This window comes from Mesorhizobium sp. M1403 (assembly GCF_040317695.1).
GTDB lineage: Bacteria > Pseudomonadota > Alphaproteobacteria > Rhizobiales > Rhizobiaceae > Mesorhizobium.
The window spans coordinates 281,410-396,752 of sequence record NZ_JAMYKY010000003.1 but is presented as its reverse complement, the minus strand read 5'-3'; the positions used below and the strand labels follow the sequence as shown (position 1 = coordinate 396,752).

Genomic DNA, 115,343 nt, shown 5'->3' with positions numbered 1-115,343 from the left:
AAGCCCTGCGCCAGACCGGCTGGCCGGGCTTCAGGGCAAGGCTGTTTCACCTGTACTTCGTACTGCGGCGGCCGATGACGCTCGGCGTGCGCGGCTTGATCCACGACCGCCCCTCCAATTCCATCTTCCTCATCCGCCACACCTATGTCCCTGGCTGGCACCTGCCCGGCGGTGGCGTCGAGTTGGGCGAGACGATGATCGAAGCGCTGACGCGCGAAGTCTTCGAGGAAGGCAACATCGCGCTGACCGGACCGCCGGTGCTGAAGTCCCTGCATTTCAACCGCCGCGCCAGCCGCCGCGATCATGTCGGTCTCTATCTGGTCGAGGAGTTCGACCAGCCAGCACCTAAGCTGCCCGACCGCGAGATCGCCGAAGCCGGCTTCTTTCCGCTCGACCGCTTGCCGGAAGGCACGACACCGGCGACGCTGCGGCGGATTGCCGAAGTTTTTGAGGGGAATTCGGCATCGCCTTACTGGTAGATCATCTCTCCAACAGCTTTGGCTGCTTCGGTTTAGGCCGGCAACATACATTGTTCTCCGAGAGAAATATATATATTAGGCGATAAGAGAAAAATGAAACATAGCCAAAACGACAGGTTTAGAATCGTACTATATATCTCACTTTACACGGTAATTACTGTGACAACAATTCTTGCTACAGCCTTAATTTCGACAATGGTCCTTGGGATAGATCCATCCAGGTTGGAAAAAAGTGGAAGAGGCATCCAGTTCGCAATACGACTTTTTGCGGCATTCGTGACATATTTTGTTTTTATAAAGCGACATGCTCGGCTTTTTACTCGCACTGAATTCTGGAAAATGGTCGGCTTCTCAAGCCTGATAGAAATGGGTTTGGGAATGGCCGTGCTTCTGCTGTCGGGATCGTTTCGCGCAATCCCGCTCCAGATGTCGGTCCAGATCGTCATGATCGGCGGCATCGTGGCGTTCCTGGCAACGTCGCTCGGCTACTCCAATCGATTTGGAAATACCACATTGAAAGCTGATCTCGTCAGAAGGGCAAAGATGGACTCAGAAACCTTCCGCTAGGGCGCCGGTCTCACGCCGCCTTCCTGAACCTGTCGCGGTCGTGCAGCGCGCCATAGTCGAGCTCAGGCCCGACCGGCACGATGCGTGTCGGGTTGATGGTCTCGTGGCTGCCGTAATAGTGCGACTTGATGTGGTGCAAATTCACCGTGCCGGCGACGCCTGGCACCTGGTGGAGGTCGCGCAGATAATTCGACAGGTTCGGATAGTCGGCGATGCGGCGCAGATTGCACTTGAAATGGCCGACATAGACCGGGTCGAAGCGGACCAGTGTCGTGAACAGCCGCCAATCCGCCTCGGTGATGCGGCCGCCGACGAGATAGCGCTGCCTTGACAGACGGTCCTCCAGCATGTCGAGCGTCGAGAACAATTCGCCGAACGCCTCCTCGTAGGCTGCCTGCGTGGTGGCGAAGCCGGCACGGTAAACGCCGTTGTTGACCGCGGGATAGACCAGCGCATTGACCGCATCGATCTCGCCGCGCAACGGTTGCGGATAGAAATCGAGCTTGGCATCGCCCCATTCGTCGAAGGCCGAATTGAGCATGCGGATAATCTCGGAGGATTCGTTGGAAACGATGGTCTGCTCGCGTTTGTCCCACAGCACGGGAACGGTGACCCGGCCCGAATAGCCGGGATCGGCCCTGGTGTAGATCTGGTGCAGGAAATCGAGGCCGTAGAGCGTGTCGCCGGTGGCGCCGTCCTCGGCCAGGAACGTCCAGCCGTCGGTTCCCATGAAATGATGGACGACCGCGACGGAAATCACGTCCTCGAGTTTTTTGAGCACGCGAAAGATCAACGTCCGATGCGCCCACGGGCAGGCGAGCGAGACATAGAGGTGGTAGCGGCCGGGCTCGGCCTTGAAGCCACGTTTTCGCCCTTCGGCCGGGAAGCCGTGGCGGGTCACCCAGTCGCGCCACTGCGACTGCGCCCGCACGAATTTGCCGCCGCTCTCCCCGGTATCGTACCAGCGGTCCTGCCATTGGCCTTCGACTAGCAATCCCATGAAATGTCCTTTCGCGTTCCTGCCTGATGTAGGGCATGAAATGGACCTGCCGAAATCGCCAGCGCTGAACAGATCGTCAACAGCTGCGTCGTCGAGCGCAACCGGCCGATTGCGGCGGCTGAAAATTGGTGCTAGCGGACAATCCGCATGTTCGACTTTGCCCTGATCCGGTTCGACCGACGACGAAAGAGCGCCCGCGCTTGATGAAGCGCTGACTGGCGAACGCTGCCGCTTGCAGCAAACCTTTCCTCGCATACCGGAACGCAAAGACCATGAGCCTTGCCGACGTGAAATACCTGCCGGAAACTCCGGCGCATGATCCTGAAATCGAAGCCATCAATGACGAAGCCTTCGGGCCGGGCCGTTTCGTGCTTGCTGCCTACAGGATCCGCCAAGGTGGCCCGCATGAACGGGCTTTGTCCTTCGTGGCCGTCGACGGCGCAACCGTCGTCGCCTCGGTACGGATGACACGCATCGCCGCGGGCGCCGGCCGCGCGCTGATGCTAGGGCCGCTCGCCGTGCAGCCGGCCTTCAAGAACCTCGGCATCGGCCGCCGGCTGGTGGCAATCGCGCTCGAAGCCGCTGCCAAAGCCGGCGCGCCGGCCGTGATGCTGGTCGGCGACGAACCCTATTACGGTCCGCTCGGTTTCAAGAGGCTGCCGCGTGGGCAGATCTCGATGCCGCGTCCGGTCGACCTCGACCGGCTTTTGGCGCACGAGATCGTGCCGGGCGCAGTGGCAAGGCTGGTGGGCGAGGTTTGCCACGCCGACCAGGCGAGGATTGGCGAGCACATCGCGGCGATGGCGTGACCATGCCGGTGCTGTCGCACGGTGGCTTTGGCAGAATAGTCTGGGCTCGGAGGAGGACGTCGAGATGAACCCGAACGGCCAGATTGCGATCGTCACCGGTGGCGGCTCCGGCCTTGGCGAGGCGACGGCGCGCGCTCTTGCCGCCGGCGGCGCCAGGGTTGCCGTCCTCGATCTCGGCATCGAGCGGGCGGCCAAGGTGGCGGCCGACATCGGCGGCATTGCCGTCCGATGCGATGTGAGCGACGCGGAAAGCGGTGCCGCTGCTGTCGCGGAAGTGGCTGAGACGCTCGGCGAGCCGCGCATCCTGGTCAATTGCGCCGGCATCGTTATCGGCATGAAGACGATCGGCAAGGACGGACCACATCCGCTCGACCAATACCGCAAGGTGATCGAGGTCAATCTGATCGGCACCTTCAACATGATCCGCCTGGTTGCCGACCGGACCGCGAAGCTCGAGCCGCTGCAGGGCGGCGAGCGCGGCGTCATCGTCAACACCGCATCGGTCGCGGCCTATGACGGCCAGATCGGCCAGGCGGCCTATTCGGCATCCAAAAGCGGCGTCGTCGGCATGACGCTGCCGGTGGCGCGCGATCTCGCCCGCTCCGGCATTCGCGTCTGCACCATCGCGCCCGGCATCTTCAGGACGCCGATGATGGCCGGCATGCCGCAGGAGGTGCAGGATTCGCTCGGTGCGGCAGTGCCCTTCCCTTCCCGTTTGGGCGAGCCTTCGGAATATGCCGCACTTGCCTTGCACATTATCGAGAACCAGATGCTCAACGGCGAGACCATTCGCCTCGATGGCGCCATCCGCATGGCGCCGAAGTAAACGCGACGGTGGTGCTTTGGACGAACCCAGGAAAGACGTGATCCGCGCGACCGACGCCGAGGCGATCAGGCTGGCAAAGACGCTGATCCGCAGCGCCCGTTTCGGCGCGCTGGCAGTGCTCGAGCCAGGAACCGGTTCGCCGCTGGCCAGCAGGGTCGGTGTCGCCACCGACATCGACGGCACGCCATTGATCCTGGTGTCGATGCTGTCCGCCCATACCGGCGCTATCCTTGCCGACCCGCGCTGCTCGCTGCTCGTCGGCGAACCCGGCAAGGGCGATCCGCTGGCGCATCCGCGATTGACGCTCGTCTGCCGCGCCGTACGGCTCGAACGCGGATCGAACGAACACGCCCGCGCCGAGCGGCGCTACCTCAACCGCAATCCCAAGGCGAAGCTCTATGCCGGGCTCGGCGACTTCTCGATCTTCCGGCTCGAACCGGAGCGCGCCAGCCTGAACGGCGGCTTCGGCAAGGCCTATCTGCTCGAACGCGCCGATCTGGTCGCGACGGGAGCAATCGTTGAAGAGCTTGCCGCCGGCGAGCAATCGGCACTCGACCACATGAACGCCGACCATCTCGATGCGATTGCCCTCTACGCAAGTCATTTCGGCGGGGCCGAGCGCGACGGCTGGATCGTCACCGGCTTCGACGCCGACGGGATGGATCTCGTATCCGGCGACAATGTCTGCCGGGTCTTTTTTCCCAATCCGCTGCAGGCGGCACGCGACCTCAGGCCTGTCCTGGTCGACATGGCAAAGGCTGCCCGATCGGCAAATTGATCACAGCCGCACAGTTAATCGGCTTGCATGGAAAGCAAGCCTTGAGATTTGAGCGAAATGTTCTACCTTTGCGAGTGACGCTGAATCGCTGGCGTGCATCTATAGGGAAAGTCTATGGAATCCGACGCTATTGCCCCCATAGCGGCGGATGAGCAGGAAGGCATGGGGGATCTATGGTCTCGAACAAGCTAGTCGCCAACGCCGGAGCCGCGGCCGCGTTTCTGACGCTGATGGGCAACGAAAAACGTTTGTTGATCATGAGCTATCTGGCCGAGGGCGAAATGTCGGTCGGCGCCATAGCCGAGAAAGTGTCGCTCAGCCAATCCGCTTTGTCGCAGCATCTGGCCAAGCTCAGGGCTTCCGACCTTGTCGAGACCCGTCGCGACCGGCAAATGATCTATTATTCCTGCAAATCCGGCGCGGTACGCGAACTGCTGCACATGCTGGACGGCATTTTCGGCGAAGGTGAACTGTCGCAGATGGCTCACCGGCTGCGTCGCGCCGGGACCTGATTGGCCGGGGCGGAGAACGCCCCGCCAAGTCCGTTTGGTCGCCAAGTCCGTTTGGCCGGCAAGTCCGTTTGGCCGGCAAGTCCGCTTTGCTGCCAAGTCCGCCTGCTACTGAGCGCGCTCTTCGGCGGCCTGTGCAATCTCGTCCTTGAACTCGACCTTCGTGCCCGGCTGCACCATGGAGGCAAGGTCTTCGGCATCCCAATTGGTCAACCGGATGCAGCCATGCGAAAAGGTCGTGCCGATCTTGCCCGGTTCCGGCGTGCCGTGGATGCCGTAGCTTTCGATGGAGAGATCGATCCAGACCGATCCCACGGGATTATTCGGCCCGGCAGCGATGGTGAAGGGCCGCTTGGTCTTGACCCCCTTGAAAGCGAAGTCCGGATCATAGTGATAGGTAGGGTTGTGCACCACGCGCCTGACCTCTGCCGTGCCGCTTGGCGCCGGCTTCTCATCGCTCCCAATCGAGGCCGGGTAGACCGCCAGCCATTTGCCGGCACGGTCGAGCACACGCACCAGGCGAGCGCCCTTGTCGATCTCGACGGCGGCAACCCCGGCGGCAGGGTCGCCCCTGCCGACATCAGGCACCACCAACGTCCTGCCTGGTTTCCTGAGACTGGTGCCAGGATTAAGCATTCTCAACAATTGTTCGCTGATATGGAAGCGCTCAGCCAACTTCTCCACCGCATTGCGATAACCGAGCCGCCGCAAGCGGGCCATCCTCTCCAAGCGGGCCGGAATACGCTTGGTGAAAGGTCCGCGCACGTCCTTGCGCATCACCTCATAGGTCACCAGCACCGGCCTGGCGGAGGTTAAGAGGAGTTTGCTCCAGGTCTGTGGATCGAGCTTGCCGTCGGGCGGAAGTCCGTTTGCCGCCTGAAACGCGGCGACGGCCTTGGCGAAGTTCTGGGAAAGACGACCGTCGATCAGGCCCGGCGAGAAGCGGGCGCGATCCAGAAGGATCTGCGCCTTCAGCAGCATCGGATCGACACCCTTCGGTTCGCCGATAGTGAATTGGGCCTGATTGACGGTGGCTGGATCGAGCTTGGCCGCGCGAGCCACGCCGCATGCGAGGGCAAGCGTGGCGGCGAAGACGAGGAGGAGCCTGATCATCGATGTCCTCCCAGGACTGCAGCAGGAGCCCGCTTCTATGACGCGGCATGGCCCTGTGTGGTTCCTTCGCCCGATCGAAATTCTGAATTGAAGCGGCTTGGCCGAAGGGCTGTGCCGCGGGAATCAAGTATTTCTCGTCGTCGGGGGGCCTCGGCCCGGCGTCCAGTGATTGGGCTTGACCGTTCGAACGGCGTGCATCCATTTGGACGCTGAGATACGGTCCGAGCTTCGGATCCGGCATCATGCCTTCCGAAACCGAATCCCGATTCGCGGCCGATGCCATGGTCGGCCGAGGAAGCCATGAATCCGATCCGCATAGACGACCCGCAGGATCCCCGCGTCGCCGCCTATCTCGACATCCGGGAGCGAGATCTTGCCGGCCGGCAAGGCCGTTTCGTCGCCGAAGGCAAGGTGGTGCTCGACACGCTGCTCGCCGCCCGGCGCTTCGAGGCAGAATCGGTGCTGGTACTCGAAAACCGGCTGGCCGGCCTCGATGACGTCCTGCGCAAGGCGCCTGCCGGGCTCCCGATCTATGTCGCATCCAGCGAAATCATGGACAGGATCGCCGGATTCCACATGCATCGCGGCATATTGGCGATCGGCCGCAAAGGTGCGGCCATCTCCGCTGAGGCCTTGCTCGGCGCGCTGCCCGCCCGCGCACTGATCGTTGTGCTGGTCGGCATCGCCAATCATGACAATATGGGCTCGATCTTCCGCAATGCCGCCGCCTTTGGCGCGGATGCCGTGCTTCTCGATCCGACCTGCTGCGATCCGCTGTACCGCAAGGCAATCCGCGTCTCGGTGGGCGCCGCCTTGAAAGTCCCCTTCGCCTCCTTTGCCGACGCCGCCGGCTGCATCGCCATACTCGACCAGCAAGGCTTCAGCCAATTCGCGTTGTCGCCGCGCGGGCAAATCGACATTCGCGATGCCAAGAGAAACGAGCGGCTGGCTCTCTATCTCGGCACCGAGGGCGAAGGCCTGCCGGAAAGCCTGCTTGCTCGCCTGCAGACGCTGCGGATCGGTATGGCGCAGGATTTCGACAGCCTGAATGTCGCAGCGGCGTCAGCCATCGCACTTCATCATTTTTCCGGGGCCTGATGCATGTCGCGCAAAAGTGTGCAGCGGTTTTGCGGTAACGACATGCATCAAAACAAGAACATAAAGCGCGTCGCATGAGGCCGGTCGAACACGACGCGCTTTAGAGCCGGGCGTCTCGCTCTTGCGCTTGCGGCGTCTCAGTTGGTCGATGCGGCCTTCTGCAGCGCCCGCACGCGATCGGCAAGGCTGCGTCCGCCGCTCTCCGGCCGCGCATCCTCAGGCGCTGCAAGCGCCTGGGCGATCGGCGAATCCGGGCCGTCGAGCTTGGCCGTCAAGGCGACGACTTGCGCTGCCAGATCGTTCATCTCTTCGCGCAATGCCGCGCTGGCGCTGCCGGTATCGTCTCCGGCGTGTGATTTCGATGTCTCGACGGCAGCAAGATCTGTCTTCAGCCTCCTGTTCTCGCGTGCCAGCGATGTCAGCCTGGCCTCCAGCCGCTCGCGGTCGGCATCGAGCTTGGCGCTTGCCTTTTCGATGTCGCCGTTGGCGGTCGCATTGACCTGGCTTCCTGGCATGCCGGCAAGGGCCGCCGCAGGCGGGCTTTCAGCGCCTTTCGCCCTTTCGCGAAGGCGCACCAGTTCCTTTTCGCGGCGCTCCAGCCTGTCCTCGCGATCGGCCAGCGTGGCGAGCAGGCGTTCGACCTTCTTTTCCAAGTCGCCGGTTCTTTTCTTCTCGGCCTTCAGCGCGTCCCGCAAAACCTTGCTTTCGGCTGTCAATTCCTGGCTGCGCCTGTCCGCCTCCTTGCGCTGGCCGCGCAGCAGCGAAATGTCGCTTGCCAGCTTCTGCAGCTCGGATTCGCGCGCCACCAGCTCGATCTGCCGGCTGCTGGACGAAAAACTGGCGTCGTCATACATGTGCTCCAGTTTTCGCAGTTCGAGCCCGCGCTTTTCGAGCGCGCGCTCGGTCTCCGCAAGCCTCTCCGACAGCTGCTGCAGCTGCTCATCGCGCTTGCGAAGCTCCTCGCTCCTGGTTGTGAGGTCGGCGACGACCCGGTTCTTGTCCTGCCGCTCGGCCGCCAATTCCTTCAGGGCTTCGCGGTCGCGGCCGATCTCGACCAGCTGTTCGGCGGCTTTCTCGCGCAATGACTTGATGGTCATTTCGAGCCGGCGCGCCGAAACGGCGAACTCGGCGCGGACGCGATCCTTGTCCGCCTGGATCTCGGCCAGCGTCAGCGGCATCGAACCCTCGACGCGCCTGCGCGTCAGCGCCACCGCCCGCCGCCAGACGGCCGGGGCAATCATCAGCGCCAGAAAGCCCGCGCAGAGAAAGCCGAGGACAAAGAACAGGATCGACTGGACCAAGATGACTATCCGTTATGCATGGCCGGCCGTTATGGGCGGCAGGCAATGGTCAAAGTTCGACTTTGCCATCTTCGCATGACGGAAATCCGGCGCCGCGGCAAGGGTCTGCCGCGGCAAAGCTCAGACCGTGGGATCACAGGGCCAACCGCAGTGGCGCCATCGTGCAGGTCAGAACGGATTCCAGGTCGCGCGTTGGGTGAGCTTGAGGTAGCCGAGATTGACGCCAAGACGGGCGCCGACGCCGGTACGGATCGGCACGAGCAGCACATTGTTGTTCTTCAGCACGTTGAAACCGACGCCGGCGATGACATAGGCAGAGCCGGCGACGCCGCCAAAGCGGTTATAGAGCCTGCTCACATCGTCGAGATTGTAGACCAGCATCATCACGCGCGAGCCCTCGCCGCCGAAATCCCAGCCGAGCGACGGGCCTTGCCAGAACACTTTGTGATCGCCGGCATTCTTGGTGTAGAGCGTGCCTTCGCCATAGGTCAGGCCACCGATCAGCGCCCCGGACCCCTCTTCGCCGAGCAGATAGCCGTTCGGCAGGCCATAGGTGGCGAAAATCTTCTCGACGACCGTGGCCAGCCCACCCGATGTCGCGCCGAAGAATTTATGACCGGAATCAACGATCTCCTGGGCGGTGTACTCTTGCGCCCGCGCGGCCGATGTCGAAAAGGCGACAAGGCCGATGAGCGCGATCGTCATTGAGATGACACGGAAAAAAGTCCGGTCGTAGAATCGGGAAACCATGCTTCCAATCTCCGTCAGGGAGCACTTTCGCCGACGCCTCGCACCCGTACGGCTCTTTGGCGGCCGTTAAGGATGACTGTTAGGGGCAAACTATGCCGTAATCCTTTTTCAACCATTAAACTCTCACATGAACATGGCGGTTCGAAGGCTGTTTTCGCATGCCCGCGCAGCACCCAGGCTGCGTGAACACACCATTTTCGACAATGATAATTTTGGATTTGTTGCTGCACGCACAAGCGCTGTGTATTCACAATGCTTGGGAGAGAGGGTGATTCGTGTGGACAGGCGTGATCATGATCGCCCGGTCATTTTGTTGTGAAATTTGCAGGGATTTTTGCCGATGGCCGAGCTTTTCACCCTTTCCGCACCCGACCTGGCAGCGCTGCTGTGCAGCCGGGTCTGCCACGACATCATTTCGCCGGTCGGCGCCATAAACAACGGGCTTGAGCTGCTCGACGAAGGCGGCGCCGACGAAGACGCCATGAAGCTGATCCGCCAAAGCGCCAAAAACGCCTCCGCCCGCCTGCAATTCGCCCGCATCGCCTTCGGCGCCGCCGGTTCGGCCGGCATGCTGATCGACACCGGGGACGCCGAGGCCGTGGCCATCGCCTTCCTGAAGAACGAGAAGCCGGAACTGGTCTGGAACGGAACCCGCGCCCTATTGCCCAAGAACAAGGTCAAGCTGCTGCTCAACCTCATCCTCGTCGCCAACGCCGCCATTCCGCGCGGCGGCAGGCTGGTGGTCACGCTGGAGAACCTCGAGACCGAGCCGCGCTTTGCGCTCGCGGCGAGCGGCCCGATGCTGCGCGTGCCGCCCAAATTCCTGGAATTGCATTCCGGCCACAGACCGGAAGAGCCGATCGACGCGCATTCGGTGCAACCCTATTACACGCTGCTTTTGGCCCGCGAAGCCAACATGACGATATCGATCCATGCGACCGCCGACGAGATCGTCCTTTCCGTAGCCTGAAGTTCTCCAAAAGAGCGCGAAGTATTTCTCCAGGTCATATTTGCGGCACTGTCTTAACATCTGCGAGACGGGCTTGCGGATTGATTGGATGAAGCATTGCGAAAGAAGATTTCGCTTACAACACCTTCAGGAAAATTTTACCTAACGGCTTTTCGGCTTCTTTACCAGATCGGCCTATGTTCCCCGGCAGATGCCACGACGCTGCCGGTTCGCCGCATGGCAAAGAGGGTCCGGGAATGAAACGCTGCATGTTCGTCGACAATTCGAGCGTCATCAGGAAGGTTGCAAAGCGTATCCTGGGCGGCTCCGGCATGATGGTGATCGAAGCCGCCAGCGGCCATGAGGCGATCGAGATGTGCACTGCCGACATGCCGGACATCATCGTCGTCGACGGCGCCTTGCCGGACATGCAGGCGCAGGACCTCATCCGCCGCGTGCGCTCCATGGAAAGCCCGGTATTGCCGCAAGTTCTGATTTCGCTGGTCGAGGTCGACGTCGGGGCGATCATGCGGGCAAAACGCGCCGGCGCCCAGGGTTACCTGCTGAAGCCGTTCAACCGGCCGCAATTGCTCGAGTGCTTCCGCGCCTTGAAGATTGCCGCCTGATCAGGGGTCGTTCCATTCCGATGAAATCGGGATGAGGCTCTATCCTATTGTTTTACTGTGTTCTTTTCCGAAAACCGGCATCCACTTTTCGGGATCAGGCGCTGACGCGGATATCTTCCGGCTCACGCAGCACATAGCCGCGGCCCCAGACGGTCTCGATGTAATTCTGCCCGCCCGATGCGGCGTCGAGCTTCTTGCGCAGCTTGCAGATGAAGACGTCGATGATCTTCAGCTCCGGTTCGTCCATGCCGCCATAGAGATGATTGAGGAACATTTCCTTGGTCAGCGTGGTACCCTTGCGCAGCGAGAGCAGCTCCAGCATCTGATATTCCTTGCCGGTCAGATGCACGCGCTGGCCACCGACTTCAACGGTCTTGGCATCGAGATTGACCACCAGGTCGCCGGTGGTGATGACCGACTGGGCATGGCCCTTGGAACGCCGCACGATGGCATGGATGCGGGCGACCAGTTCGTCCTTGTGGAAGGGCTTGGTCATGTAATCGTCGGCGCCGAAGCCAAGGCCGCGCACCTTGTCCTCGATACCGGCCATGCCGGAGAGGATGAGGATCGGCGTCTTCACCTTGGACAGGCGAAGTGTCCTCAAAACTTCATAACCCGACATGTCGGGGAGATTGAGATCGAGGAGAATGATGTCGTAATCGTAAAGCTTGCCTAGATCGACACCCTCTTCACCAAGGTCGGTCGTATAGACATTGAAACTTTCCGATTTCAGCATCAGCTCGATGCTTTGTGCGGTTGCACTGTCGTCTTCTATCAGCAGAACGCGCATTTCATTCCCCTTTTCTGCTGCCGGACCATTTCACGACCCGTCCAGGACCGGAGCAGTGATTGCCTGAGCAGAGGCTGCCATCGAATGGTTAATAAAACCTAATTCCCCGTCCATTACGGTATCAGATTTTTTAACCCCTTTCTACACCTTGTTGAATCCAATAATGAATCACAGACCCAAACCGTTAATGCAGCACATTAATAAGCCAGACTAAGTGACTCTTCGGACTCGTTGGCCGGGTTTCGCGACGAGTAGCAGAATTTTTACCCGCCCTTAAGTCCTGAGCCGTATGATTAACAATGCCCGTAAACGAATGGTTACCGCCGGCAAAAAACTTTAGGAGTTTGTTTCCCATAGTTCCGGGAAAGCCGGTGGAAACGGGTGAAGCCTGGGCCTTGCCGGGTGAATTGGACGATATGTGCAGGTGTGCGTTTCCGGGAGTACCGAATCATGAAGTCACGTGAAAACCTCGTTCGGCTGAAGCAATTTCAGGTGAGCGAGAAGCGGCGGCAGCTGCTGCAGCTCGACATGATGATCGCCGAGTTCGAGCGCATGGCCGTCGAGCTGGAACTTCAGATCGCGGCCGAAGAGAAGAAGGCCGGCATCACCGACATCAATCATTTTGCCTATCCGACCTTCGCCAAGGCGGCACGCCTGCGCCGCGACAACCTCAGAAATTCGCAAAGCGACCTCGCCCAGCAGCGAAATGTCGCCGAATCATTGCTGAGCGAAGCCGAAGCGGAGCTTTCCAAGGCCGAGATGCTCGAATCGCGCGACACCAAGGCGCGCGACACGGAAGCCGGCGGCCGCAGCGCCATGATCGGCTGAAAACAAGGCTTTAACGCGCGTCGCGCTTGAGCGCTATTGCTGTGCACCGAACGGTGCCGGCCTCAGGCATCCAGATCTTCTTGCTGTTCGGCCGCCCGCGCGCGGGCGTCCTTGATGTCGGGCACATGCTGCTCCGACCAGGCCCTGATCTGATTGAGCAGTCCTGCCAGGTTCTGGCCAAGTTCGGTCAGCTCGTATTCGACCCGCGGGGGAATGACCGGGAACACCTCGCGCCGCACCAGGCCGTCGCGTTCCAGGATACGCAGCGTCTGCGTCAGCATTTTCGGGGTGATGCCTTCGAGCTTGCGCGCCAATTCGCCGTTGCGGAGCCGGCCCCGGCGCAACGCACAAATCACCAGGTGGACCCATTTGCTGGCGAGCGTCTCAAGCACCGCGTGCGAGGGGCACGTCCGTCGGAACGCGTCATAACCGGAAGGGAAACAATCTTCGCTATCCATGAGGTGCGTATATATCAAAAAGGTACATACTAGACAAGAGAATATTACTATCCAAATGATAGTGGCATATCAAACCAGCAGGAGAGAGCCTCCCATGCGTGCCATTATCCAGAATTCCTTCGGCGCACCCAACGTCCTCGTCATTGCCGATCGTCCCGCGCCATCACCCGAGGCCGGCGAAGTGCTGGTCCGCATCGAGGCGGCCGGCATCAATCCGGTCGACGGCGCAGTGCGCGGCGGCCACTATCCGCTGCTTGGCGAGCCGCCCTTCATCCTTGGTTGGGACGTTTCGGGAACTGTCGAGGCGCTGGGCTCCGGCCTGTCCGGCCTTAAGGTCGGCGATGCCGTCTTTGGCATGTCGCGCTTTCCCAAACAGGCGGCAGCTTACGCCGAACTCGCCACTGTCCCGGCTGATGAGCTTGCGCCGAAACCTGAAGGCATAGACCACGCCCAAGCCGCCGCGCTGCCGCTGGCCGGCCTGACGGCCTGGCAAGGCCTTGTCCGCCATGGCCGGCTCAATCCTGGCCAGCGCGTGCTGATCCACGCCGGAGCCGGCGGCGTCGGCCATCTGGCGGTGCAGATCGCCAAGGCGCGCGGTGCTTACGTCGTCGCGACCGCCAGCCCGGAAAAGCTCGATTTCGTCCGCTCGCTCGGCGCCGACGAGGTGATCGACTACACAGAGGATGATTTCACCGGAAAGGCTCGCGACATCGATCTCGTTCTGGAGCCGTTCGGCGGCGAGCATGCGGAGCAATCGCTAAAAGTGCTCAAGGCCGGCGGTGTTCTGGTGTCGCTGCTCGATGTCAGCGATGCCACCAAGGCAAAGGCCAGGACGCAAGGCATCCGCGTCGAGCGCATGTCCGTGGTGCCCGACCGTGCCGCTCTGGTGGAACTCGGCAAATTGATCGACGCGAAAAAGCTGGCCGTCCACGTGGCAAAGGCGTTTCCGCTCGAACAGGCCGGTGCCGCCCATGCCTTTCTCGCCAGCAGGCCGATCGGCAAGGTGGTGCTGACGGTCTGAAATCCCAGATCGTCGCTCCGGCAAACTTTAAGGGCGCGGATCAGCGCCCTTATCGGACTAATGCCGGTATTGCTGGATGCGCGTGGTGCGCAGCCCGGCAAGGCCGTATTCGTCGATCGACGCCTGCCAGGACAGGAATTCCTCGGTGGTGAGCTTGTAGCGCTGGCACGCCTCTTCCAGGCTCAAAAGCCCGCCACGCACCGCCGCCACCACTTCCGCCTTGCGCCGGATAACCCAGCGACGTGTGTTCGTCGGCGGCAGATCGGCGATGGTAAGTGGGCTGCCGTCAGGCCCGATAACGTATTTGACTCGCGGTCTAATTAGATCGGTCATCGTACTCTCTACAAAAAACTCAAAGACCCAATCCCCACCACATTACCGCCACAGCTTTAAAATTTGGCTAAGCAGACCCTAATGGATAGGTAAGGATCATGAACGCCGCGTTAGTCTTTTCATCGGCATTTGAGATATCTGCCGGCAAGCGCGTTGAACCCGGCTGGAAAAAATGAGCCGGCCTGCAAAGCTGGCGCGGCCGGGACGCTTGACCTATATTCCGGCCATTGGCATTGAAGCGCCGCGCAGAACGAAAGAACCATGAACAGCCTCGATCTTCCCGGACGCCCCGAAAACACCCGTGTCGTCGTCGCCATGTCGGGCGGTGTCGATTCGTCGGTTGTTGCCGGTCTCTTAAAGCACGAGGGCTACGACGTCGTCGGCGTCACGCTGCAGCTTTACGACCACGGCGCGGCAACGCACCGGGCCGGCTCATGCTGCGCCGGCCAGGACATCGACGATGCCCGCCGCGTCTCCGAGACGCTCGGTATCCCGCATTACGTGCTCGACTACGAGGAGCGTTTCCGCAAGGCGGTGATCGACCCGTTCGCCGAGAGCTATGTCGCCGGCGAAACGCCGATCCCTTGCGTCTCCTGCAATCAGACGGTGAAATTCGCCGATCTTCTGGCGACCGCCAAGGAACTCGGCGCCGATGCGCTGGCCACCGGCCACTATATCCGTTCCGGCGCCAATGGCGCCCACCGCGCGCTTTACCGGCCGGTCGACGCCGACCGCGACCAGAGCTACTTCCTGTTCGCCACCACCCAGGCGCAGATCGACTATCTGCGTTTTCCGCTCGGCGGCCTGTCGAAGCCTGAGGTTCGCGCCATCGCCGAGGAGATGGGACTGACGGTCGCCGCCAAGCAGGACAGCCAGGACATCTGTTTCGTGCCGCAGGGCAAATATTCCGACATCATCGCCAAGCTGAAGCCGGCTGCCGCCAATCCGGGCGATATCGTCCATATAGACGGGCGCGTGCTTGGCCGCCACGAGGGCATTTTGCGCTATACCGTCGGTCAGCGCCGTGGCATCGGCATCGCCTCCGGTGAGCCGCTCTACGTCGTCCATCTCGACGCCGACCGGGCCCGCGTCGTCGTCGGCCCGCGCGAGGCGCTGGAAACCCACAAGATCTTCTTGCGCAATATGAACTGGCTGGGCGATGGCCCGCTAACCGATATCCCGGCGGCCGGGCTTGAGCTTTTCGCCAAGGTGCGCTCGACGCGGCCGCCGCGCCCGGCGGTGCTGCATCACCGCGCCGGCGTCACTTCGGTGGAGCTGGTCGACGGCGAGTCCGGCATCGCCCCCGGTCAGGCCTGCGTGCTCTATTCCGACGACGGAAACGAGGCGCGCGTGTTCGGCGGCGGCTTCATCGAGCGCTCCGAGCGCGGCGCCGAAGCCGAGGCGATGCTGACGCGGCTTGCCGTCCAGCCGGCGCGGGTTCCCGCCGAATAGACGGCGTTTTTCGCTTAGGGCCTGGTGTGGGCGACGGTGCCGGCGGTCAGGATGCGCAGCACGCGGATGGCTTCCTCGCCGCTGGTGCGCGGTTCGGCCCGCGTCTCGATGCAGTGGATGAAATGCTCCAGCTCGCGCGTCAGCGGCATGCCCTCGCCGACCGCCACATAGGACGGCTCGTTGGCGGTGAACGCCCATTGGCCGCTGTCCTGCCACACCGCGTGGCGGTAGACGGCAAGCTTGCGCTCCCACGGCTCGACATCGTCGAACACCGCCATCGCCTTGGTGCCGACCACGGTCAGCCGCCGTTCGCGGTAAGGGTTGAGCCGCGAGGCGAACAGATGGCCGCGCAGGCCGTTGGGAAAGCGCATGTGCAGATGCGCAAAGTCGCTGAGATTGTCGAGAAGGGCAGCGCCTTCGCCGCGCACCTCGACCGGCTCGGTGCCGGTGATGGCCAGGATCATCGACAGATCGTGCGGCGCCAGATCCCACAACGCATCGTTTTCGGTGTGGAACTTGCCGAGGCCGAGCCGATGCGAATGGATGTAGCGGACCTCGCCGAGCTCGCCATTGTCGATCAGCGCCTTCAGCGTCTCGAATGCGGGATGGAAGCGCAGCACATGGCCGACCATGAAGACACGGCCATTGTCGGCGGCAGCCTGCACCGAGCGCTCGGCGTCGGGCACCGTCAGCGCGATCGGCTTCTCCACCAGCACGTCCTTGCCGCCGAGCACGGCGCGCACCGCCATGTCGGCATGGAACTGCGGCGGCAGCGCCATGACAATGGCGTCGACATCGTCGCGGGCAAACAGCGCCTCCGGCTCGATCGCCAGGCAATCCTGCTCGCTGGCAAAACCTTCCGCACGCGCAGGGTTGACGTCCGAAACCGCGTGCAGCGCGCCGAGCGCCTTGAGGGTGCGGATGTGGTTGCTGCCCCAGTATCCGCAACCGAGGACTGCAATGCGCGGTTTCATCAATTTCTGACCATGGCTTTCGTGGGCGAGACATAGCGACGTGCCTCGCCGAACTCAACCCCGGCCTGTGCGCCCAAATGTCTGCCCGGCAAAGCTTTAGGCGCCAGCAATATGCCGGCGCGGCAGCCACTTCGATGCTTGACAGGCTTGGCCTCGCAACCTTATATCCGCGCGACCTTGGCGAACGCGCCGATATGCCTGCCGATTTAAGCTGGATTTCGGGCCTTCGCCGCCCTGGCGGGGTAGCTCAGTTGGTTAGAGCACGGGAATCATAATCCTGGGGTCGGGGGTTCAAGTCCCTCTCCCGCTACCATAAATATCTGGAATAGCTGGATAATTCAAACCCGCCAGATGGCGGGTTTTTCATTTTCGTTGCCGGGGTAACGCTCGGGGTAACGGCAATGGGAACTAGTCGAGATCACGCGCGCCGATGTCCTGCACTCGCTCAAACAGCACATTGTAAAGTTCCGGCCGAAAGCCAGGTGTAGATTGGGCTTTGTGAAACTTGACTATTAGGTATGGGTTCCAAAGCTGGACGTAATGCAGGCTTCCCGACACCCCCGGCTTCGTCATCAGAAACTGCAGCTCTTCCAATTTCCGAACGCGCTCCTTCCACGTCGATACTGCTCGCTCTCCTGAGAAGCCGGACGCATAAGCGGTCTCGACCTGCTTGCTGAGCGTCACAAATCCCTCGTCATTGCTCCGACACCAGAGCTCCAGGTAGGTAGTCGAAACTGGCTTACCCTTGCCCAGGCCCGGGTGGCCCGCTATCCGCTCGCGTGCCAGCCGGTTCGTCCAGAGTATTCGGGCGTCTGCGTCGACCTCGATCAGCGGGCTATTCGCTTCCTCGACGCTGCTCTCCATCATCACCATGCAACCGATCTTCCAGTCGCCGCCGATCCGGTGAAGAATCCGGAGCTGACGTTTGCGGTCTTCGCCCGTATCACTGCCGATCTGGTCGAAAGTCATCCAGGCCACGTTTCCGTCGACGACGATGTTGACCTTCTCCCAGCGCACGCGCTCTTCAAAGGCGTGCTTGTCGGGGAACCGCTCCACGATCTTCTTGAGCCGGGCGGCGATAACGTCCCAGCCTTCGTCGACCCGAACGCCGAGTGAGGCAAAGGCCTCCATTCGCCGGGTCTGCGGCGACTGCACCCAGTGGCTCGCCAATGCCTCGAAATCCCGCTGCAGCCAGGCTTCGGTCTCGGCGCGGATCACCGCCACGACTGCGGCCTTATCGGCCTCGCTATTGTCCATCACCCGCTCTCCGGCAACGTCGCGTGGCAGCATATCACGGCCAATCTCTCGCGGCATGGCCTCAGCTCGGAGGCATGCCTACAAGGATCAGCAAGGCGCAGACGGCGATTGACCCGAGCAGCCCGGGGCCCAATCGCGGCAAGGCGACCTGATCCGAGTAGTAGCGGTCTTCAGACTTGGCATCCTTCAGCGCGGGACGGGCCCCTGAATGAAGGTTCGCTGCGACGAGACTGTAAATGTCCATGACTGCCTCCGGTGCTGGCGCTTACATCGCTGGCACCCTGGCACGGACGAGCGTGCCGTTTTGTCATGCGCGCGGACCACAGAGCCTCGGTGTGGAGGGAGGCACAAACGCAATGGCAACAGGCGTTGCCTGCTCACCGGATGACCATGGAGCTATTGCTTGAGGGCGCTTCCGATGGCCAAGGTTCGCTTTTGGCGCTTTGCTGACGGGCAATTGGGGCCGGAAGCGGACGGGACCAACTAGCCAGAAGGTGCCATTCCGCTGGCGAATACCTGTTTGAGCTGGGTGCGCGCGGTTTCGCGGCTGACGCCGAGTGCAATTGCCGCCGCAGCATCCTCCCGTTTGACCAACTGGATGGACGCGCCGAGATGATGTCCTTCATTCCATGCTTCGCTGGTCGGAGAAAACCCGAACGGGTGCTAGTCGCTCTGGCGGTGAGCCTGACAACGTCGCTGTCGGCCACGGCGGAGCAGGTTTCCTCGGTGGATCTCGAACTGGTTCTTTGTGTCGATGTATCGTCTTCAATGAGCGAGACGGAACAACGGCTGCGGCGGGAGGGATATGTCAACGCACTGCTCGATGCCGCAGTGTTGCAGTCCATTTGAATCCGACCGGCGTGGTAATGCCCATATCGGTCTCCTTCGACCAATATGAATCATAAGCCGTCCATCAAAGGAATCCTGAGTCCCTTAATTCGCGACTGACTTTAGCCCGGTGGCGGGGCAGCCACAGGGTGGACATTTCAGCCCACATGGAAAATGATCATGTTGCCATGCACAACACTGCAGTGCTCTGATCTCGACGAGAAGCCTGAGCGTAGAAGCGGATCAACCGACCTCCGGTCCAGTGAGCGAGGACGCAAATGGACATCCAAGAGAATGGGCAATTGCATCGCGACGCGGGCGGGCGACCCCATCGATCGGCCGGCTGGCTTGCCCGCGCCGCCATGTCGGCGGCATTCCTGCTCGGCATGGCTTTCAGCAGCACGGCGTTTGCGCAGGACCAGCAGCTTCCCGTGGTGACGGCGGCCAAGCCGGTGGTCCGTGAAATCGTCGAAGACGACGAGTTTGTCGGGCGCTTCGAAGCCGTCGACCAGGTCGCCATCCGTTCGCGCGTCAGCGGCTATCTGGACAAGGTCAGCTTCCAGGACGGCGCACTGGTCAACAAGGGCGACCTGCTCTTCACCATCGACCAGCGTCCGTACCAGGCGGCTTATGATGCCGCCAAGTCGCAAGTGGACGTCGCCAAGAGTCTGCTCGAATTCTCCAAGATGCAGCTGGATCGCGCCGACGAACTCGCCAAGACCGGCAATATCTCAACCGCGACGGTCGACGACCGCCGGCGGGAATACCTTTCGGCGCAGGCGCAGATGCAGGGCGCGACGGCTGCGCTGACGACGGCCAGCCTGAACATGGAATTCACCGAGATCAAGGCGCCCTTGTCCGGCCGCATCGACCGCCGGCTGGTGTCGGTCGGCAACCTCGTGCAGCCGGATTCCACCTTGCTGACGACCATCGTTACGCGCGATCCGATCGACTTCTATTTCGACGTCGATGAGCGCCTGTATTTCAGCTACGCCCGCGACGCGAAGGAGCGTGGCGGCAGCATGCAGGAAGGCGCCGGCGGGCTCGAGGTGGTGGTTCGCGTCGCCGACCGCGCGGAGGCGGTATTCAAAGGCAAGCTCGATTTTGCCGAGAACCGGATCGACAACGCGACCGGCACCATGCGGGTGCGTGCAAGTTTTCCCAACGCCGACGGCATTCTCCAGCCAGGCATGTTTGGGCGCATCAACGTGCCGGGGTCGCTGCCGCATAGCGGCGTGCTGGTGCCCGACAAGGCGATCGGCGCCGATCAGGATCGCCGCATCGTGTTCCTGGTGGATGAGGCCGGGATGGTGTCGGCCAAGCCTGTGCGCACCGGCCCGCTTCTCGACGGCTACCGGGTGATCCGCGCGGGCCTGACCGGCGACGAGACGATCATCGTCAACGGGCTGATGCACGCCAGGCCCGGCACCAAGGTGAAGGTCGAGATGGTGACGTTGCCGCCCAAGGCCGAGACCGCCGAGTTGCAGCAATGAGGTTCGCACATTTCTTCGTCGACCGTCCGATCTTCGCATCGGTCGTTTCGATCGTCCTGCTGATCCTCGGCGGGATTGCTTATACCCAGCTCCCGGTCGCGCAATATCCCGAGATCGCGCCGCCGACCATCGTCGTTCGCGCGCAGTATCCGGGCGCCGACGCCGAGACGGTCGCAGCGACGGTGGCAACGCCGATCGAGCAGGAGATCAACGGCGTCGAGGGCATGCTCTACATGTCGTCCTATTCATCGGGCGACGGGGCGATGGCGCTGACCATCACCTTCAAGCTGGGCACCGATCTCGACCAGGCGCAGGTGCTGGTGCAGAACCGCGTGTCGGTCGCCGAGCCGCGCCTGCCCGAAGAAGTCCGCCGCCTCGGCATCACCACCACCAAGACCTCGCCCGACCTGATGATGGTCGTGCACATGCTGTCGCCCGACAATACCTACGACCAGCTCTACGTCTCGAACTACGCCCGCTCGCGGGTGCGCGACATACTGCTCAGACTCGACGGCGTCGGCGACCTCATCATCTTCGGCGAACGCGAATATTCGCTGCGCATCTGGCTCGATCCGGAAAAACTGTCCGCCCTGGGGATGACCTCGGGCGATGTGGTGCAGGCGCTGCGCGACCAGAACGTCCAGGTGTCGGGTGGCTCGATCGGCGCGCCGCCGACCAGCACCGGCACGGCGTTCCAGTACACGGTCACCACGCAAGGCCGCTTCAACGACGCACGCGACTTCCGATACGTGATCGTCAAATCGACCGACGACGGCCGTCTGATCTCGCTGCAGGACGTGGCGCGCATCGAGCTCGGCGCCAAGGATTACGTCACCAACTCCTATCTCAACGGCAAACCGGCCGTGGCGCTCGCCATCTTCCAGCGGCCGAGCACCAATGCGCTCGCCGCAGCCGCGGAGATCCAGGACAAGATGAAGGAGCTTTCCCGCGACTTCCCGAAGGGGTTGAGCTACGACATCGTCTACAATCCGACCGAGTTCGTCGCCGAGTCGATCCAGGAGGTATACAAGACAATCCTCGAGGCGATGCTGCTGGTCATCATCGTCATCATCGTCTTCCTGCAATCGTGGCGCATGGCGATCGTGCCGATCGTGGCGATCCCCGTGTCGCTGATCGGCACGCTGGCGGTGCTTTACGCCGCCGGCTTCTCGCTCAACATGCTGACGCTGTTCGGCCTCGTTCTGGCGATCGGCATCGTCGTCGACGATGCGATCGTCGTGGTCGAGAACGTCGAGCGCAATATCGCCAGAGGGCTGGCGCCCAATCCGGCGTCGCACCTGACCATGGACGAAGTCGGAACGGCGGTCATCGCGATCTCGCTGGTGCTGATAGCCGTGTTCGTACCGACAGCCTTCATCCCCGGCATTTCTGGGCAGTTCTACCTGCAGTTTGCGATCACCATCGCGGTGTCGACGGCGATCTCGGCATTCAATTCGCTGACGCTTTCGCCGGCGCTGGCGGCACTGCTGTTCAAGCCGCATCACGCTGCGGCGGCGCCGCCGCGCTTTTTCCTGGCGCGGTTCGGACGGGCGCTCGCCGACGGCTTCAATCGCGGCTTCGACAGGGTCGCCCACTGGTATTCGAGCATCATCCGCGTGCTAGTCGGGTCGTGGATAACGATCGCCGCCATGCTGACCGTTTTCGCGGCCCTCATCTACGCCACGGTCTACATGGTGCAGGCGGTGCCGCGCGGTTTCATTCCGTCGCTCGACCAGGGCTATGCGATCGTCGTCGTCCAGTTGCCGGACGGCGCCTCGCTGTCGAGGACCGATGCGGTCATCCAGCAGGCGTCGCAGATCATCCAGAAAACGCCAGGCGTCGACTACGCAGTCGCCTTCGCCGGCTTCTCCGGCGCGACCTTCACCAACGCCAGCAACGCGGGCGTGATCTTCGCCAGGTTCAAGCCGTTTGACGAGCGACTGAAAGCCGGCCAGTCGGCGACCCAGGTCATCGGCAATCTGTTCGGCAGCCTGCAAAGCATCAAGGAAGCCTTCATTATCGCACTGCCGCCGCCGCCGATCCGCGGCGTCGGCAATGCCGGCGGCTTCAAGCTGCAGATCCAGGAGCGCAACAGCGCCGACATGCGGCAGATCCTGGCGCTTGCCAACGAAATCGCCGGCATGGCCAACAAGACGCCGGGGCTGACGGGCGTGTTCACCACGTTCTCCGCGTCGAGCCCGCAATTCTTCCTGGCGATCGATCGCGACAAGGCGCGCATCCTGAACGTGCCGATCCCCAACATCTTCGAGACGCTGTCGATCAATTTGGGTACCGCCTACGTCAACGACTTCAACGCTTTCGGGCGCGTCTACCAGGTGCGGGCGCAGGCCGACCAGGCGTTCCGCCTCGATCGCGCCGACATCTTGAAACTGAAGGTGCGCTCGGCGACCGGCGCGCTGGTTCCGCTCGGCACGTTGATCGAGATCCGCGACGTCACCGGCCCGGCGCTGGTCCAGCGCTACAACATGTACGTCTCGGTGCCGCTGCAGGGCAACGCCGCGCCCGGCGTTTCCACGGGCGACGCGCTGGCATTGATGGAAGGGATCACGGCAAAGACGCTGCCGGCCGGTACCTCCTATGAATGGACCGAGCTCGCCTATCAGGAGCGCAACACCGGCAATGCCGCTGTCTATATCTTCGGACTGTCGGTGCTGTTCGTGTTCCTGGCGCTGGCGGCGCAATATGAAAGCTGGGTGCTGCCGTTCGCCATTGTGCTGGTGGTGCCGCTCGGCGTGCTCGCGGCGTTGCTCGGCGTGTCTTTCCGAGGGCTGGACAACAACATCCTCGTGCAGATCGGCCTCATCGTGCTGATAGGGCTTGCCGCCAAGAACGCGATCCTGATCGTCGAATTCGCGCGCCAGGCGCAGGAACGCGGCCTGTCGGCCGCCGAGGCTGCCGTCGAAGCCTGCCGGCTCAGGCTGCGGCCGATCCTGATGACCGCTTTCTCGTTCATCCTCGGCGTCGTGCCGCTGATGATCGCAACGGGCCCGGGCGCAGAAATGCGCCAGTCGCTGGGCACCGCGGTGTTCTCCGGCATGCTCGGCGTCACCTTCGTCGGCCTGTTCCTGACGCCGGTGTTCTACGTCACGCTCAGGTCGCTGTTTTCACGGCGCAAGCCCCGTGCCGAGGCCGAGCCTTCGGGGCCGGCAGAGGCGCCATCGGAGACGGCCGCCGAGTAGGGTTACGAATTCGCCGCGTCGGGCGCGGCTTATCACTCCAGAAAATCGGCGGCGCGGTAACGGCCACGATCTGCGCGACAACCGCGACCTCCGGAGTCCTCGCTTGCGATGTCTGCTTTCAGGACGCGGCGAAGCTGATCTCTATGACCGAAATCAGGCGCGAAGCTGCCTTTCAACACCGGACCAAAGCGCTGGATTTTGATTCGTTTAAGATATCTGGCACGACCGAAGAGATTAGACTGCTGACCCCCGAATTTGATTCCCAGCAGACGGCTCTACTCAACCGCAGCAACGAAGCCTGAACTGGTAAATTATAGGGTCTGGGGAAAGGCGGTAGCGCTCTCCCGCTACCATCGCTCCCCCCGAACGGAGACGAGGTGGCCAAGGCCTTGGTCGACCATGTTTGACAGGTATCCATCAATCAGGATCGATGGCTGCTCGCCTGCCTTCGGCGGGTAGACTGTCACGGTCGACACGACGTCGCGGACGATCTTCTTGGCTTCTTCAGAGACGAAGCCATTCTCTCCGATCGCGGCGGCGAGCGCTTCCAGATCGCGGATGTAGCGGGCGACAAGCGCCGGCTTCAGCGTCACGACCTTCGGCGGCTGCGGCAGCACGGCGAGCTCGGCCTCGAGGTGCTGGCGCTCCTCGCGTAGCACTGGCAAGCGCTGCTCGGCTTCGGCTTCCGAAATCATGCCTTTGACATAGGCGTTCAGCACGCGGTCGTATTCGCGCCTGGCGGCGTCGAGCCGCTGGGCGGCCTTTTCGCGAGGCGCCCTGCCCCGAATAGAGCTTTTGATGCTCGTCATTGTAGGCGGCGACATAGTGGTCGATCAACGCCTTGTCGTTCAACCTGGCGCGCAACCCGTCGATGACCGTCGCTTCGATATGATCGAGCGCATAGGGCCTGACATTGGTGCATGAGCGCGATTCCTTGGCGCGCGTGCACATGATGCGCGTCAGGCGACCCATCCTGTCCTTGACCGACATGCCCGACCCGCAGGCGCCGCAGCGCAGCGGGGTGTGCCAGCGCAAGTGCCTCACGTCGGCGATTTCCTGCCTCGATTCTCCTCTGAGGAAATGCTAAATTAGTCATTGCTTGGGCAAAGAGAGGGAGGTCTTTATGCGTGCATTTGCAATTTTTCTGTTAGGCGGCGCTTTGACTAGTTTTGTGTGTGCGTCCGCATGGGCCGGCAAGCTGCCGAAGGACGCGGTCGAATTAACCGCAGCCGAGGTCAAGGCGATATATTCAGGCAAGACCGGTATTTATGACGTCTCTAGCATTTACTATGCATCTGACGGCACAACCAAAGGAATCTTTGGCAAACCTAAGGTAACGGCAACTTTTAAGGGCACTTGGAGCGTAAGTGGTAATGAGATGTGCGCCAAGAATAAGCCAAAGGGTGATCCAAAAATCTACAGGGACTGCAACAAATTTTGGCGTTCTGGAAAAAGAATATATGACCTTTGGTCTGTCCACTATGATGGATCAAAGCCGGATCTAAAGAGCGGGTATGTTACCACTACCGTTAAGAAGCTTAAGGACGGAGATTTAGTGGCGAAAAAATACGCTGCTGCAGGCGGGGAGTGACAAAAGCGACAGGAACACGCAAGGAAAAAGCCCGCCACCGTGAGGCGGCGGGCTTAGCAGTTCCGTCTGGGTGCCGGTTCAGTGGCGCCCAGCGGGCCCTTCAAGGAAATCCATGAAGTTTTCCACCGCTCTGTCCGCTGGCGTTGACCGGGAGTTGCAAGCACTGAGAATGGCGGCGGCGATTTTCAGCATATCGGTGCGACTTCCAACAATCTTTGACACCACGGCATTTTCTGTGCCGCCGTCATAAGTCGAGCGCTGCAGGACATGCAGCGTCAGCCTGAGATTGTCGCCCATAAATTGGAGTGGGCCGGCACCAGTGACGAACGTGTCAGAGACGCAGAACGGTTCGACGGTCGGGACGGCGCTCATGATGCCGCCTTTCTGGCCTTGGCGTCGGCCATCGCGTTGTCGATACACGCTCCAGCCGCTTCGTTCAGACGTTCGGCGAGGTCGCGGGCGATCATGGCCAGCACGCTTATTTGGTCCGCCAAAGCGACCCTCTTCCCGTCGCGCTCGAACTCCTGTTCCATGGTCTGGCCATAGAGCACTTCGAGCAAGTGGTGCAGGTTCCCAGTATCGAATTGCAGGTCGTCGAGGTCATCTGAAGGCGCGGTCATGACGCGGCGCCCCCGAGGGTTTCGTAATAGGCGTTCTTAACCTTCCGCGTCATCTGCTCTGCAATGGTGGCAATGAAGAAAAGGCGCTCCCCCTCGCTTGGGTCAGAACGAAATTCCCGTCAGGTACTGTGGAAAAGACCTCCAGCATGGTCAGCAAGACGTCGGCCACGTTGTCCGCGTCACAGATCAGCGGCTCCAGATCGGCGAAGGTCATCTTCTCCTTGGCGGCGCTCATTTTGGGCAGAATCTGAACTTGGAGTTGGCCAGCAGTTCTGTAGCCGAAAGTGGAGTTGCGGCTCCGTGGCTCGGAAGGTCAGAGCCAGACCTTCAAGCGCCCCGCGAGCATCGGCATGAACTATGCCCCGAACCGGACTTATCCCAAAAGTCCGAAATGCCTGCTCTCGAGCCAAATCTGGCGATCCGCTTCCTGGCACAAGTGTGCGGCTGTCGATCCGTTGCGTCATTCGATCCTGTACGCAACGCCGGATCAAAGCGCTCTCCTCTGCAGTTGTTGTTTGGGATCCCGGGCTCGTGCCTTGTTGCCGAAACGGATTCCGGCGTAGGGCGAGGCCCCCGCAAAGCCGACATTGACGTCGCGGCAGACGTTCGTCGTCTGCGGGTCAGACTTTTCGTTTCGGGAACTGCGCGATTGCGCCAACTTCGGACGTTCAGCTTCCCTACTGCTACGGCAGGTGTAATCCTGGTTAGAAGCCTCAGCGCACCGTTCACGTCGAGAGGTGAGCGCATCAGCCTAGCGACTGGACCCTTGGCCAGGAACTCTCCGTCGTTCACATGTCGAGACCAGAGAAAGACGATGAACTCCGCAGACTAAATCGCAGACTAATTTCTCTCTCTAGTCTGCGATGTCCTTCTAAGTCATTGAAATGTTGGCGCGCCCGGAGAGATTCGAACTCCTGACCCCAGATTCGTAGTTTGCAGCTACGCCGCATGCCGGCGAAAATGGAAGACGCGTCTTCGATAGTGGGTATTGCGATGTAGCGGTCTCCCGCTACCAAATTCAGATATTTGTCCAGCCCGGAGACATGGGTAACAGTTTGTACCTAAGACATGGGTGACAATCTCGTGCCGAACGGATTGCCGATGGTCTGCAACGTCCTCTGTTCCAGGTCGAGATATCCCAGATCATAGTGCATGAAGCTGACGAGCCAAATGCCTCCGGCCAAAAGCCAAAAGTGTTACCCATGTGTCCGGTACAAAATGTCACCTATGTCTCGGGTCGCTCAGCCTGCCATATGCATCGAGATCGTAGCCGAATGCAGCCATATCGGGCGTGGCGCTGTAGCCGAAGGCTGGTGAGGTCGGAATCAGAAAGGCACCTGCGCTCAACGGCCATTCGCCCGGCGGACCCGCCAGATGACGTTACCGACGTCGTCGGCGACGAGCAGTGCGCCAGTCTGATCGATAGCAACGCCGACCGGACGGCCCATCGCCTCGCCATTACGCCCGATGAAGCCAGTGAGCACATCTTTCGGAGGACCGCTCGGTTTGCCGCCATGGAACGGCACGAAGATCACCTTGTAGCCGCTGTGCACGCTTCTATTCCACGAGCCGTGCTGGCCGACGAAGGCGCCGTTGCCGTAGGTCGGACCGAGCCGGGCGCCTTTGGAGAAGGTCAGTCCCAGCGAGGCGGTATGAGAGCCCAGGGCGTAATCGGGCTTGACCGCCGTCGCCACGAGATCGGGGCGCTGCGGCTTAGCGCGTTCGTCGACGTTCTGTCCGTAGTAGCTGTAGGGCCAGCCGTAGAAAGCGCCGTCACGAACCGAGGTCATGTAATCCGGCACGAGATCGTCGCCGATCTCGTCACGCTCGTTCACGGCGACCCAAAGCTCGCCAGTTTCAGGATTCCAGGAGAGCCCGTTCGGGTTGCGCAGGCCCGAGGCGAAGACCCGCGTGCGGCGGGTCGACCGATCCACTTCAAGGACAGTGGCGCGGTTCTTCTCCGCGGCTATGCCGTTTTCTCCAACGTTGCTGTTGGAACCAACGGTGACATAGAGCTTGCGTCCATCCGGACTTGCGATCACGTCCTTGGTCCAATGATGGTTGAGGTCCCCGGCCGGCAAGTCGATGATCTTTTCCGGCGACGTGCTGACTCGGGTCTGGCCATTGGAGTAGGGGAAAGCGACGAGCGCGTCGGTGTTCGCGACAAAGAGCTTGCCTTTGGACAGCGTCATGCCGAAGGGCGAATTGAGGCCTTCCGCGAACGTCGTGCCCACATCCGCAATGCCGTCGCCATCGGTGTCGCGCAGCAGCGTGATGCGATTGGCGCTTTTGGTCGCGGCGCCAGCCCGCTTCATAGCCAGGTCCATGAAGACCTTTCTAAGACTGAAGCCTTCGTCATGCTTGGCAGGGGCATTGGTTTCAGCAACCAGAACGTCGCCGTTCGGAAGCACATGCAGCCAGCGCGGATGGTCGAGGCCGGTGGCGAAGGCGTTCACTGTCAGCCCCTTCGCCGGGGTCGGCATACCTCCTTTCTGCCAGCCTTTCGCCTCGGCGATGTTAACAGTCGGGATCAGCGTCGGTCTTGGTTTCGGTAAAGTGGGGTTGGGGCCATAGCCGGTTATTGCCCCGGTTTTTTGCGCCGGGATGCCGGCGCAGCTTGCCATGACGGCGCCCAACACCGCTACGAGTACGCTCCCTCGGAAGCCGGCATGCATCGGACGTCCTCCGCATGGATATGTGTCGCGCTCTTTGTGCAAACGGAAGTCAGTGGCTTATTCTTCCAATTGCTTCGAAAAAAACAGCGGCGCTCGTGATCCGAGGGCCAGGAATTCGCGACAGATCTGCTCTCGGCAGAAATATGGCGCGAGAAGATTGTGGCAACCGCGCGAATATCTGTCGCGCAATATGAATCTCAGATTCGTACCGCGCGAAATCGATACGGCTTGCGCTTTTCGGTATCGAGTTGCTCATGGGCCAACATGCGTTCGAATGGAACGAGACCGTGAACGGCGGGACCCACAATGACCCACCGATTGCACCAGCCGGTGAACCAGCTGTTGTTGCTGCTTAGCAAGACGCTGCAAATCTGCTAAAGTCTGCGATGGGAGGAGACGGATATCCAATCACTGCCGATAGCACAGCCAAATGTAGCTAAGGCGACACCCGGCGCATCACTTCCGCTCGCCTATTCCCTCGCGACGCTCTGCTGGCTCCTGTCCGCCGGCGTCTATATTGCCGCCAAGTGGGTTGCCCCCGAGATGCCGCCTTGGGCGCTCTGCTTCTGGCGGCTGACGCTCGCCTGCGCGATCCTGCTGCCTATCGTCCATCGTCATCACGGGGCGATGCTCGTGCTGATCCAATCCCGGGTGATCGAGGTGCTGGCCATCGGCGCCATCGGGCTGACCTTGTGTCAGGGCATGATCTACACGGGCCTCAACTACACCAACGCGACAACCGCCGGCATCATCATGGCGCTGTCGCCGATCATGACCATGGTGCTTGCCCGCTTCGTGCTTGGCGAGCCCCTCGGTGTCTGGAAAGCGCTTGGAGCGCTGGTCGCTCTGGCTGGGATGGTGGTGATCGTGGCGCGCGGCGACCTTGCCGCGCTGATGCAGCTACGGTTCAATCCCGGCGAGTTGTGGATCGTCGGCAGCGCGCTTTGCTGGGGCCTCTACACCGTGCTGCTGGGTCGCGCGAAATTCGGCATTGAGCTTCTGCCGATGGTGGTCCTGCTGCTGGGAGCCGGCGCGCTGGCCGCACTGCCTCTCTATCTCTGGGAACTGTTTTCCGGGGATCGTTCGGCGCTGCATGCGAACGGCCTTCTGGCCCTCGCCTATGTTGCCGGCCCGGGCGGCGCTCTGATGTACTATCTCTACAACCGCAGCGTCGAGACGCTTGGCGCCGGGCGCGCCAGCATGCTGCTCTATCTGCAGACCGCCTTCGTCGCCGTGCTCGCTTATCTGTTCCTTGGCGAAAGCTTGCACGACTACGATCTCGCCGGCGCCGCCTTCATCGTCGCCGGCCTGCTGCTCGCCACCGCGATCAAGCCGAGGCAGCGCACGGTGCGTGTCGCTTAGGCAAACATCAGTTCCGCCGCTTCGGCGAGCAGTTCGTAGAATCAAAGCACCACCCGAAGCGAAGCCGGATCATTGAAGCCGGCTCTGTACCGCGCCTTGGCCCACGCCGCCCGTTGATTAATGCCGTTCAGCCATCAAGCCAAAGGGAGACGGCGCTCGTTCCCGCCCATCCTCGAGCTCGAGCATCGAATCGAAATAAGTTTTCCAGCGCGTATCGTGAGTCACAACGCAGATCGCGACATTGCGGCTGTCCGCCAGATGCCTGAAAACCTTCATCACCATCTCCGCCCGTGTACCATCCAGTGCGGCGGTAGGTTCGTCGGCCAGAATAACGGTGGGATCGTTTGCCAAGGCCCTGGCGATTGAAACGCGCTGCTGCTCGCCGCCGGAAAGTTGGGAAGGATAATTGGAGCCGCGATGTTCAATGCCCAATGCGGCGAGAAGCCGGCTGGCTCGCGCCTGCGCCTGCTGGCGACCGACATCGTTGACCTGCATGGCGATGGCAATGTTTTCGGCGGCCGTGAGAAAGGGGATCAAGTTCGCTTTCTGGAACACAAACCCAAGATGGCTCCGCCTGAAGGCTCGTAGCTCGTTGAGCTTCGCACCGGGACGCGAAATCACCTTGCCGTCGAACAGGACCTCTCCCGTGGTCGGTGTCTCCAGCAGACCGGCGATCATCAGCAGCGTCGTCTTGCCGGAGCCGCTGGGCCCGACGATGCCGGTAACGCTGCCGGGGCTCAAGGTCAGCGAACCTGCCGCCAGCGCGGTGACCGGCGAGCCCCCGCTCTGGTAGACCTTGCTGGCGTTCCGAACCTCCAGCGTGGCGAGGCGGCGCTTCGACATCAGGCCAACACTTCCTGGGCACGGACCGCGAGCGCGCGACGAATCGCAAACCAGCTGGCCGCAAGGCTGAGTGCCATCAGCACGAACGACAACACGCCAAGATCGGATTCGGTGATCAGCACAGTTCTTGGAAACCTCGGATAGATCGTAAACGAGATGGCTATGGCCAGAACGAGGCTGCAAAAGCCGATCAACCCCGCCTGCTGCGCAATCATGCCGATGATCACCCGGTCACGCGCGCCGATCAGCTTCAGAAGTGCTATCTGCGCGACCTTCTCGATCGTCATCGTATAGATGGTCAGTGCTATGACGGCGCAGCAGATCAGCAGCGTCATCGTCGTGAAAGCCAGGATCTGGACGCGGAGCTTGCCGAGGCGGCCGTCCAGTAGAAGCGTTTCCTGGTCCTGCTGCGTGAGGACCTCGACGTCGCCCCAGCGTTTGATCGAGTCACGCACGACCTCCTTGTCCGCGCCCGGGAGAGTTTCGACGATGACGGCAGCGACACTTCCGGTCTCGTCGCCGAGACCCATGCGCGTCTTGCCCTTGGCCGCACGGTTGAGGAGGATCGCCTCGCTGGGCAGCAGTTGGTTGATGACCTGCGCGTCCGGGATGGTGACGAACAACAATCCGTCGCCACCCATGTCGACCTGCCCGGTCGACACGCCGACAATCGTATAGCTATCTCGTCCAAGCCGGATCTCGTCACCCACAACCAGGCCGAGAGTCTTGTCGGCGATGGCCTCATAGCGATTTGATTGGAAGTACCGGCCGGCGATCAACGGTATCCAGCTGCCACTGTCGCTTGGATAGTCCACACCAGTGACCGACATGCGCAGCGGAAGCCCGTCAATTTCGAACTGCTGGTTGTATTGGATGAACCGCCGCGTTGCCGCCACACCGGCCACACCGGCCACGCGGCGATCGAGATTGGCCGGAACGGCGGAAGATTCGGCGAACGGTCCGGACTTTCCCCCTTCGACGACCCAGAGGTCGGCACCAATGCCGTCGATCACGATCAAGGCTTCGTAGACGATGCCGCGATACATGCCCAGCATGCCGATCGTCGCCGCCATCAGCAGGCCGACGCCGAAAACGGTCAGGATGAACCTCAGCAGGTTATGCCTGATATCTTTGACCGCGAGATTCACCTGCCCAATGCCTGGAGGTTAACCGCCTGGTACTGGAAGCGGCCTGTCGGACTGAGCACGACATCACCTACCTTTAGGCCGCGCGTGATCTCGATATCGGTGCCGCTGGAGTAGCCCAGTGAAACAGGAGCCCAATAGGCCCGCCCGTCATGTGCAATCCATAGACCCACCCGTCCCTGGTTTCTCGCCAGGAACCGCTGTGGCACCGCAATGCCTGGTGACGGCGATTCCGCTTGGATGGTGACGCTTGCACGCTGACCCACAGCCCAGTTCGCCGGCACCTCACGCAATTTAAGATCGACCGTAAACTCGCGGGTCTCTTGATCGACCTGCCGGCCGATCCGCGCAATGGAAGCAGCGTAGGGTCGTTGCGGATCCGATGAGAAGGTGACTTTGGCTACTTGCCCCGGCCGAAGCGACCCCATTGCGGATTCGTCGAAGCGTGCCATGACCAGCAATGACGTCGGGTCGACAATCTGCATCAGTTCGACGCCCGGAGAAAGCAGGTCCCCCACCGTGCGGCTGCGGGAAACCACCACCCCGTTGACAGGCGAGCGTATGGAGGTTTCGCCGAAACGGCTTCGTATCTGCTCGACCTCGGCGGAGGCGGCCGCGACCTGGGCCTTTGCGCGCTCGATGCTAGCGGTCGCTCGCGCCAATGCGGCCTCGGCTTGCTTCTGGGTACCTTCGAAGAGGTCGAACTCGGCCTGAGAAATCGATTTGCTGGCGAGCAGGCTCTTCCTGCGATCCAGATCTGCCTTTGCAGTACGGGCGGCGATAGCCAGCCGGTCACGCTCCAATTCGGCCTCGCGCACGCTCTCCGCCGCAGCCCGGTCGTTGGCGACCGCGGCGGCAAGCTGATACTCGATTTCAGTCGCGTTTAGCGTGGCGAGGATATCGCCGGTCTTCACCTCGTCATTCCGGTCGACGCGAACGTCGGCCAGGAATGCCTGGATCCGTGCCGTCACGATGACCTGGTTGGTTGCACCAAGGAGGCCGGGTCCGGCGATTTCACGCGCGATCAGCCTTCGCTGGGCGACATAGGACTCCACCTGAGCAGGCCAGATATACCAACCAGAAAAGAGCCCGACTGCCGCCAGAACGGCAAACAAAATTAAGATGAAGCGAATCACGTATCTTTACCTGCACCGGCTTCCACCGGCCCCGCTGATCCTGGATCGACGCATCGCTATATCGCCGCCTGCTCGGCGGCGTCGACCGCCGGTTGCCCGGCCAACAGCCGTTCGATGACTTCCCTTAGGATATCTTCTGCTTCCGCATGGTCATAGCCTAATTGGTCGAATATCAAGGTCAGACCGAGACCGTTCGCGGTCGGAAAGGTACGCAGATCCATCTCGCTGGTACGTGGTTTTTCTCGTCGCATGTCAGGCAGGGGCGTCACTTTGAACATGCCGAGATCAAGCTCGCCACTGGCATGGGCCCTTTGAAGCGGGGCCGACTGCGTGGCGCGTGTCCATCTGTCGACTGTTTGGGTGCCGGCGACGAAGAGGGAGGTATAGGACCCCTTGGCCACGACATCGTCATGCACGTCTCCGAAGTAGTTCGAATCCATGAAGGGCGCGAAATGGATAGCCTCTTCGATCCCTTCTCCGAGCGAACCGGCTAACGCTTCGATCGTCTCGAACCGCGACAGCCGCACGCGCACGGGCACGTCCGAGGCGACGAAATTGACATAGTTCTCCAGCCGCCGGTCGTGGCGCAAGGCTGCTGGAACCTGCATCACCATGTCGTCCACGCCGCCGCGCGCCCCGATGGTCTGCGCAAAGGCCGCGATGATCATGGCCGTTTCCGTCGTGCCGGCTGCCCTGGCACGCTTGCGCAGCGCATCCTGCTGGTCGCTGGCTATCGAGAGCGTCACGTCCTCGCTGAGGCTGCAATCGATCAGATTGACATTCGTCCGCCAGCCTTTCGCCTTGCGCCCGAGATTGGGAACCTGCGGCAAGGGCTCGACGAATACCTTGCGCAGGAATGCGTCGCGCCGCTCGAACGAACCGGGTTTTCCGACATGGTCGAAATCCCGGATGAACCGGTCGATACTCATTTCCACCGGATCAAGAGGCAGCCCGAGATAAGCCTTGACTGTCTCCTCGACGATGAGGCCGAGGGAATAGCCGTCAACGACGAGATGATGTGCCTTGGCGACGATAAGGTCGCTCTCGGAGCCGAACCGGATGATCGTGACACGGAACATCGGCGCCTCGATATCTATGCCTTCCTGCGCGAGTTCGGTTGCGCGCTCCATCGCTTCGGCCTCGTCGGCGACTTGCTCGACCCTGAAGAAATCGGTCGGCGTCCTTTCCAGATACGCGCCGTATCTAGCCCCCTTGCGGAAGAACCGGGTACGCATCACCTCGTGGCGCGCCATGACCGTTTCGATCGCTCGTCTGAGACGATCGGCGTCCATCTGCGGCCGGATCTTGAACTCCTTGCTTACAATGAATGCGGCACGCGCATGCGAAGTCGCGTCTGGATGTTCCTGGAAACGCAGTAACCCCAGTTGTGTGCTGGTCACAGCAATCTCTCTTTCGACGTTGGGCACGCCGTCGAGCGGCGAGCGCTCGACGTCCTGGCTTCCACTCGGCTGACCAGACCACTCGCGCAGCCTCCAGCCCGTTGCGGTGGGCAGCAGGCGGCCTGACGTTTCGAACTCGGAGGAAAGCTCGTCCAGAAACTGATCGAGTAGCAACCGCGCTGTTGCTTCTTCGACGACGTCGAGATCCACGCTCAGCCGGCAGACAACACCGGCGTCGCTTGCCGCTGCGGACAATTGAATCTCGTGCGCGGATGCGGGGATCGCATCGAGAGGATGGTCCAAGGCGGCGAGCGCCGTAACTTGGCTGCCGTCGAGAAAAGCGAAGCCGAATTGGCGCAGCGAAACATGGCGGATGCGCAGATCCTCTTCGAGCGCCAGTTCCAGGGACGACGTATCCATTGACCGATGCGCGTGGCCGTTTGCGTCGGCACGCTCGACCTTCCTCAGCAGATCGTAATCGAGTTCATTCATGGCTCGCAGGACAATCGGATAGGACCCATCCAAGGGGCCTATCAATCCGCTTGGTGCTCCCTCCCCGCGCTCGCTATACCAGCGGTCGACGACGATTGATTGGAGCGAGAGGCGGTTTGCCAAGGCCTTGGCATAGGCGGTCAGAAAGCGCGCGGCCGGCAACTCCGATCTCGACGCGAATGCTGCTGCGGGAAGCGTAATTTCCAGCAACCCGACACGGCCCCTGTTCGTTCCCATACCGGCGGGAGACGAGGCACGACTGCGGCCGGGGATCGGTGTGATCGCAGGCGCGTGGTGAAGGATCTCCTTCCAGTAGGCGAAATCGCGACGATACTCGCTCGATCCGGGCACTGGATGAACTGCGCGCGCATAGTCGGCAAAACTAGGCGCTGCTTCGACCGCTTCCGCTTCGTCTTGCACAAGCTGCGCGAGCAAAAGGTGAACCGACAACATGTCGGCAGCCGCGCGATGAGCCCGGATTTGCAGGTCGTGACCGCCATCCTGCCGCTGCCACGCGCCGATCCGCCATAGCGGACCAGGCAGTGCCACATCGCCCAAACGACCGCCCGGCGAAAGCACTTCAACAACAGGTTGAGCCTCGAAGCCGATCTCTACGGCGCCGGACGCCGATATCGCACCCGTCATCCGGAGCGCATCGTGTCTCTCGACCAGTCGCGCCAATCTTGTCGCAAGCGCAGCCAGCGACACGCCGGGCTCAATACTCGTCTCGACCAGGATCTGATTGTCGGCCTTTGCGACGGCCGACGACATCGGCCGTCCATCCAGCATCATCGCATCGACCTGGCGGCCCAGAGGCCGGAAGGCTTCCTGCGCTGTAACGCCATCGGAACTCGATTGTGCGGCCAGGACCTGCAAGGCGGACGCCTTCAGCTTCGCCTCGAAAGCGGAAGCGACGAGGCGCGACAGTCCCGCGATCGTCGGCGCTTGCAGGAACTTGGCGACAGGGATGTCGACTTCGACCTGAGCCTCGACGCGGTTTTTCAGCTCGAATGATGAGAGGGAGTCGAGACCTAGCTCACTGAGCTTGCGGTCATCCGCCAAGGCGCTTGCCTCGACCTTGAGGACTTTCGCCACTTCGCGCCGGATCATGTCGGCGAGCAGGTCGTCCCACGCCTCGCGTGGCGCGGCTGCAAGCTCGGCCTGAATGCGAGAGCGCCCTCCGGTTCTGTCTCCAAGCAGCGGCGAAATCCTCGGATTCGTCGCTGCGCCGGGGTTCGTGCGCGCGATCGCAGCCCAGTCGATATTGGCAAAGCCGAGATTCTCCGATCTGGCGCGCACGAGATAGGACAGGGCCGCCGCCGCTTCAGAATCCTGAACCGGCTTGATGCCGACACTATCGAGATAGTTGGTCATTGCTTCCGACCTGGCAACGAATCCACTGCCGGCGATCATGCCCCAAGCGGTCGACGAGCCGGCCAGGTTGCGACCCCTGCGGTACGTAGCGATTGCGTTCAAAACAGAGTTGGCCGCTGTGTAGTTGGCCTGCCCAGACGAACCGATAACCTGCGCGATCGAAGAGAAATTCACGAAGAAATCCAGTGGGATATCGTGTTCGACGACGGCGACATGCAAGTTCCACCCGCCGGCTATCTTCGGCCTCAGCACGCGGTCGATCTTGCCTGCATCGAGCTGCGAGACGAAAGCGTCCTCGATCACCGCGGCGCCATGCACGATGCCGCGCAGAGGAGCGTCACCCCCAGCATATTCGCCGATCAGCCTGGCAACGGCGGTAGCATCGGTCACGTCCAGCGCCGCGCGAACGATGCGCGTGCCGCGTTGCTCCATGATCTCGATAGCCACAGCCGCTTCGGCATCTGGAACACCGCTTCGATTGGCAAGGATGATAGTCCCCGCGCCTTTCTGACTGAGCCAATCGGCGATCGCAACGCCAAAGCCTTTGAGCCCACCCGTGACGAGGTAGGAGGCCCGAGCGGAGACGGCGAACTGTGCGCCGAGGTCAAGTTCGATGTCCACGGAAGGTTCGTCGAAAGTGACGATCACCTTGCCGATGTGCAGCGCTCGCGAAAGCATGCGCATGGCTTCCGCCGTGCGCGATGCCGGGAAGCGAGTCGCCTCCAGCGGCTTGTAGACGCCGGCGGCAACCTTTGCCTCGACCTCCGCCAGCAATTGCCTGAAGAGGCTCTCCCTCTCCACGGGGAGCGTCGAGAGGTCGATGACCGAATAGGCGTTGTTGCGATAAAGCGAGCGAAGCCCGATCGGCTTGTCGTCGGCGAGATCGCGCTTGCCGATTTCGACCATCCGGCCGAAGGGCGCCAGGCACTCCAGGCTCTTGTCGATGCCGTTGCCAGACAGCGCGTTCAGCACCACGTCCACGCCGCGGCCACGCGTCAGGGACCGCACCTCGTCGGCGAAATCGAGAGCGCGCGAATTCATGACCTCGTCCACGCCCCATTTCTTCAGGAAGGCGCGTTTTGTGTCGCTACCTGCAGTGCCGAAGACTCGAGCCCCCACATCATGCGCGACCTGGATGGCGGCGAGGCCGACACCACCCGAAGCCAGATGGATCAGCGCGATTTCGTCCTGTGCCAATCGGCCGATATGTTTGAGTGCGTAGTGAGCGGTAAGGAACGCTGTCGGGAGGGTCGCGGCCTCGATCAGATCGATGCCGTCGGGTACGCGCATGGCGAGATCCGCCCGGAGCTTGGCGAAGCGCCTGAGGTAGCCCTTGCCCATACCCATGATGCGATCGCCGGGCTTGAGGTTGGTCACCCGTTCGCCGACCCTGCGGACGGTGCCGGCGAACTCCAGCCCGAGATTGCGCCAATATGCCTCGTCACTCTCCAACTCGTCCGGCAAGATGCTGGTGGCCGCCATAATGTCGCGGAAGTTCAGTCCGACCGCGGCGACCTCGACCATGACCTCGTCCGAAGCCAATTCGGGATCAGCGATTTCGCGCAGTACGATGTTGTCGATGGTACCAGGCCCCGTCATGGTGACGGCGAAGTTGGAAGAATCCCGCGCCGTCTCCAGCGTCCGCCGCAACGGCGACACTTCGTGCAAAGCCAGCTGCTCCAACCGCGGGACGTAGCGTTCGGCGCCGCGCAGGACGAATTCCGTCTCTGCGGTTTCCTCCAGCACGGCACCTGAAATGCTCACCCCCGAGTGCAGCGATGTGGGATCCGCATCGATAAGACGGATGCCCAAACCTTTGAACTCGTTTGCCATTGTGCGAGCAATGCCGATTAAGGCGCTCTCACTCAGGCCTGAAAGGCTCATCGGCTGGTCACCTTGCACAAGCCGGCTGCCGGACGTGACGACAACCAGTTCGGGCCGCGGTTCGGACGAACTGTGCAGCCGGTCGATGACTTTTCCAAGCGTGATTAATTGGTGGACGATAGGCGTGATCCTGGCGAGAAGCTCGTCCCCGCCTGCTTTGTCGTCGAGTTTTTCGGGGGCGGCGGCGCTGAACAGGATGCCGCCTTTCCCACCCGATTTGGTCATGAATGCCCGGATCGTGGCGAGCGCTTCATCCGCATCGAGGTTCAGGAACGGCGCCGGGTTTGCGACCTCGACCGTCGCTCCACGGCTAACCAACTCAGCCAATGTCGTTTCGAGGCGCTGCGTTCCATCACCCACCACCAACCAGTGGGCGCAACGCAATGAGGGCGCTGCGGGTTTGGCTTCCTGCTTCTCGAAATGCTCCTCAAAAACACTGGAGCCCGAGCCGGCACCCTGCTTGGCCCTGCTGCCCCTGACCTTGCCCAGCGCCTTTGTCTGAAGGTTGTCGAGAACGATGAGCGGCTGCCCTTCCGGCGAGAATACGCTGAACCGCATTGAGTACGGGTCGAGACCCGGCCGGATGTCGACGATCACCTCGGGCGTCATCGGAGCGCCCAGCAGGATCTTGCGCGCGCCGGTTGGCAGGCGCAACTGATACTGGGCCTTGTCTTCATTAGCCGGCGGCAGCGATTCACCTGGAACCCACACGCCGTCTCGATGCGAAGCCAGGCCGATGCCGGCCTGGAGCACCGCGTCGAGCAATCCGGGGAAGGCGAAATACTGCTTCGACAAGTTGGGGTCCTTGCTCGACAGCCTGGCAACTAGGCGGTCGCCGACAATGTCGAGTGCGTTCACCGACTGGAAATAGGGACCGTATTCAAGCCCGTGCCGTTCGGCGAGACGGTAGAATTCCGTCTTTTCGACAAGGTTCGGGCGATCCAGCAGGAGGTCGGCGGGAGCTGGTGCAAGTTCATATTTGTGGCTGAAGCCATAAGCTTCGGCACGAGTCCTCCAGCCGTCGTCCGAACCCCGATGGAGCGTGGAGATGCGCAGCCTGCTACCGACCGGATCGAACGTCGTCGTAAACAATATGACGTCGTCCTCTGCGATGGAAAGCGCTTCGTACAGTTTGAAATCACGCAGCTCCACGGAGTCAGATCCGAAATGGTCGCGCAGCGCGGCCCCCATGATTTCGATGTAACCGACGGCCGGGAACAGGCAATCGCCGCTGACGCGATGGTCAGCCAGGAATTTGAAGCCTCTAAGCGTGATTTCGTTCGTCCAGGACGGCCCCGCGGTGAAGTCGCGCCATCCAAGCAGTGCGTGCCGGGGTGCCTCGAACAGGAAGCTCTTGGTTTCCTCGGATGTATTCAGCAGGCGCTGGTTGTTCCAGGGTAACTTGGGAACGGCCACGTGGCCACTCGACGATTTCGGCCGGTCGAATTCGACGCCGGCAACATGCAGGCTGCCCTCGGCCCGCGCCAGCGTCCAGAAATCGTCAGTTTTGCGATCGAGCGAGTTCACCGCGGCGGCGTCTGCGCCGCGCTCCTGCGAGATGCCTCGGATGAGCGGCGTTAGCGTGCGGTGCGGACCGATTTCCAGGAAAGTATTGATGCCGAAATCGAGGGTGAAATCCAATGCCTTGGTAAAGCTGACGGGTTGGCGCAAATTGGCCCACCAGTAGTCGGCGTCGAATTTCGTCTCGAATATGCCGGTGACGGTCGAGATGATCGGCAGACGGCCTTCTTTCCAGCCGACCGGACCCAGTTCGCCGAGGAACCATTCCTTGCAGTCTTCCAGATGCGCGCTGTGCCATCCGAAATCCATGGTCATCCGGCGGGCCGTCGCATCGGGATAGGCTTCCGCGACCTTGGCCAGTACGCCAAGCACCGCGTCTTCCATGCCGGAAATCGTTTGCGCGATCGGGCCGTTGTAGGCGGCAATGACGACGCTTTCGTCACCGGGGAGCAAAGGTTCGAGTTGCTGAACCGTCAGCCCTATCGTGGCCATTGCACCGCGCCGCTCGCTCTTCAGCGGTATGAGGCCGCGTTTGGCGATGATGCGAGCCGCCGTCTCGATATCGATGATACCTGAAACGTAAGTGGCCGCGACCTCGCCGAAGCTGTGGCCGATCAGAAGCTCAGGCCGTACGCCGGCCTTTATCCAGCGTTCGTAGAGGGATATCTGCGTAGTGAAGATGGATGCCTGGGTGACGTCGGCATCGTTGATGCGGGTCTTTTTCTCGTCCCGCAGCATCTCCTCGACGGTCGACCAGCCGACCATCGGACGCAGCACTTCGTCGAACATCTCGGCGGTTCGGCGAAACGCACGGTCTTCCTTCAACAGGCGGCGCGCCATGGCCCACCACTGGCCGCCCTGGCCCGAGAAGGCGATGGCGAGCCGACGGTTGGATGCCCTGCCGGTGATGATGGTTGGCCCTTCCGCGCTTTGCTCGATGGCTCCCTTAGCCAATGCGCGCAGTTGGGTCTGGAGCGCGGCGCGCTCCGGCTCGACGATGAGCGCAGCCCGTTGGGCGAAGTTATCGCGCGCGCTGCTCAAATGGGCGGTGATGTCTTCGACCGGCGTCTCCGCAAGGGAGCCTCCCTGCTCCAGCGCATCGGCTAGACGGCCGGCCCACAGTTCCAGTCCCGCCGTGCTGCCGGCCGAGATCGGGACGGCTATCGGATGGCCGGCTATCACCGGCCTTGGCGCACGGTTGGCGTTGGCGGACAACCCCCGCCATCCTTCCACGGCGATGGAGGCATTGGTACCGCCAAAGCCGAAGGAGTTGACGACGGCCAGGATCGGCCGGCCGTGGTGGTCGATCGGCGTCGGCTTCGTTGCCACAGCGATGTTGAGCGCGTCGAACGGAATGCTCGGATTCGGGCGCTCGAAATTCCGGTTCGGCAGCACGATGCCCTTTCCCGCCGTCAGCACCGTCTTGATGAAACCCGCAATGCCGGACGCCGATTCGAGGTGGCCGAGATTGGGCTTGAACGATCCGACATAGGCCGGTTTTGGGCGTGAATTCACACCGAATACGCGGCCGATAGCAGCCGCCTCGATTGGATCGCCGACCGGCGTGCCGGTTCCATGGGCCTCGACATAGTCGACATCGGCCGGATCGATGGAGGCGCCTTCCACCAGCGCCTCCAGCATCGCTTGCTGTGCTTCCCCGCTCGGAGACGTCAGGGTCGGCGTATACCCGTCCTGATTGACCATCGAATGACGGATCACGCCATAGATCCGGTCGCCGTCGGCAATTGCCCGGTCGAGAAGCTTCAGCAACACGAACCCGCAGCCTTCGCCGCGCACGAACCCGTCCGCCCTTTCGTCGAAGGTGTAGATACCGCCGGTCGGCGAGAGCATGTTGGCGCTGGAGAATGCGATGAACGGCCCTGGATCGAGCATGCAGTTGACGCCGCCGGCGAGCGCCGTTTCACAGGTGCCGGTGCTCAGGTGGCGCACTGCCTGGTCGATGGCAACGAGCGCCGACGAGCACGCCGTGTCGACGGCGATACTCGGCCCCTTCAGATCGAAACGGTGGGATATTCGGTTGGCCGCGATCGAGAACGCCGAACCGGTGCCGGCAAAGATGTCGCCGCCGCCAACACGTCCGCGGCGCAGGTTCTGCGCGAAATCGTTGGTCGAGATGCCGATGAACACGCCGGTGCGTCCACGGCGCAGATCGGCCAATGTGAGATCGGAATCCTGCACGGCCTCGAAGGCCACTTGCAACGCCAGGCGCTGCTGCGGGTCCATCGTTGTCACCTCGCGGGGCGACATGTCGAAGAAACTCGGGTCGAAGCCGAAAACGTCGCTGGCAAGAAAACCACCCCAGCGCGTCCGCATCTTTCCCCGGGCATCGGGCTCCGGATCATAGAAAGCATCGACATTCCAGCGATCTGCCGGGATATCGACGATGCCGCAGTTCTTCTCCAGGAGAAAGTTCCAATACGAGTCCGCGTCCTGGATCCCTCCGGGGAACCGACAGCCAATCCCGATAACTGCGATTGGCTGTGTTGACTCAATGACCTGCTGAGGGGCATCGCCCCCACGATGAATGTTCATGCCCAGACCCCCGCCTAGTATACACCGTGGATTGCCCAACCCCCGGCGCATTTAAGTCACGGCGTATTTAAGTGCATGTCCCAACGGAAGGTCCAAGAGCAAAATTCACCAGCCTAGCATTTTTGTCGCAAAATGTGTCATTTAAGCCGATCTGACTACTTTTTAGGCTAATTTGACTAGTTATTAAGCCGATCTGATTGCTTTTGAAGAGGACCCGTCCGCTCGATCCTCGTCGCCAACAACAGGGGTCACCGAGATCCGGTTCCCGAGCGTCAAGGCAATCCCAAGTCGAAATCGAAGCGGCGTGCGACGGCCTGAGGACCGCGTGCACTCCAGGCGACAGCGGCCACGTGGTGCCCGCTTGGGCGGAACTCAATGAGCCTGAGGGGTTCAACCAATTCCAGCGGCGGCGAGAGGATATAGGCTTCGCCGCTCCCGTCCCTCCCTATCTCGAGTCCCTCTCCGGAGAGGCCGACGCCGACAGCCTTGAGCGCGGCTTCGCGACAAGTCCAAAGCCGGCAGAACATGAGGCGGCGGGCCTCTGGCGCCAGCGACTCAAGTTGTGCGATCTCGCCAGGCGCGAACAGAGAACGGGCAATGGACATCTCCCCGCTCCTCGAGGCGACGCGTTCGACATCCACGCCGACTTGCCCGGCGGCAGCCACGGCCACGAGGGCAAGCTCCCCCGAATGCGAAAGATTGAAGGAGAGGCGCCCGTCAGCAAGGAACGGCTTTCCCTGCGGGGTCTGCCGCAGATCGAGCTCTCCCGGCGCCCGACCGGTGTAAATGGACAGCACCCCGCGTAAGCCGGCATGAGCTGCCAGATGGCGCCGCTGATCCTGCTCGAAAACAAACCGGCCGCTCCTGGTCAATTCAGCTGGATTGAGCACGGCCAGGTCCGACTGCGAAAGGGGAGCATCGAGGGCGACCCGCCACACATGGACGTCGATCCCGAGAGCCGGCACCACCCGCCCACCACCGTGCGGCAAGACAACTCCGCTCTGCTTCATCTTGCAGTTTTCTCGGCCGGGCGAGGGGTGGGGCTTGGCCTGCTGCAGCAATATGGCATTGACAACCGCTCCCAAGCTTGCCCGTTAACACCATAAACGCACGCGACCCTTATAACACCTCTCGGCACGCTCATCATCAGCCACGCTCTAACGCGCCAGAGTGAACCAGTCCAACGGCCGGAGGGACTTGGCCGTGTTGCGGGTGCGCACCGATGTGAAACAACGAGTCTCAAAGCACCGATCGATGCGTAGCCATATCATCGCAGTCGGCTGTTGTGGCGCAGCACGAGGCCGACCGCGCCGAGCAATGCATCGTTCTCCGTGTGCTTGCCAACGATTATCCGCGTGCGCAGCGCGGGCGCCACATCGCGGGACTTGATGAGCGTGTGGCGTTCATATGACGCGATCAGTGGCGCCAGGAGAATGTCGCCCGCCAAGGCCATGCGGCCGCCGATGATAATGAGCGGCGGATTGAGCACCGAACCGATCAAGCCGAGCCCACGTCCGGCGAACTCGGCGGTGTCCTCGATCATCCGCAGCGCCCTTACGTCGCCCTGCTCGGCCATCATGATCACGTCGTCCATCGTGACCGGCCGCCGCACGATGCGCGAAATCTGCTCGAGCGGCCGGGCAAAGCTGGCATAGAGCTCCAGGCATCCGCGATTGCCGCACCGGCAAAGGTCACCGCCGGGATCGATGCTGATGTGCCCGAATTCGCCGGCGCCGCCGGCGATGCCGCTCACCAGCCGGCCGTGCTGGACAATGGCCCGCCGACGCCCAGATCGACCTTGAGGAGCACGAAGTCGTCTTGGCCGACGGCCGCACCCCACATCAACTCCGCAATGGCCGAGCAGTTGCTCTCATTTTCGGCGAAGATCGGCTGTTCGAGGGTCGGCCCAAACAAGGTCGGAACGATACTCGCGCACAGCACACCGCCGCACCTAAGGCGCTACGCCTTGACCAGCGACATTGGTCGATCCCGTGTCAGTCGATCCGAATGCTTGAGACCCCAGTGCGCAAGCGGAGCAAGAGCGTCGTCCAGCTCCAGACCCAGGTCAGTCAACGAGTATGCGACGCGAGGCGGAACCTCCCCAAAATCGTGTCGGTCAAGGAGTCCGTCCGCCACCATCTCTCGCAAATGCTGGATGAGCATCTTCTCGCTCATGTCGGGAATAAGGCGACGCAACTCGCCAAACCGCCGCGGCTGCTTCCGGCAAAGCCAGAGGATCGTGCCTTTCCACTTGCCGCTGATCACAAGGAATGCCGGCCCCAGGCCGCAGGCTTCAGGTAAGTTCGTTGCCATCACATCGCTCCGATAGGGTACCTACAAAATAGTAGGTACTTGCCAAACCGGCGGTAAGTCAATCACCTTGCGCCTCCCTCGTGGCGTTATCGCGCCGCAGGCAAGCAAAAGGACTTTCCCATGGATATCCCATCCAAGAATTTTTCCGCCGCACCCGATCCACGACGCTGGATTGCATTGGCGGTACTTTGCGTAGCCTTCTTTATGGTTTGCCTTGACGGACAGATCGTCCTCCTCGCCTTACCCTCGATCGAGGCACAACTCGGTTTCACCCCATCCGCGGTGCAGTGGGTGATGAGCGCCTACATGCTGGCTCTGGGCGGGCTTCTTCTTCTCGGGGGTCGAGTATCGGATCTGTTGGGTCGGCGGCGCCTGTTCATGGCGAGCACAGCTGCTTTCCTTGTCGCCTCGCTGGCGTGCGGGCTTTCGGGCAATCCAGGATTTCTCATCGGTGCCCGGGTTGTTCAAGGAATTGCCGCTGCCGTATTGACCCCCAGCGCCCTATCGATCCTCATGACAACCTTCGAGGGAAATGAACGGAATCGAGCCCTGGGGCTATGGTCCGCGATGGGAGCCGGCGGGGCCACCGCCGCGCTGCTGGTGGGTGGACCGCTTGCCGATTGGCTCGGTTGGCGCTGGGTGTTCTTCATTAATGTCCCCATCTGCGCCATGATCCTGGGGCTCAGCCCGTTCACGCTGCGCGAGAGCCGTGCTATCGGCAGCCGCGGTGGCTTCGATCTCGGCGGCGCCGTGACGATTACCGCGGCGCTCGTGGCATTCGTACTGGCGATCACCGAGGTTCCCAGCGTTGGCTGGGCCCATCCGCAAACCCTGGGCCTGTTGGGTGCAACGCTCGGACTGCTCGGCGCATTCGTGCTGATCGAAAGGCGGGTGAATAACCCGCTTGTTCCCCTTGCCATCTTTCGGTCTCGCTCATTTGTCGGCGGGAACCTGACCATGCTCTTCGCCGGGGCGCTCGTATTCGGCATGGCACTTTTGGTGTCGCTTTATGCCCAGAAGGTCCTGGGTTACTCGCCGCTTGTCGTTGGCCTTGGCACGATGATCTATGCAATCCTGTCGATCGTCTCCTCAACACTGACGGGTAAATGGATCGGCCGGGCCGGGGCGCGTGCGATTGCCGTGATCGCCATGCTCTTGATGGGCGCTGGGTGCGCACTCTTCACCTTCATTGTTCCCGAAGGCACCTACCTCGCGCATCTGCTTCCGGGCTTGATCGCCTTCGGGCCTGGTATCGGAATGGCTGCCGTTGCCGGTTCCGTTGCAGCTCTCTCGAAGGTCAAGGAAGCCGACGCAGGCCTCGCGTCCGGGATAAACAGCGCGATGTTCCAGATTGGCGCTGCTCTGGGGGTAGCCATCACCGCCACCGTCGCCGTCTCGATGACGGGGACGTCGGATACCCCCGCAGCACTGACCGCAGGGTATGCGGCGGGCTTTTGGGCCTGTGTGATCATCGCCGCCACCGGTGCAACGCTTGCGCTGCTCCTTCTTTCGCGGGACAGAACGCCGGCCCCTGCGCCGGTGCACGTCGGGGTATGAGGAATTGGGGAGCCGCCGTCGCGGCTCCCCAACCAGGTGCGCAAAAGCGAGGCGGCACAGCCTGCGACGGGCCATATGGGTTGCATCATACAAGTCAATATGTAGGCTGTGCCGATGCTTAGACGCGTCTACGAAACCAGAACTGCTCAGCAGCGCGCGCCCCGGCCCGATCGAGTTCCGCGACGCCTTGGGCCGATAGCGAATCGAGTTGTAGTTGCGCCGCGTCGACGACGATACGCTGGCTGACGTCGCCGACGTGGTTGCCCAGCCTGGCTCAGCGCGGCCAGAGTTGTGCATTAGATATTTGAGGTCCACATGCCGCTGCTTGGCGGCGACGCATCGAGGAGAGCAAGATGGTTATTCGTCAATGGCGCGCTCGCGCCGCGGCGTCCAATCCGCACGGTTATCCCAACCACTTCAGAACCAGTGTCCTTCCGGCATTGCTCCAGACGGCCGGATTTCTCGGAGCGCAGTTGAGCGTGCGCAAAGTTGATGCCGAAATCGAATTTCAGGTGCAGACCCGGTGGCAATCGATGGAGGCCATCGGCAGATTTGCCGGGTCAGATGTTGAAAAGGCGGTCGTCGAACCGGGCGCTGTCGCCGAGCTGCTCTCCTTCGATCCGCGTGTATGCCACTACGACGTCATTGAGGACGCAGGGAAGTCGTCCGGGTCAAGCGGAGCCTGACCGAGTGTTCCAGCCATCATCCCGTGCAAACTCGAATTCCAGCCGACCGCCGGGAGTGTATCCCGCATCGCCGCGCGAGGAGAGGATGACGAACCGCTTGCCGGCGGGCAGCGAACCCCGAAGCTGGGTTCATTTTGGACGCTGGTGCACCGCCTCCCCGGGAGGCCGAGAATGTCGGCAGCGGCGAGGGATATGGCGCCATCCACGACGGCTTCACCCGCCTTTCCCGCTCTTTCGCCGGATCAGCTCGAAAACACCTGAAATATCCTCATCTCCGAATCCGCCTCCCACCCGTTTGCGGAACAGGTCCAGCATGGGGTCGAGCAGATCGGTGGCGACGCCCTGCTCCCGGGTAGCTGTGAGGATGTTGTCCAGTGAGGCGGCCTGCATCCCGAGGTTCGACACCACATTCACGCCATGCCTGCCGCTGTCGATCTTCTCCGCATATCCCGGCAGCTCGCCCATCATCGCGGTCATCCATGGGCCAAGGAGCTTGAGGAAAGCGCCCGCGCCAATGCCTTCGGAATCTACGAGCGCGGTAGCGTGGAAGAAGCCGGCGAAAAGGCCATACATGCCGCTAAGAAGGGCCAAGTCGTGCAGCGATGCCAGCCCGGCATCCCCGCCGAGATAGTTCGCGGCGCCAAGCGCCTCGAGCGTTCGGGCGTGCGCATCGAAGGCCGCTTTGGAGCCGCTGTAGAGGATAAGCGCATGTTCGCCGCCGATCATCGGAGGCGTCGCCATGATGCCGCCGTCGAGATAGGCGGCGCCCAGCTTGGCAATCCGCTCGGCCGTGGCGCGCGCCTGTGCCGGCGTGCCGTTGGTGAGATTGACCAGCGAACGCCCGGAGAGCGCCGATGCCGCATCATCGATCACCGAATCCGACGCGGCATAGTCCAGCACGCACATCACGGTGACGTCACTTGCGGCGGTCGCGTCGGCGGCGGACTTCACCTCGCGCGCGCCTTTGGCAACCAGTGATGCGGCCTTGCCCGGCGTGCGGTTCCAGACCGTGACCGTGTGGCCCTGCGAAAGAAATCGGGCGGTCAGCGCCTGCCCCATGGCCCCGAGGCCGAGGATCGAGATATTGGCCATGTACGTGCGTCCTTCTACGTTCCGAATTGCAGCCCCGCCCCACGGCGGCGGCTACAAAGAGATGCAATATTGGACGCAGAAGCAGTAGTGGGTTATCTGTAGACCTATCGTCCACATTTAGGAACGATGAGAGCTCCGGATGCTGAATCTCAACGACCTCCTCGTTTTCGTTCAAGTAGTTGATCATGGCGGCTTCGCTGCGGCGGGGCGTGCCCTGGGCATCCCCAAGTCCACTCTCAGCAAGCGGCTCTCCGAGCTGGAAAAGGCGATTGGCGTGCGTCTGGTCCAGCGGACCTCGCGCAGCTTCACCGTGACCGAGATCGGCCGAGATTTTCATCGTCATGCCGCCGCCATGCTGATCGAAGCGGAGGCGGCCGAGCATGTGATCAAGGGTCGCCTTGCGGAACCGAGCGGAACGGTGCGGATCACGGCATCGCTGCCGATCGCCCAGTTCCGTCTAGCGCCGATCCTCCCGCGTCTCGCAGCGAGCTATCCGAAGGTCCGCATCATGCTCGACGTCTCCGACAGGTTCGTGGACATCGTGCAGGAAGGTTTCGACATCGCCATCCGCAACCACTTCGCCCCGTTGCCGGATACCGAACTCGTGCAACGTCGCATCGATTACGACCCCGCCTGGCTCGTCGCCTCGCTCGACTATATTCGGAAGAACGGCATGCCTTCTCGACCCGAGGAAGCGAACGGGCTCGATGGGATTATGGCATCGTCGTCGGAGAGGGTCTGGACGCTTCACGATGGGCAAGGCGTCGTTGCGGAGGTCACGCCATCTCCGCGCTATATCGCCAACGAAACCGTCTCCTTGCGGGAAGCCGCGAGGGCCGGGCTCGGCGTGGCTTGCCTGGCGGGCAGCTTCTGTGCGCCGCTGATCGAGTCCGGCGCGCTTGTCCGCATCTTACCGGACTGGACAGCGCGTGGCGTGGCGACGACTCTGCTGATGCCGCATCGTCGCGGGCAGCTCCCCTCCGTTAGGGTCGTTGCCGACCATCTGATCGCTGAACTCTCGCAACGGCCACAAGGTGCAGACCCAATCAATGCAGACTGATAGTCCTTGGGCGGGTACGTTGGAATCCTGGGCCGATCGCTGGGGCGTCGTGGGCGCCGAAGTGTGATGTCCGCTTACGTGCGACCAGACCCCAAATGTCGCAAAATGAGGGCCGAGCCGTCATCGCCTCAAAGGATTCGAACTCAATCAGTCGCCGCCCCTGCTAGGCTGGCGTGCTCTGGCCGGCGCGTGCGCCGTAGGCGGCGGCAAATGGCGGTGTTTGGTGCACCCGAAGGGATTCGAACCCATGACCTCTGCCTTCGTACGGCAAGGTTTACCTGGAACGTAGCCATATCATCGCAGTCGGCTGTTGTGGCGCAGCACGAGGCCGACCGCGCCGAGCAATGCATCGTTCTCCGTGTGCTTGCCAACGATTATCCGCGTGCGCAGCGCGGGCGCCACATCGCGGGACTTGATGAGCGTGTGGCGTTCATATGACGCGATCAGTGGCGCCAGGAGAATGTCGCCCGCCAAGGCCATGCGGCCGCCGATGATAATGAGCGGCGGATTGAGCACCGAACCGATCAAGCCGAGCCCACGTCCGGCGAACTCGGCGGTGTCCTCGATCATCCGCAGCGCCCTTACGTCGCCCTGCTCGGCCATCATGATCACGTCGTCCATCGTGACCGGCCGCCGCACGATGCGCGAAATCTGCTCGAGCGGCCGGGCAAAGCTGGCATAGAGCTCCAGGCATCCGCGATTGCCGCACCGGCAAAGGTCACCGCTGGGATCGATGCTGATATGCCCGAATTCGCCGGCGCCGCCGGCGATGCCGCTTACCAGCCGGCCATGCTGGACAATGGCCCCGCCGACCCCCAGATCGACCTTGAACAGCACGAAATCGTCCTGGCCGACGGCAGCCCCCCACATCAGCTCCGCAATGGCCGAGCAGTTGCTCTCATTGTCGGCGAAGATCGGCTGTTCGAGGACCGGCCCGAACACATCGCGGATGTTGACCCCGGCCCAGGTCGGAACGATACTCGCGCGCAGCACCACTCCTTCGCGGCTGACTGGGCCCGAGACGGAGACCCCAACCCCCAGGAGCCCCGCCATCGGCAGACCGTTCTCTTCATAGCATCGGGCAATTACTGACTTGGCGAGCTGGGCCGCCTGCTGCGGCTGGTAGTCCAGGCCCATGGGGATAGTTTGTTCGACAATGAAAGAATGCGAGACGTCGGCGACGACGCATCGCATTTCGTCGAGGCCCAGATGGATGCCGACGCAGGTGCCCGCAGCGGGATTGAGCGTCAATGCCGTGGCAGGCCTGCCGATACCCCTGGCCGCGTCATGATGGGCCGAGGATTCGATCACCATCCCCGATTTTCTCAAACCATTGAGCGCGGTTGAAACCGTCGACCGCGCCAAACCGGTAATGCGGGTAATTTGCGACGCAGAAAGCACGCCGCGCTCACGCAGGCATCGGACGATCAGGCTCTCCGGCGACGCGGACGGCCTGTCGATCAGCCAATTTCTAAGCGAAGGTTTGTTCATGATGAGCACAAAGGACGTTGACTGATAGCCCAAATATGTCATCTTGGAAAGAACGGAGATTACTGCATCTCACCGGCCACGACCTCAAATCGCGGGCCACAAGCGGTCGATACGAACCGTGCATCACCTATGGGAGTGAAACGATGAAATATCTGAGGACGGCCTTTGCGGCCGCTACCGCCTTCACCTTGCTTACCGGAGCAGCACTCGCGGAGCCCAAGACCAACCTCTTGCACCAATGGGCGACCGGATCGGACGCCCAGGCTATCGCCAAGCTCGGCGAGATGTTTACCGCCAAGGGCGGCGCCTGGCAGCAGACCTCGATCGCAGGCCATACAGCCAACACATTGGCCAAACTGCGTGCCGATGTGATCGCCGGCAACGCACCTCCCGCTGTGCAGCTCAAAGGCCCCGAGATCGCCGAATGGAACGAGACGGGCATGACAGCCAATCTCGACGACCTGGCGAAGGCGGAAAATTGGGAGAAGGTCGTGGCTCCCGAATTGCTGCCGGTGATGAAGCCGACCGGGAATTGGGTGGCGGCGCCGATGAACATCCACCGCATCAACTGGCTTTGGGCATCGCCAAAGCTCATGAAGGATGCGGGCGTCACCGAGATGCCGAAGACATGGGCGGAATTCAACGCCGCCTGCGACAAGATCGTGGCCAGCGGCAAGATCTGCATTTCGCACTCGACCGCCGACTGGACCGACTCGACGGTTTTCGAAGTTGTCGTGTACGGTCAGGACCTCGATCTCTACAAGAAAGCTTTCGTCGAGGGCGACGTCGATGCCATGCGCAGCGACGGCATGGTCAAGGCCTTCGAGCAGTTCCGCACCATGACCTCGAAGTACATGGACCCCGGCATGAATGGGCGTGACTGGGATACCATGTCGCACCTGGTCGGCCGCGGCGAGGCCGCCTTCCATATCATGGGCGACTGGACGATCGGCCTGCTGACGGCTGGCGGCTTCAAGGAGGGCACCGACTATGTCTGCGCCCAGGCACCGACCGATTGGGGCAAGCCTGGCTTCATCCTGAATTCAGACTCAGTCGTGTTCTTCAAGCAGAAGGACCCGGACTATATCGAGGGGCAGAAGCTGCTTGCCAGCATCATCCTGTCGCCCGAGTTCCAGACCATTTTCAATCAGACCAAAGGATCCATCCCGGCCCGCCTCGACGTCGATCTTTCGAACGGCTTCAATCCCTGCCAGCAACTCTCGCAAAAGGATCTGCAAGCCTCGATCTCCGCCGGCACGCTCGTGCGTTCGATGGCGCACAACATGACTGTGCCGCAAAAGGTCCGCGGCGCGATCATGGACAGCATCACCGAGTTTGTAGCAACGCCGGACATGAGTGCGCAGGACGCGGCCAATGCGATGGCGGATGCGGCCGAAGCGCAGAAGTGACGCTGCCGATGATGGCCGGGGGCGAAGCGCCCGGCCAGACCTCGCCGGAGCAGCCCGATGTCCACCCATGACCTGATTGTACCGGCCGCAGCCGCCACGACCCGTCCGTGGCGCGAGCGCCTTGGCACGATGGTGCCCATTCTGGTGCTGGCGCCGTCGATAGCGGCGAGCTTCGTCTATGTTTTCGTCTTCACGCTCTGGACGCTCTACATCTCGCTGTCCAATTCGTCGCTGTTGCCGACCTATGGGTTCGTCGGCCTCGACAATTACGCTTCGCTCTGGGCAAACCGGCGCTGGAACATCGCCTATACGAATCTCTTCCTGTTCAGCGGCTTCTATATCGTTGGCTCGATGGCGGTTGGCCTGCTGCTCGCGATCGCGATCGACCAGCGCGTCCGCGGCGAGGCGGTTTGGCGCACTATCTTCCTCTATCCGTTGGCGGTGTCCTTCATCGTCACCGGTACGGTGTGGAGCTGGCTCTATAACCCTGTCGACGGTATCCAGGCCTTCGTTCGCGGGCTTGGCTGGACCGACTTCAGCTTCGCCCTGACGGCCAACCGCAACACGGCGATCTATGCGGTGATCATAACCGGTATCTGGCAGTCGTCCGGCTTCGCGATGGCACTTTTCCTGGCCGGTCTGCGGTCGGTCGATCCGGATCTCGTCAAAGCCGCGCAAATCGACGGCGCGTCGGTTTTCCGGACCTATCGCAGGGTCATCCTGCCCACCATCGCCCCGATATTCCTGGCGGTGGCGGTCATTCAGATACAATTCGCCATCAAGACCTTCGACCTGGTGGCGGCGTTGACGCGGGGTGGGCCAGGCGTGTCCACCACCTTCCCCGCCATCTATGTCTACGACCTGATGTTCCAGCGCGGGCAAATCGGCGAGGGTGCCGCCGCGGCGATGATGATGCTCGCGGCAGTCGCGGTGGTGCTGGTGCCGTACTCGTTGTGGATCGTCTGGCGCCGGCGGGCGGAGGGCCGCAATGGCTGAAATTGCCCCCAATGCCAGCTTTGACCCGGCCCGCCCCAATCCGACCGGCTTTGATCCGGAAGCTGCCGCAGCCACGCGCCGGCATTTCTGGAGCCGCTTCCTTGTTTATGCCGTGCTGGCGCTTTTCGCGATGGTCTATCTCGTGCCGTTGCTGGTGGTGATCTTCAACTCATTGCGCGAGCAGTCGGAGATTGCCCGCAACGGCCTCATCTCCGTACCTCGCAGCTTCCGGTTCGATGCGTGGGCGCAGGCCTGGGGATCCTACTGTGTCAGCGGTACCTGCGAGGGCATGAAGCGCAATTTCTTCAACTCGCTGGCGATGACGATCCCCGCCACAATCATCTCGACCATTCTCGGCGCCATGAACGGCTACATCCTCTCCAAATGGCGCTTCAGGGGTTCCGAACTGATCTTCAATCTGATGCTGCTCGGCGTATTCATGCCCGGCCAGATTTCGCTGATGCCGTGGGCGTTCCTGCTCGGCAAGCTCGGCCTGACCAATTCCACATATGGGCTGGTGTTGATCCACGTCGTCCAGGGCATCTCGTTCACCACCCTGTTCTGCCGCAATTTCTACGTCAGCATACCGGACGACCTTATCAAGGCGGCGCGCATTGACGGCGCCGGCTTCTGGCGAATCTTCCGCAAGATCATCCTGCCCCTGTCGCCGCCCATTCTGATTGTCACCGTCATCTGGCAGTTCACCGGCATCTGGAACGAGTATCTGTTCGGCGTCGTCTTCACGTCGGGCCAGCAGCAGCCGATTACGGCGGCGTTGGTCGCGCTCACGGCCGGCGGCACGACCGCACGTGCTTACGATGTGATGAGCGCAGCCGTGCTGATCGGCGCGTTGCCACCGCTGCTGATCTATCTGTTCGGTGGCAAATACTTCGTGCGCGGCCTCACGCAGGGCGCCATCAAATGAGGCGTCGCCCATGTCCGCGTTGATGATCCGCAACCTTCACAAGAGCTACGGCTCGCTCGAGATTCTTTCCGGCATCAATCTCGAGGCTAAGACCGGAGAATTCGTCGCGCTTGTCGGTCCGTCGGGTTGCGGCAAGTCAACCTTGCTCGCCATGATTGCCGGCCTGGAAACCGTCACGTCGGGAGAGATTTGGATCGGCGACCGGCTGGTGAACTCGGTGCAACCCAAGGACCGCGACATTGCGATGGTGTTCCAGTCATACGCCCTCTATCCCACGATGACGGTGCGCCAGAACATCACCTTCGGCATGGAAAGCCGCGGCGTGCCCAAAGCGGTGCAAGCGGAAGCTGTCCAGCGCGTTGCCGCACTCCTGCAGATCGAACAGCTGCTTAAACGCAAGCCTGGCCAGCTCTCGGGCGGCCAGCGGCAGCGCGTTGCGATGGGGCGTGCCCTCGTCCGCGACCCGAAGCTGTTTTTGTTCGACGAGCCCCTGTCCAATCTCGACGCCAAGCTGCGCGTCGACATGCGTACCGAAATCAAGAAGCTCCACCATCGCGTCGGCAAGACCACGGTGTATGTCACCCACGATCAGGTCGAGGCGATGACGCTTGCATCCCGCATTGCGGTGATGAACCAGGGCTCGGTACAGCAGTTCGACACGCCGAAGCGGATCTACGACCGGCCGACAAACATGTTCGTTGCCGGTTTCATGGGATCGCCGGCGATGAATTTCATCCCGGCGCGGCTTACCGGCTCGACCAGCATCTCGGTACGCGCCGCTGACGGCAGCGACGCCAGCCTTGCCCTTGCTGCGCCGATGCCCGCCGGTGCGCCAAAGGACGTCGTGCTCGGTATCCGGCCGGAACACATCTACCGTTTCACGACCGACCTGAAGTCGCGCAAACCTGCTGTGGCGTCCATGCAGGCGCCGGTCGAGCTGGTCGAGCCGACCGGGGCCGAGACGCTTGCCGTGCTCAGGCTGGGTGACCTGGAGATCACCGGCCGCTTCGAGCCGGACGACGCTCCCGTCATGGGCGAGACGATAACGCTCGGCATCGATATGTCGCGCGCCTGCCTGTTCGATCCAACAACCAAGGCGCTTCTGTAATTTGATGTCCGTACAATTCGCAACCTATCCGAGCTTGGCCGATCGGGTCGTGCTGATCTCCGGCGGCGCCTCCGGCATCGGCGCCGATATGGTCCGCGCCTTCGCCTCGAATGGCGCCCGGGTAGCCTTTCTCGATGTGCAGGACGAACCAGCGGAGGCGTTGCTGCGCGAGCTCGGCGGTGCCGCCGGGCGGGCTCCCTTATATCTCCATTGCGACGTGACCGACGTCGATGCGTTAAAGGCGTCGGTAGAAGGCGTGCGCGCGCGGCTTGGTCCGGTCGCCGTCCTGGTGAATAACGCTGCCAATGATCAGCGCCATCCCATCGACGCAGTGACGGCCGAATATTGGGACCGCAGCTTCGACATCAATCTCCGGCATCACTTCTTCGCCGCTCAAGCTGTGCATCCGCATATGCAGGAACTCGGCTTCGGCTCGATCATAAACTTCTCCTCCATTGCCTGGCGTTTCGGAGCGGACCAGATGGTGGCCTACGCCACCGCCAAAGGGGCTGTGGTGGCGCTGACGCGTGCGTTGGCGCGGTCGTTCGGACCCGACAACATCCGCGTCAATGCAGTCGAACCCGGCGCCGTCATGACCGAGCGGCAGCGCGAGCTGTGGTTCAAGACGCAGGAGGCAGTCGACCAGACGGTGCAGCGGCAATTGATCCGTCGCGTCCTCCTGGGCGAGGAGATTGCGCGGACCGTGCTCTTCCTGGCAGCGGATGACAGCCGCATGATCACGAAGCAGTCCATCACCGTCGATGCCGGCCTGCGCTAGTGACCCCTCTCCGCCCTCCATTGGAACCGCCAAGCTGATGCTTCGTCTCGGCCTCAACCCCTACGGACTGACCTACTATCTCGGACTGCAGGGCCGTGGCACGCCGCGGCACAATCCGGACGGCGTGGGACTGGAAGGCTTCATCGCGCTGGCGCAGGAACTGGGCGCACGCACGCTCGAGATCTACGAACCCTGGTTGACCGACTTGCCGGATGCCGAAATCGTCGCGCTGCGCAAGCGTATGAGTGCGCTCGATATTGTCCCCGTGGTGAGCGGCGGGCTGCTGGTGGCAGGTCCGCTGGACAACGCATTTCGGGCTGCGCGCCTGCTCGAGGCGACGACGATCCGTATCGCACTGACGCCTGTCCTGTGCGGCGACCGCAACGCCTGGGGCCGGAAATGGAGTGAGTTCAATACGACGATCCGCGCTGCGTTGACAGATTGGGGACCGCGTGCGGCGGCCGAGGGCCGGGTACTCGGCATCGAGAACCATCAGGACTTCGGCAGCGACGAACTGGTCGCGTTCTGCGAGCTCGGCGGACCGGGCGTCGGCATCACCTACGACACCGGCAACACTTTTCCTGTCGGCGAGGCGCCGCTTGCCTTCACGCAGCGGATCGCACCCTATGTCCGCCACGTTCACCTCAAGGACTATCGCGTGCAGTTCACGGATGAGGGCTACCGTCTGGTCCGCTGCGCGATCGGCGACGGCGCCGTGCCTTTTGGCGAACTGGCAGCCATCCTTGGCGAGCACCACGACACGCTGACGGCGGTGCTCGAACCGGGCGCGCTGGAGGCCCGTCACGTTCGCTGTCTCACGGACGACTGGTGGAACGGATATGCGCCGAAGACCGCACGCGAGTTCGCGGCCTGCCTGAGTGCTGCGCGCGCGAACCGTCTTGCGGACGACGCCGACTACCGCACGCCATGGGAGCGCGACGATGACGGCGCGCTCGTTTCGTATGAGCTCGACATGATCCGCCGCAGCGCCGCCAATATGAAGAAGTTCGGTTTCATTGCAATGGAGAGATCAGCATGACCACCCGAGACCTCAGCGGCCTGACCGCCTTCGTCACCGGCTCGGGACGCGGCCTCGGCCGCGTGATGGCCGACCGCTTGGCCGAACTTGGCGCAAACGTCGCGGTCCACGACCTCGATTGGGCCCGGCCATCTCAATATGGTGAATTCGCGGACCTCGGCGACTCTGCCCGGGGCTTGGAGAAGCATGGGACACGGGTGACCGCGGTCACCGGCAATATAGGCGACAAGCAAGCTGTCGCCGAAATGAAGAGGAAGATCGAGGCGGACCTCGGCGACGTGCACATTCTGGTCAACTGCGCCGGCGGCGACATCGGCGCCAAGGGCGTAAAGCCCAGTCCCAACAACGCACTCGACATCGACTACGACGACATCAAGGTTCTAACCGAGAACAATCTCATCGGCACGATGTTGGTTTGCCAGGCGTTCGTTCCGCCGATGGTCAAGCGGGGCTCGGGCTCGGTGATCAACATCGCCTCGGCGGCAGCGCATATCGGCTGCTCACCCGAGGTGGTCTACTCAACGCTTAAGGCGGCCGTCGTCCATTATACGCGCTGCCTCGCCAAGGAATTGATCGACGATGGCGTACGCGTCAATGCGGTAAGCCCTGGCGCCACCAAGACGGCACGGTTCCAGGCGAGTCGCGTGGTCGATCCGCAGCGCATGGATTCGAGCAAGAAATCGCTGAACCGGTATGCGGAGCCTGAAGAGATCGCCGAAGCGGTGGCCTTCCTCGCCGGTCCGCGCGCGCGCTTCATCAACGGGCAGGTAATCCGTGTCGATGGCGGTTTCACAATCTTTCCAGGTTAAGCCGCAACCATTGCCGGTTTCGGATGAGTATTTGATCGTGCCGTGACCCGATAAAACTGTTATCGTGCCCTCGCGTCGGGGGCGAAACCATGCAGATCGAGGGGATGGGTTCGGGCAGCATCGGCCGCTGTTTGGCGGTTGTCCGTTGGCAGAGGCGTTACGCTGATGGCGCCAGTGCCGCCTCACAGCGCTGCAACGGCGCTAGCCTCCGGATCCGCGGCAAATGACGGATAATGCCAACGTCCTTGATGCAGTAGTAGTCGGGGCCGGCTGGGCCGGTCTGGGCGTCAGCTATTCGCTGGCACGGCAAGGCTTGCGCCATGCCGTATTGGAGCGCGGCCGCATCGGAGAGACCTGGCGCACCCAGCGGTGGGATTCCTTCCGGATGAATACGCCCAACGTGCAGACCGTCATGCCCGGCGACTGCTATGACGGTTCAGATCCGTTCGGTGCCCTGACGCGCAACCAGTTCGTCGCCCTGCTTGAGGATTTCGCCAGGCGAAACGAATTGCCGGTCGAACCGGACACTGTGGTGACCGAGCTCGCCGGCGGGCACGAGAATGGCGGCTATCGGCTGATCACCTCGCGCGGAACACTTTTGGCACGCAACGTGGTGATCGCCAGCGGCAACTTGAATTGTCCGGTGCGCCCAGTTTGGGCCGCTGCGTTGCCGCCGGGCCTGCGCCAGATCGATGCTTCTGATTATCGCAGCGCCGCTGATCTCCCGGCTGGAGCGGTGCTGGTGGTCGGAAGCGGCCAGTCCGGTGCCCAGATCGCGGAAGAACTGGCGGAAGCAGGCCGAACAGTCTTCCTTGCCACCAGCCGGGTCGGGCGGCTCTCGCGGCACTACCGAGGTCGCGACATCATGCTCTGGCTCGTCGAAAGCGGATTTCTCGACGTGCGTCGAGACGAGATCATTCGACTTGCGGGGCGCATTCCACCTCGTGGTCTGCTTGGGGTAGAACACACGATAAGCCTGCAAGGGCTCGGCGCCCAAGGTGTCGTGCTGCTGGGGCGGTTCGCAGGCGTCGAAGATGACGGCCGTCTGTCATTCGCCGACGATCTCGAAGAGCATGTTCGTTTTGCGGATGAGGCCTCCGCCAACGTCAAACGCTATATCGACGAATACATCAGCCGCTCCGGAATCGATGCCCCCGTTTCGGAACCCGACCCAGCGGAGACTGTCGCAGCGCAGCTGCCGAATCCGGCTGTCCGTTCTCTTGATGCTGCCGAGTCCGGCATCACGACCGTGGTGTGGTGCACCGGATTCAAGGGCGATTTCAGTTGGGTGAGGCTTTCCGGTCTGCTCGACCCGGAAGGACAGCCTGTTCACGAGGATGGCGTGGCCGCCCTGCCAGGCATCTACTTCGCCGGGTTGGATTTCGCCTCCACGCGCAAATCAGGCATAATATTGGCGATTGCCGAGGAGGCCCATCGCCTTGCGGAACACATCGTGCGGCGTTCGTGACGACCTGGACACCGTCGGCAGGTTTCTAAACCCCCAAGCGGTGGACGGAAGCCGTCACGCCCCCTATCACAGCTTCCTGCAAGCACGCGGCCTTCCGCTGCGAGATGACCTTGTGATCGGCGGTGCAGAGGCGCGCAAGGCTGCGTTTGCCAATGTCACGGCGCTGGCCGCCCGCATGGACCGGCCGACCGCGCTTTTCGTCGAATCCGATCTTGCCGCCGTGACCGCCCTGCACGCATTCGAGGAGGCCGGGCTCTCCGTGCCGGGCGACATAGCGGTCATCGGGTGTGGCAATATCGACGAGGGCGAATTCAGTCATACGGCATTGACGACGATCGGTCCTGAAACGGCCCACTACGACCATTTTGCCGATCATCTGATCTCATTGATTTCGGCAACACCGGGCGCAATACCTACCCTTTTCAGCGTTTCGTGGCAGTTGGTCCGTCGCACGTCCGCATGAGCAGGATCGCCGCTATTTGACGCCCACGCTTTCAGGCCAGAGCGCCTGGATTTCCTTTGGCAGCGCATCTCGCACCTTTGCCGACTGGCCAAGGTCGATATGCCGTGCAAGCACGCGAAATACCGAGCGTACTGCATCCTCGGGATCGACAGGACGGGTCGATTTCAATTCCTCGGCGATGTGTTGCAGGAACTCCTCGAGCGAGCGTGTCTTATCGAGCATGTCGGCGGGCCGATAGTGATCATAGTAGGCGCCCCGCACGAGCAGCGGCAGTTCCGCTCCCAATTTGGCCGCCAGTCCGATCTGTAGCCTGTCCCGCAGGGTTCGCAGAACGGCGCCCAATGTGTGCCAGGCGACGTGGCGATCCGGACCAAGATCCGCCATGATCTCGTCGAGCCAGATGTTTGTTAGTTGCAGCGTTTTGTCAAAAACGTCCAAGCCGGTTGTGCTCATCGTCGCCTCCTCGAAAGGTTCTGCGGGCGAAACGGCAACCGGAGACAATTGTTTCGTGGTCCTGTGAAAATAGCCTGGCAAAGCGATGGTAGCCGGTTTCGGTCGGAGGGCCTCTTTGCGTCAGGTCTGCTCTTGGCGCTTCGGCTTCGCTGCCGACGAGCTTCGCCAGCTTCGGTGAGCGCCGTCTCGAGGCGCGCAGCTCTTCGAACGTCAACGGCGCGCGCAACCTTCCCATGGTCGTATCCGGCCATCTGCGTTCCGATCATGAAAGCCGTCTCTGCTGATCCGAAATGCGTCTTTGTCCCGCCTAACTGGGCTTGCGCTCATCGTTCCGAACGCCTCGCCGTCTCAGCTGGCAATGGGACCGGTCCTCACGTTGCCCGAACCCGGATATCTCTTGACTGACTGAGCGGCCCGCGCCGACAATGGCATTGGGAAGATGGCGGATGTCGTCCACGGTGTTCGGCACCACTTGCCGATCAAGCTGCGAAAGGCCTGTCATGGATTGGAAGCTGGAACTGGTCCCGGTCCCCGTATCGGATGTCGATAGAGCAATCGCCTTTTATGTCGGCAAGGTCGGCTTTCATCTCGATCACGACCACACCGTAAGCGACGAGATACGTTTCGTGCAATTGACGCCGCCCGGTTCGGCCTGTTCGATTGCCATGGGCAAGGGCCTCGTCGACGACAGCCCCCCGGGATCCATAAGGGGCCTGCAACTGGTCGTGCCCGATATCGATGAGGCGCACCGGTACCTGGCCGCTCAAGGCATCGAGGTCAGCGATATCAAGGATTTTCCCTGGGGCAGATTTGTCTTCTTTGAGGATCCCGACGGCAACACCTGGTCTGTCCAGCAACTTCCACCTCGCAGCTGAGGCGGCGCGCTACGGCAGGGTCGCGCCCCGACGCAGATAGCGCGGGATGCACGCTTCAACTCGAACGCATCCCGGCCTAACGCCTCTTCTCGTCGAAGGCGGCGTTCCAATTGTGATAAGGCGCGCGAAAGGTGGGGATGCGGTTCTCGACATCGGCAAGCTCTTCGAACGGCTTGTGCGGTTCCGCCTGATACCAGAAAGCGACCGACGAGATGTCGTCAGAGCGGCGATTGGCGTGACCGTGCTCGATGGTCACCCGGATGCGTTTGTGAAAGATGACCGGGTCTTCTATGTGCCAGCGATAGAGCGTAACCGGCTCGGTCCAGTTCGGCCCGCCGGCGGCGATGATGCCGTGATAGGACGCACTGTAGTCCTGTGTCGGGCACCATGCCGTATTGAAATAATCTTCCGTGCCGGTGCCGTGCAGCGTCGGCGGCCATGCGTCGTTGGCGCCGGGGCTGGTCTCGCCACGATCGCCGACCAGTTCGGCCTTCGGGCCGATACGCGGATCGGGCTTGCGCACCGCATCCGGCACGGAAATGCCCGGCTCGCCATCGACGAAGATCATGTCGTCGCCCTCGCCATACCAGTCCCATAGAGGGGAACGGCGCCGCGAATAGACCGAATAGAGCAGGCCGACATAGTGGCCGTGACCCTCCGCCTCCAGGATGGTGTAGTTGCCGTTCCCGTCGGTATTTTCCCCGCCAAACAGGACCTGCTCGTTGGCCAGCCCCGTCTCGTCGATGCCATCGGGTCGCTGCTGCCTGTATTGGGCGTGGAAGCGGCCCAGGCCTTCCTCGAGTTCCTCATGCAGTTCGAGATCGACATAGTAATAGAAAAGCAGGTCGTCCTCAGCTTCATTGGTGACGGTGAAGCGCATATGGCTGGCAAACGGCATCGGAAAATAGCAGTTGAAGGCCTTGCCATCCTCTGGACTTGCCTGCACCGGCAGGCTGGCAAAATTGCGGGTGCGGGCATGGCCCATGCCGAAGAAATCGCCGATCGGTGTTTCGATGCTCGGATGTTCTTCACCATCCCAATAGGCGCGCAATACGATCTTGCGCAGGAAGTCCTCGCTCTTGCCGGCGAGCGTCGCCCAGATATGCGTGATGATGCCGGCACCATAATGCTCGGCAATCACCAGCGTCTGGCCAGGTTCAATATGCAGCCGGTCGTCATTGCCGCCGGTGCGGTCGTAGCTTGAGAACCGGCGGGTTTTGGCGTCGCGCAATTTGGCGAGCCCGCGAAGCGGCGACAGGCCGGCATTATCCATGTGTTTCTCCTCTTGCTTCAGCGGTTATTTCAGGCCGCTTGTCTTGATGGATTCCATGATCTGGCGCTGGAAGATCACGAAGAGGACCAGCATCGGCACGGCGACGATGGTCGAGGCGGCCATGACATAATTCCAGGCGGCGGCGTACTGGCTCTTGAAGTTTGCGATGGCAACCTGCACCACCCAGAGGTTGAGGTCCGATGTGATCGTCAACGGCCACAGGAAAGCGTTCCAGTTGGCGAGAAAGAACAGGATCGCCAACGCCGACAGGATCGGCCGGCTGAGCGGCAGGATGATGCTCCAATAGATGCGCCAATAGCTGGCGCCATCCATGATCGCCGCTTCTTCCAGCTCCCTCGGCAGCGACAGGTAGTATTGCCTGAGCAGGAAGATGCCGAATGCGTTGAAGATCGCCGGAATGATCAGCCCGGCATAGCTGTCCAGCATGTGCAGCGTCCGCGTCAAAATGAACAGCGGCACGATGATCACCGGCAGCGACACCAGGAACGTCGAGAACATGGCGAGGAACAGGATGTCGCGGCCCGGAAAACGCAGCCGTGCGAGCGAATAGCCGGCCATCGAATGGAAGAACAGCGCAGCGACGGTCACCGTCGCCGACACGAAGAACGAGTTGAAAAGGTAGCGCAGGAACGGCACCTCGGTCAGCACATAGAGGAAATTGCCGAGCGTCGGCCGTTCCGGAATGAGGCTCGGCGTGAAGACGTCGCTCGCCGGCTTGAGCGAGATGACCAGCATCCAGACAAGCGGGAACACCGTCATCAGGCCAAGCGCCGCGGTCGCCAGCATCCAGGCAAGCCTCGCCGCTCGTATCTGCGAACGCGTGGAAGGAGTTCGGCTGTCAGTCATGCTCGAAACGTCCGCCGCGCGTCAGCAGGAAGAAGAACACCGTGACCAGCATCAGCGCCAGCACCAGCAGCGATGCCATTGCCGATGCATAGCCGAAGGCGCCGAACTGGAACGCCTGCTTGTAGATGTAGATGATCAGCACCGAGGTCGAATTGACGGGCCCGCCCTTGGTCATCACATAGATCAGGTCGAAGACCTGGCCGCCGGCGACAGCCGCGACCAGCGAGACCAGGAGGACGAAGAAGCTGGTCGGTTTGAGCAAGGGCAAGGTAATGTACCAGAAGCTTGTCACCGGCCCGGCGCCGTCGATCTTTGCGGCCTCGTAATACTCTGCCGGGATGTCCTGGAGCCCGCCGAGGAAGATCAGCATGTAAAAGCCCATCAGGAACCAGACGCTGACCAGCACCAGCGTGAACAGCGCCAGATTTGGATCGCCGAGCAGCGAAATTCCGCTGAGGCCGACGAGCGGCGCCAGCCGGCTGACGATGCCGACCTTCTCGACCAGCATGAGTTGCCAGACGAGCGCCACGACGACCAGGCTGACCATCTGCGGCGCAAAGAACATCGAGCGCATGACCGCGTTGAAGCGGTTGGTCTTCTGCACCAGAAGCGCCAGCCCCAGCCCGGCGGCGTAGAGCGCCGGCACCAGCATGACGGCATAGGCCACGGTCACCTTCACCGACGACCAGAACAGCGGATCGCTCCACATGCGCCGATAATTGCCGAGCCCGACGAATCTATAGCCGCCGAAGCCGTTGACCTCGAAAAACCCGACGGCGAGCGACAGCAGCATCGGCACGCCGACGAACACCAGCAGTCCGAGCGCATCGGGCAGGACGAACAGCCATGCGGCGTAGCGTTCCCTTTGCTTGGCGGTAAGGCCGCGAGCGGATTTGGCGCCCGCGGCCGGCGATTTCATCTCGTCTGCGTGCATGCTGGAAGGGGACCTAAAGGATCGGCGCGCCGGAATAGGAAGCGAGGAACGCGTCGAGTTGCTGACTGGCTGCCGTCGCGGCCTGCTGGGCATCGACCCCGCCAAGCTGTGCCGACTGGATGGCATCCGAGATGATCTTGTAGGCTTCAGGCGGAACCCGCGGTTCGGCACGCGTTCCCGGGTGGATTTCCTTGGCGAAGGTGCCGAACTTACCCGTGCTGAAGACATCGGCGCCGGCCTTCAGTGCGCTGTTGCGCGGCGGCATGTCGCTTTTGGCGACCGTGCACCAGTTGACGACCCGGTCGATCGATCCCTGATCCATCGAGGCCAGCGCCCAGGCGCAGAACTGGGCGGAAGCATCCGGGTTCTTGCCCCCGGCATTGGCGACGAAGGCCCAGCCACCGCCGACGGTGACATATTTGCCATTGGCAGGTGTCGGCAATTTGAAGATGCCGTAGGGCACGTCCTTGGCGTTGTTGTCCATCGCCGAAATGCCCCAGATGCCGCAGTTCTGCATGGCGCACAGCCCTGCCCCGAGATTGGCGACGATGTCGAAGCCGCCGCCGACCACCTGACGCGGCGCCACACCGGTATTGATAGCATCCTGCCAGAGTTTAAGCGCCTGGACCGTGGCCGCCGAATCGAAGGCGCTCTTGCCGTCCTTACCCTGGAATTCGCCGCCGCCCTGCCACAGAAACGGATACCAGGTGAAGTTCTGGTAATAGCCAGGCGTCGTTTCGAACAGCACGCCATAACGGTTGGGCGTCGTCAGCTTCTTGGCAACCGCCAACAACTCGTCCCAGGTCTTCGGCACGTCGTTTTCGTTGAGCTTTGCTTCCTCGAACGCTTTGACCGAATAATAGAAGGCCATCGGCTCGACCTCCATCGGCACGCCGTAGATCTTGCCGTCGACCATGCGGTTGGCGATGACGCTTTCCGGGAAATCGGCTTTGGCGGCATCCTCGATATGCGGCGTCAGGTCGGCCAGTACGCCGCCATTGTAATAACGCAGGAAATCGCCGGGGCTGATGAGGAAGATGTCGGGGCCCTCGCCCGACGCGAAGGCCGTCGCCAGCTTGGAGCCGGAGATGTATTCGCTGTTGACGACATATTCGAGCTCGACCTTCTGGTCGTGGCCGTCGTTCCAGTCGGCCACCAGCTTTTCGAACCACTGGACCTGTGGCTTCACGTCTCCGCCCGGCGCATAGAACTGCCAGAATTTCAGCGGCGCTTCCTGAGCGCGCAAGGCCATCCTATTGATGAACGGGAAGCCTGTAAGGCCGGCGGCGGCGAAAGTGGCGCCGCCCTGGATCAGCCGACGGCGGTTGAGGGTCGTTTTGTCAGTCATCATTTCCTCCCTGGGTGTTGTTCGGTCGAACGTTGGCGAAGGACCTCCGTTCCCTCTGCCGGCATTTGGCGTCATGCGCTGTCGGATGGGCTCAACGCGCATGGGATCACTTCGGTGCGCGGCGCGCCCTCGACTTTGCCGCCCAGGCGCTCGAGCAGCATTTCCGTGGCGCGCTTGGCGAGCATTGTCGGGCTGTTGCCGACACGGGTCAGCTTCGGCCTGACATATTCCAGCTGAGGCAGGTCATCGAAGACCGCGATGGCGATATCCTGAGGGATATTAATCGCATGGTCGTAGAATTCAGTCAGCGCACCGGAGGCCATCAGATAATTGGCGAAGAACATCGCCGACGGCAGGTTTCCGCCGTGCTTGTCCAGGAGCCAAGCGACCGCCTCCCGTCCTGACGGGGCAAGATAGCTTCCCTCGAACCGAAGATCGGCGGCGATTGGCACGCCATTGTCGGCAAGCCCTTTCTCGAAGCCCGCGGCACGCGCCATCGCCTCCTTGAAAAAGGATGGCCCGGTGACATGGGCGACGCGGCGATGGCCCCTCTTCGCCAGATACTCGCCCATCAGATAGCCGCCGCCGAAATCGTCCAGCTGGACGCTGTCGACGGCTTGATTGGGGAGATTGCCGATGAAGACGGCGGGCAGATCGAGGTTGAGCAGCTCGCTGTGCATGCCGTGCAGCGCGAAGTCGGCAACGATGACGCCGTCGACCCGCTTGCGCCCGATCTGGCGCAAATACTCGCGGCCGTGATCCTGTGAATGTCCGCCCGGTACGTCGGTGTTGAAGATCAGCATGTCGAGGCCGACCACTTCGAGCGTTGACTGCGCCGTCTTCACCAGCTCCGGGTAGAACGGGTTGCGGATGTCGGGGATCAGCATCGCGATGATGTTGGTGCGGCCGGTGCGCAGGCTCTGCGCCTGCGGGTTAGGCGTATAACCGAGTTCGTCGATCGCCGCTTGTACGCGCTCACGCAGCGGTTTCGATACCCGGTCCGCATGGTTGATGACATGCGACACTGTCGTGCGCGACACGCCCGCTCGCGTGGCAACTTTGGAAATCGTGCTCATAGTGACAGGTTATGAGCACATGAATGCATTTGCAAATCGATTTTACTGACGCCTCGCAGATTGGAGTCGTCCGGCGGATTGCTGCACAAATGACCAAAGAAAAAGGCCGGACTGTTAAGCCCGGCCAAGCGTGAAGGTCTGTAACCTCCAGAGGGGAACGCGCCGGACGCAATGGGAGGAGACGTCCGACGCAACTTTCATATGGGTCTGTATTGGTGACGTTTCAACGACATGGCAGTGGACCAACGTCGCTGTTGCCATAGTGCCAGGAACGCAAAGCATTCGAAGGGAGCGGTGGATCGCAGCTGCCAGTCGGATACAAAGGTTGCCGAATGCAAGGCGGGGTCCATTGCTCCTGGCATAGGGACTTCAGTCTGTAAGACTGTCGACCAAGGACCTGCACGGCCAAACTTTGGTCCGAGGCTGCTATCGCAAAAGCCCGAAATGCGAGAGTTTCAGGAACTGAGTTCCAAAGAACCCCGTTGCGATGCCGACTGGTACAGGAGGCCGCTATGGACCCGAGCATTCATCAGGCACGTTGGCTGCTTTTTCCGTTGTTTGGCCTGTGTTTCGGGATCGCGGCCATTGGATTTATTGTTGGCTGACGGTGGGAAGTCGGCGCTATCACCGAGAGACGCAACCAACGGAAGGCAAAAGACTTGCGCAGTAAATAGTCCCTTCCTGCGCCAGCGAGACCCACCAGTTACCATCGTGGGACTGGTGGGTCTTGACGTCCCGGATACAAACCATTGTTTTAAGCATGACACGAAGTCGAACAGGAGGCAGCACGACAGGTCCGTATGATTAAGGGGATTTACGACATGCGACTGGCAAGTTCATTGATGACGACCCGGAGACGAAGGACCAGATCTTCACGAGGACGTCGTGTCGGTATTTCCGTAATCGTGTTGACCTTCATTCTCGTCGTAGGCCCGTATCGCGTCATGTTCGACGGACCGTCGCCGACGCTCGGCCCGCAGGCCGCCTGTGCCAAAGACGGCGGGAACGGCAACGGCAATGGCGGAAACGGGAACGGGAATTCAGGCAATTCGGGTGGAAACTCCGGCAATTCAAACTCGAACGCTGGAGCCGGCAAGGGCAAAGCAAAGTCGCAGGACGACAATCCCCCTGATCCCGCCCCTGCGGTAAACCCCGACAGCAAGCCAAAACTCTTTGTCAACGCGACCACAGGAGACCGGGTCGAGGTGCGTGGGCCGAGCATTGGCGTGGTGCATTCGAACGGCCTCAGCGAACGCATCGACAGCGGCCAATATGAAATGCGGGATGCCAAGGGCCGCACCATCATTCGGCGCCTGGCGACGCGTTCCGATCGGGACAGATTGCTTGAAATGATCAACTGAGGGCCAGTTCACATAGCTGCGCTGTGCGGCAATTTTGGCTCAAGCATGATCGCGAACAGGCGGATGCCGGCGCTCAGTCGCGTCGCGCAACGTCATTGCGGCTTCGGTCCTGTTGCTGACGTTGAGCTTGGCCAGGATTCGCGTCATGTGGTGCTTTATCGTTTTCTCATGCAGGTTCAGCCGAAGCCCGATCCGCTTGTTGCTCAGTCCCGCGGCAACCAGCGTCAGGATCTCCCTTTCGCGGCTGGTGAGTTCGGCAAGTCCGTCAGCTTTCGCCGGTTCTTTTGATTTAGCCGACAGATCGGCCAACAGGCGCGCCGATAATTGTGGACAGACATATCGTTCGCCCGACGCTACCGTGCGCAGGATCGCAGCCAACGTCCTCGACCCGACCCCCTTCAAAACATAGCCCCTTGCCCCGCTCTGCAACGCGGTCATCACGTGCTGGTTTTCTTCCGAAACGGTCAGCATCACGATTTTCAATGCCGGCTGCCGCTCCAGGGCCGGTCCGATCACACCAAGGCCACCTCCGGGAACCGAGATGTCCATCAGCAGAATGTCGGGCCGCTGGTCTTCGATTATCCGCAGGGCGTCATCTCTGCTGCTTCCTTCGCCGACTATCTCGAATCCGCCGATCTGATCGAGCGTGCGCACAACGCCTTCCCTGAACAGAGGGTGGTCGTCGACGATGGCAAGCTTGATGGCTGCGGTCATGTCTGCCCCATTTCAACGATGTTGAGAGCCATTTTCACGATCGTGCCACGTTGTGAGGAAGTCACGGTAAACTGGCCCCCGAGGCTTTCCACCCGCTCGCGCAGCCCAACGAGCCCCAGCCTCTCGGGACGCACGATTTGTGGGTCAAAGCCAGGGCCGGCGTCGGACACTTCGATACAAACGCGCTCGCCGTCGAAATGTTTCTCGACCGACTGACCTTCACCTCCGGCATGGCGAAATCCATTGTTCAGCGCCTCCTGGACGAAGCGGAAGATGCAGATCTTGGCCGCCGGCGACAACGTCGCATGGCCGCCGGTCATCGATAGCGCCACTTTGGCTCCGGTTCGTTCTTCGTGCGCTTGCACGGCAAGCTCGAGAATTTCGGCCAACTCGGCATGCTCGATATGCGGCAGGACAAGGCCCTTGCTGATACTCCTGATCTCGCGCATGGCTTCGTCCAGATGTGCTTTGACGGCTAGCAATTCCTGTGCACGTTCGGCTGACGGCGTAGCGGGATCGGCAATGACAGGGCTGTCGATCCCCAGCGCTGCGAGAGCAACCAGTTGCGCGGGCCCATCGTGCAAGTCCGCACCGATGCGCCTGAGATAGCGTTCGTTGAGTGCGGTGGCGCGCTGCGAGGCACGCTGCACCTTCAGCCTCAACAGTCTGTTTTGAGCAAGCAGGTCGGAGAGTTCAGCAATGCGCTGCTTCAACGAGCGGCTCTGCGAACTGATCGTGCGGCTGCCACGGAACACGATTGCCGACAGCCCGAGAAAGAAGGCCGCTGTGACGGCGGCAACGTCCAGCCAGGTTCGAATAAGTGCCTGATGCAGGTTTCTTTCGAAATCAGTGGCGACCTCGTAGAATTCCGAAACGGCCACCACTTCCCCCGACCATGGCTGCAGCACCGGGTTGTAGATCTCGAGGAGATGCAAGCCGCTGGCTCTTTCGGCCTCGCTGTCCGGATCGTCGAGCTTGTCGAACTCCGAAACCATTTGGCCTGCAAACGCCGCGCGGAGATTGCCGCTGGGCTCAAAGCGCTTGCCGATCAATGTCTTGTCGGTCGAATACAGGATGGTTCCGTCGCGACGCCAGAGCTTGAAGGATTCGAGCCTTGTGCCGAGTGCCCCTTGTCCCAGCGTTTCATCGAGCGCGTGGGCGACGCTCTCGTCGAGGACTTCGCTCTTGCGCATATCCGGAAGCAGCGGCGCGATAACGCTGTCCACGTAAAGAGCCGTAGCGGATGCCGAATTCTGCGTGACCACGGCTTCTATGTGGCTCGTGACTGAAATCCCCACCACCACCATGGCCGACAGGGAGAATAGACCACCCGCGAGCAGGAACTGCGTGGCCAGCGACAACGCGTTCCAGCGGCCGACAAGGCTTGTCACCCAGTGTGGCCTAGTGTTCCGAGTGGCCCGCTCGGCAACACGCCGCATCAGTGGCGCGATTCTGGAGAACCGGCTAATTTGCTGTCGAACGTCGCTAAAAGACGCCATCCTTGGTGTGTAACCGATCAATTGCGATGGAACTAGGGCCTGATGAGAGGGCGAACAGCGCATCCGGCGCTTTTTTGCGCAACTGTCTCATTGCGTCGTTCGGTAAAGCTCGGACGCGGCCTGCTTCAGTGCCGCCCGTCCATCCGGCCTCAGATACATCATGTGCCCGCCTTCCAGCACCTCGGCGCGAATGGGCTTTGCGCCGGCAAGCGAAGGAATTTGACCAAGCAGGTAGCGCGAGCCCATGTACGGCGTCACCAGGTCGCTGTAGCCGTTGACGATCAGCACGCCGAGATTGGGGTTCAGCGTGCGTGCCTGCTGAAGGTCGTCCATGACACCCGCATAGCCCTGACGCGTCGGGCTCGTTCCATAGTCCCAATTGCCGCTAACTTCGCGGTTGAGAAGCCGATAGCTGATATCCGTACGGAAGTTCAATTCATCACGCACGTAGCCGACGAAAGCAGAGGTGAGCGCCGGCACGCTTCGGTCGAGCACCGGATCGGGACCCTCGACTCCCAGGCTCTCTGGCGCCACGTCCGCCGTCGCGATGTTGCCGTCATAGGCGCTGAGAACATTGCCCTTTGCCCGTGCAAACTCCTTGGCAAAGAGCCCTATGGGAATGCGTGCAAAGTGCCGCTGGACAAGGTTGAGCGGCAGACCGGTGATTTCGGCGACACGCTGGCTCGCCAGCCGTCCACCTTGCTCCAGTCCACCGGCTAGCGCGGCCAGATAATCGCCGAGCGCATAGTGTTCGACTTCTGCCAGCCGCTCCTGCAGAGCCGGGCCGGAAACGCCTTCGCTGTGCAGGCGCACTGCCGCCAGCGACGGCAGTTCCAGCGCCCAGTGGAGCGGCTGGAACTCGTCCGGGCGCACCAGCGTGAATTCGAGCGCCGGCGAAATCAGCACGACGCCGCTCGGGCTGATGCCGATGTCTTCCTGAAGCTTCCTGGCGAGCAATGCCGCCCGAAACCCGCCATAGCTTTCGCCGGCAAGAAACACCGGCGATGCCGTGCGGTTGGTCTGCGCCAGATAGAGCCGGATGAACGCGCCTATCGACGCGGCGTCCTGACTGACGCCCCAGAAGCTGTGTGCCTCCGTGCCGGGCGCTTCACGGCTGTAACCGGTTCCGACAGGGTCCACAAAGACCAAGTCGGTCATGTCGAGCCAAGTGTCGGGGTTATCGAACAGCCTCTGTGGCGGCGGCAGGAAACTTCCATCGGCCGCCGTCGCCAGGACCCGCGGACCGAGCGCGCCGAGGTGCAGATAGGCGGAAGCTGCTCCCGGACCGCCATTAAACACGAAGGTGATCGGACGCCGCGGATCCGGTCCCGTTTCTTTTCCGGGATGCAGTGCATAGGCGACATAGAAAATCTCGGCGGTGATATCGCCTTTGCCGGACGGCAATGACAGCGTGCCGGCCTTGGCCTCGTAATCGAGCGTGCGTCCGGCGATGACGATCGAATGATCGGAAGTCTGCGGCGGCGGCAGGAGCGAGAGAACCCCGCCTGTGGGCGGCGGCCGCTGGGCCGCCTCCGCATGACTGGCCCCAGCGCCGGCGACCAACAGCAGAAGAGCGAGGGCGATTTCTTGCAGCTTGATAAGCATGACGTCTCCGGAGCAATTGGCTGGAAACTAGCACACCGTCGGCCGAACCAAAGTCACAGCACCGTGCGCCAGTACATCTCAAGAAGGGGTCGGGTTGAGAAATCCGATGCCCAGGCGGAAGATAGGGCGCGAGGGACACGGCAGCAGCCTCAACCCCTTGCAGCAGATGCGTGGCGGTGGCGTACCAAACGACTTCGTGAATTTCTGCCGGTTGACTCGATTGGCCCACTTCCTAGGTTGGCATTCGGGGCTCCATGCAATCCGAAGTTGGTATGACATCTTTCCACACACGAAAGCTTGCCCTTCTCGTTCTATCCGTAAGCGCCGCCATCCTGTCCTCCTGCGTCATGCCCGACGACACGTCGAGCACTGCGAAGGAGGACGCCACGGCGGCGGCAGCCCGCAAGGAGATGGTCGGCCTTAGCGAAGCGGATGTTCGAATGTGTGCCGGCTTTCCGACAGCCACCGCCGATGTTGGCAGATCCGGCCAGATCTGGACCTATCAGCGCGTCGTTCAACGCGGCAATCTCAACATTGTGGTTCCGACCGTGGCCATTGGCCCCGTCCCGGCGCTCGGAGGTTCTGTCAACGTCGCCCCCGGCGGCTATTGCAACACGCAAATTCGAATGGTCGACGGCCATGTTGCCGAGGTCGCCTACGCCGGCGACAACAACCTGCCGAACAACCGCGACGGACTCTGTGTCAGCACGGTGGACGCCTGCGTCGCCTATGCCCGTCAGCGCCATCCAGTCAGGACGATGGCCCGTACGAGGTGACCGGGATCAAGCGCGCTGCTGCTGATTGCTTTGCCGGCTAATGGATCTGCCGAACTCCGATTGGAGCACCGACGACTTACCTAAATTCCTGCTCTCAACCGCCGATCCCATCGCGAATGGCGCAGAAATAGCGGTCGGTTCCGACCTGTCCGCCCTTGAGGGCGATTTCCAGCCCGTCGATCGCCTTGATGCGCGAATGCGCGAGACAAAGCGGCGAGCCCGGCGATGCCGGCAGCGGCATTCGCACCGTCAGCGCATCGACGCCTATCTGGCCAAGTGCGTGGCTCGACGTATCGCCGCCGGCGATGACCACGCGCAGTAGCTTCTCTTGAAGCGTCAATTCGCGGAGAAGCTCGCCAAGGCCGCGGCCAAGCTTATGGCGGGCGCCTTCCCGGAGATCGATTTCAGCACCGCGGTCGGCCGCCGGTCCGAGCGCGGTGTAGAGGATGACGCTGCGCCCGGCCTTCAGGCTGGCGCGGCCGGTTGCAACGGCGCGCGCAATTGCGTCGTTCGAAGCCTCAGAAACCAGTTCGACCGGGTCGATCTCGATCCCGTCGAAGCCATTGGCTAGAGCATGCCGGATCTGTCGTTCCGTCGTCGGCGAGCAGCTCCCCGAGACCACGGCGATCCTGTCGGCAGCGCCCGGCGGCGAAAACGCGAGTTTGGCATCCACGATCCGGTTCGATGCCCATTCGGCCAGCAAGGCATATTCGATGCCTGAAGAGCCGACGACGAAATAACCGCCCGGCCTGCGAGCGCGCCATATCTCCTTGCCGGCAAGCGCCTGGGTTTCCAGGCTGTCGGCATCGAAGAGCACGATGTCTGTGCCATTCTCCACAAGCCGGTCGAATGCTTCCGACCGCGACGCCGATTGCAGCGTCGCCAGGTCGACCAGCCCCGAGCTGAGGTCTGTCTGGCGCGACAGATGGATCAGCAGGTCGGATTCGTCCATCGGCGTGGTCGGATGGCGGCTCATCACGGGATGGCGATCGATGCGGAAATATTTGTCGCGATAGGCCGCGAACAGATGGCCGAATGCGGTGTAGCGTTTCAGCTGCGGCGCGCCGACCACCAGCGGCACGCTGTCTTGCCGGAAAACCGAGCGGCCGATCTCGATCGCCCGGCCGATGCTGCCGATTGCCGGGCTGGAATCGAAGGTCGAGCAGACCTTGTAGTGGCAGATCTCGGCGTCTAGGGTTTTCAGCCAGGCGAAGGCATTGCGCAGATGCGTGTCCATCCACTGCGGCGTCTCGCTGCGGCTGGTGCCCGCCAGACCGATGGCGCGGCAATGCGCAAACTGCGAAAGCAGCGCCTCGTCCGGCTGGCGCATGAACAGCACGGTCGGCACGCCGCCGAGCTCGAGCGCCTCCATGACGTCGGTCGAGCCGGTCAGGTCGTCGCCATAATAACTCAGAAGCAGGTTTTGCATGGCGTCAGGCCGCCTTGCCGTCGCCGAACTTCTCGATCGACCGCGCCAACTCGACATGGCTCAAGGCATAATCCGCCAACGGGATGTCTTGGACCGCCGCCTTCCAGGCCTGCTGCACGGCGCGCACGCCGGCGCCCGGCCCGTCCGGGTGGCTGACGATGCCGCCGCCGCAGAGATAGAGAAGATCGACCGTCCGACCGGTTCGCTGGAAGGTTTCAGGTGCCTGCCCGCCCCACTGGCCGGAGCCGGCGACCGGCAATGCGCAATCGGCCGGCGAAAAGATCGGCGTGGTCACCGCCTTGAAGGATTCGACGAAGGACCAGTCGGGTTCCCAATATTTCGAGGCGATGCCATTGATCTGGAATTGGTCGACGCCGAGCAGCCGCCAGAACTGCTGCCAGACCTTGAAGTCCATGCCGAGGCCAGGATGACGGGTGAGAATGTCCCAGCCATTGCGGTGGGCATGGAGCACCAGGCTGGAGCGCTTTCGGAGGTAAGCCATGCCGCCAAAACCGATCGAATTGATGTTGACGACAGCACAATTGCCGCCGGCCTTTGCCACCAGGTCGTGGTTTCGCATCATCTCGTCGGGATCGGCATGTGAGATGCCAAAGGCATACATGACCTTCTTGCCGGTCTTCTGCTCGTGGTCGAGGATCAGCGGCATAATTGCCCTCACCCGCTCCGACAGTGGTGAATAGGCCGGGCTCATCAGCTTCTCGTCGTCCTTGATGAAATCGACGCCGGCGGCAATCAGCTCTTGCACCATCGCGGCCGTCTCGTGCGGGCGGAGTCCCAGCGCCGGCTTGACGATGGTCCCGATGATCGGACGATCCGCGACACCGGTCAGCCTGCGGCTGCCCGTGACGCCGAATTGCGGGCCGGGATGCGCGCCCCGGTACTCCTCGGGTAGCTTCATGTCGACCACCCGGATGCCGGATAGGCCCCTGATCGAAAAGGTGCCGCCGATGGCGATGGTCATCAGCGCCGACAGGTCGGTGCCGATGGCGTCCAGCGGAAAGGCAATGTCGACGTCGGCGCGCTTGACCGGGCCGTTGCGTGCTTCGGGGCTGGCTCCGGGACCGGTTTCGGGAAGAGACGGCCGATCCGCCTCCGGCAGATGCCGTATCGCCAGGACCCGCGCCGCGACCCTGGCCTTGAGCTCTTCGGTCTCGCCGGCCAGCGCGACGAAGGTTCCCGTCGACTGGTCGCTTGCGATCTTGGCCGCCAGCGCCTCGATATTGTCCGGCGTTTCGATGCGATAGGTGAGAACAATCATATTCGCGCGGCCTGCCGGGGTGGTTCGAAAAAGGTTCCTTGGCCCTCGAAGTCTGGTATAATGAGTACATAAGCATTGCAAGCCCTGTCCGGCCTGGCGGGAAAAGGCGGGCGGGCGACAGGCGTTCCGGAACTCGCGGTGGAAATGCTAGATAGAGGCCGGTCATAGGAGTGATTCGCGACGATGAACCGTTCGGAGCCGATCGTCCGGCGCAAGCTTTCCGACGAAGTATTCTTGAGACTGAAGCGCCTGATCACCAGCGGCGAATTGCAGCCGGGCGACGACATGCCGTCGGAGCGCGAACTGATGGAGCGCTTCGAGGTCGGCAGGCCGGCGATCCGCGAGGCGATGCAGGCGCTGAGCAATATGGGGCTGGTAGCGATCTCGCATGGTGAGCGGGCCAAGGTGCTGCAGCTGACCGCCAAGTCGATCATCAAGCAGGTCGATGGCGCGGCGAAGATCATCCTGTCATCGTCGAAGGATACGCTCGAGCACCTCAAGAACGCGCGCATCTTCTTCGAGCGCGGCATGGTAAGGGAAGCTGCTGAAAAGGCCACCGCCGAGGACGTGCAGCGGCTGCGCGCAACGGTCATCGAGCAGCGCAGCTTTCGCGGCGACTCGGAAGCCTTCATATCCGCCGACATGAAATTCCACACCCAGATCGCGGCAATATCCGGCAACCCGATCTACGTCGCCGTCAGCGACGCAATGCTTGGCTGGCTAAAGGAATACCACACCGAAATGCTGATCTGGACCGGCAAGGAAAAGTTCACGCTGACCGAGCACGAAGAGATCATCGAGCGCATCGAAGCCAAGGATGCGGATGGCGCCGAGAAGGCGATGATCAAGCACCTCGAACGCTCGCGTGCGCTCTACGTGATGAATTCCGGCAACTGAAAATCAAGCGCAGGTCTCTACCGGCGTCGCGGTCGGGACTGTGTTCTCGGCCTACTGACTGACCACAGGTCAGCCTGAGTCGGGACCGGCGCAGTTTGCTGTAGCCGTTTGAATCCGATGTATGTGCCGCATTGTTTTCATTCAGCGATTTCAGCATTTGCATCTTTCCAGCCATGGATTTCCGCGGCCGCTTTCGTCAGCGAGCCCGTATACGGCCATCCTGGATGGCGCCGCTCTTTTTCTAGAATTGGCAATTTTGACAAAGACTATGCTAGACTTGCCATCCGACGAGAACGACACCGGGAGTACCGCAATGGCTGTCAGGAGCCTCCACGTTGTGATCTGGCTGCCGTCGAATTTCTATTCGGCCGTTGTCTCGACTCTGGTCGAAATGTTTCAGCTTGTGAATGACGTCTGCCGTTCACAGGTTCTTTCATGTGAGTTCGTTTCAAGGGGCACGCCGTCGACATCAAGCACCGGAATTTCCTTCCCGACAAAGGTTCGACCATCGCGAAAAATGGATGTCCTGATTCTCATTGCGATGCCGGGTGTCGAGATTCCGGACCTTCTGCGCTCGCTCGACGAGGAGAGTGAGCATTCAAAACCGCTGATCGCGCTCGCGCAGCAGCAGGAGGCAATCATCGCAGCACATTGCGGCGCATGTTATCTGCTCGCCAATTCAGGATTGTTGGACGGCAAGCGCGCAACGATATCCTGGTGGCTGAAGAACGAGGCAAGCCGCCGGTTTCCGCAAGTGCGATGGGACGCTTCCCGCCTGCTCATTCGCCAGGACCGCCTTTACACATGTGGAGGCGGGTTTTCCGGACTGGAACTCGCCAGGGCTTTGCTGATCGATCTGGGCTTCTCGAAGGAAGAGCGGATCATTCGAAAACTTCTGGTTCTTCCTCCGCCGCGCACATTTCAGAGTCCCTACGAATTTCCTCTCGACGAAATATCGAACGAGGCCAGCCCATTCGAGAACAAGCTGCGCGAACTCTCGAAAGACAAGATGTCGGAAATCGATTTGAACTTTCTCGCAACCGAATTTGCGATGTCTTCGCGAACCCTGTCTCGCAGGTTTTTCGACGAGTTCCAGACAACGCCGGGAAAATGGATCCAGGAAAGGCGGCTGGAGTTGGCAAAATCCATGCTTGAGGAAACGAAACTGAGCGTTTCAGAAATTTGCTATCGGGTGGGATATCAGGACGTCGCCTCGTTCAGCCGTCTTTTTTCCAGGGCGACTGGAATGGCACCAGGCGAGTTTCGAAAGCAAATCGGGTGACAAGCCGGCAGCGGACATGCTGCGGCTAGGGGCAACCGTTGCGGAATTGCGGCGATTCATGAACCCCGGCATATGACTTCAGCCGATCCGGACGATTGCGTAAGGCGTCATCACAAGACGGTCTCGGCCCGACGCGTCGCGCTGAATCTGGCGTGACGTTCGTCCATCCCAGATCTTCAGAAAACCCTGATCGGAGCCGAGCCCGGAAACATCGACTGGAACGTCGACCGGGGTAAGGTTCGCCAGCCAGACGATGATCTTGCCTGTCTGGGCGCGGCTGGCCAGTCCGAGCACCCGCGTCTCATCGGTCGTTGTTGCCGTTATGTGCGCATGGCCGGCCAGTTCGCAAAGTCCTTTCACCGCGTGGAAAATCGGCCGGCGCGTACCTTCTTCGAGCGGTTCATCCGACAAGGCCAGCACGCCGAATGGCCCGGTGAAGCTGCAGAGCGTGAGCATTTCGAGCCCGGCAGGGGCGAGGCGTGCGGCATAGCCGATCGTCCACGCGGCCCCGAACAGTCCGGCATGGCGAGGGTCGCGGTCGGCCATGGCAATGCGCTGACTGTCGGGATTGGCCTTGGTCGCGCCGCCATAAGGGTTCTGGCGCATGGCAATGGTCGACGGCCCGATCCGATAAGGTTTTGTTCCGAAGATCGCCCGTACAGACGCCGTGATGAAAGGCAGCGCCTCCAGCGATTGCATGACGCTGAGATCGTCGGCGGCATGCACGATCGGGCAAGTGCAATGCGTGACGAAATCGAGCGGGTCGGCCGGCACACGCTTGCGGTTGAGTTCGGTGAAATAGCTGAACATGCCGCCGCCGAGGCGGGTGTCGGGAAAGGCACGCCGCGCCGCGGCATAGACATCTTCGAGCGGCGGGCACTGCGGCCATGCGCTGCCCGGCGGCGTCGACTGCCGGTCGACCGAGGGCGAAACGGCAATGGCCGAGAGCTTGAGCCCGGCCTTGCGCACCCTGTCGGCGACGCCTGAAAGCTCGACGTCGAGATCGCCGTCGCCGGCAATGACACATTCGAGCGTTGTCCGAGCCGGATAGGCGGCGGCCAGCCTGGCGTAGGACCGCAAGGCGTCGAGCCCGTGGCCGCGCGTCGGGTCAAAGTGGAACATCAATTGCTGCGGGCCAAGCTCGGACAGCACCGACAGCTTGCTCAGCGCGGCCTCGACCTCATCCGGGTAGATGATAACGCCGATATCCGGCAGCACCGGCCCGGCTTGGCCGAGCGTGACACGAATCGGTTCGGCGGTTGCCGCGGTGGCCGGCACTTTCCCGCCACCCTCCACCCGCAAGCTGATGGTCTGGCGGAAGGGCTTGCCGGCAGGCAGCACGTAGGGCCATGGCAGCGCGAGCGGCCGGACATAGGTCTTGTAGGAGGCATCCGACCAGTTGCGCTGGTCTTCCATCTCGAAGGCATCGCCTTCCATACGGCATTCGGCGGTGACGCCCGCCCGGACCTCATGGGTGATCGCCCGCAGATCCTTGAACGGCTGCCAGGGATCGATTAGTTCTGGGAGCCGCGTTGCGACCACGCTGCCGTCGGTATGCTCGACCGTGACCGGGCTGCCGGCCAGGCCGGCAATCGGATGCAGGATGCAGAAGCCACAGCGATTGGTTTCGAAATCGCTGTCGGGACGAGCGCTCACGTCGAAGACCAACTGACCATCGGCGGAGCTCTTGATGGTCGCGCGGAAGCCGAGTCGACTGCCGTCCGGTGCCTGGCAACTTGCCGAATAGCTGACGGAAAATGCCTCGGTATCTTGCTCGATGGCAAGGTTGGTGAGCGCCGGCTCGTAGGTGCCCCAGTCGCGATCTCTGACGATATAGGCGATGGCGCGCAGAACTTCGGTGCCGCCCTGCCGAATGTTGCGCAGATTGCCGTTGACGAAGTCCGCCGTCAGCGCACCGGCGCGCAGCCTGACCGGTTCGACTTCAACCGCATGCGTGCCGTAAAGGAGGAAGGCGTCGGCTGTCATTTCAGCAAGGCGTCGAGTTGCACCGGTTCGCGGCTTGCGGCGCCGGCATAGGCCGCCTCGACCAGCGCCAATGTCTTGAGGTTGTCCGCGCCCGAGGTCGCGGGCTCGGTTCCGTTGGTCAAGCAATCGACCCAATGCTTTTGAATGGCGACGACGCTTTCCTGGATGTTGTGCCACGGCCGCGATGCCCAAGGCAGCAGCGGCGGCGAGACGTCGCTGACAGCCGTTCCGCTCCTGCCGGTGACGGTGAGCCGGTAACCCTGCGCCAGCCGGATCGTGCCGTCGCTGCCGTCGATTTCGATCAGCGTCTGCGGAAACGGCTCAGTCGCGAGCTTGCTCGCGTAGCTGCAGTCGACCACCGAAGTGGCGCCGCTCGTGTGGTCCATGAGCATCGTCGCAACATCCTCGCCGGCAATGGCAGGGTTGACGCGCGCCGTTCGCGCAGTGACCGTCGAGACGTCGCCCAGCAGAAAGCGGGCGATGTCGAGGATGTGGATGCCGAGGTCTTCGATAATGAAGCGCTTTCCCGTCGCCAAATAGGGCTGGCCGGAAAACACGTCGTAAGCCGATCGAAACGAGATCCGTCCGAAGAAGGGTGTGCCGATGTCGCCGCTGTCGAGCACGGCACGCACCGCCTGGATCGGCGACTGCCAACGAAAATTTTCGTGCACCATCAGCGGCACACCGGCGACGGCGCATGCCTTCACTATCGCCTTGGCGTCGGCAAGCGTCGGCGCGAACGGTTTTTGGCAGATTACCGGCACGCCGTGCTGCGCCGCCATCTCGACGAGGGGACGGTGGCTCGGCGCGGTGGTGGCGATGTCGACGAAATCCAACCTTTCGCCGGCAAACAGTGCTGCCGCGTCGGTATAGCGCCGCGCGACCCCGAACTGGTCGCCGACGATCCTCAACCGGTCCGGATCGCGGTCGCAGATGGCAGCGATCGAGGCACCCTCTATGTCGCGCCAGGCATGCATCTGGTTGACGGCGAAGAAGCCGCAGCCGATCAGCGCTCCCCGCAGTTCCGTCATGTCAGCCGGCCTTTGCCATCTGCATCAGCGTCACCCGGCTCTGCAGCCGGCGCTGTGCCTGGTCGACGACGACGGCGACGATGATGACGAGGCCCTTGATCACCATCTGCCAGAACGAGCTCACCCCCATCATCACCAGCCCGTCCGAAAGAATGCCGATGACGAAGGCGCCGACAATGGTGCCGCCAATGGTGCCGCGTCCGCCCGACATCGAGGTGCCGCCGAGCACTGCCGCGGCAATGGCGTTGAGTTCGAAGCTCTCTCCGGTCGCCGGATGCGAGGCCATCAGTTCGGACGAGATGATCAGCCCGACGATCGCCGCGCAGAAACCGGAGAACATGTAGACGAACATCTTCACCATATTGACGCGGACGCCCGAAATCCGCGCCGCCCGCTCGTTGCCGCCAACGGCGAAAATGTGGCGGCCGAGCGGGGTGTACTTGGCGAGATAGGCGGCCCCTAATGCAACAACGAGCAAAATCCACAGCGCGACGGGCAGGCCGAGCAACCGGCCGGCGCCGAGAAAGCCGAATCCGGTGGTGCCAAGCTCCGGCTTGCCGACGAGATTGGGGAAGGTGCGCCCGTCGGACGACAGCAGCGCCAGGCCGCGCGCGACATAGAGCACGCCGAGCGTGGCGATGAACGGCGCAACGTTAAGCCTGGTGATCAGCAAGCCGTTGACGGCGCCGATCAATATGCCGACGGCAAGCGTGATCAGCGCGATCTCGAAGACGTTGAAATAGATGGTATAGCCGACCTGCAGGTCGATGCCGTTGAGCACGAGATAGCCGGCCACCATGCCGCACAGGCCGACGATCGAGCCGACCGACAGGTCGATGCCGCCGGTGATGATGACAAAGGTCATGCCCATTGCGAGGAATGCGTTCAGCGCCACGTGCTTCGACATCAGGATAAGATTGGCGGCCGAGAGGAAATTGGGGGCAGCTATCGAGAAGAACAACAGCACGGCGATCAGCGCGATGAACGTCCTCGCCTTCATCAGCGTCAGCAGGACCGAGCCGCTCGAAAGGGAGGTGACCGCCGCCTTGGCTGGAATGTCAGTCATGCGCCTTGCTCTCCGTGCGGGACCGGTCCGTGGCCGAGCGCCGAGGCAGCGACGATCGCGGCCTCTGTCGCCTCGGCGCGGTCGAACATACCAGTCAATTTTCCATTGCTCATCACCGCGATGCGGTCTGACAACGCCATCACCTCATCGAGATCCGAGGTGGCAAACAGGATCCCCAGGCCGTCGCGCGACAGCTTGCGCATGGTGCGGAACACGTCGGCCTTGGCGCCGACGTCGATGCCGCGGCTGGGCTCGTCCATCAGCAGCACCTTCGGTCCGGTGAGCAGCGCCTTGCCGATCACCACCTTCTGCTGGTTGCCGCCCGACAGCGACGAGACTTCCTGCGCCGGATCGGCGACCTTGATCGCCAATTCGCGCACGGTCTGGGCCACCGCCTGTCGTTCGGCGGCACCACGAATGTGGAACAGGCGCACGAAACGCGACAGGCTGGCCAGCGTCAGATTGCTGGCGACGGAGAGGGTCGACACCAGCCCTTCGCGCTGGCGGTCTTCGGGGATCAGCGCCAGGCCGCGGCGGATGCGTCGCGTCGTGTCCCGCTCGTGCACTTTTTTGCCGGCAATGAATATCGTTCCGGTCGAATGGCCGTGACGGCCCATGATGCAGTCGAACAGCTCGCTGCGTCCGGCTCCCATCAGGCCGTAGATGCCGAGGATTTCACCGGCGCGCAGCGACAGCGAGACGTGGTCGACCGCGAGCCCGCCGGTGACACGCGGCAAGCAAATGTCCTCGGCACGGAATATCTCTTCGCCCGGCACATGGCCGTCGGCCTTGGCGAAGTCCTTGGCGTCCGAGCCGATCATCTGCCGCACGATCCACTGGGTATCGACGTCTTTCATCTCCGCCTGGCCGGTGATGCGCCCATCGCGCAGCACGGTGATGGTGTCGCCGATGCGGATCAGTTCCTCGAGCCGATGCGAGATGTAGACGATTGCCACGCCGCGCGCCTTGAGGTCGGCAATCACCTTGAACAGGATCTCGACTTCCGCCGCGCTGAGCGCCGAGGTTGGTTCGTCCATAATCAGGATGCGCGCATCGAGCGAAACCGCCTTGGCGATCTCGACCAGTTGTTGCTGGCCGATGCGCAGATCCTCGACCAGCATGTCGGGCCGGATGCCGGCTTCCAGGCGTTCAAGGAACTCCGCCGCGCGGCGCTCCTGCTCTTTGCGGTCGATCTTGCGGAAGCGGTTGGTGATCTCGCGGGTGGCGAAAATATTTTCGGCGACAGTCAGATTGCCGAACAGGTTCAGCTCCTGGAACACCATGCCGATGCCGCGATTCACCGCATCCCCGGATGACGAGAAGGAAACCTCCTCGCCGTCCAGCAGAATGCGCCCGAGTGTCGGCTGCTCGACGCCCGCGATGATCTTCATCAGCGTCGATTTGCCGGCTCCGTTTTCGCCGACCAGCACGTTGACCGCGCCCTTGCGCACCTCGAAATTCGCGCGCTTGACCGCGACGGTGCCGGAATAGACCTTCGAGACATCCTCCAGCTTCAGGATGACATCTTGATCGCCGCTCATGGCTTCGGCCCGATCTCTGCCTCCGCCGGCGTCACCAGCGGCAGGTCCTGGCCACTGCCCGGCGTATAGGCGCCGAGGATCTTGACGCTGCGGCCCTCGAGTGCCTCGCGCGGCAGCTTGGAAAGTACGGTCTTGTCGGCATAGGCGTTGAACGACTTGCCGAACTGGGCGAAGTCGATCTGATTGGTGAAATCGTTGAACTGGATGAAGTCGAGGCTGTCGCGCAGGGCGGTCCCACGCATGGCGGGGCCGATCTGCACCCGCGCATCGGCCTTGCCGTCGCCGTCGGCATCGACATCCATCGTCGCCGCACGTGACTGTGTGTTGGCTGCAACGACCTTGCCCTCGAGCCGAACGGCGAAGGTCCACGGCGAATTCGCCTGCTTTTTCGGGTTGCCGTATTTGGCGCCGGCAGCGGCGGGATCGGCCTTGGCCAAGGCATGCACCTCGGGAAACGGCCCGGCCTTCTGCTGCAGATAGGGTATCACTTTCGCCGCCCAGATGTCCTCGACCATCTTGTCGGGATTGAACGCGGAGCCAGTGCCGCCGTTTTCCGCCGACGGCGTCGGCAAGATCTTGCAGGCGGTCAGGCTGACTATTGCTGCGAGGAACAACGCGACAAAGATCGGCCGGGTCAGCGTGTTGAACATGTCGGCTCGTTCGGCATGGCGGTGAGGAGCACCCAGAGAAATGGAAGCAAGGGCGAAATGGAAGCAAGGGACGAACCGGAGGCTCGTCCCTTGCTGCCTGATGTTACGCCGGCTCAGTTGGTGAGCGCGAACGTCTCGAGCTTGGCGGCATTGTCGCCATTGACCAGGACGCAGTCCATCAGCTGCTTTTCTTCGGCGGGAGACTTCTTGTTCTTGATGAAGTCGTTGGCCTGCTCGACCGCCATCTGCGCCTGCGCGAAGGCCGGCTGCAGGACCGTCGCCTTGATGCCGCCGGAGGTGATCGAGTCGCGCACGTCGTTCGACCCGTCGAAGCCGACGACTATGACGTCCTTGCGGCCGGCAGCGGCGAGTGCCGCATAGGCGCCCATCGCCATCGTGTCGTTGCCGGAGATCACGCCCTTGATATCGGGATTGGCCTGGAGGATCGACTCCATCTTTGAATAGGCCTCGGTCTGGCTCCAATTGGCCGACTGCTGCGCCACCATCTTCAAGTCTGGATAGTCGTCGATGACGTCGTGGTAACCCTTGGAGCGGATGCCGGCATTGGTGTCGGATTCCTTGCCGACGAGCTCGACGAAATTACCCTTCTCGCCCATCAGCTTGACGAATTCCTGGGCGCCGAGCTGGGCGCCCTGATAGTTGTTGGAGACGATCTGCGCGACGGCAACGCCGGTGGCATTGATCTCGCGATCGATCAGGAATGAAGGAACACCTGCGTCCTTGGCCTTCTGCACGGCGGCAACGGTGGCGTCGGCGCCGGCATTATCGAGGATGATTGCCTTGGCGCCGCGGCCGATCGCCGTGTCGATAAGTTCGGACTGCTTGTTGGCGTCGTCGTCATGGACGAGCACCAGCGCCTCGTAGCCGAGTTCCTTGGCCTTGGCCTCTGCGCCGACAGCTTCCGCCTTGAAGAACGGATTGTCATGCGAGGGCGTGATGATGGCGATCAGATCCGCCGCATAGGCGGGTGCGGCCGTGCCAAGCGCCAGCATGCCGGCGAAAGCCGCAAGCGTCATTCTGCGTGTCAGTTTCATGTATTCCTCCCGTTGAAAACCCGTGCCTTGATCCCAAGGCTATATGCATTCAATTCGTTAGCCAGCGCGGATCGCGGATCGCGTCAGGTTCACAAGCCCTTTGCCGGCTTCACCTCGATCGATCGTCTCCCCGCTATCCTCCACTCGTCCCAGGCCCTGAGCTTGCTGCGAAGCTTGACGGTCCGAGCCATCGAACAGCTAAGCTAACTGGTATGATGAGTCAATGACAATTTCAGGTGATATGTTCCGGAAGACGCGTCGCGCCCTCAGGTGATGCGCTGAATGCTCGCGGCAATCTCCTCCGGCTCGAACACCCGCTTCCAGTCATCGCGCATCAGCACCGGCTTGCCGAACTCTATCGCCTTGTTGCAGGCGTCGGAGAACACGCCTTTGGTCTCGCCGAAGATGACGGCGCCAAGCACGTTCATATGGCCAAGCAGGAAGTCGAGCGCCGCCTGCTTGTCGACCCCGCGCGCCACCACCTCGTCGACGGCCTCCTTCATGACGACGAGCAGCGAAGCGCATACCGTTTCCGAAAGGCCGGGCTCGAGCAGCGCCATCTGATCGACAGTGACGCGATGCGAGCGCATGACCGGGGCCCAGATGATCTTGGCGATCGCCTCACCCTTGGCGAAATCTTCCTCCGGCCCCTGCATCAAGGCGCTGACCATGTGCTGCTTGGCCTTGACGCCGCCGAAATAGTCCTTCTTGGCCGCCATGTCGGTCTCGTCGTTGAAGATCGGCGGATGGCACGGGTGGGTGACGAAATAGGTCAGGTCAGGTCGCTGCGGCAAATGCCCGGCGAAAGGTGCCGCGGCGTCGAGCACGACGACCATCGTGCCTGATGCAAGCTTGCTCTCGATGCTCGCCGCGACCTTGCCGATATGCGTATCCGGCACCGCCAGGATCACCACATCAGCGCCATCAAGCGCCTCATCGGCGCTGACGGCATCGATGCCGAGGCCCGATTTAAGCCGCTCGCGGCCGGCGTCGCTAACCTCGACATGGCGTACCGTATAGGGAGACCCGCGAAAATTGGTCGACAGGCGGTAACCCATTTTGCCGCCAGCACCAAACAGCGCAATCGTTGTCATTGTCCGTTACTCCTGATTTCCAACGACGGCCCTGCCGATCGTCATCCCATTGACTTGTATGCACATTGCCGCCGGCTGGCGGATTAGAAAAGGCGGGGAGCCGCCGCTCAAATGACGATGCCCTGGACGATGTCTCGGGCGCTCGGATGTCCAGCACAGCGCAGCTATGCGAAGCATGCTATCTCAGGTACACATTATACCAGCATACCAAATTGGCAAGCGGCCGTGGCACGGCTCTGAGCACTTGCTTGGCCGTCGTTTACCTCCTGTTCAATGGCAAAGAGCGATCATCGCGCTGAACCGCCAATCGGGCGGGATGATTCGCAGCGAACAAAGGCCCATGCTCGAGACTTCACTCTACAGCCCGGTCAAGGCCTTCCTCGAAGGCCTGGATTTCATGGTCAAGGGCGAGATCGGCGGCTGCGATCTGCTGGCGCTGAGTGCCGACTCTCCACCGATCGTCGTCATCTGCGAGCTGAAGCTGAAGTTCAATCTCGAGCTGGTCCTCCAGGGCGTCGACCGTATGGCGGTGAGCGACGAGGTCTGGCTCGCAGCATGCATGTCGGGCCGTGGCAAAGGCCGTGAGAGCGACGTGAGATACCGCAATCTCTGCCGTCGCCTCGGCTTTGGCCTGCTTGGCGTGCGGACGAACGGCGAGGTTCAGGTCCTGCTCAGCCCGACGGCATTGGCTCCGCGTAGGGATTCCCGGCGCCGCTCGAAACTAATCGACGAACATCGGCGTCGGCAGGGCGATCCTGTCGCCGGCGGCGGCTCGCGTGCGCCGATCATGACCGCCTATCGCCAGCAGGCCCTGGCATGCGCCGCAGCACTCGCAGACGGCCCAAAGCGGCCGCGTGACTTGAAGCCCAACCTGCCGAACGCGCCCAAAATCCTGCTGCACAACGTGTATCGCTGGTTCGCGCGCACCGATCGCGGGATCTACGAACTGACCGCTCAGGGTCGTGAAGCATTGCAGCGCTGGCCGCAGCCTCATCGCAGCCACACCGCTGCCTGAGACAGGCAACGCCGGATTTCGCGCTCGCTTCCGCGACAATCACGGCTTCGGCAAGACAGCAAACCTCCGTGACGGAACCATATTTCGACACGATGGTTGTGTCGTCACCGAATTGATCGTCCCTGAGCAAAACGGAAGGAAAGGCCATGCGGCTATCGACGACAATTGCCACACTCTCGGCACTGGCTCTCGCCTCGCCGGTCTATGCGCAATCCGTGGGACCAGAGCTTGCCCCTGTCCCGCCGACGGCCCCGCAAACCCTGCCAGAGCAAGCCACGCCCGAAGAGGCCACTCCCGACCAGGCTACACCTGACCAAGCCTTCTCCGCGCAGAATTTCACCGCAGTGACAATCGTGGCGATGGAGGATCTGCCTCCTGACATCAAGGCACAGGCGGAGGCCGTCGTCACCCAGACCAGCGCCGAGGATTTGCGTATCCTGCAAAGTTCGATCGACGCATCGCCGCAGGCGGCATCGGCACTGGCGGCGAACGGGCTTAATTCCACGCAGGTCGTGGCCGCCAATATCGACGGCGACGGCACGCTGACGCTGATCATCCAGACGACGACGTGAGCGGCTGAAAGCGGACAAGCCGGTTCCGGCATGGAACCGAAGCCCGCCTGGATCGCGGAGGACTGTCATGGCCGAGGCTGCAGTTCGCAACTTCACCATCAATTTCGGGCCACAACATCCCTCCGCTCACGGCGTCCTGCGGCTGGTGCTCGAACTCGACGGCGAGATCGTGGAACGCGCCGATCCCCACATCGGCCTGCTGCACCGCGGCACCGAAAAGCTCATCGAGTACAAGAACTACCTGCAGGCCTTGCCCTATTTCGACCGGCTCGACTACGTCGCGCCGATGAACCAGGAGCACGCATTCTGTCTCGCCGCCGAGAAGCTCCTTGAAATATCGGTTCCGAAACGCGGGCAGCTCATTCGCGTGCTTTTCTGCGAAATAGGCCGGCTCCTGTCGCACCTCCTCAACGTCACCACGCAAGCTATGGACATCGGCGCGCTGACGCCGCCGCTCTGGGGTTTCGCCGAGCGCGAGAAGCTGATGGTCTTTTACGAGCGCGCGTCCGGCGCCCGCATGCACGCGAATTATTTCAGGGTCGGCGGCGTGCATCAGGATCTGCCGCCGGAGCTCCTCGACGACATCTGGAAGTTCTGCGATCCGTTCCTCAAGGTCTGCGACAATCTCGAAGGGCTGTTGACCGAGAACCGCATCTTCAAGCAGCGCAATGTCGATGTCGGCGTGATCGGCCTCGATGATGCCTGGGCCTGGGGCTTTTCCGGCGTGATGGTGCGTGGATCGGGCGCCTCCTGGGACCTGCGCAAGGCGCAGCCATACGAATGCTATTCGGAGATGGATTTCGATATCCCGGTCGGCAAGCATGGCGACTGCTACGACCGCTATCTCGTACGCATGGAGGAAATGCGCCAGTCGGTCCGGATCATGCGGCAATGCCTGGAAAAGTTGCGCTCGCCCGAAGGTCAGGGGCCGGTCGCGATCCCGAACCGCAAGATCACGCCGCCGCCGCGTGCCACGATGAAGCGCTCGATGGAAGCGACGATCCACCACTTCAAACTTTATACAGAAGGCATTCGCGTGCCGCGCGGTGAAGTCTATGCCGCCGTCGAGGCGCCGAAGGGCGAGTTCGGCGTCTACCTCGTATCGGACGGAGGCAACATTCCCTACCGATGCAAGATCCGCGCACCTTCCTTCGCCCACCTGCAGGCGATGGATTTCCTATCCCGAGGCCATATGATTGCCGATGTTGCCGCGATCATCGGCTCGCTCGACATCGTATTTGGAGAGATCGACCGCTAAAGTGGGTCGAAGGGTATTTGGAGAGATCGACCGCTAGAGCGGATCGAAGGGTGTTTGGAGAGATCGGCCGCTCACCAGGTCGAAGGATCTTCCACGATCGCGGGATTGTTCGTCCCTAGCCAGATCGCACATGCCTGGACGGCGCTCGAACGCCCGTCGGACGAAGGCTCTCAATTGCGGCGGGCCAACTCAAATTCTCGCATCAAAGACGGACGCATGGCCGCGACAAGGCGCAGCCAAGCGTCAAGGAGTTTCACAATCTGCGCGGCCTGACGGGGCACGAGTCCTTCCAAGTCCGGAAGCGCTCCCCGCAGCGCGGAAAGAACGCGTGTTCCGCCGTTCCTCGTATCGCGTCAATGCACGATCAAGCCCTTCATCCAGGCAACAAATCTGTTGCCGCGAACTATCCCGCGCACCCTGGCAGCGGCCCATCGCGCTTGCATCGTGGCGCCAACGTGGCAATGGCAAACGATTTGGTGCAACTGCCGGTCGCTCAGTTCGAAGAAGCGCTTTGCCTCACCATAGGTATCGTCGTTCAAGCCCATGGCACGCAGAACCGGATCCTCGAAAGCGACAGTGAGCGGCGTCCCAGCGCCACGCGATCTGTCGCGCGCTTCCCTGTTCATATATTCGGTGCCTGGAAGCGCCCCAAGGCATCGCGTCGGGTTTTGCTCGAGAAGTTCTGCCCAACGTTCAATCCGCTGGTTTCGGCTCATCGCCGGATACGCCGCGAAGGACTCAACTTCCGCGACGGCATGCAGTTGGTCGAGTGTTTGATGTTTCATGGTCGGCTCCTGTCGACAGGTGAATTCGCCCACGCCTATATGAGCAATTATCGCGCCGTGGAGCGCTGACAAGGCCGGATCACCGCAACATGAGGCGTACGGATCACCTGCCCGGTGAAGCGGCGCTCGGTTCCAACGCGCCGGCGCCGCTCAGTGGGTTCGACGTCGCCCCGTTAACCGAACCCATTCCGGGCAGGAACCTTTGCGGAAGCTCGCGGTTTGGCTTTGCGTCCGCCCCGGCGGCTGCAATATCAGTCTTGAAAGCCATTCCGTTGGACACGAAGCCTCAAAGCGTCGAACAAGACGTCGAGCCTGTAAATGAAACTCGGGAGCAACCGGCCCGGGTTCGAGAATCTCGTGAGCGATCGGCAGAGCCGCGGCAGGAAAAGCCCGACGGGGATGCCTCGCAACGAAAGGCCGGTCTGCTCGGCTTTCCCAAGCGCCATCCCTATGCGACGGCGGCGGTTGCGCTTGCGCTGTTGCTCGTCGCGGCAGGCGTCGTGATCTGGTGGCTGAACGCTCGCCAGTACGAGTCGACCGACGACGCCTTCATCGACGCCCGCACAGTGACGATCGGCGCCCAAATCGCCGGCCGTATCACCGAGCTGGCGGTGACCGACAATCAGCACGTGCAGGCGGGTGATGTCCTCCTGCGCATCGACGACAGCGATTATCAGGCAAATCTGAAGCAGGCCGATGCCGGCGTCGCCGCGGCCGAGGCCGAAATCGTCAATGTCACCGCCCAGATCGAGGCCCAAAACGCAAAGGTGAATGCTGCCCAGAGGCAGGTTGCACAGGCCAAGGCAGCGCTGGATTTCGCCAAGGCCGAGGATCAACGCAATCGCGAACTCCTGGCCAAGGGCACGGCAACGCAGCAGCAGGCGCAGCAAGCGGCATCGACGCTGCGTCAGGATCAGGCCGCGCTGGACAGCGCCGAGGCCAATGTCGCCTCGGCAAAAAGCCAGGTTTCGGTCTTGCAGGCACAGGCCAGGAGCGCCGAGGCGCAGCTCGAACAGGCCAAAGCCAGCCAGGAGCAAGCCCGCACGACGCTGTCGCGCACGACCATCACAGCACCCGCAGCCGGGCGGGCAACGAGCATTTCGGCCGCTGACGGCACCTACGCCCAACCCGGCCAGGTATTGATGATGTTCGTTCCCGACGAGGTCTGGGTGAGGGCCAATTTCAAGGAGACGCAGCTCGACCTGATGCTGCAGGGACAACCGGTCGACATCGATATCGACGCGTACCCGAACAAGTCCTTCCATGGCCGCGTCGACAGCATCCAGGCCGGCAGCGGCACCGCCTTCAGCCTCCTGCCGGCTGAAAATGCCACCGGCAACTACGTCAAGGTGGTGCAGCGCGTGCCGGTCAAGATCGTCTTCGACAAGCCGCCCGATGTGCTTCTCGGCCCAGGGCTGTCGGTGGTGCCGACGGTCAAGGTGCAATGAGCGGCGAAGCAGCCAGAAATCAGGGGGAAAGCCGATCCGCCGCCGGGACACACAATCCCTGGCTCATCGCCATTGTCGTTTCCATCGCCACGTTCATGCTGGTGCTGGACACCTCGATCGCCAATGTCGCCCTGCGCAACATCGCCGGCAGCCTGGCGGCCGGAATGGACGAAAGCACCTGGGTCATTACCACCTATCTTGTGGCCAACTCGGTGATCATCCCGGTCAGCGGCTGGCTGGCAAGCGTCATCGGCCGCAAGCGCTACTACATGCTTTGCGTGGCGACCTTCACCGTCGCGTCGCTGCTGTGCGGACTGGCGCCCAACCTGGAACTGCTCATCCTGTTCAGGATCCTTCAGGGCCTCGGCGGCGGCGGCATGGCGCCAAGCGAGCAATCGATCCTTGCCGATACCTTTCCGCCGGAAAAGCGCTCGCAAGCCTTCGCGCTTTACGGCATTGCCGTCATCGTCGCACCAACGGTCGGGCCGACGATCGGCGGCTGGCTGACGGACCATTTCTCCTGGCACTGGATCTTCTTCATCAACATGCCGTTCGGCATCCTGTCGCTGGCACTGGTGCAATGGCTGTTGGTCGAACCGGACGTACTCGAACGCGAACGCAAGGAACGGCTGAAAGGCGGCCTGAAGATCGACGGGGTCGGATTCATCCTGGTGGCTACCGCACTGGGGTGCCTCGAGATCTTCCTCGACCGAGGCCAGCGCTACGATTGGTTCGCCTCGAATTTCATTACGACTTTCGCAGTGATTTCCGCGATCGCGTTCCTGCTGCTTATCCCATGGGAAATCAGTCGCAGCGATCCGGTCGTCGACATGCGCCTATTGTTCACGCGCCAGTTCGGCACGGCCTTCCTGGTTATGATGGCGGTCGGTGCTATCCTGTTCAGCACCACCCAGATCGTGCCGCAGCTGCAGCAGACGACATTTGCCTACACCGCGACGCTGTCGGGCCTTTCGATGATGCCGGGCGGCATCGCCATGCTGATCTTGATGCCGGTGTCCGGATTTGTAGGCAGCATCGTGCAGCCCAAATACCTGATCATGGTGGGCATGTCGGTGGTCGCAGTCGCGCTTTGGCACATGACCTCGCTTACCCCGGACGCCAGCTTCCGCTTCTTTGCTTTTGCCCGTGTCTTCCTGATGGTCGGGCTGCCGTTCCTGTTCATTCCCATCTCGACCGCGGCCTATGTCGGCCTGCCCCCGCAACAGACCAACCAGGCATCGGCGCTGATCAACGTTGCACGCAATATCGGCGGCAGCATCGGCGTCTCGCTGTCCAACACCGTCATTGCGCAAAGCTCCCAGATCCATCAATCGAATCTGGTTGGCCACACCGTGCAATCGTCGCCCGCCTATCAGCAGGTGCTTCGGCAGGCGACCGAGCATTTCGTCGCCCAGGGTTCGCCGCTGGTCCAGGCGAAGCAGCAGGCGATCGGCTGGCTCGGCCAGTTGATCGCCCGCCAGGCCACGCTGCTCGCCTACGTCGATGTCTTCCGCTATTGCGCGGTGACAACCGCCCTGCTCGTTCCGCTTGCCCTGCTGCTGCGGTCAGGCAAGTCGGGCAGCAGACACGAGAATCCGGAGATGGGCTGACCCGCAGGCGCGACGGTGTGGTTCCAAAAACGAGGAAGCCGGGAACCAGCTGACCCATTGCGTTGTTCTGCGCCAAGAGGAGATGATCACGATGGCCACTATTCCCACACCCGAGCCAACACCGACCCCGGTACCACCGCCTCCCATCCCCGATCCCAAGCCCGTGCGTGAGCCGGACCCCGACAGGCTCCCCGACGAGGACCCCATTCCCAATCCGGATGAAAACGATATTCCGCCGAAGCGGATGTCTTTCAGCCGGCAGTTGCCGTGATCGTTCTGCAGCCTGTCTGGCGATTGCTTGCGCCAGCGGCGCCGCCTGTCAGATTTCGAGCATGGCGTACGGGCGACCGGTCGGCTTGGCGACATGCATGGCAACGTTATAGACCGACGCTCCACCCGGCGTGCGGCCCTCGTAGGCGCCACGATGCGCATGGCCATGCACCACCGCGCTGACCTGGAACCGGTCTATTGTCTCGGCCAGGCGTGACGAACCGAGAAACGGGAAGATCTCCAGCGGCTCGCCTTCGACCGTCTCGACGACAGGCGCGTAGTGCAGAACGACAAGCGTGCGTTTGGCGCGAACCTGCCGCATCGCGTTTTCAAGCCGCATCGCTTCGTTCACGCTTTCCGCCACCATCGACTTGATCGCCGGTTCGCCAAAGGAGCCGAGCATGCGCGATCCAAAACCGCCAACGAAACCCTTGACCCCAACGAACCCGACCTCGTGAATCTCCGTCGCCTCGCCGTCGAGGAGATGAACGCCCGCCTGACGCAAAATGTCGGTGACCTGCTCGACGGCGCCTGACTCATAGTCGTGGTTGCCAAGTACGGCGACGACCGGGATCGTGCAGGCACGCAGTTCCTCGGCAAGGATTTCGGCCTCCCGAGGCTTGCCGAGATTGGTAAGGTCGCCGGTCAGCACGAGAACCTGGGCTTCGCGCGACATCTCGCCGAAAAGATCGCGGTACGACGCCTGGTCCTCTTTGCCGACATGCAGATCGCCGATGGCGGCGACCTTGAGTGTGCCGCCGTTTTCGGCCTTTGCCGAAGCAGATTCGAGCTCGTCAGCCATCGCTATATTCTCCTTCACCGCCGACGTCGGCAAAGCCCCATTGCTTGACGTCGATCTCATAGTCGGTTCGTGAAAGCATGCGCCCGCGGCAGATCCGCATCCGGGAAGGCGGCAATTCGCGTTGCTTGGCCAGCCGGTCGAGCAACTCGTCGAGCAGCCACGCGGGCACACGGTCTCGCTCCGTCGGATAGATCCATCGGAAGTTCAAGAGATGCATCAGCAAGACTTCCCAATGAACTTCCATGTAGGAAAGCAGCCTTTGCCAGTCGATCTGGTCGTGCGCCTTGAGGATGGTGTGCGCGACGTCGGCGCCATCATGGCGTCCGCGGTCCTGGATGAAGCATTTGGACCAGATAAGCTCGGTTGGGCCGATGATCCGCACGTGGCTGCCCAGCAATTCGGCCTGGCGAGCATGCTCCAGCCACTGGTCGTCGACAGGCATTGTGCCGTTCATCGAGGTGAAGATGACGTCGAAAAAATGCGTGCCCCTGAACACCTTGCCGAGCCACCGGTCGTCCTCGACCACGACCGCATAGCCGATCTGCTTGAAATGGGCGAGGATGCGCGGGCAGTCGCCGGCCTTGCAGAAAATGTCGAGATCCTTGGTCGGGCGGATGATCCCGGTATAGGCGCTTACGGCATAGGTGCCGGCGACGAGAAAGGGGATGCCCGTCGCGACAAGCTCGCGGATCGCTTCGATATAAAAGACCTCCGCTTCGGCATTGCGAGGCGTCGGGGCGGCTTTTGGATCGACCGACGGAACGGATGCCGGGATGGCGCTTTCCGGTGGGGGATTGATGATCATAGCAAATGGCTCCTGGCCCGGCAGACCAGCAGCCGCCTGTATCTAATAGCCAAGCATGCCCGATGGTTCCCGCCGCTGCGTGCCACCGCCGCTCTCGCCTGCTGCATCAGGCGAACACGCCGCGGTGGCGGGCCTTCAAAGCGGTCATGGCTCTCGGCCGCGGCGGCAGCCATAAAGAGACATGTGAGCGGTTATTTTTGGCGTCAAGATCGCAGCGCGCTTCGGCCTCAAGCGCGTCGAGGCGTAGTGGGCCCGCTATCATTCTCGGGTCCGGAAAGGATTGGTTTCAACATGGTTCCCGAGCTGTCGGAGGCGCTGCGCACCCGGCGTAACAGCCACTTGAGCGCCCGTAGCCAAACCGACTCTGTTTTCCGGAACGCTGCAGGCGGCGTGGCGAAAAGGCCATTCTCCATTTTGTAGTTCCTCACTGTCTCAGTCCAATCAGCGTTCTTCAACGAGCAAAACTTGTGTTGGTTCCGTGTCGCCATCGGCGGAGCACGTGCTGGACAGGCGAAGCCATCATTGGTGGGTTCAAGCAGGCTAGCCTCCTGCCGCGAGATCAGGGGCCTCGGCGATCAAGTCGCGGAATTCAGCCACTAGCCGGCAGGATTCAGCTCTTATCCTGATGCGCCGGCGCTGGACACGACCCGCGAAGGCTGAAATTGTGATCGGTATTTCCAGTTGCAAACTTGGTTGGGCTCGGCGGGGATGGCGCTGGTTTCTGAAGACATTGCCCGCCATCCGGCACTGCGTCGCCACGTCCAGGCTCAGTCGCGGACGCTTCTCCAAACCTATGAAGCGAACCCGCGGCTGGCCTCCGTATTCGCCGCGCAACAGCGTTGGCTGATGGCCCATATCGGCCTTGGCTTGTATTTCAATCGAGAGCCGGACGATCATCGCAAGGGACTTACGTCTGCACGGTTCATGGACAACATCTGCCGGCATTCGGTGGCCAGCCGCAACACCGCCGACGCCTTCCTGAAGGAGATGCTGCATTACGGTTTCATTCGGCATCTGCCGATCAAATACGGGCGCATCCGCCCCTTTGAGCCGACCGCGGGCACTCTGGAGACGGTTGCCGGCTGGGTCATGGCGCATCTGAAAACGCTGGACAGCCTGGACAATGGATTTCGACTGGCTGCATTCGTCGCACAACCGGACCTGCTCGCCAAACTGCAGCCGCTGGTGGCCGACGGCCTGCTTTCGTCGCATGCCGTGCGGGAGCCGAGACAGACCTTTTCCTTGTTCACCTGGCTCGACAATGGCGGCATCGTCATGGATTGGCTGATGTCTGGCGTCGATCCCGATCATGCCGACCTGGACCGAATTCCGACCGGTGTCGTCTCAATCGGAGATTTCGCGAGCTGGCTCAAGCTTTCCCGGACCCACCTGTCACGCAAATTGCGCGATGCCGAGGAACTCGGCAGCATTGGCTGGTTGGGCCAGCGGGGTCACTCGGTCATGTGGGTTTCGAGCGAGTTCTATCAGGAATACATGACTGCCCAGGCGGTCAAGCTCGCCATCATCGATGCAGCCTTCGACAATTGTGTTGTAACTTCCGAAGCCAGCTGAACGGCGAGCCAAACGCCGTCGTGGCGGCTTTGGCGCCGCCACCACGACGGTCTGGCATTTCAATCGATGTCGAACGACACGCCCTGCGCAAGCGGCAGCGCCTTGGAGTAGTTCACCGTATTGGTAGCGCGGCGCATATAGGCCTTCCAGGCATCCGAGCCCGACTCGCGGCCGCCGCCGGTTTCCTTCTCGCCACCGAAGGCGCCGCCGATCTCGGCCCCCGAAGTGCCGATATTGACGTTGGCAATGCCGCAGTCCGAACCGTCGACGCCGAGGAAACGCTCGGATTCCTGCAGGTCGCGGGTGAAGATGGACGAGGAAAGCCCCGCGCCGACCGCATTGTGCTCATAGAGCACGGCGTCGAAATCCGAATATTTCATCACATAGAGGATCGGCGCGAAGGTCTCCTCCGTCACCGGCGAAACTTGGCGCGGCATTTCGACCAGCGCCGGACGCACATAGTAGGCCTCCGCATGGCCGTTCTCGACCCGCATTCCGCCGGTTATCTTACCGCCATGCGAAGCCGCGTCCTCCAACGCCTTCTGCATGTTCTCGTAGGCAGCCTTGTCGATCAGCGGGCCGACGAGAGCGCTTGTCTCCAGCGGATTGCCGACCGAGACGCTTTCATAGGCCTTCTTCAGGCGCGGAACGAGGTGATCATAGACGCTTTCATGCACGAACAGGCGCCTGAGCGTCGTGCAGCGCTGGCCGGCCGTGCCCATGGCGCCGAAGGCGATGGCGCGCAGCGCCATGTCGAGATCGGCCGTCGGGCAGACGATGCCGGCGTTGTTGCCGCCGAGCTCAAGCACGGCACGGGCAAAGCGCTTGGCCAGCCGTGGGCCGACATCCCTGCCCATGCGCGTCGAACCGGTGGCGGAGACCAACGGCACCTTCGGATGGTCGACCAGGATCTCGCCGACGGCGCGATCGCCGATCAGCACGGGCGCCAGCCCTTCCGGCGCATCGCCGAAACGCTTTGCCGCGCGCTTGAAGATCGCTTCGCAGGCGAGCGCCGTCAGCGGTGTCTTCTCGGACGGCTTCCACACCACCGCGTCGCCGCAGACCAGCGCCAGCGCTGCATTCCACGACCAGACCGCCACCGGGAAATTGAAGGCCGAAATGACGCCGACGACGCCGAGCGGATGCCAGGTCTCCATCATGCGGTGGCCGGGGCGCTCGGTGGCGATGGTCAGGCCGTACAATTGCCGGGAGAGACCGACGGCGAAATCGCAGATGTCGATCATCTCCTGCACTTCGCCAAGACCCTCGGATGGAATCTTGCCGACTTCGATCGAGACCAACCGGCCAAGCTCGGCCTTGTGTGTGCGCAATTCCTCGCCGAGCAGCCGCACCAGTTCGCCGCGCTTGGGAGCTGGTACCTGCCGCCACGCCAGGAAAGCTTTATGGGCATTGTCGATGGTCGTTGCCGCGTCGGCCGGCGAGATGGTTTTCAGCGCGGCGATCTGCTCGCCGGTCACCGGGCTACGCACGATGAGATCGCCGCCTGTAAGCGCGCCCTCGGCAACACCCAGTTTCGCCAGAAGCCCGGCCGTTTCCTTCGCAATCGTCATTTTCATCCCTTTCAGATCCCGCCGCTCATATGGCGTCGGTCAAGGCCTTGTGCCACGCCGTCTCTGTGCTGGTCGGCACATCAGGCACTGTCATGGCGTGGCATTACTCGTTTCAGGGAAAAATCGCCACCCCGGCATGGTCTAAGCAAAGGTCAGACCATTGAACCAGGCGGAGGCGTCGGATCAATGCGCCCTTTGCTTGGCGCCTTCTTTCATCAGCCGGTCGATATGCATGCGGATATGCGCCGCCTCGGCTGCCGTGTTGGCAAGCGCGATGGCGCGGTCGAAAGCGACACGCGCCTCGTCGCCGCGGCCAAGCTGCATCAGCAGGCCGCCCTTGAGGCCGAAGAAGTGGAAATAACCGGAAAGCCTTTGCTCCAGCGGCTCGATCATGGCGAGTGCGGCTTCCGGTCCACGCACCTTGGAGACGGCGACGGCGCGGTTGAGCGTCACCACCGGCGACGGCTGCATCTGCTCGAGCAGCCCGTAGAGCAGGTCGATCTCGTTCCAGTCCGTATCCTCGGGCTTTTCCGCCCGTGCATGCAGCGCGGCGATCGCCGCTTGCACCTGGTAGGGACCGGGCTTGCGATGGCGCAACGCCTTATCGACCAGCGCCAGGCCTTCATCGATCATTTTGCGGCTCCACAGGCTGCGGTCCTGGTCTTCGAGCAGCACGATCTCGCCGTTCTCGTCGAAGCGGGCCGGCGCGCGTGCATGCTGCAGCAGCAACAGCGCCGTCAGCCCCATGATCTCCGGCTCGGTCTGGAATAGTCTGAGCAGCAGCCGGGCCAGCCGGATCGCCTCTTCGCAAAGCGGCGCACGCGCCGACGCCTCGCCGCTGTTGCTGGAATAGCCTTCGTTGAAGATCAGGTAGACCATGGCGGCGACGGCGGCGAGCCGTTCGGAGCGCTCGACCGCTCCCGGCGTCTCGAACGGCACCCCGGCATCGGCGATACGCGCCTTGGCGCGCGTGATACGCTGCTCCATGGCGCTTTCCCCGACGAGGAAGGCGCGGGCGATCTGCTTGACCGTCAGGCCGGAGACGATGCGCAACGCCACCGCGATCTGCTGGGTGGCCGGCAGGTCGGGATGGCAGCAGATGAACAGCAGCCGCAAAATATCGTCGCGGTAATGCGCACCGTCCAGCCGCTCGGCGATGTCGCTCTCGGCATCGTCGAGATCGGAGATCTGGTCCTCCTCCGGCAGCGGCGCCTGCTTGGCGCGCTTGCGCACCGCATCGATGCCGCTGTTGCGGCCGACGAAGATCAGCCAGGCTGCCGGATCGCGCGGCGGGCCATTTTTCGGCCAGTTGTTCAGGGCCCTCAGGCAGGCGTCCTGGAATGCTTCCTCCGCCGCGTCGAGGTCGCGGAAGTAGCGCAGCAATGCTCCCATCGCCTGCGGGCGAGCGGTGCTGATTGCCGTGCTGATCCAGGCAAGTTCGGTCATGCGGAAACCTTGGCGGGATTGAAGAGCGAGACCGGCCGGATCTCGTAGGAGCCGCCGCTCGGGTTGACCTCGGAAAGCTCGCGCGCGAAGTCGACGGCCTCGTCGAGGTCGGCGCATTCGAGCGTGTAGAAGCCGAGGAACTGTTCCTTGGTTTCGGCAAACGGGCCGTCGATGACGATCGATTCGCCCTTGACCTTTCGCAGCGTTGTCGCCGCCGTCGTCGGCAAAAGCCGCGCCACGGGGCCAAGCCGCCCGGCGTTGGCATATTTCTCTTGTACGCCGATAAGTTTTTCCATGACGGCATCGTCCTGCTCCTTGCTCCAGGAGCAGACGACGTCTTCAGAGGCATAGCAGAGGATCGCGTAGAGCATGGGTCGTCCTTTTCTCTGTCAAAGGACGAAACACTAGGACCGATCCCGACATGGCGTCGACAAAAAAATACGCCCCCGGTCCTGCGTCAGTCCCTCGCCTTCAGCCATCTCAAGACCAGGGCCTCCTCGTCGTCGAGCCCGGCGATCGAGCGCTTGCCTCTGTTGGCGTCCGCCATTTCGCCAAGCAGCCCTCCTTCGGACCAGGCGCGGAAGACTTCCGGATGGATGTAGCAGCGGCGGCAGACGGCGCGCGTATTGCCGAGCCGCTCGGCAACCTTGTCGATGACGCCGTTCATCGCCCGCTTTTGTTGTGCCTGGCCTTCCGGGCGTTCGGTTTGCGCAAACAGCGACGCCGCGTGGATGGTTCCGCCCCACGTTCTGAAATGCTTGGAGCTGAACTCGACGCCGGCATTCTCCCTGATATAGCGGTTGACGTCGTCGGAGCGCACCGGATGCCTGTTTCCTTCCTCGTCGAGATACTGGAACAGTTTCTGGCCCGGCAGGTCCTGCGCTCCACGCACGATCTTGGCGATCCGGCGATCGACAAGCTTCAATCTCCATTCCTTGCCGGATTTGCCGATGAAGGCAAAACGCAGGCTCGAGCCCTTGATGTCGACATGGCGGTCGCGCAGCGTGGTCAGCCCAAAACTCTTGTTATCGCGGGCGTAGGCGGCGTTGCCGACGCGGATCATCGTGTTGTCGAGCAGCCAGACGATGGCCGCAACGACGCGTTCCAGCGGCAGGCCGTGACGGCGCAGATCGGCATCGATCTGCCGTCGCAATTCGGGCAGGCTTTCGGCGAAGGCGATGAGGCTCGAGTATTTGACCCCGTCACGCTCCTCCGCCCAGTGCTGATGATAGCGGTATTGCTTGCGCCCGCGCTGGTCCCGACCGGTTGCCTGAATGTGACCGTCGGCATCCGCCGAGATCCACACATCCGTCCAGGCCGGTGGAATGGCGAGCGCCTTGATGCGTGCCAGCGCGTCCTGGTCGACGGCACGTCCGTCGGGCCCTTTGTACGAGAACCCGTTGCCTGAACGCAGCCGGCGAATACCGGGTTCGGTGTCGGCGACATAGTTGAGCGAGGCCCGAACGGCCGAGGCGTGCGCGCCGTTCTCCAGCGCTCCGTTCCGCGGCACCCCGTTCTTTGGTGCAGCTTTCCTAACAGCCGATCGGCCAGACGACGACCCGGATTTGTCCAGCATGTCCTCTCCACGGAATTTCCGTAGATAAGCCGCCTGCTGGCTGCGGGTTCCACCGCCTTTTGATTGCCAGGACAGATTAACGACGACGCCGTGCAACGAGGAGGTGCCGTCACGCCTTTTCGAGCACGACCGGTATGACGTCGACTGCCTGCTCGCCAACCTGCCCGCCCGTGGTTTTCAGCACGCCGACGATCGGCGCCACATCGGAGTAGTCGCGGCCATAGCCGACCGTGATATGATCGTTGCTTGCGCGCATGCCGTTGGTCGGATCGAATTCCTGCCAGCCGGCATCGCGCCCGCACCACACCTTGACCCAGGCATGCATGGCGTCGGCGCCTTCGAGCCGCGGCTTCCCACGCGGCGGGATGGTGCGTAGGAATCCGCTGACATAGCCTGCAGGAATGCCGAGGCCACGCAGGCCGGCGATCATGATATGGGAAAAATCCTGGCAGACGCCGCGCTTCAGGCCGAAGGCGTCGCTGGCCCGCGTCTGCACCGTGGTCGCCTCGCCGTCATAGGTGAAATCGCGGTGAATGCGGTTGCACAGAGCCATGGCCGTGCCGACCGTCGAACTGCTGGCACTGCCTTTCGCATAGGCAGTGATTGCCGGGTCGATGCCGGCATGATCGCTGGCGGCCAGAAAGTGATGCGGCGAAGCCGGCGCCAGCGAGTGCACCGCGCCGAGTTCTTCCCTCAGCCGGCGTAGGTCGGGCGATACGTCGAGCCCGGGCTCCGGCCGCGACACTGAAACACGCGCGCTCATCCTGATGTCGAGCGCATCATGTGCGTCACGAAAGGCGATCGAGGTGACACTGTTGCCGAAAAAGTCGGAAAAGTCGGAGCGTTCGCTGGGCGCCGGCACAAAAGACAGTGAAGCGGCGATGACGCGCTGCACGCCAGGGATGGTCGGCGGCAGCACACGCACCTGATGGCGGCCGCCGCCGGCCGCCGCATCATAGTCGTAACGCAGGTGAAGCCTGATGTCGTAGAGCATGCCGTCTCTACCCGAAATAGGCTTTGGAGAGGCTGTTGTAGAGACCGCCGATTTCATTGGCGAGATCGCTGAGGGCCTTGGCCGTCATGTCCGAGGGCTCCCTGATGGCGATCGACGTGTTGAGCTGCAGGATTTCCTTGGCCGCCGGCGACATATGGCCTTCACCGCCGACAGAGGGCAGCAGCGCGATTTCGGCCTTCAGCCGTTCGAGCTGGAACAGGATTGAGCGCGGGTTGAGCGGATCGAGCGCCAGAAGGTCGACCACGGTACGCCGTCCCGCCTGCACCGGATATTGCCGGCGGTGGGTCATGACGCTGTCGCCGATCTCCAGCATCATGTCGAGCGCGCCTTCCGGCGCCTCGGCCCTGGTCAGTCGGGCGAGCGTGCGGGCGATCTGGATGCCGCGTTCGAGCCTGCGGCCGATTTCCAGGAAACGCCAGCCGGCAAAGCGGTACATGTTCTCGTGCAGCAGGCCGGAAAACCCGGCCAGCTTGCGCAGGATGACCGTCATTGCCCTTGTCGCGTCGTCGCCCGGCGCCACTGTCACGGCAAATTGATGGATGGTCTTCGACAGGTCCTTCAATGCCAGCCAGCCATCGGGCGAGAAGCGGTCGCGGATCTGCCCGGCGCTGTAGACGGCGCTGTCCAGCGTGCCGATGAGCCCCAACGGGATTGCCGTCTCGACGTCGATACCGAACGGCGCGAGATAGTCCCTGATGTCGGCGAGCAGCGGCATCTCGGGATCGGATGTCTCGGCCAGCCGCACGTGGTAGGCGCGCAGGATGCGCACCGTGTCTTCCGATCGCTCGATATAGCGGCCGAGCCATGTCAGGTTTTCCGCCGCGCGGCTGGGCAGGCTGCCCGGCAAGGTTCGGGTGAAGCTGTCATGCTCCTGCGGCAGCAGCGTCTCACGCTCCACCGGCCTGTCGCTGACCACCCAAACATCCGCCGCCTGGCCGCCGCGCTGCATGGCGATGGCCGTCGGGTCGAGCGAGAAGCCGACACGGGCAAAACCGCCCGGCATCACGGTCCAGCCTTCCGGCGTCCGCGCCAGATAGACGCGCAGGCTTGCCGGCCGCGGCTCCAGCCAGCCGCTGACATAGACAGGAGTGGTCGACAGCGTCACCGCTTCCTGGCCGACAAAGTCGCCGCCGTCTTGTTCGATCCGGGCGACGAGCTCGGCCCGTTCCTCGGCCGACAGCGCTGACCCGAGCTTGGTCGAGCCGTCGTCCTCGAAGGCAAGCCGCGTCGACAATGCCGGGCCGATCACCATGCTATCGATATTGGCGAGCACATGTTCGCGCTCCGTATCCTGCCCGCACCACCATGTCGCGACGGTCGGCAGCAGCAGTTCCTCATTGCGCAGGGCGCGCGAAATCTTCGGCAGGAAGGCGAGCAGAGCGCGCGTCTCCATCAGGCCGGAACCCAGTGCATTGACGGCCGAAACCGCCCCTTGCCGGACCGCTTCGACCAGCCCCGGCGTGCCGATCTGCGAGTCCGACCGCAACTCGAGCGGATCGGCAAAGGCGGCGTCGAGCCGTCGCCACAAGACGCTGACCGGCATCAGCCCCGAAACTGTGCGCACCATCAGCCTGCCGCCGGAGACAGTCAGGTCCTCGCCCTCGAGCAGCATGATGCCGAGATAGCGGGCGATATAGGCATGTTCATAATAGGTCTCGTTCAGCGGTCCCGGCGTCAGGATGGCGACACGGCCGCCGGCTTGCTTGGCCATGCCGATCAGCGCATCGCGAAAACGGCGGAAGAAACCGGCCAAGCGGTGCACATGCATCTCGCCGTAAATGTCGGACAGCGCCCTTGTGGTGGCGACGCGGTTTTCCAGCGCAAAGCCGGCGCCCGACGGCGCTTGGGTGCGGTCGCCAAGCACCCACCAGCGGCCGTCCGGGCCACGACCGAGCTCGAAGGCGCAGAAATGCAGGAAATGGCCGCTGGCAGGCCTGGTGCCGACGACCGGCCGCAAATATTCCGGGCTGGCCGCGATCAATCCAGCCGGCAGAATGCCTTTCTCGACCAGCCGGTTCGGCCCGTAAATGTCGGCGATGGTCTCCTCGAACAGATCGGCGCGCTGGACCAGGCCGGCGCTGATGGCAGCCCATTCCTCCTCCTCGATCAGCAGCGGCACATGCGCCAGCGGCCATTCCCGCTCATTGGCGCCGGCCTTGTCGTAGACGCGGTAGTAGACGCCGGCATCGCGCAGGTACTGGTCGGCGCGGGCAAAACGCTGGGCAAGCCTTTCCGGCCCCAGGTCCTCCAGCGCCTCGATGAAGTGCCGCCAGGCCGGCCGCGGATTGCCCGACGCATCGACCATCTCGTCGACGACGCCGTCGATCGGCTGGTAGTGCTCCAGCAGACTGTGGGTTTGCGGCTTGCTGCGCAGCTTTTTGTGATTCCCCTTCGCCATGGCTGATCAGAGTCTTTGCGGCCGCCGAAGGTCAAGGGTCATCGGGAAATCTTCAGAGGCTTCTTCGTTGCGCAGCACATAGCCGGACGGAGTATGGCCACGCGGCTCGAAGCGGGCGAGCCGCCGCGCCTCCGCTTCATTGCCGTTGACCGGGAACGTGTCGTAGCTGCGCCCGCCGGGATGTGCCACATGGTAGACGCAACCGCCAACCGCTCGGCCCGACCAGCGGTCATAGATATCGAAGACCAGCGGCGTGTTGACCGGCAGCGCCGGATGCAGGCCCGACGCCGGCTGCCAGGCCTTGAAGCGAACGCCGGCCACCGCGATCTCGCGGTTGTCGGTCACCTTCATCGGCACCCGGCGGCCGTTGCAGACGACGGCGTGACGTTCCGGGTTGAGCCCCTCGGTCTTCACCTGCAGCCGTTCGACGGAGGAATCGACAAAGCGCACCGTGCCGCCGATCGCGCCTTGCTCGCCCATCACATGCCAAGGCTCCAGTGCTTGCCTGAGCTCCAGCTTGATGCCGGCATGCTGGACCTCGCCGCAGAACGGAAAGCGGAATTCGAGCTGGGCGTCGAACCATTCCGGACGGAACGCAAAGCCGTTCAGCTTGAGGTCGTCCAGCACATCGAGAAAATCCGCCCAGACATAATGCGGCAGCATGAAACGGTCGTGCAGCGAGGTGCCCCAGCGTACGAAGCGGCCGTCGAGCGGGTTCTTCCAGGCCCGGGCGATGATGGCGCGCACCAGCAATTGCTGCGCCAGGCTCATGCGCGCGTTGGGCGGCATCTCGAAGCCGCGGAATTCGACCAGCCCCAGCCGGCCGGTCGGCCCGTCCGGCGAAAACAGCTTGTCGATACAGATTTCGGAGCGATGCGTATTGCCCGTCACGTCGGTCAGGAGGTTGCGGAACAGCCGGTCGACCAGCCACGGCAGGGGTGCCGCGCCCTTGTCCGGATGTGGCACCTGCGCCATCGCGATCTCGAGTTCGTAGAGCGAATCGTGTCGTGCCTCGTCGAAGCGCGGCGCCTGGCTGGTCGGGCCGATGAACAGGCCGGAGAACAGATAGGATAGCGACGGATGCCGCTGCCATTGCAGCACCAGGCTCTTCAACAGGTCGGGGCGGCGCAGGAACGGACTGTCATTGGGCGTGGCACCGCCGACGACGACGTGGTTGCCGCCGCCGGTGCCGGTGTGACGGCCGTCGATCATGAATTTGTCGGCGCCAAGCCGCGTCTGCCGCGCCTCTTCGTAGATCGCCGTGGTCGTCGCCACGCAATCCTGCCAATTCGCGGCGGGGTGGATATTGACCTCGATGACGCCGGGATCGGGTGCGACACGGATGACATTGAGGCGCGGATCGTGCGGCGGGCCGTAGCCCTCGATATGCACCGGCAGGCCGATAGCCCTTGCCGCGTTCTCCGCCGCCGCGACCAGTTCGAGATAATCCTCCAGCGCCTCGACCGGCGGCATGAACACACAAAGCCGTCCGTCGCGCGGCTCGACCGAAAGCGCTGTGCGCACGGCGCCGCCGATCTCGGTAATCTCCTGTTCGACGCGGTCTTGCTGGCCGGTAACGGCCGTGAAGGAGACCGCCTGCTGGCGTCGCGCCATTTCGTCGGCGCCTTCCAGTTCGGCCGGAGCGGGCGAAGAAGCAGCACCGGGCAAGATCGCCTCACGCGCCGGCAATGGTCCGCGCGGCAGCGATGGATCGACCGGTACGATATAGGGGAACTGCGCCGGCGGCACATAAGGCAGCGTGCCGAGCGGCAGGCGGTAGCCGACCGGCGAATCGCCGGGCACCAGGAACAGCCTGCCGCGCCGCGTCTTCCACTTCTCCGAGCGCCAGCGCGGTCCGGAAGCCTGGCTGTTCCAGCGCTGGACGGGCAGCACGTAGCCCGACGGCTTGGTCAGCCCGCGTTCGAACACCCGCGCCATGCGGCTGCGCTCCTCCGGGTCCTCCAGCTTCGAATTGGAGGGATCGACATTGTCCGGCAGCTTGCCTTCCTTGAGCAGCCATTCGGCCGGATCCTCATAGGCTTCGCTGACCATCGTCTTGTCGATGCCGAGTTCGTCGGCAATCGCGGTCAGCAGGCTCTCGGCCTGCTTCGGTCCGACATCCGCCTCGCTCTTTTCATGTGCGATCAGTGACGGATCGCTCCACACCGGCTCGCCGTCGGTGCGCCAGTAAAGCGAGAACGTCCAGCGCGGCAGGCTTTCGCCGGGGTACCATTTGCCCTGTCCGTAATGCAGGAAGCCGCCCGGCGCGAAGCGTTCGCGCAGCCGGCGGATCAGCGCATCGGCCTTTTCGCGTTTTGTTGGCCCGACGGCGGCGGTGTTCCACTCGGCCGCCTCGAAATCGTCGATTGAGACGAAGGTCGGCTCGCCGCCCATGGTCAGCCGCACGTCGCCGGCCTGGAGTGCTGCATCGACCTCGACGCCCAGCGCGTCGAGCGCCTGCCAGCTCTCGTCGGAGAACGGCTTGGTGATGCGCGGATGTTCGGCGATGCGGTCGACCCGCATGTCGAAGCCGAATTCGACATTGGCGAAGCTCGCCATGCCGGAGATCGGCGCGGCATTGCGGAAATGCGGCGTTGCCGCGAGCGGCACATGGCTTTCGCCGGTAAGCAGGCCGGAGGTCGGGTCGAAGCCGATCCAGCCGGCGCCCGGCAGATACACCTCGCACCAGGCATGGAGGTCAGTGAAATCGGTCGCCGTACCGGGCGGTCCGTCGAGCGCGACGAGGTCGGGTTTGAGCTGGATCAGATAGCCGGAGACGAAACGCGCGGCGATGCCGAGGTTCCTCAGTATCTGCACCAGGAGCCAGCTCGAATCGCGGCAGGATCCCTTGCCGGCGGCCAGCGTTTCCTCGGGCGAGAAGACGCCGGTTTCCATGCGCACGATATAGGCGATCTCGCGCTGCAGCCGCGCATTGAGGTCGACGACAAAATTGACGGTATTGGTCGCACTGCGGTCGATGGTTTTGAGGAACGCCTGCAACAGTGGCCCTGCCGGTTCTGGCGTCCGGTAGATGGTCAGATCGTCCCTGATCTCTTCCGGGTATTCGAACGGAAACGTCTCGGCCGACGGTTCGACGAAGAAATCGAACGGATTGTAGACCGTCATGTCGGCAACGAGATCGACCTCGATCTTCAATTCCGTTACCGGCTCGGGGAAGACGAAGCGGGCAAGGAAATTGCCGTAGGGGTCCTGCTGCAGATTGACGAAGTGGTTTGCCGGCCCGACCTTCAGCGAATGGCTGAGCACTTTGGTGCGGGAATGCGGCGCAGGCTGCAACCTTATGACTTGCGGGCCCAATACGACCGGCCGGTCGTATTTGTAGTGGGTCAGGTGATAGACGGCTGCCAGAATTGCCATGGTGCCCCTGAAGTCGGCGTTTCAAAAGGAGTTCGCTGAACCCTGACACGAATGCCGACCATTCTCCAAGCAGAGATGTTGCGCTGCACCTAAATTAAGCAGCCTTCACAGCCTCACAAACGGAGCGCCGACCCTGGGATTCCGCAGCGTGGCGGCAGACGTTGCAACGCTGCAGAGCCGAAGGCCGGTGGGTCAGCACCGGGCACTGTCCCGCCGATATCGATGATCGGCAACCCGCGCGACGCTTGGTCGAAAAGAGCTGAAAAGAAAACCCGCCTCGGTGGGCGGGTCGTCGGTGCCAATTAGCACCATAGCCAAACTAGTAGCATAGCTGCCGGCACAAAGCAAGAACAAAATGTGGCACCGTCGGCGAAAATTGCCGATCTGCCGGTTTGCGAGGGAAGATGCGAAGCAGTGGCGTCCTGGAAGCGGAGGACATCTGCCAATGCTAAAAGAACGCCTGCAACCCGGTCTGCGCCCGTCCGAGGATCAGCGCATGCACATCATGCGTGCCCTCATAGGTGTTGACCGTTTCCAGGTTCTGGGCGTGGCGCATGACGTGGTAGCCGATCTGGATGCCATTGCCGCCATGCATGTCGCGGGCCTGGCGGGCGATGTCGAGCGCCTTGCCGCAATTGTTGCGCTTGACGAGTGAGATCATCTCCGGCGCCATCTTGCCTTCATCCATCAGCCGCCCGACGCGCAGGCTGCCCTGCAGGCCGAGCGCGATCTCGGTCTGCATGTCGGCGAGCTTCTTCTGGAAAAGCTGCGTGCCGGCCAGCGGCTTGCCGAACTGCTTGCGGTCGAGGCCATACTGGCGGGCGCGGTGCCAGCAATCCTCCGCCGCGCCCATGGCGCCCCAGGAGATGCCGTAGCGCGCGCGGTTGAGGCAGCCGAACGGCCCCTTCAAGCCCGAGACATTGGGCAGCAGCGCGTCCTCGCCGACTTCGACGCCTTCCATCACCACTTCGCCGGTGATCGACGCTCGCAGCGACAGCTTGCCGCCGATCTTCGGCGCCGACAGCCCGTTCATGCCCTTTTCCAGGACAAAGCCGCGAATCTCGTTGTCATGCGCGGCCGATTTTGCCCAGACGACGAACACGTCGGCGATCGGCGCGTTGGAAATCCACATTTTCGAGCCGGAGATCCTGTAGCCGCTCGCAGTCTTTTCGGCCCGCGTCTTCATGCCGCCCGGGTCGGAACCGGCATCAGGTTCGGTCAGGCCGAAACAGCCGATCCATTCGCCTGACGCCAGCTTCGGCAGGTATTTCTTGCGCTGCTCTTCCGAGCCATAGGCGTGGATCGGATACATCACCAGCGACGACTGCACGCTCATCATCGAGCGATAGCCCGAGTCGATCCGCTCCACTTCCCGCGCCACCAGCCCGTAGGTGACGTAGTTGGCGCCGAGCCCGCCATATTCCTCGGGGATGGTGATGCCGAGCAGACCGGCCTCGCCCATTTCGCGAAAGATCCCGGCGTCGGTCTTCTCCTCGAGATAGGCTTCCTCGATCTTCGGAGCGAGCTTGTCGGCGGCAAACGCCGCGGCGCCATCACGCACCATGCGCTCGTCTTCCGAAAGCTGGTCCTCGATCAGGAAAGGATCGTCCCAGACGAATGCATTCTTATCGGCGGCCATGGCTCTCGGTCTCCCAAACTCATGCATGTCGCCCAAAGCTTGCCCACGGGCCTGACCCGAGGGTGTTCGGCAGCTTGGGGATAACGACATGCATCAAACAGAAATCTTGAAACGCGCGGCTTATCGGCTTCCGTCCCCAAAAAATCAACCGAAATAGCTTCGCCGATCCATGAGCATTGGTGATGGATCATCAATGTCGAGCGCCGCCTTCTGACCTGGCGTAGCCCTGCTCGCGAATTACTTGCGCTTCAACGCATCGGCCAAAGCGGCGCCGAACGCGCCCTGCTGCGCCGGCCGCTCCGGCTGGCGTTGGGGCGTGGGCGCGCGCGGCACCGGCCTGTTGCCATTGTCGCGCGGCTTCGGTGCGCCACCGTCGCCGTCCTTGCGCATCGACAGGCCGATGCGCTTGCGCTTGATATCGACGTCGACGACGCGCACCTTGACCACGTCGCCGGCCTTGACCACCTCGTGCGCGTCCTTGATGAAACGGTCGGCCAGTTGCGAGACGTGCACCAATCCGTCCTGGTGCACGCCGATATCGACAAAGGCGCCGAAGGCCGCGACATTGGTGACGGTGCCTTCAAGCTGCATGCCGGGCTTCAGATCCTTGATGTCGTCGATGCCGTCGGCAAAGGTCGCGGTCTTGAAGCCGGGGCGCGGATCGCGGCCGGGCTTTTCCAGCTCCGACAGGATATCGCGCACCGTCGGCAGGCCGAAGCGCTCGTCGACGAAGACGCGCGGATCGAGTGCCTTGAGTGCGGCGCTGTCGCCCATCAGCGAGCGAACGTCGCGCCCGCAGGCCGCAACGATCTTCTTGGCCACGCCGTAGGCTTCCGGATGCACCGCCGAGGCATCGAGCGGTTCGGTGCCGTTCGCAATGCGCAGGAAGCCGGCGCATTGCTCGAACGCGCGGGGTCCAAGGCGGGACACCTTCAACAGTTCGCGGCGGCTGGCGAACGGGCCGGTCGCATCGCGATGCGCAACGATCGCTTCGGCCAGCGATGCGCCGAGACCCGAAACCCGCGCCAGAAGCGGCGCCGACGCCGTGTTGAGATCGACCCCGACGGCATTGACCGCATCCTCGACCACCGCCTCAAGCGAGCGGCCGAGGCGGTACTGGTCGACATCGTGCTGGTACTGGCCGACGCCTATCGACTTCGGCTCGATCTTGACCAGTTCGGCGAGCGGATCCTGCAGGCGCCGCGCGATCGACACCGCCCCGCGCAGCGACACGTCGAGGCCGGGAAATTCCGCCGCCGCCGTTGCCGACGCCGAATAGACCGAGGCGCCGGCCTCGCTGACGATCACCTTGAGCGGCTTCGGCCCGGACCCGGCCGGCATATCAGCCAGCATGTCGGCCACCAGCCTTTCGGTCTCGCGGCTGCCAGTGCCGTTGCCGATCGAAATCAGCTCGACCTTGTGCAGCCGGATGAGCTTCGCCAGTTCGGCCTGCGTGCCGCGGACATCGTTCTTCGGCGGGAACGGATAGACCGTCGTCGTCGCCAGAACCTTGCCGGTGCCGTCCACCACCGCCACTTTGACCCCGGTGCGGATGCCCGGATCGAGGCCCATCGTCGGCCGTGAGCCGGCGGGCGCGGCAAGCAGCAAATCCTTGAGATTGCGGGCGAAGACATGGATTGCTTCCTCCTCGGCCCGCTCGCGCAAGTCCCGCATCAGATCGAGCGTCAGGTGCAGCGACAGCTTTATGCGCCAGGTCCAGCCGGCGACCTCCATCAGCCAGCGGTCGCCTGGCAACTGGCGGCCGATGGCGTAGGCGTCGGCGATCATCCGCTCGACCGGTTTCACCGGTGACACATCGTCGGCATCGACCTCGATGTCGAGCGACAGCACCTCCTCGTTGCGGCCGCGCAGCATGGCCAGCGCGCGATGGCTCGGCACGTTGGCCCAGCGCTCGACATGGTCGAAATAGTCGGAGAATTTCGCGCCGGCCTCCTGCTTGCCGTCGACGACGCGCGAGCGCAGGAAGGCGCGTTCCTTCATATAGGTCCGCAACTTGCCGACCAGTTCGGCATTCTCGGCGAACTGTTCGGACAGGATATCGCGCGCTCCCTCGAGCGCCGCCTTGGTATCGACGACGTCTTCGCTGATATAGGCCAGCGCCAGCTCGGCCGGTACGGCCGTACGGTTGGCGAGAATAGCTTCCGCCAGCGGGCCCAGCCCACGCTCGCGTGCGATCTCGGCCTTGGTCCGGCGCTTCGGCTTGTAAGGCAGGTAGATGTCTTCGAGTTCCGCCTTGGTGACGGCAGCGGCGATTTTCGCTTCAAGCTCCTCGGTCAGCTTGCCCTGGTCGCGAATCGAGCCAAGGATGGTGTCGCGGCGCGCGTCGAGCTCGCGCAGGTAGGCGAGCCGCTCGGCGAGGTCGCGCAGTTGCGTGTCGTCGAGGCCGCCGGTGACCTCCTTGCGGTAGCGGGCAACGAACGGCACGGTCGCGCCGTCGTCGAGCAAGCCGATCGCCGCCGCGGCCTGTTCGGGCCGCGCGCCGATCTCGGCGGCTATGATGGTTGCGATGCGCTTGATGTCGGATGCCATGTCGATCCTGCTGTTCGTCGAAAAGAGACGCGACCATAGGCGCAGAGCACCGATGCGCCAACCGCGCCATTTTCAACCCGGCGAGAGGTCCACAGGAAAGGTCGGGCTGTCTGGATCGGATCAGACCATCCGGCTCAGCGCCTCGAAGAAAGAAATCATATCCAAATCGAGCGGATCGTCGACCGGTACCGGCTGCGACGACATCTTTGCGATTACCATTTCGGCCTTCGGATTGACGTAAAGCCACTGGCCGTGGATGCCGATGCCGCAGAAGGCGCCGCTTGCCGCGCCCGTCTGGTACCATTTGTTGCGATAGCGGCCACGCGGAAACAGGAACGCCATCGTGCCGCGTTGCCAAGCCTCGGCGTCACCGCCAGTTTCGGTCGTGTCGCGCACCCAGCTCTCCGGCACGATACGGCAGCCATTGGCCATGCCGCCTTGCCGCATCATCTCGCCGACCCGGGCGAGGTCGCGCGGCGTCACCGAAATGCCGCCGGCCGTACGCGCCGTGCCTTCCATGTCCACGGTTACCGAAGCTTCGCTGACAGCGCCGAGCGGCTCCCATAATTTCTCGCGCATCAGATCGGCGAAGCGCCGGCCCGACGCACGTTCGAGCAGGATGCCGAGCAGGTCGGAATTGGGCGAACGGTAGCGGAACGTCCGGCCATGCGGCTCGGCCAGGCCCTGCAGCGTCATGAGGAAAGTGGCCAGGCTCTCGGTGCCCCCGCCTGGATTCCACAGCATGGCGCGGCGATAGCGGGCGAAGGCGCTTTCCGGATCGAGATAGGCCTCTTCGAAGTCGAGGCTGACACCCATGTCGAGCACGTGCCGCACACTCGCATCGCCATAGGCCGAGCCGGCAGCTTCGGGCAGATAGCGGCTTACCGGAGCCTGCGGATCGAAAATCCCCTCGCCTGCCAATATCCCGGCAACAATCGCGGTCAGCGACTTGCTGATCGAAAAGACGATGTGGCGCGCCCCGAACTCCATATGCGGTGCGAACCAGTCGCCGACGAATTTGCCGCCTTTCATGATCGTCAGCGCGTCGGTATCGGAGCGCTTGAGAAAAGCTGCGACAGTCTCCGCGCCGCCTGCAAGAGCGACCTTTTCACCAAGTAGCTTGCCGAAATCCTGCGCCGGCGCCTCGCTGCTGCCCGGCTTTGCCGCCACGGCAGCGCTCGGCACCAGCTCGCCGGCATTCTGGAACGACCACCGGCTGAACCGGCTTTCTCGCCAATTGCCGAGCAGCACCTGGTTTCGGGCAAAGCCATATCTCGTTTCGAACGCGGTCTTGCCGGTCATGGCGCTTCCTTCGGTCTTTGGGTTCTGGGCGAGCGCCGCGGCGATGGCGTGTACGGCTTTCAAAGTCGCCACCGAATAGGCGACGTTGGTAAAATCCGGATAGCTCGAAAGCTTCACCACGACCATTTTCATGTTCCAGTCGATATGGATCAGCTGCCCGAACACGCCCCGGCACATCAGTGCCCGCGAGCGCGGGTCCTCGATCCAGAACTGGTTGCGGTAGCTGCCTTCCGGCAGGCTGGGACTGAAGTCCGGTCCATGCCTGCCATTGCGCGTCGCGTCGATCCAGTCGGCCGGCACGACGCCGCCGCCATTGTCGAGGATCAGCTGGCCGAAGCGGCCATAGTCGCGCAGCGTGGCGTTGAAGCCGCCGTCGGCAACTGCATAACCGGCGCTGTCAACGGTGAAGCAGGCACTTTCATCCGCGCCGAGCTTTTGCCAGAGCTCTTCCGAGACCAGCTGCGCCAGGCGCTTGCCGCTCACCCGTTCCATGATGAAGGCAAGCACGTCGGTCTCGATCGAGCGGTATTCGAAGGCAGCGCCGTGCGGTCGGCTCTTTTCCTTAAGCCCCAGGATCAGCTCGAACATGTGCGACGGCCAGCGGAAGGCCGGATCGCTGTCCGGCGGCACCGGCTTCCAGCCGGTGGCGACATCGACCTGGCCGATGTCCGAATAGGGATCGGTGTATTCCTCGGAAAAGCTCACCCCGCTCGTCATGTCGAGCGCATGCTGCACACTGGCGCCTGCCCAGCCGGTCGCCTCCAGCTCCGGCAGATAGGTCGTCACCGGCAAAGCCGGATCGATCAGCCCGCGTCCGACCAGTATGCCGAACACCGATGCGGTGACCGACTTCGCCATCGACTGCGACAGATGCAGCGTGCGCTCGGTCATGCCGTTGAAGTAGCGCTCATAGGCGACCTTGCCGTCCTTGAGCACGAGGAACCCGTCGGTGTAGGTCTCGTCGAGCAGCCCGGCCAGCGTCGTCGCCTTACCCTTGCTGTCGCTCACCGGCAGCGCATCGAAATCGACCTCGGCCCGGTCCAGCCTGTGGCGATGGCCGTTGCCGCGCCAGACTTCGACGGTCGGCAGAATTTCGCGGATATGCTGGAACGCCCATCGGTTCCATGGCGGCCGGTCCCAGTCGAGCTTCGGCGGAACCATCTGCGGCGGCGAACCCTGCATGATCGGCGGCGCCGGTTCGCTGTTGCGGTAAGATTTCATCCAACCCCCTTGCGCAAGGAAGGGAGGCCGAAGCCTCCCTTCAGTCTGATCCTAGAGCAAGGCTACTTGCGCAAATTGGTCCAGATCTTGTTGTAGATCTCGACCACTTCCGGTGGGCAAGGCGGTACGAATTCCGCCGCCGGTGCACCGGCCGGCGGATTGATTTCCGGCGCGCTGGCGAAATCGGGCGGCAGGAACTTGTGACTGCCGGCAATGCCGTTGTCGTAGCCGGCGAATTCCGAAATCAGCGCCGCGTTTTCCGGAGCCATGACGAAATCCTGGAACAGCTTGGCGTTTTCGAGATTCTTGGCGCCCTTCAACACGGCGACATTGTCCATCCAGCCTTCGATGCCTTCCTTGGGATAGGCATATTTGATCGCCGGGATTTTCTGGCGCGCACGATAGGTTGCGCCATTCCAAGCCTCGGTAACGATCACGTCGCCGGAGGTGATCTTGGTGATGGTGTCGTAGCTGAAGGTCTTCCATGACGGCTTGGCGGCCATCAGTATGTCGTTGACCTTCTTCAGATTGGCCTTGTCGGCGCCGCAGCGCGGCACGCCGGCATAGCGCTCGGCCGCATGCATCACAGTGTTGACATCGTCGAGCATGTTGATCTGGCCCTTCAACTCGTCTGGCGGATCGAACAGGATCGCCAGCGTGTCGATGTCGCCCTTGTATTTGTCGGTGTTGACTTCGAACGCAGTGGTGCCGAATTGCCACGGGACGGTGTAGTGACGGCCATTGTCCCAGTAGATGTCGACGAAGCGCGGGTCGAGGTTCTTGCCGTTCGGCATCGCATTGGGCTCGGTCTTTTCGAGCAGGCCCTCATCGATCATGATCTTCACGGTGTAGTCGGAAGGGACGACGATGTCATAGCCGGAATTGCCGGCGCGTACCTTCGACAGCATCGTCTCATTCGAATCGTAGTCGTCCAGCGTCACTTTGACGTTGTACTGTTTTTCGAATTTTTCGATCAGCTTCGGGTTGGTGTAGTCACCCCAATTGTAGATGTGCAGCTCACCGTCGGCGAGCGCAGGCACCGCCCATAAAAGCGCCGCCGTCGACACGGCAGCCATCATTTTCCTAGACATCACACTCTCCTTTGCCTTCGCATTGATTCACTGGCCTATAATTTACTTGGCGCGTCGGCGCGCGATCAGGAACGAGATTGAGACGAACAGGATCGAAACCAGCAGCAGGATGGTGGAGATGGCATTTATCTCCGGCGTCATTGGCCGCCTGATCTGGTTCCAGATGTAGAGGGGCAGCGTCGTCTGCCCGGGGCCGGCGACCAGCTGCGTGATGGTGAAATCGTCGAAGGAGACGATAAAGGCGAGCGCCCCACCTGACAGGATGCCGGGAACCAGCAATGGCAGCGTTATGCGCCTGAAAGCATGCCACGGCGTGGCATAGAGGTCGGCCGCCGCAGCTTCGAGCGTCAGGTCCATGTCCTCGAGCCGCGCCCGGATCGGCATATAGGCGAATGGAATGCAAAAAACGGTGTGGGCGAGGATCAGATTTCCGATGCCGAAATTGAGCCCGAAAGTGCTCGCGATCAACGCAAAGAAAGAGAGCGTCGCCACCGCTGTGATGATTTCCGGAACCATCAGCGGCAGGTTGATGACCATGAAGGCGGCCGACAGCCCGCGCCACGGCTTCACGCGGGTCATGCCGATTGCCGCCAGCGTCGCGGCGATCGTCGAAACGATCGTGGCGGTGACAGAGATGATCAGCGTGTTCTTGGCGGCGTTGTGGAATTCCTGGTTGAACAGCGCCCTGCCATACCAGCC

General features: G+C 62.2%; 97 protein-coding genes, 1 tRNA gene and 5 pseudogenes (2 of these 103 only partly in view). 43 read left to right on the top strand and 60 right to left on the bottom strand.

Going from position 1 to position 115,343, the window contains the following annotated elements:
• Both NKH01_RS09500 and NKH01_RS09495 read left to right on the top strand, forming a co-directional pair.
• A protein-coding gene (locus tag NKH01_RS09500) for an NUDIX domain-containing protein (RefSeq protein WP_023719262.1) crosses the window boundary here: on the top strand, window positions 1-479 show its 3' portion. Its footprint begins 19 nt before the window's first position; 479 of the gene's 498 nt are visible here — the last part of the coding sequence; its start codon lies beyond the left edge, outside the window; the stop codon is at window positions 477-479.
• Between the two features lie 93 nt (window positions 480-572).
• A complete protein-coding gene (locus NKH01_RS09495; RefSeq protein ID WP_353020010.1) occupies window positions 573-1,046 on the top strand; it encodes an ABZJ_00895 family protein in 474 nt (157 codons plus the stop codon).
• 10 nt (window positions 1,047-1,056) lie between these two features.
• On the opposite strand, the gene NKH01_RS09490 is transcribed toward NKH01_RS09495, so the two are convergent.
• Window positions 1,057-2,046, bottom strand: coding sequence for a glutathione S-transferase family protein (locus tag NKH01_RS09490; RefSeq protein WP_353020008.1), 990 nt, complete (start codon window positions 2,044-2,046; stop codon window positions 1,057-1,059).
• A 272-nt stretch (window positions 2,047-2,318) separates the two neighbouring features.
• Between NKH01_RS09490 and NKH01_RS09485 the strand changes: the two genes are divergently transcribed.
• The 4 genes from NKH01_RS09485 to NKH01_RS09470 all read left to right on the top strand — a co-directional run bounded on the left by NKH01_RS09485 (window position 2,319) and on the right by NKH01_RS09470 (window position 4,971).
• Window positions 2,319-2,855 (top strand): GNAT family N-acetyltransferase, encoded by a 537-nt coding sequence (locus NKH01_RS09485; protein WP_352482039.1) that lies wholly within the window; start codon window positions 2,319-2,321, stop codon window positions 2,853-2,855.
• A 64-nt stretch (window positions 2,856-2,919) separates the two neighbouring features.
• Window positions 2,920-3,681 carry a 3-hydroxyacyl-CoA dehydrogenase gene (locus tag NKH01_RS09480; RefSeq protein WP_352642757.1) on the top strand — a complete coding sequence of 254 codons (762 nt, stop codon included), beginning with the start codon at window positions 2,920-2,922 and terminating at the stop codon, window positions 3,679-3,681.
• A complete protein-coding gene (locus NKH01_RS09475) occupies window positions 3,653-4,459 on the top strand; it encodes a HugZ family pyridoxamine 5'-phosphate oxidase (protein ID WP_198030492.1) in 807 nt (268 codons plus the stop codon). The genes NKH01_RS09480 and NKH01_RS09475 overlap by 29 nt, the downstream gene beginning before the upstream one ends.
• Before the next feature lie 173 nt (window positions 4,460-4,632).
• Window positions 4,633-4,971, top strand: coding sequence for an ArsR/SmtB family transcription factor (locus tag NKH01_RS09470; protein WP_023719268.1), 339 nt, complete (start codon window positions 4,633-4,635; stop codon window positions 4,969-4,971).
• A 105-nt stretch (window positions 4,972-5,076) separates the two neighbouring features.
• Here the strand turns inward: NKH01_RS09470 and NKH01_RS09465 are convergent, their stop codons facing one another.
• Window positions 5,077-6,081: a L,D-transpeptidase family protein gene (locus tag NKH01_RS09465; RefSeq protein ID WP_353020006.1), complete on the bottom strand. Its 1,005-nt coding sequence runs from the start codon at window positions 6,079-6,081 to the stop codon at window positions 5,077-5,079.
• Between the two features lie 300 nt (window positions 6,082-6,381).
• On the opposite strand from NKH01_RS09465, the gene NKH01_RS09460 reads away from it, so the two are divergent.
• Window positions 6,382-7,179 (top strand): TrmH family RNA methyltransferase, encoded by a 798-nt coding sequence (locus tag NKH01_RS09460; protein WP_352787795.1) that lies wholly within the window; start codon window positions 6,382-6,384, stop codon window positions 7,177-7,179.
• Between the two features lie 137 nt (window positions 7,180-7,316).
• On the opposite strand, the gene NKH01_RS09455 is transcribed toward NKH01_RS09460, so the two are convergent.
• Both NKH01_RS09455 and NKH01_RS09450 read right to left on the bottom strand, forming a co-directional pair.
• Window positions 7,317-8,480: a coiled-coil domain-containing protein gene (locus NKH01_RS09455; RefSeq protein WP_352482035.1), complete on the bottom strand. Its 1,164-nt coding sequence runs from the start codon at window positions 8,478-8,480 to the stop codon at window positions 7,317-7,319.
• 168 nt (window positions 8,481-8,648) lie between these two features.
• Window positions 8,649-9,185, bottom strand: a complete 537-nt coding sequence (locus NKH01_RS09450) for a DUF1134 domain-containing protein (protein ID WP_353020021.1) — start codon at window positions 9,183-9,185, stop codon at window positions 8,649-8,651.
• A gap of 385 nt (window positions 9,186-9,570) precedes the next feature.
• On the opposite strand from NKH01_RS09450, the gene chpT reads away from it, so the two are divergent.
• Together chpT and NKH01_RS09440 are read left to right on the top strand one after the other, a co-directional pair.
• Window positions 9,571-10,200, top strand: a complete 630-nt coding sequence (chpT, locus tag NKH01_RS09445; RefSeq protein WP_023719273.1) for a histidine phosphotransferase ChpT — start codon at window positions 9,571-9,573, stop codon at window positions 10,198-10,200.
• 236 nt (window positions 10,201-10,436) lie between these two features.
• A complete protein-coding gene (locus NKH01_RS09440) occupies window positions 10,437-10,805 on the top strand; it encodes a response regulator (protein ID WP_023719274.1) in 369 nt (122 codons plus the stop codon).
• Between the two features lie 94 nt (window positions 10,806-10,899).
• On the opposite strand, the gene ctrA is transcribed toward NKH01_RS09440, so the two are convergent.
• The gene (gene ctrA, locus NKH01_RS09435; protein WP_006203583.1) at window positions 10,900-11,595 is read right to left on the bottom strand and encodes a response regulator transcription factor CtrA; all 696 of its coding nucleotides are present in this window, start codon (window positions 11,593-11,595) and stop codon (window positions 10,900-10,902) included.
• A 450-nt stretch (window positions 11,596-12,045) separates the two neighbouring features.
• On the opposite strand from ctrA, the gene NKH01_RS09430 reads away from it, so the two are divergent.
• Entirely contained in the window at window positions 12,046-12,423 is a 378-nt protein-coding gene (locus NKH01_RS09430) for a flagellar export protein FliJ (RefSeq protein WP_023719275.1), read from the top strand.
• Between the two features lie 62 nt (window positions 12,424-12,485).
• On the opposite strand, the gene NKH01_RS09425 is transcribed toward NKH01_RS09430, so the two are convergent.
• A complete protein-coding gene (locus NKH01_RS09425; RefSeq protein WP_023719276.1) occupies window positions 12,486-12,881 on the bottom strand; it encodes a winged helix-turn-helix transcriptional regulator in 396 nt (131 codons plus the stop codon).
• Window positions 12,882-12,975: 94 nt separating this feature from the next.
• On the opposite strand from NKH01_RS09425, the gene NKH01_RS09420 reads away from it, so the two are divergent.
• Complete coding sequence (locus NKH01_RS09420) at window positions 12,976-13,902, top strand: NADP-dependent oxidoreductase (protein WP_353020004.1); 927 nt, start codon at window positions 12,976-12,978, stop codon at window positions 13,900-13,902.
• A 57-nt stretch (window positions 13,903-13,959) separates the two neighbouring features.
• On the opposite strand, the gene sciP is transcribed toward NKH01_RS09420, so the two are convergent.
• The gene (gene sciP, locus NKH01_RS09415) at window positions 13,960-14,235 is read right to left on the bottom strand and encodes a CtrA inhibitor SciP (RefSeq protein WP_023679563.1); all 276 of its coding nucleotides are present in this window, start codon (window positions 14,233-14,235) and stop codon (window positions 13,960-13,962) included.
• A 261-nt stretch (window positions 14,236-14,496) separates the two neighbouring features.
• Here sciP and mnmA point away from each other — a divergent pair, with 261 nt between their 5' ends.
• Entirely contained in the window at window positions 14,497-15,687 is a 1,191-nt protein-coding gene (gene mnmA, locus NKH01_RS09410) for a tRNA 2-thiouridine(34) synthase MnmA (protein ID WP_353020003.1), read from the top strand.
• Between the two features lie 14 nt (window positions 15,688-15,701).
• Here mnmA and NKH01_RS09405 read toward each other — a convergent pair whose 3' ends face one another.
• A complete protein-coding gene (locus tag NKH01_RS09405) occupies window positions 15,702-16,661 on the bottom strand; it encodes a Gfo/Idh/MocA family protein (protein WP_352482033.1) in 960 nt (319 codons plus the stop codon).
• Between the two features lie 236 nt (window positions 16,662-16,897).
• On the opposite strand from NKH01_RS09405, the gene NKH01_RS09400 reads away from it, so the two are divergent.
• A tRNA-Met gene (locus NKH01_RS09400) sits at window positions 16,898-16,974 on the top strand.
• Between the two features lie 437 nt (window positions 16,975-17,411).
• On the opposite strand, the pseudogene NKH01_RS09395 reads toward NKH01_RS09400, so the two are convergent.
• Both NKH01_RS09395 and NKH01_RS09390 read right to left on the bottom strand, forming a co-directional pair.
• Window positions 17,412-17,951: pseudogene (locus tag NKH01_RS09395) on the bottom strand (Cif family virulence factor); the annotation flags it as partial.
• 28 nt (window positions 17,952-17,979) lie between these two features.
• Entirely contained in the window at window positions 17,980-18,162 is a 183-nt protein-coding gene (locus NKH01_RS09390; RefSeq protein WP_352884417.1) for a hypothetical protein, read from the bottom strand.
• Window positions 18,163-18,530: 368 nt separating this feature from the next.
• Between NKH01_RS09390 and NKH01_RS09385 the strand changes: the two genes are divergently transcribed.
• The 4 genes from NKH01_RS09385 to NKH01_RS09370 all read left to right on the top strand — a co-directional run bounded on the left by NKH01_RS09385 (window position 18,531) and on the right by NKH01_RS09370 (window position 23,741).
• Window positions 18,531-18,767, top strand: coding sequence for a DUF1194 domain-containing protein (locus NKH01_RS09385; RefSeq protein WP_353020002.1), 237 nt, complete (start codon window positions 18,531-18,533; stop codon window positions 18,765-18,767).
• A gap of 341 nt (window positions 18,768-19,108) precedes the next feature.
• Window positions 19,109-20,239, top strand: a complete 1,131-nt coding sequence (locus NKH01_RS09380) for an efflux RND transporter periplasmic adaptor subunit (RefSeq protein WP_353020019.1) — start codon at window positions 19,109-19,111, stop codon at window positions 20,237-20,239.
• On the top strand, window positions 20,236-23,439 hold the full coding sequence (locus tag NKH01_RS09375; protein ID WP_352591652.1) for an efflux RND transporter permease subunit: 3,204 nt from the start codon (window positions 20,236-20,238) through the stop codon (window positions 23,437-23,439). The genes NKH01_RS09380 and NKH01_RS09375 overlap by 4 nt, the downstream gene beginning before the upstream one ends.
• Window positions 23,440-23,582: 143 nt before the next feature.
• On the top strand, window positions 23,583-23,741 hold the full coding sequence (locus tag NKH01_RS09370; protein WP_352482029.1) for a hypothetical protein: 159 nt from the start codon (window positions 23,583-23,585) through the stop codon (window positions 23,739-23,741).
• A 45-nt stretch (window positions 23,742-23,786) separates the two neighbouring features.
• Here NKH01_RS09370 and NKH01_RS09365 read toward each other — a convergent pair whose 3' ends face one another.
• Window positions 23,787-24,248: a hypothetical protein gene (locus tag NKH01_RS09365; protein WP_023719289.1), complete on the bottom strand. Its 462-nt coding sequence runs from the start codon at window positions 24,246-24,248 to the stop codon at window positions 23,787-23,789.
• A 61-nt stretch (window positions 24,249-24,309) separates the two neighbouring features.
• A pseudogene (locus NKH01_RS09360) lies at window positions 24,310-24,483 on the bottom strand (recombinase zinc ribbon domain-containing protein); the annotation flags it as partial.
• 79 nt (window positions 24,484-24,562) lie between these two features.
• Here NKH01_RS09360 and NKH01_RS09355 point away from each other — a divergent pair.
• Window positions 24,563-25,030 carry a DUF995 domain-containing protein gene (locus NKH01_RS09355; RefSeq protein WP_156948081.1) on the top strand — a complete coding sequence of 156 codons (468 nt, stop codon included), beginning with the start codon at window positions 24,563-24,565 and terminating at the stop codon, window positions 25,028-25,030.
• A 78-nt stretch (window positions 25,031-25,108) separates the two neighbouring features.
• Here NKH01_RS09355 and NKH01_RS09350 read toward each other — a convergent pair whose 3' ends face one another.
• The 5 genes and pseudogenes from NKH01_RS09350 to NKH01_RS09335 form a co-directional block, all read right to left on the bottom strand.
• Window positions 25,109-25,402, bottom strand: a complete 294-nt coding sequence (locus NKH01_RS09350) for a hypothetical protein (protein ID WP_353020001.1) — start codon at window positions 25,400-25,402, stop codon at window positions 25,109-25,111.
• Window positions 25,399-25,650: a hypothetical protein gene (locus tag NKH01_RS09345; protein ID WP_353020000.1), complete on the bottom strand. Its 252-nt coding sequence runs from the start codon at window positions 25,648-25,650 to the stop codon at window positions 25,399-25,401. Before NKH01_RS09345 ends, NKH01_RS09350 begins: the two co-directional genes overlap by 4 nt.
• Before the next feature lie 49 nt (window positions 25,651-25,699).
• Window positions 25,700-25,885 carry a hypothetical protein gene (locus NKH01_RS09340; protein WP_023720306.1) on the bottom strand — a complete coding sequence of 62 codons (186 nt, stop codon included), beginning with the start codon at window positions 25,883-25,885 and terminating at the stop codon, window positions 25,700-25,702.
• Between the two features lie 826 nt (window positions 25,886-26,711).
• Window positions 26,712-26,825 (bottom strand): annotated as a pseudogene (locus NKH01_RS35290) (transposase); the annotation flags it as partial.
• Window positions 26,826-26,993: 168 nt separating this feature from the next.
• Window positions 26,994-28,325, bottom strand: coding sequence for a PQQ-dependent sugar dehydrogenase (locus tag NKH01_RS09335; RefSeq protein WP_352918991.1), 1,332 nt, complete (start codon window positions 28,323-28,325; stop codon window positions 26,994-26,996).
• 402 nt (window positions 28,326-28,727) lie between these two features.
• Between NKH01_RS09335 and NKH01_RS09330 the strand changes: the two genes are divergently transcribed.
• Window positions 28,728-29,687, top strand: a complete 960-nt coding sequence (locus tag NKH01_RS09330; protein WP_353020018.1) for a DMT family transporter — start codon at window positions 28,728-28,730, stop codon at window positions 29,685-29,687.
• A gap of 117 nt (window positions 29,688-29,804) precedes the next feature.
• On the opposite strand, the gene NKH01_RS09325 is transcribed toward NKH01_RS09330, so the two are convergent.
• The 7 genes and pseudogenes from NKH01_RS09325 to NKH01_RS09295 all read right to left on the bottom strand — a co-directional run bounded on the left by NKH01_RS09325 (window position 29,805) and on the right by NKH01_RS09295 (window position 44,348).
• Complete coding sequence (locus tag NKH01_RS09325; RefSeq protein ID WP_352715402.1) at window positions 29,805-30,428, bottom strand: ABC transporter ATP-binding protein; 624 nt, start codon at window positions 30,426-30,428, stop codon at window positions 29,805-29,807.
• A gap of 101 nt (window positions 30,429-30,529) precedes the next feature.
• Entirely contained in the window at window positions 30,530-31,678 is a 1,149-nt protein-coding gene (locus NKH01_RS09320; RefSeq protein ID WP_352858854.1) for an ABC transporter permease, read from the bottom strand.
• Complete coding sequence (locus tag NKH01_RS09315; protein ID WP_352642738.1) at window positions 31,675-32,811, bottom strand: efflux RND transporter periplasmic adaptor subunit; 1,137 nt, start codon at window positions 32,809-32,811, stop codon at window positions 31,675-31,677. Before NKH01_RS09315 ends, NKH01_RS09320 begins: the two co-directional genes overlap by 4 nt.
• 56 nt (window positions 32,812-32,867) lie before the next feature.
• Window positions 32,868-42,035 (bottom strand): SDR family NAD(P)-dependent oxidoreductase, encoded by a 9,168-nt coding sequence (locus NKH01_RS09310; RefSeq protein WP_353019999.1) that lies wholly within the window; start codon window positions 42,033-42,035, stop codon window positions 32,868-32,870.
• A gap of 272 nt (window positions 42,036-42,307) precedes the next feature.
• Window positions 42,308-43,045, bottom strand: coding sequence for a 4'-phosphopantetheinyl transferase family protein (locus NKH01_RS09305; protein ID WP_353019998.1), 738 nt, complete (start codon window positions 43,043-43,045; stop codon window positions 42,308-42,310).
• Window positions 43,046-43,302: 257 nt separating this feature from the next.
• Window positions 43,303-43,877, bottom strand: a pseudogene (locus NKH01_RS09300) (ROK family protein).
• A 117-nt stretch (window positions 43,878-43,994) separates the two neighbouring features.
• Window positions 43,995-44,348 carry a winged helix-turn-helix transcriptional regulator gene (locus NKH01_RS09295; protein ID WP_023720297.1) on the bottom strand — a complete coding sequence of 118 codons (354 nt, stop codon included), beginning with the start codon at window positions 44,346-44,348 and terminating at the stop codon, window positions 43,995-43,997.
• 120 nt (window positions 44,349-44,468) lie between these two features.
• Here NKH01_RS09295 and NKH01_RS09290 point away from each other — a divergent pair, with 120 nt between their 5' ends.
• Window positions 44,469-45,905 (top strand): MFS transporter, encoded by a 1,437-nt coding sequence (locus tag NKH01_RS09290; RefSeq protein ID WP_352494764.1) that lies wholly within the window; start codon window positions 44,469-44,471, stop codon window positions 45,903-45,905.
• A 353-nt stretch (window positions 45,906-46,258) separates the two neighbouring features.
• Window positions 46,259-46,591 carry an antibiotic biosynthesis monooxygenase family protein gene (locus NKH01_RS09285; protein WP_352482021.1) on the top strand — a complete coding sequence of 111 codons (333 nt, stop codon included), beginning with the start codon at window positions 46,259-46,261 and terminating at the stop codon, window positions 46,589-46,591.
• A gap of 213 nt (window positions 46,592-46,804) precedes the next feature.
• Here NKH01_RS09285 and NKH01_RS09280 read toward each other — a convergent pair whose 3' ends face one another.
• Entirely contained in the window at window positions 46,805-47,683 is an 879-nt protein-coding gene (locus tag NKH01_RS09280) for an NAD(P)-dependent oxidoreductase (RefSeq protein ID WP_353019996.1), read from the bottom strand.
• Window positions 47,684-47,822: 139 nt separating this feature from the next.
• Between NKH01_RS09280 and NKH01_RS09275 the strand changes: the two genes are divergently transcribed.
• Window positions 47,823-48,743 (top strand): LysR substrate-binding domain-containing protein, encoded by a 921-nt coding sequence (locus NKH01_RS09275; RefSeq protein WP_352858846.1) that lies wholly within the window; start codon window positions 47,823-47,825, stop codon window positions 48,741-48,743.
• A gap of 294 nt (window positions 48,744-49,037) precedes the next feature.
• Here NKH01_RS09275 and NKH01_RS09270 read toward each other — a convergent pair whose 3' ends face one another.
• Window positions 49,038-50,234, bottom strand: a complete 1,197-nt coding sequence (locus tag NKH01_RS09270; RefSeq protein WP_353019995.1) for an ROK family transcriptional regulator — start codon at window positions 50,232-50,234, stop codon at window positions 49,038-49,040.
• A gap of 143 nt (window positions 50,235-50,377) precedes the next feature.
• Between NKH01_RS09270 and NKH01_RS09265 the strand changes: the two genes are divergently transcribed.
• From NKH01_RS09265 to NKH01_RS09225, 9 genes are all read left to right on the top strand, one after another.
• Window positions 50,378-51,643, top strand: a complete 1,266-nt coding sequence (locus NKH01_RS09265) for an ABC transporter substrate-binding protein (protein ID WP_353019993.1) — start codon at window positions 50,378-50,380, stop codon at window positions 51,641-51,643.
• Between the two features lie 57 nt (window positions 51,644-51,700).
• Complete coding sequence (locus NKH01_RS09260; RefSeq protein ID WP_352482018.1) at window positions 51,701-52,639, top strand: carbohydrate ABC transporter permease; 939 nt, start codon at window positions 51,701-51,703, stop codon at window positions 52,637-52,639.
• Window positions 52,632-53,564, top strand: coding sequence for a carbohydrate ABC transporter permease (locus NKH01_RS09255; RefSeq protein ID WP_023720289.1), 933 nt, complete (start codon window positions 52,632-52,634; stop codon window positions 53,562-53,564). The genes NKH01_RS09260 and NKH01_RS09255 overlap by 8 nt, the downstream gene beginning before the upstream one ends.
• 10 nt (window positions 53,565-53,574) lie before the next feature.
• Window positions 53,575-54,672, top strand: a complete 1,098-nt coding sequence (locus NKH01_RS09250) for an ABC transporter ATP-binding protein (protein WP_023720288.1) — start codon at window positions 53,575-53,577, stop codon at window positions 54,670-54,672.
• A gap of 4 nt (window positions 54,673-54,676) precedes the next feature.
• Window positions 54,677-55,450, top strand: coding sequence for an SDR family NAD(P)-dependent oxidoreductase (locus NKH01_RS09245; RefSeq protein WP_023720287.1), 774 nt, complete (start codon window positions 54,677-54,679; stop codon window positions 55,448-55,450).
• Between the two features lie 37 nt (window positions 55,451-55,487).
• Entirely contained in the window at window positions 55,488-56,489 is a 1,002-nt protein-coding gene (locus NKH01_RS09240) for a sugar phosphate isomerase/epimerase family protein (protein WP_352640242.1), read from the top strand.
• On the top strand, window positions 56,486-57,298 hold the full coding sequence (locus tag NKH01_RS09235) for an SDR family NAD(P)-dependent oxidoreductase (RefSeq protein ID WP_023720285.1): 813 nt from the start codon (window positions 56,486-56,488) through the stop codon (window positions 57,296-57,298). Before NKH01_RS09240 ends, NKH01_RS09235 begins: the two co-directional genes overlap by 4 nt.
• A 223-nt stretch (window positions 57,299-57,521) precedes the next feature.
• Window positions 57,522-58,766, top strand: a complete 1,245-nt coding sequence (locus NKH01_RS09230) for a flavin-containing monooxygenase (protein WP_352482017.1) — start codon at window positions 57,522-57,524, stop codon at window positions 58,764-58,766.
• Window positions 58,767-58,806: 40 nt separating this feature from the next.
• Window positions 58,807-59,229 carry a substrate-binding domain-containing protein gene (locus NKH01_RS09225; protein ID WP_353020016.1) on the top strand — a complete coding sequence of 141 codons (423 nt, stop codon included), beginning with the start codon at window positions 58,807-58,809 and terminating at the stop codon, window positions 59,227-59,229.
• Between the two features lie 12 nt (window positions 59,230-59,241).
• Here NKH01_RS09225 and NKH01_RS09220 read toward each other — a convergent pair whose 3' ends face one another.
• On the bottom strand, window positions 59,242-59,682 hold the full coding sequence (locus tag NKH01_RS09220; protein WP_353019992.1) for a DUF2267 domain-containing protein: 441 nt from the start codon (window positions 59,680-59,682) through the stop codon (window positions 59,242-59,244).
• Between the two features lie 500 nt (window positions 59,683-60,182).
• Between NKH01_RS09220 and NKH01_RS09215 the strand changes: the two genes are divergently transcribed.
• Window positions 60,183-60,557 carry a VOC family protein gene (locus tag NKH01_RS09215; RefSeq protein WP_353019991.1) on the top strand — a complete coding sequence of 125 codons (375 nt, stop codon included), beginning with the start codon at window positions 60,183-60,185 and terminating at the stop codon, window positions 60,555-60,557.
• A gap of 76 nt (window positions 60,558-60,633) precedes the next feature.
• Here the strand turns inward: NKH01_RS09215 and NKH01_RS09210 are convergent, their stop codons facing one another.
• The 5 genes from NKH01_RS09210 to NKH01_RS09190 all read right to left on the bottom strand — a co-directional run bounded on the left by NKH01_RS09210 (window position 60,634) and on the right by NKH01_RS09190 (window position 66,055).
• Entirely contained in the window at window positions 60,634-61,830 is a 1,197-nt protein-coding gene (locus NKH01_RS09210) for a glycoside hydrolase family 172 protein (RefSeq protein ID WP_353019990.1), read from the bottom strand.
• Between the two features lie 24 nt (window positions 61,831-61,854).
• Window positions 61,855-62,697: a carbohydrate ABC transporter permease gene (locus NKH01_RS09205; RefSeq protein ID WP_352482011.1), complete on the bottom strand. Its 843-nt coding sequence runs from the start codon at window positions 62,695-62,697 to the stop codon at window positions 61,855-61,857.
• Window positions 62,690-63,616, bottom strand: coding sequence for a carbohydrate ABC transporter permease (locus tag NKH01_RS09200; RefSeq protein ID WP_031194369.1), 927 nt, complete (start codon window positions 63,614-63,616; stop codon window positions 62,690-62,692). The genes NKH01_RS09205 and NKH01_RS09200 overlap by 8 nt, the downstream gene beginning before the upstream one ends.
• Window positions 63,617-63,644: 28 nt before the next feature.
• The gene (locus NKH01_RS09195; protein WP_352494754.1) at window positions 63,645-64,979 is read right to left on the bottom strand and encodes an ABC transporter substrate-binding protein; all 1,335 of its coding nucleotides are present in this window, start codon (window positions 64,977-64,979) and stop codon (window positions 63,645-63,647) included.
• Between the two features lie 71 nt (window positions 64,980-65,050).
• On the bottom strand, window positions 65,051-66,055 hold the full coding sequence (locus NKH01_RS09190) for a LacI family DNA-binding transcriptional regulator (RefSeq protein ID WP_023720275.1): 1,005 nt from the start codon (window positions 66,053-66,055) through the stop codon (window positions 65,051-65,053).
• A gap of 908 nt (window positions 66,056-66,963) precedes the next feature.
• Here NKH01_RS09190 and NKH01_RS09185 point away from each other — a divergent pair.
• Entirely contained in the window at window positions 66,964-67,416 is a 453-nt protein-coding gene (locus NKH01_RS09185; RefSeq protein WP_051409701.1) for a hypothetical protein, read from the top strand.
• Window positions 67,417-67,455: 39 nt separating this feature from the next.
• Here NKH01_RS09185 and NKH01_RS09180 read toward each other — a convergent pair whose 3' ends face one another.
• From NKH01_RS09180 to NKH01_RS09170, 3 genes are all read right to left on the bottom strand, one after another.
• Entirely contained in the window at window positions 67,456-68,130 is a 675-nt protein-coding gene (locus NKH01_RS09180; RefSeq protein ID WP_352640235.1) for a LuxR C-terminal-related transcriptional regulator, read from the bottom strand.
• Complete coding sequence (locus NKH01_RS09175; protein ID WP_353020015.1) at window positions 68,127-69,569, bottom strand: sensor histidine kinase; 1,443 nt, start codon at window positions 69,567-69,569, stop codon at window positions 68,127-68,129. The genes NKH01_RS09180 and NKH01_RS09175 overlap by 4 nt, the downstream gene beginning before the upstream one ends.
• Window positions 69,570-69,716: 147 nt before the next feature.
• The gene (locus tag NKH01_RS09170) at window positions 69,717-71,234 is read right to left on the bottom strand and encodes a S10 family peptidase (protein ID WP_023720271.1); all 1,518 of its coding nucleotides are present in this window, start codon (window positions 71,232-71,234) and stop codon (window positions 69,717-69,719) included.
• Window positions 71,235-71,506: 272 nt separating this feature from the next.
• Here NKH01_RS09170 and NKH01_RS09165 point away from each other — a divergent pair, with 272 nt between their 5' ends.
• Window positions 71,507-72,010 (top strand): hypothetical protein, encoded by a 504-nt coding sequence (locus NKH01_RS09165; protein WP_352918260.1) that lies wholly within the window; start codon window positions 71,507-71,509, stop codon window positions 72,008-72,010.
• A 94-nt stretch (window positions 72,011-72,104) separates the two neighbouring features.
• Here NKH01_RS09165 and NKH01_RS09160 read toward each other — a convergent pair whose 3' ends face one another.
• Entirely contained in the window at window positions 72,105-73,439 is a 1,335-nt protein-coding gene (locus NKH01_RS09160) for a four-carbon acid sugar kinase family protein (protein ID WP_353019989.1), read from the bottom strand.
• A gap of 4 nt (window positions 73,440-73,443) precedes the next feature.
• The gene (gene oiaX / locus NKH01_RS09155; RefSeq protein ID WP_353019988.1) at window positions 73,444-74,718 is read right to left on the bottom strand and encodes a 3-oxo-isoapionate-4-phosphate decarboxylase OiaX; all 1,275 of its coding nucleotides are present in this window, start codon (window positions 74,716-74,718) and stop codon (window positions 73,444-73,446) included.
• Window positions 74,719-74,901: 183 nt separating this feature from the next.
• Here oiaX and NKH01_RS09150 point away from each other — a divergent pair, with 183 nt between their 5' ends.
• On the top strand, window positions 74,902-75,615 hold the full coding sequence (locus tag NKH01_RS09150) for a transcriptional regulator NanR (protein WP_353019987.1): 714 nt from the start codon (window positions 74,902-74,904) through the stop codon (window positions 75,613-75,615).
• 313 nt (window positions 75,616-75,928) lie between these two features.
• The gene (locus NKH01_RS09145) at window positions 75,929-76,897 is read left to right on the top strand and encodes a GlxA family transcriptional regulator (protein WP_353019986.1); all 969 of its coding nucleotides are present in this window, start codon (window positions 75,929-75,931) and stop codon (window positions 76,895-76,897) included.
• 78 nt (window positions 76,898-76,975) lie between these two features.
• Here the strand turns inward: NKH01_RS09145 and apnL are convergent, their stop codons facing one another.
• The 7 genes from apnL to NKH01_RS09110 all read right to left on the bottom strand — a co-directional run bounded on the left by apnL (window position 76,976) and on the right by NKH01_RS09110 (window position 85,320).
• Window positions 76,976-78,883: a D-apionate lactonase gene (gene apnL / locus NKH01_RS09140; RefSeq protein ID WP_353019985.1), complete on the bottom strand. Its 1,908-nt coding sequence runs from the start codon at window positions 78,881-78,883 to the stop codon at window positions 76,976-76,978.
• Window positions 78,880-79,914 (bottom strand): Gfo/Idh/MocA family protein, encoded by a 1,035-nt coding sequence (locus NKH01_RS09135; protein WP_352481997.1) that lies wholly within the window; start codon window positions 79,912-79,914, stop codon window positions 78,880-78,882. Before NKH01_RS09135 ends, apnL begins: the two co-directional genes overlap by 4 nt.
• A gap of 1 nt (window position 79,915) precedes the next feature.
• A complete protein-coding gene (locus tag NKH01_RS09130; protein WP_023720264.1) occupies window positions 79,916-80,980 on the bottom strand; it encodes an ABC transporter permease in 1,065 nt (354 codons plus the stop codon).
• A complete protein-coding gene (locus tag NKH01_RS09125) occupies window positions 80,977-82,521 on the bottom strand; it encodes a sugar ABC transporter ATP-binding protein (RefSeq protein ID WP_023720263.1) in 1,545 nt (514 codons plus the stop codon). Before NKH01_RS09125 ends, NKH01_RS09130 begins: the two co-directional genes overlap by 4 nt.
• Window positions 82,518-83,171, bottom strand: a complete 654-nt coding sequence (locus NKH01_RS09120) for a DUF2291 family protein (RefSeq protein ID WP_023720262.1) — start codon at window positions 83,169-83,171, stop codon at window positions 82,518-82,520. Before NKH01_RS09120 ends, NKH01_RS09125 begins: the two co-directional genes overlap by 4 nt.
• Before the next feature lie 113 nt (window positions 83,172-83,284).
• Window positions 83,285-84,226 carry a D-ribose ABC transporter substrate-binding protein gene (locus NKH01_RS09115; protein ID WP_023675475.1) on the bottom strand — a complete coding sequence of 314 codons (942 nt, stop codon included), beginning with the start codon at window positions 84,224-84,226 and terminating at the stop codon, window positions 83,285-83,287.
• Between the two features lie 266 nt (window positions 84,227-84,492).
• The gene (locus tag NKH01_RS09110; RefSeq protein WP_352590675.1) at window positions 84,493-85,320 is read right to left on the bottom strand and encodes a phosphogluconate dehydrogenase C-terminal domain-containing protein; all 828 of its coding nucleotides are present in this window, start codon (window positions 85,318-85,320) and stop codon (window positions 84,493-84,495) included.
• 340 nt (window positions 85,321-85,660) lie between these two features.
• On the opposite strand from NKH01_RS09110, the gene NKH01_RS09105 reads away from it, so the two are divergent.
• The 3 genes from NKH01_RS09105 to NKH01_RS09095 all read left to right on the top strand — a co-directional run bounded on the left by NKH01_RS09105 (window position 85,661) and on the right by NKH01_RS09095 (window position 88,165).
• Complete coding sequence (locus NKH01_RS09105; protein ID WP_353020014.1) at window positions 85,661-86,335, top strand: DUF2161 domain-containing phosphodiesterase; 675 nt, start codon at window positions 85,661-85,663, stop codon at window positions 86,333-86,335.
• Window positions 86,336-86,481: 146 nt separating this feature from the next.
• Entirely contained in the window at window positions 86,482-86,907 is a 426-nt protein-coding gene (locus NKH01_RS09100; RefSeq protein WP_352590670.1) for a hypothetical protein, read from the top strand.
• 67 nt (window positions 86,908-86,974) lie between these two features.
• Entirely contained in the window at window positions 86,975-88,165 is a 1,191-nt protein-coding gene (locus NKH01_RS09095; protein WP_353019984.1) for an NADH-quinone oxidoreductase subunit D, read from the top strand.
• 353 nt (window positions 88,166-88,518) lie between these two features.
• Here NKH01_RS09095 and NKH01_RS09090 read toward each other — a convergent pair whose 3' ends face one another.
• A complete protein-coding gene (locus NKH01_RS09090; protein WP_023720256.1) occupies window positions 88,519-88,950 on the bottom strand; it encodes a hypothetical protein in 432 nt (143 codons plus the stop codon).
• A gap of 272 nt (window positions 88,951-89,222) precedes the next feature.
• Here NKH01_RS09090 and NKH01_RS09085 point away from each other — a divergent pair, with 272 nt between their 5' ends.
• The 3 genes from NKH01_RS09085 to NKH01_RS09075 all read left to right on the top strand — a co-directional run bounded on the left by NKH01_RS09085 (window position 89,223) and on the right by NKH01_RS09075 (window position 92,279).
• The gene (locus NKH01_RS09085; protein ID WP_353019983.1) at window positions 89,223-90,398 is read left to right on the top strand and encodes an HlyD family secretion protein; all 1,176 of its coding nucleotides are present in this window, start codon (window positions 89,223-89,225) and stop codon (window positions 90,396-90,398) included.
• Window positions 90,395-92,008, top strand: coding sequence for a DHA2 family efflux MFS transporter permease subunit (locus tag NKH01_RS09080; RefSeq protein ID WP_353019982.1), 1,614 nt, complete (start codon window positions 90,395-90,397; stop codon window positions 92,006-92,008). Before NKH01_RS09085 ends, NKH01_RS09080 begins: the two co-directional genes overlap by 4 nt.
• A gap of 91 nt (window positions 92,009-92,099) precedes the next feature.
• Window positions 92,100-92,279, top strand: a complete 180-nt coding sequence (locus tag NKH01_RS09075; protein WP_084642803.1) for a hypothetical protein — start codon at window positions 92,100-92,102, stop codon at window positions 92,277-92,279.
• A gap of 48 nt (window positions 92,280-92,327) precedes the next feature.
• Here NKH01_RS09075 and NKH01_RS09070 read toward each other — a convergent pair whose 3' ends face one another.
• Both NKH01_RS09070 and NKH01_RS09065 read right to left on the bottom strand, forming a co-directional pair.
• Window positions 92,328-93,080 carry a metallophosphoesterase family protein gene (locus NKH01_RS09070; protein WP_254817011.1) on the bottom strand — a complete coding sequence of 251 codons (753 nt, stop codon included), beginning with the start codon at window positions 93,078-93,080 and terminating at the stop codon, window positions 92,328-92,330.
• Window positions 93,073-93,885 (bottom strand): nucleotidyltransferase family protein, encoded by an 813-nt coding sequence (locus NKH01_RS09065; protein ID WP_023720252.1) that lies wholly within the window; start codon window positions 93,883-93,885, stop codon window positions 93,073-93,075. Before NKH01_RS09065 ends, NKH01_RS09070 begins: the two co-directional genes overlap by 8 nt.
• A gap of 708 nt (window positions 93,886-94,593) precedes the next feature.
• On the opposite strand from NKH01_RS09065, the gene NKH01_RS09060 reads away from it, so the two are divergent.
• On the top strand, window positions 94,594-95,457 hold the full coding sequence (locus NKH01_RS09060; protein ID WP_353019980.1) for a hypothetical protein: 864 nt from the start codon (window positions 94,594-94,596) through the stop codon (window positions 95,455-95,457).
• Between the two features lie 59 nt (window positions 95,458-95,516).
• Here NKH01_RS09060 and amaB read toward each other — a convergent pair whose 3' ends face one another.
• From amaB to NKH01_RS08995, 13 genes and pseudogenes are all read right to left on the bottom strand, one after another.
• A complete protein-coding gene (amaB, locus tag NKH01_RS09055) occupies window positions 95,517-97,028 on the bottom strand; it encodes an L-piperidine-6-carboxylate dehydrogenase (protein ID WP_502912613.1) in 1,512 nt (503 codons plus the stop codon).
• Window positions 97,029-97,211: 183 nt separating this feature from the next.
• Window positions 97,212-98,474, bottom strand: a complete 1,263-nt coding sequence (locus NKH01_RS09050; RefSeq protein ID WP_352481990.1) for an RNA polymerase sigma factor — start codon at window positions 98,472-98,474, stop codon at window positions 97,212-97,214.
• The gene (locus NKH01_RS09045) at window positions 98,471-98,845 is read right to left on the bottom strand and encodes a YciI family protein (RefSeq protein WP_023720249.1); all 375 of its coding nucleotides are present in this window, start codon (window positions 98,843-98,845) and stop codon (window positions 98,471-98,473) included. Before NKH01_RS09045 ends, NKH01_RS09050 begins: the two co-directional genes overlap by 4 nt.
• 86 nt (window positions 98,846-98,931) lie before the next feature.
• Window positions 98,932-100,050: a DNA topoisomerase IB gene (locus tag NKH01_RS09040; RefSeq protein ID WP_353019977.1), complete on the bottom strand. Its 1,119-nt coding sequence runs from the start codon at window positions 100,048-100,050 to the stop codon at window positions 98,932-98,934.
• 109 nt (window positions 100,051-100,159) lie between these two features.
• Window positions 100,160-101,044, bottom strand: a complete 885-nt coding sequence (locus tag NKH01_RS09035) for a transglutaminase family protein (protein WP_023720247.1) — start codon at window positions 101,042-101,044, stop codon at window positions 100,160-100,162.
• A 7-nt stretch (window positions 101,045-101,051) separates the two neighbouring features.
• Complete coding sequence (locus NKH01_RS09030) at window positions 101,052-103,463, bottom strand: circularly permuted type 2 ATP-grasp protein (protein ID WP_353019976.1); 2,412 nt, start codon at window positions 103,461-103,463, stop codon at window positions 101,052-101,054.
• Window positions 103,464-103,469: 6 nt separating this feature from the next.
• Window positions 103,470-106,841 carry a transglutaminase family protein gene (locus NKH01_RS09025; protein WP_352481986.1) on the bottom strand — a complete coding sequence of 1,124 codons (3,372 nt, stop codon included), beginning with the start codon at window positions 106,839-106,841 and terminating at the stop codon, window positions 103,470-103,472.
• 448 nt (window positions 106,842-107,289) lie between these two features.
• Window positions 107,290-108,480, bottom strand: coding sequence for an acyl-CoA dehydrogenase (locus tag NKH01_RS09020; protein WP_352454106.1), 1,191 nt, complete (start codon window positions 108,478-108,480; stop codon window positions 107,290-107,292).
• 237 nt (window positions 108,481-108,717) lie between these two features.
• The gene (locus NKH01_RS09015; RefSeq protein ID WP_353019974.1) at window positions 108,718-111,030 is read right to left on the bottom strand and encodes a Tex family protein; all 2,313 of its coding nucleotides are present in this window, start codon (window positions 111,028-111,030) and stop codon (window positions 108,718-108,720) included.
• Window positions 111,031-111,150: 120 nt separating this feature from the next.
• Window positions 111,151-112,332, bottom strand: a complete 1,182-nt coding sequence (locus NKH01_RS09010; protein WP_353020013.1) for a serine hydrolase domain-containing protein — start codon at window positions 112,330-112,332, stop codon at window positions 111,151-111,153.
• Between the two features lie 27 nt (window positions 112,333-112,359).
• Window positions 112,360-113,553: pseudogene (locus NKH01_RS09005) on the bottom strand (serine hydrolase domain-containing protein); the annotation flags it as partial.
• A gap of 62 nt (window positions 113,554-113,615) precedes the next feature.
• On the bottom strand, window positions 113,616-114,644 hold the full coding sequence (locus tag NKH01_RS09000) for an extracellular solute-binding protein (protein WP_352702851.1): 1,029 nt from the start codon (window positions 114,642-114,644) through the stop codon (window positions 113,616-113,618).
• 42 nt (window positions 114,645-114,686) lie between these two features.
• Window positions 114,687-115,343 carry the 3' portion of an ABC transporter permease gene (locus NKH01_RS08995; protein ID WP_353019973.1) on the bottom strand. The gene runs 156 nt beyond the window's last position, so 657 of the gene's 813 nt are visible here — the last part of the coding sequence; its start codon lies beyond the right edge, outside the window; the stop codon is at window positions 114,687-114,689.

Coding starts and splice junctions, on each gene's coding strand:
- NKH01_RS09495 (WP_353020010.1), top strand. CDS start 573: ATGAAACATAGCCAAAACGACAGGTTTAGAATCGTACTATATATCTCA.
- NKH01_RS09490 (WP_353020008.1), bottom strand. CDS start 2,046: ATGGGATTGCTAGTCGAAGGCCAATGGCAGGACCGCTGGTACGATACC.
- NKH01_RS09485 (WP_352482039.1), top strand. CDS start 2,319: ATGAGCCTTGCCGACGTGAAATACCTGCCGGAAACTCCGGCGCATGAT.
- NKH01_RS09480 (WP_352642757.1), top strand. CDS start 2,920: ATGAACCCGAACGGCCAGATTGCGATCGTCACCGGTGGCGGCTCCGGC.
- NKH01_RS09475 (WP_198030492.1), top strand. CDS start 3,653: ATGGCGCCATCCGCATGGCGCCGAAGTAAACGCGACGGTGGTGCTTTG.
- NKH01_RS09470 (WP_023719268.1), top strand. CDS start 4,633: ATGGTCTCGAACAAGCTAGTCGCCAACGCCGGAGCCGCGGCCGCGTTT.
- NKH01_RS09465 (WP_353020006.1), bottom strand. CDS start 6,081: ATGATCAGGCTCCTCCTCGTCTTCGCCGCCACGCTTGCCCTCGCATGC.
- NKH01_RS09460 (WP_352787795.1), top strand. CDS start 6,382: ATGAATCCGATCCGCATAGACGACCCGCAGGATCCCCGCGTCGCCGCC.
- NKH01_RS09450 (WP_353020021.1), bottom strand. CDS start 9,185: ATGACGATCGCGCTCATCGGCCTTGTCGCCTTTTCGACATCGGCCGCG.
- chpT (WP_023719273.1), top strand. CDS start 9,571: ATGGCCGAGCTTTTCACCCTTTCCGCACCCGACCTGGCAGCGCTGCTG.
- NKH01_RS09440 (WP_023719274.1), top strand. CDS start 10,437: ATGAAACGCTGCATGTTCGTCGACAATTCGAGCGTCATCAGGAAGGTT.
- ctrA (WP_006203583.1), bottom strand. CDS start 11,595: ATGCGCGTTCTGCTGATAGAAGACGACAGTGCAACCGCACAAAGCATC.
- NKH01_RS09430 (WP_023719275.1), top strand. CDS start 12,046: ATGAAGTCACGTGAAAACCTCGTTCGGCTGAAGCAATTTCAGGTGAGC.
- NKH01_RS09425 (WP_023719276.1), bottom strand. CDS start 12,881: ATGGATAGCGAAGATTGTTTCCCTTCCGGTTATGACGCGTTCCGACGG.
- NKH01_RS09420 (WP_353020004.1), top strand. CDS start 12,976: ATGCGTGCCATTATCCAGAATTCCTTCGGCGCACCCAACGTCCTCGTC.
- sciP (WP_023679563.1), bottom strand. CDS start 14,235: ATGACCGATCTAATTAGACCGCGAGTCAAATACGTTATCGGGCCTGAC.
- mnmA (WP_353020003.1), top strand. CDS start 14,497: ATGAACAGCCTCGATCTTCCCGGACGCCCCGAAAACACCCGTGTCGTC.
- NKH01_RS09405 (WP_352482033.1), bottom strand. CDS start 16,661: ATGAAACCGCGCATTGCAGTCCTCGGTTGCGGATACTGGGGCAGCAAC.
- NKH01_RS09390 (WP_352884417.1), bottom strand. CDS start 18,162: ATGGACATTTACAGTCTCGTCGCAGCGAACCTTCATTCAGGGGCCCGT.
- NKH01_RS09385 (WP_353020002.1), top strand. CDS start 18,531: ATGATGTCCTTCATTCCATGCTTCGCTGGTCGGAGAAAACCCGAACGG.
- NKH01_RS09380 (WP_353020019.1), top strand. CDS start 19,109: ATGTCGGCGGCATTCCTGCTCGGCATGGCTTTCAGCAGCACGGCGTTT.
- NKH01_RS09375 (WP_352591652.1), top strand. CDS start 20,236: ATGAGGTTCGCACATTTCTTCGTCGACCGTCCGATCTTCGCATCGGTC.
- NKH01_RS09370 (WP_352482029.1), top strand. CDS start 23,583: ATGACCGAAATCAGGCGCGAAGCTGCCTTTCAACACCGGACCAAAGCG.
- NKH01_RS09365 (WP_023719289.1), bottom strand. CDS start 24,248: ATGACGAGCATCAAAAGCTCTATTCGGGGCAGGGCGCCTCGCGAAAAG.
- NKH01_RS09355 (WP_156948081.1), top strand. CDS start 24,563: ATGCGTGCATTTGCAATTTTTCTGTTAGGCGGCGCTTTGACTAGTTTT.
- NKH01_RS09350 (WP_353020001.1), bottom strand. CDS start 25,402: ATGAGCGCCGTCCCGACCGTCGAACCGTTCTGCGTCTCTGACACGTTC.
- NKH01_RS09345 (WP_353020000.1), bottom strand. CDS start 25,650: ATGACCGCGCCTTCAGATGACCTCGACGACCTGCAATTCGATACTGGG.
- NKH01_RS09340 (WP_023720306.1), bottom strand. CDS start 25,885: ATGAGCGCCGCCAAGGAGAAGATGACCTTCGCCGATCTGGAGCCGCTG.
- NKH01_RS09335 (WP_352918991.1), bottom strand. CDS start 28,325: ATGCATGCCGGCTTCCGAGGGAGCGTACTCGTAGCGGTGTTGGGCGCC.
- NKH01_RS09310 (WP_353019999.1), bottom strand. CDS start 42,035: ATGAACATTCATCGTGGGGGCGATGCCCCTCAGCAGGTCATTGAGTCA.
- NKH01_RS09305 (WP_353019998.1), bottom strand. CDS start 43,045: ATGAAGCAGAGCGGAGTTGTCTTGCCGCACGGTGGTGGGCGGGTGGTG.
- NKH01_RS09295 (WP_023720297.1), bottom strand. CDS start 44,348: ATGGCAACGAACTTACCTGAAGCCTGCGGCCTGGGGCCGGCATTCCTT.
- NKH01_RS09290 (WP_352494764.1), top strand. CDS start 44,469: ATGGATATCCCATCCAAGAATTTTTCCGCCGCACCCGATCCACGACGC.
- NKH01_RS09285 (WP_352482021.1), top strand. CDS start 46,259: ATGGTTATTCGTCAATGGCGCGCTCGCGCCGCGGCGTCCAATCCGCAC.
- NKH01_RS09280 (WP_353019996.1), bottom strand. CDS start 47,683: ATGGCCAATATCTCGATCCTCGGCCTCGGGGCCATGGGGCAGGCGCTG.
- NKH01_RS09275 (WP_352858846.1), top strand. CDS start 47,823: ATGCTGAATCTCAACGACCTCCTCGTTTTCGTTCAAGTAGTTGATCAT.
- NKH01_RS09270 (WP_353019995.1), bottom strand. CDS start 50,234: ATGAACAAACCTTCGCTTAGAAATTGGCTGATCGACAGGCCGTCCGCG.
- NKH01_RS09265 (WP_353019993.1), top strand. CDS start 50,378: ATGAAATATCTGAGGACGGCCTTTGCGGCCGCTACCGCCTTCACCTTG.
- NKH01_RS09260 (WP_352482018.1), top strand. CDS start 51,701: ATGTCCACCCATGACCTGATTGTACCGGCCGCAGCCGCCACGACCCGT.
- NKH01_RS09255 (WP_023720289.1), top strand. CDS start 52,632: ATGGCTGAAATTGCCCCCAATGCCAGCTTTGACCCGGCCCGCCCCAAT.
- NKH01_RS09250 (WP_023720288.1), top strand. CDS start 53,575: ATGTCCGCGTTGATGATCCGCAACCTTCACAAGAGCTACGGCTCGCTC.
- NKH01_RS09245 (WP_023720287.1), top strand. CDS start 54,677: ATGTCCGTACAATTCGCAACCTATCCGAGCTTGGCCGATCGGGTCGTG.
- NKH01_RS09240 (WP_352640242.1), top strand. CDS start 55,488: ATGCTTCGTCTCGGCCTCAACCCCTACGGACTGACCTACTATCTCGGA.
- NKH01_RS09235 (WP_023720285.1), top strand. CDS start 56,486: ATGACCACCCGAGACCTCAGCGGCCTGACCGCCTTCGTCACCGGCTCG.
- NKH01_RS09230 (WP_352482017.1), top strand. CDS start 57,522: ATGACGGATAATGCCAACGTCCTTGATGCAGTAGTAGTCGGGGCCGGC.
- NKH01_RS09220 (WP_353019992.1), bottom strand. CDS start 59,682: ATGAGCACAACCGGCTTGGACGTTTTTGACAAAACGCTGCAACTAACA.
- NKH01_RS09215 (WP_353019991.1), top strand. CDS start 60,183: ATGGATTGGAAGCTGGAACTGGTCCCGGTCCCCGTATCGGATGTCGAT.
- NKH01_RS09210 (WP_353019990.1), bottom strand. CDS start 61,830: ATGGATAATGCCGGCCTGTCGCCGCTTCGCGGGCTCGCCAAATTGCGC.
- NKH01_RS09205 (WP_352482011.1), bottom strand. CDS start 62,697: ATGACTGACAGCCGAACTCCTTCCACGCGTTCGCAGATACGAGCGGCG.
- NKH01_RS09200 (WP_031194369.1), bottom strand. CDS start 63,616: ATGAAATCGCCGGCCGCGGGCGCCAAATCCGCTCGCGGCCTTACCGCC.
- NKH01_RS09195 (WP_352494754.1), bottom strand. CDS start 64,979: ATGACTGACAAAACGACCCTCAACCGCCGTCGGCTGATCCAGGGCGGC.
- NKH01_RS09190 (WP_023720275.1), bottom strand. CDS start 66,055: ATGAGCACGATTTCCAAAGTTGCCACGCGAGCGGGCGTGTCGCGCACG.
- NKH01_RS09180 (WP_352640235.1), bottom strand. CDS start 68,130: ATGACCGCAGCCATCAAGCTTGCCATCGTCGACGACCACCCTCTGTTC.
- NKH01_RS09175 (WP_353020015.1), bottom strand. CDS start 69,569: ATGCGGCGTGTTGCCGAGCGGGCCACTCGGAACACTAGGCCACACTGG.
- NKH01_RS09170 (WP_023720271.1), bottom strand. CDS start 71,234: ATGCTTATCAAGCTGCAAGAAATCGCCCTCGCTCTTCTGCTGTTGGTC.
- NKH01_RS09165 (WP_352918260.1), top strand. CDS start 71,507: ATGACATCTTTCCACACACGAAAGCTTGCCCTTCTCGTTCTATCCGTA.
- NKH01_RS09160 (WP_353019989.1), bottom strand. CDS start 73,439: ATGCAAAACCTGCTTCTGAGTTATTATGGCGACGACCTGACCGGCTCG.
- oiaX (WP_353019988.1), bottom strand. CDS start 74,718: ATGATTGTTCTCACCTATCGCATCGAAACGCCGGACAATATCGAGGCG.
- NKH01_RS09150 (WP_353019987.1), top strand. CDS start 74,902: ATGAACCGTTCGGAGCCGATCGTCCGGCGCAAGCTTTCCGACGAAGTA.
- NKH01_RS09145 (WP_353019986.1), top strand. CDS start 75,929: ATGGCTGTCAGGAGCCTCCACGTTGTGATCTGGCTGCCGTCGAATTTC.
- apnL (WP_353019985.1), bottom strand. CDS start 78,883: ATGACAGCCGACGCCTTCCTCCTTTACGGCACGCATGCGGTTGAAGTC.
- NKH01_RS09135 (WP_352481997.1), bottom strand. CDS start 79,914: ATGACGGAACTGCGGGGAGCGCTGATCGGCTGCGGCTTCTTCGCCGTC.
- NKH01_RS09130 (WP_023720264.1), bottom strand. CDS start 80,980: ATGACTGACATTCCAGCCAAGGCGGCGGTCACCTCCCTTTCGAGCGGC.
- NKH01_RS09125 (WP_023720263.1), bottom strand. CDS start 82,521: ATGAGCGGCGATCAAGATGTCATCCTGAAGCTGGAGGATGTCTCGAAG.
- NKH01_RS09120 (WP_023720262.1), bottom strand. CDS start 83,171: ATGTTCAACACGCTGACCCGGCCGATCTTTGTCGCGTTGTTCCTCGCA.
- NKH01_RS09115 (WP_023675475.1), bottom strand. CDS start 84,226: ATGAAACTGACACGCAGAATGACGCTTGCGGCTTTCGCCGGCATGCTG.
- NKH01_RS09110 (WP_352590675.1), bottom strand. CDS start 85,320: ATGACAACGATTGCGCTGTTTGGTGCTGGCGGCAAAATGGGTTACCGC.
- NKH01_RS09105 (WP_353020014.1), top strand. CDS start 85,661: ATGCTCGAGACTTCACTCTACAGCCCGGTCAAGGCCTTCCTCGAAGGC.
- NKH01_RS09100 (WP_352590670.1), top strand. CDS start 86,482: ATGCGGCTATCGACGACAATTGCCACACTCTCGGCACTGGCTCTCGCC.
- NKH01_RS09095 (WP_353019984.1), top strand. CDS start 86,975: ATGGCCGAGGCTGCAGTTCGCAACTTCACCATCAATTTCGGGCCACAA.
- NKH01_RS09090 (WP_023720256.1), bottom strand. CDS start 88,950: ATGAAACATCAAACACTCGACCAACTGCATGCCGTCGCGGAAGTTGAG.
- NKH01_RS09080 (WP_353019982.1), top strand. CDS start 90,395: ATGAGCGGCGAAGCAGCCAGAAATCAGGGGGAAAGCCGATCCGCCGCC.
- NKH01_RS09075 (WP_084642803.1), top strand. CDS start 92,100: ATGGCCACTATTCCCACACCCGAGCCAACACCGACCCCGGTACCACCG.
- NKH01_RS09070 (WP_254817011.1), bottom strand. CDS start 93,080: ATGGCTGACGAGCTCGAATCTGCTTCGGCAAAGGCCGAAAACGGCGGC.
- NKH01_RS09065 (WP_023720252.1), bottom strand. CDS start 93,885: ATGATCATCAATCCCCCACCGGAAAGCGCCATCCCGGCATCCGTTCCG.
- NKH01_RS09060 (WP_353019980.1), top strand. CDS start 94,594: ATGGCGCTGGTTTCTGAAGACATTGCCCGCCATCCGGCACTGCGTCGC.
- amaB (WP_502912613.1), bottom strand. CDS start 97,028: ATGACGATTGCGAAGGAAACGGCCGGGCTTCTGGCGAAACTGGGTGTT.
- NKH01_RS09050 (WP_352481990.1), bottom strand. CDS start 98,474: ATGACCGAACTTGCCTGGATCAGCACGGCAATCAGCACCGCTCGCCCG.
- NKH01_RS09045 (WP_023720249.1), bottom strand. CDS start 98,845: ATGCTCTACGCGATCCTCTGCTATGCCTCTGAAGACGTCGTCTGCTCC.
- NKH01_RS09040 (WP_353019977.1), bottom strand. CDS start 100,050: ATGCTGGACAAATCCGGGTCGTCGTCTGGCCGATCGGCTGTTAGGAAA.
- NKH01_RS09035 (WP_023720247.1), bottom strand. CDS start 101,044: ATGCTCTACGACATCAGGCTTCACCTGCGTTACGACTATGATGCGGCG.
- NKH01_RS09030 (WP_353019976.1), bottom strand. CDS start 103,463: ATGGCGAAGGGGAATCACAAAAAGCTGCGCAGCAAGCCGCAAACCCAC.
- NKH01_RS09025 (WP_352481986.1), bottom strand. CDS start 106,841: ATGGCAATTCTGGCAGCCGTCTATCACCTGACCCACTACAAATACGAC.
- NKH01_RS09020 (WP_352454106.1), bottom strand. CDS start 108,480: ATGGCCGCCGATAAGAATGCATTCGTCTGGGACGATCCTTTCCTGATC.
- NKH01_RS09015 (WP_353019974.1), bottom strand. CDS start 111,030: ATGGCATCCGACATCAAGCGCATCGCAACCATCATAGCCGCCGAGATC.
- NKH01_RS09010 (WP_353020013.1), bottom strand. CDS start 112,332: ATGACCGGCAAGACCGCGTTCGAAACGAGATATGGCTTTGCCCGAAAC.
- NKH01_RS09000 (WP_352702851.1), bottom strand. CDS start 114,644: ATGTCTAGGAAAATGATGGCTGCCGTGTCGACGGCGGCGCTTTTATGG.